The sequence below is a fragment of the Thermanaerothrix daxensis genome, assembly GCF_001306145.1.
In the GTDB taxonomy this organism is placed as follows: domain Bacteria; phylum Chloroflexota; class Anaerolineae; order Anaerolineales; family Anaerolineaceae; genus Thermanaerothrix; species Thermanaerothrix daxensis.
In genome coordinates, this window is sequence record NZ_LGKO01000005.1 from 285,247 (window position 1) to 400,589 (window position 115,343).

At 54.8% G+C, this 115,343-nt stretch carries 101 protein-coding genes, 1 tRNA gene and 1 riboswitch (1 of these 103 running past the window's edge); of the genes, 55 read left to right on the plus strand and 47 right to left on the minus strand.

Translation table 11 applies throughout. From position 1 onward, the window contains the following. The first annotated feature begins 73 nt into the window (after positions 1-73). The 7 genes from SE15_RS09985 (at position 74) to SE15_RS10015 (ending at position 6,778) form a co-directional block, all read left to right on the plus strand. Positions 74-1,075: a sugar-binding transcriptional regulator gene (locus SE15_RS09985; protein WP_201778089.1), complete on the plus strand. Its 1,002-nt coding sequence runs from the start codon at positions 74-76 to the stop codon at positions 1,073-1,075. Then, on the plus strand, positions 1,065-2,057 hold the full coding sequence (locus SE15_RS09990; RefSeq protein WP_054521972.1) for a thiamine pyrophosphate-dependent dehydrogenase E1 component subunit alpha: 993 nt from the start codon (positions 1,065-1,067) through the stop codon (positions 2,055-2,057). The genes SE15_RS09985 and SE15_RS09990 overlap by 11 nt, the downstream gene beginning before the upstream one ends. Next, positions 2,050-3,036, plus strand: coding sequence for an alpha-ketoacid dehydrogenase subunit beta (locus SE15_RS09995; RefSeq protein WP_054521973.1), 987 nt, complete (start codon positions 2,050-2,052; stop codon positions 3,034-3,036). Before SE15_RS09990 ends, SE15_RS09995 begins: the two co-directional genes overlap by 8 nt. Before the next feature lie 8 nt (positions 3,037-3,044). Then, complete coding sequence (locus tag SE15_RS10000) at positions 3,045-4,424, plus strand: dihydrolipoamide acetyltransferase family protein (protein ID WP_152965591.1); 1,380 nt, start codon at positions 3,045-3,047, stop codon at positions 4,422-4,424. Between the two features lie 27 nt (positions 4,425-4,451). Then, a complete protein-coding gene (locus SE15_RS10005) occupies positions 4,452-4,943 on the plus strand; it encodes a PTS sugar transporter subunit IIA (protein ID WP_054521974.1) in 492 nt (163 codons plus the stop codon). Positions 4,944-5,010: 67 nt separating this feature from the next. After that, positions 5,011-5,298, plus strand: a complete 288-nt coding sequence (locus SE15_RS10010) for a PTS sugar transporter subunit IIB (RefSeq protein ID WP_054521975.1) — start codon at positions 5,011-5,013, stop codon at positions 5,296-5,298. Positions 5,299-5,368: 70 nt separating this feature from the next. Then, positions 5,369-6,778 (plus strand): PTS galactitol transporter subunit IIC, encoded by a 1,410-nt coding sequence (locus SE15_RS10015; protein WP_054521976.1) that lies wholly within the window; start codon positions 5,369-5,371, stop codon positions 6,776-6,778. 78 nt (positions 6,779-6,856) lie between these two features. Here the strand turns inward: SE15_RS10015 and SE15_RS10020 are convergent, their stop codons facing one another. After that, on the minus strand, positions 6,857-7,846 hold the full coding sequence (locus tag SE15_RS10020) for a SufB/SufD family protein (RefSeq protein ID WP_054521977.1): 990 nt from the start codon (positions 7,844-7,846) through the stop codon (positions 6,857-6,859). Continuing rightward, a complete protein-coding gene (locus SE15_RS10025) occupies positions 7,843-8,601 on the minus strand; it encodes an ATP-binding cassette domain-containing protein (RefSeq protein WP_054521978.1) in 759 nt (252 codons plus the stop codon). The genes SE15_RS10020 and SE15_RS10025 overlap by 4 nt, the downstream gene beginning before the upstream one ends. A gap of 224 nt (positions 8,602-8,825) precedes the next feature. Then, positions 8,826-8,951, plus strand: a riboswitch (SAM riboswitch). Positions 8,952-9,057: 106 nt separating this feature from the next. Between SE15_RS10025 and metK the strand changes: the two genes are divergently transcribed. Beyond that, a complete protein-coding gene (gene metK / locus SE15_RS10030) occupies positions 9,058-10,269 on the plus strand; it encodes a methionine adenosyltransferase (RefSeq protein ID WP_054521979.1) in 1,212 nt (403 codons plus the stop codon). Between the two features lie 59 nt (positions 10,270-10,328). On the opposite strand, the gene SE15_RS10035 is transcribed toward metK, so the two are convergent. From SE15_RS10035 to SE15_RS10055, 5 genes are read right to left on the minus strand one after another with little or no spacing between them, the layout of a single operon-like run. Next, positions 10,329-12,722, minus strand: coding sequence for an FtsK/SpoIIIE family DNA translocase (locus SE15_RS10035; protein ID WP_201778091.1), 2,394 nt, complete (start codon positions 12,720-12,722; stop codon positions 10,329-10,331). Between the two features lie 25 nt (positions 12,723-12,747). Beyond that, positions 12,748-13,239, minus strand: coding sequence for an NUDIX hydrolase (locus tag SE15_RS10040; RefSeq protein WP_083461868.1), 492 nt, complete (start codon positions 13,237-13,239; stop codon positions 12,748-12,750). Further along, the gene (locus SE15_RS10045; protein WP_054521982.1) at positions 13,236-14,045 is read right to left on the minus strand and encodes an anti-sigma factor family protein; all 810 of its coding nucleotides are present in this window, start codon (positions 14,043-14,045) and stop codon (positions 13,236-13,238) included. The genes SE15_RS10040 and SE15_RS10045 overlap by 4 nt, the downstream gene beginning before the upstream one ends. Then, on the minus strand, positions 14,042-14,650 hold the full coding sequence (locus tag SE15_RS10050) for an RNA polymerase sigma factor (RefSeq protein WP_054521983.1): 609 nt from the start codon (positions 14,648-14,650) through the stop codon (positions 14,042-14,044). Before SE15_RS10050 ends, SE15_RS10045 begins: the two co-directional genes overlap by 4 nt. A 1-nt stretch (position 14,651) precedes the next feature. Beyond that, the gene (locus SE15_RS10055) at positions 14,652-15,038 is read right to left on the minus strand and encodes a DUF3054 domain-containing protein (RefSeq protein ID WP_054521984.1); all 387 of its coding nucleotides are present in this window, start codon (positions 15,036-15,038) and stop codon (positions 14,652-14,654) included. 228 nt (positions 15,039-15,266) lie between these two features. Here SE15_RS10055 and SE15_RS10060 point away from each other — a divergent pair, with 228 nt between their 5' ends. Both SE15_RS10060 and SE15_RS10065 read left to right on the plus strand, forming a co-directional pair. Beyond that, the gene (locus SE15_RS10060; protein ID WP_054521985.1) at positions 15,267-15,920 is read left to right on the plus strand and encodes a VTT domain-containing protein; all 654 of its coding nucleotides are present in this window, start codon (positions 15,267-15,269) and stop codon (positions 15,918-15,920) included. Next, complete coding sequence (locus SE15_RS10065; RefSeq protein WP_083461869.1) at positions 15,904-17,718, plus strand: glycosyltransferase; 1,815 nt, start codon at positions 15,904-15,906, stop codon at positions 17,716-17,718. Before SE15_RS10060 ends, SE15_RS10065 begins: the two co-directional genes overlap by 17 nt. Here the strand turns inward: SE15_RS10065 and SE15_RS10070 are convergent. Then, a complete protein-coding gene (locus SE15_RS10070; protein WP_054521987.1) occupies positions 17,708-18,460 on the minus strand; it encodes a serine hydrolase in 753 nt (250 codons plus the stop codon). The genes SE15_RS10065 and SE15_RS10070 overlap by 11 nt on opposite strands. A 65-nt stretch (positions 18,461-18,525) precedes the next feature. Continuing rightward, positions 18,526-19,437 carry an alpha/beta hydrolase gene (locus SE15_RS10075; RefSeq protein WP_152965593.1) on the minus strand — a complete coding sequence of 304 codons (912 nt, stop codon included), beginning with the start codon at positions 19,435-19,437 and terminating at the stop codon, positions 18,526-18,528. Between the two features lie 243 nt (positions 19,438-19,680). Between SE15_RS10075 and SE15_RS10080 the strand changes: the two genes are divergently transcribed. From SE15_RS10080 to SE15_RS10110, 7 genes are all read left to right on the plus strand, one after another. After that, positions 19,681-20,667 carry an ABC transporter ATP-binding protein gene (locus SE15_RS10080; protein ID WP_054521989.1) on the plus strand — a complete coding sequence of 329 codons (987 nt, stop codon included), beginning with the start codon at positions 19,681-19,683 and terminating at the stop codon, positions 20,665-20,667. Continuing rightward, entirely contained in the window at positions 20,667-21,647 is a 981-nt protein-coding gene (locus SE15_RS10085) for an ABC transporter ATP-binding protein (protein ID WP_054521990.1), read from the plus strand. Before SE15_RS10080 ends, SE15_RS10085 begins: the two co-directional genes overlap by 1 nt. A gap of 129 nt (positions 21,648-21,776) precedes the next feature. Beyond that, complete coding sequence (locus SE15_RS10090; protein ID WP_054521991.1) at positions 21,777-23,582, plus strand: peptide ABC transporter substrate-binding protein; 1,806 nt, start codon at positions 21,777-21,779, stop codon at positions 23,580-23,582. Between the two features lie 80 nt (positions 23,583-23,662). After that, positions 23,663-24,718 carry an ABC transporter permease gene (locus SE15_RS10095; protein WP_054521992.1) on the plus strand — a complete coding sequence of 352 codons (1,056 nt, stop codon included), beginning with the start codon at positions 23,663-23,665 and terminating at the stop codon, positions 24,716-24,718. A gap of 22 nt (positions 24,719-24,740) precedes the next feature. Further along, entirely contained in the window at positions 24,741-25,766 is a 1,026-nt protein-coding gene (locus tag SE15_RS10100) for an ABC transporter permease (RefSeq protein ID WP_054521993.1), read from the plus strand. Positions 25,767-25,889: 123 nt separating this feature from the next. Beyond that, positions 25,890-27,725, plus strand: coding sequence for a peptide ABC transporter substrate-binding protein (locus SE15_RS10105; protein ID WP_054521994.1), 1,836 nt, complete (start codon positions 25,890-25,892; stop codon positions 27,723-27,725). A 144-nt stretch (positions 27,726-27,869) separates the two neighbouring features. Next, positions 27,870-29,834, plus strand: a complete 1,965-nt coding sequence (locus SE15_RS10110; RefSeq protein ID WP_054521995.1) for a peptide ABC transporter substrate-binding protein — start codon at positions 27,870-27,872, stop codon at positions 29,832-29,834. Positions 29,835-29,838: 4 nt separating this feature from the next. Here SE15_RS10110 and SE15_RS10115 read toward each other — a convergent pair whose 3' ends face one another. Then, positions 29,839-30,738 carry a DMT family transporter gene (locus tag SE15_RS10115; RefSeq protein ID WP_054521996.1) on the minus strand — a complete coding sequence of 300 codons (900 nt, stop codon included), beginning with the start codon at positions 30,736-30,738 and terminating at the stop codon, positions 29,839-29,841. 173 nt (positions 30,739-30,911) lie between these two features. Between SE15_RS10115 and SE15_RS10120 the strand changes: the two genes are divergently transcribed. Beyond that, on the plus strand, positions 30,912-31,187 hold the full coding sequence (locus SE15_RS10120; protein WP_054521997.1) for a PilZ domain-containing protein: 276 nt from the start codon (positions 30,912-30,914) through the stop codon (positions 31,185-31,187). A gap of 187 nt (positions 31,188-31,374) precedes the next feature. Next, positions 31,375-31,992, plus strand: a complete 618-nt coding sequence (locus SE15_RS10125) for a superoxide dismutase (protein WP_054521998.1) — start codon at positions 31,375-31,377, stop codon at positions 31,990-31,992. A gap of 67 nt (positions 31,993-32,059) precedes the next feature. Here SE15_RS10125 and SE15_RS10130 read toward each other — a convergent pair whose 3' ends face one another. Then, positions 32,060-32,992, minus strand: a complete 933-nt coding sequence (locus SE15_RS10130) for a YihY/virulence factor BrkB family protein (protein ID WP_054521999.1) — start codon at positions 32,990-32,992, stop codon at positions 32,060-32,062. Positions 32,993-33,122: 130 nt separating this feature from the next. Between SE15_RS10130 and SE15_RS10135 the strand changes: the two genes are divergently transcribed. The 12 genes from SE15_RS10135 to SE15_RS10185 all read left to right on the plus strand — a co-directional run bounded on the left by SE15_RS10135 (position 33,123) and on the right by SE15_RS10185 (position 44,006). After that, a complete protein-coding gene (locus SE15_RS10135) occupies positions 33,123-33,722 on the plus strand; it encodes a protein-tyrosine phosphatase family protein (RefSeq protein ID WP_054522000.1) in 600 nt (199 codons plus the stop codon). An 81-nt stretch (positions 33,723-33,803) separates the two neighbouring features. Further along, positions 33,804-34,760 carry a protein-methionine-sulfoxide reductase catalytic subunit MsrP gene (gene msrP / locus SE15_RS10140; RefSeq protein ID WP_054522001.1) on the plus strand — a complete coding sequence of 319 codons (957 nt, stop codon included), beginning with the start codon at positions 33,804-33,806 and terminating at the stop codon, positions 34,758-34,760. A 6-nt stretch (positions 34,761-34,766) separates the two neighbouring features. Beyond that, positions 34,767-35,408, plus strand: coding sequence for a protein-methionine-sulfoxide reductase heme-binding subunit MsrQ (locus tag SE15_RS10145; RefSeq protein WP_054522002.1), 642 nt, complete (start codon positions 34,767-34,769; stop codon positions 35,406-35,408). Between the two features lie 158 nt (positions 35,409-35,566). Then, the gene (locus tag SE15_RS14625; RefSeq protein WP_201778092.1) at positions 35,567-35,902 is read left to right on the plus strand and encodes a fatty acid desaturase family protein; all 336 of its coding nucleotides are present in this window, start codon (positions 35,567-35,569) and stop codon (positions 35,900-35,902) included. A 22-nt stretch (positions 35,903-35,924) separates the two neighbouring features. After that, positions 35,925-36,641, plus strand: coding sequence for a fatty acid desaturase (locus SE15_RS10150; RefSeq protein WP_201778105.1), 717 nt, complete (start codon positions 35,925-35,927; stop codon positions 36,639-36,641). Between the two features lie 158 nt (positions 36,642-36,799). Continuing rightward, a complete protein-coding gene (locus SE15_RS10155; RefSeq protein WP_054522003.1) occupies positions 36,800-38,608 on the plus strand; it encodes a glycoside hydrolase family 2 protein in 1,809 nt (602 codons plus the stop codon). 89 nt (positions 38,609-38,697) lie between these two features. Beyond that, positions 38,698-39,276: a class I SAM-dependent methyltransferase gene (locus SE15_RS10160; protein WP_054522004.1), complete on the plus strand. Its 579-nt coding sequence runs from the start codon at positions 38,698-38,700 to the stop codon at positions 39,274-39,276. Positions 39,277-39,282: 6 nt separating this feature from the next. Beyond that, positions 39,283-40,266, plus strand: a complete 984-nt coding sequence (gene mvaD / locus SE15_RS10165) for a diphosphomevalonate decarboxylase (RefSeq protein WP_054522005.1) — start codon at positions 39,283-39,285, stop codon at positions 40,264-40,266. Between the two features lie 82 nt (positions 40,267-40,348). Then, complete coding sequence (locus SE15_RS10170; RefSeq protein ID WP_054522006.1) at positions 40,349-41,419, plus strand: M50 family metallopeptidase; 1,071 nt, start codon at positions 40,349-40,351, stop codon at positions 41,417-41,419. A gap of 14 nt (positions 41,420-41,433) precedes the next feature. Continuing rightward, a complete protein-coding gene (locus SE15_RS10175) occupies positions 41,434-42,492 on the plus strand; it encodes a HEAT repeat domain-containing protein (RefSeq protein WP_054522007.1) in 1,059 nt (352 codons plus the stop codon). Positions 42,493-42,522: 30 nt separating this feature from the next. Next, a complete protein-coding gene (locus SE15_RS10180; RefSeq protein WP_054522008.1) occupies positions 42,523-43,719 on the plus strand; it encodes a peptidase MA family metallohydrolase in 1,197 nt (398 codons plus the stop codon). Next, positions 43,716-44,006 carry an acylphosphatase gene (locus tag SE15_RS10185; protein WP_083461874.1) on the plus strand — a complete coding sequence of 97 codons (291 nt, stop codon included), beginning with the start codon at positions 43,716-43,718 and terminating at the stop codon, positions 44,004-44,006. Before SE15_RS10180 ends, SE15_RS10185 begins: the two co-directional genes overlap by 4 nt. On the opposite strand, the gene uvrB is transcribed toward SE15_RS10185, so the two are convergent. The 4 genes from uvrB to SE15_RS10205 all read right to left on the minus strand — a co-directional run bounded on the left by uvrB (position 44,003) and on the right by SE15_RS10205 (position 50,934). After that, on the minus strand, positions 44,003-46,051 hold the full coding sequence (gene uvrB, locus SE15_RS10190; RefSeq protein ID WP_054522009.1) for an excinuclease ABC subunit UvrB: 2,049 nt from the start codon (positions 46,049-46,051) through the stop codon (positions 44,003-44,005). The genes SE15_RS10185 and uvrB overlap by 4 nt on opposite strands. Positions 46,052-46,253: 202 nt before the next feature. Further along, positions 46,254-49,685 (minus strand): transcription-repair coupling factor, encoded by a 3,432-nt coding sequence (mfd, locus tag SE15_RS10195; RefSeq protein WP_054522010.1) that lies wholly within the window; start codon positions 49,683-49,685, stop codon positions 46,254-46,256. Then, a complete protein-coding gene (gene pth / locus SE15_RS10200) occupies positions 49,682-50,305 on the minus strand; it encodes an aminoacyl-tRNA hydrolase (RefSeq protein ID WP_054522011.1) in 624 nt (207 codons plus the stop codon). The genes mfd and pth overlap by 4 nt, the downstream gene beginning before the upstream one ends. Positions 50,306-50,310: 5 nt before the next feature. Beyond that, a complete protein-coding gene (locus SE15_RS10205; RefSeq protein WP_160316698.1) occupies positions 50,311-50,934 on the minus strand; it encodes a hypothetical protein in 624 nt (207 codons plus the stop codon). A 424-nt stretch (positions 50,935-51,358) separates the two neighbouring features. Here SE15_RS10205 and SE15_RS10210 point away from each other — a divergent pair, with 424 nt between their 5' ends. Next, on the plus strand, positions 51,359-52,012 hold the full coding sequence (locus tag SE15_RS10210; protein WP_054522013.1) for an MgtC/SapB family protein: 654 nt from the start codon (positions 51,359-51,361) through the stop codon (positions 52,010-52,012). A 60-nt stretch (positions 52,013-52,072) separates the two neighbouring features. On the opposite strand, the gene SE15_RS10215 is transcribed toward SE15_RS10210, so the two are convergent. From SE15_RS10215 to SE15_RS10235, 5 genes are read right to left on the minus strand one after another with little or no spacing between them, the layout of a single operon-like run. Beyond that, the gene (locus SE15_RS10215; RefSeq protein ID WP_152965595.1) at positions 52,073-52,573 is read right to left on the minus strand and encodes a DsrE/DsrF/DrsH-like family protein; all 501 of its coding nucleotides are present in this window, start codon (positions 52,571-52,573) and stop codon (positions 52,073-52,075) included. Between the two features lie 29 nt (positions 52,574-52,602). Next, positions 52,603-52,920, minus strand: a complete 318-nt coding sequence (locus SE15_RS10220) for a TusE/DsrC/DsvC family sulfur relay protein (RefSeq protein ID WP_054522015.1) — start codon at positions 52,918-52,920, stop codon at positions 52,603-52,605. A gap of 34 nt (positions 52,921-52,954) precedes the next feature. Beyond that, complete coding sequence (locus SE15_RS10225; protein ID WP_054522016.1) at positions 52,955-53,656, minus strand: DUF1641 domain-containing protein; 702 nt, start codon at positions 53,654-53,656, stop codon at positions 52,955-52,957. Between the two features lie 12 nt (positions 53,657-53,668). Next, positions 53,669-54,901 (minus strand): type III sulfide quinone reductase, selenoprotein subtype, encoded by a 1,233-nt coding sequence (sqr, locus tag SE15_RS10230; protein WP_054522017.1) that lies wholly within the window; start codon positions 54,899-54,901, stop codon positions 53,669-53,671. Between the two features lie 16 nt (positions 54,902-54,917). Beyond that, positions 54,918-55,661, minus strand: coding sequence for a PocR ligand-binding domain-containing protein (locus tag SE15_RS10235; protein ID WP_054522018.1), 744 nt, complete (start codon positions 55,659-55,661; stop codon positions 54,918-54,920). Between the two features lie 434 nt (positions 55,662-56,095). On the opposite strand from SE15_RS10235, the gene SE15_RS10240 reads away from it, so the two are divergent. Beyond that, entirely contained in the window at positions 56,096-64,528 is an 8,433-nt protein-coding gene (locus SE15_RS10240; RefSeq protein WP_054522019.1) for a type I polyketide synthase, read from the plus strand. A 3-nt stretch (positions 64,529-64,531) separates the two neighbouring features. Then, complete coding sequence (locus SE15_RS10245) at positions 64,532-65,284, plus strand: 4'-phosphopantetheinyl transferase family protein (RefSeq protein ID WP_054522020.1); 753 nt, start codon at positions 64,532-64,534, stop codon at positions 65,282-65,284. On the opposite strand, the gene SE15_RS10250 is transcribed toward SE15_RS10245, so the two are convergent. The 6 genes from SE15_RS10250 to SE15_RS14960 all read right to left on the minus strand — a co-directional run bounded on the left by SE15_RS10250 (position 65,266) and on the right by SE15_RS14960 (position 70,215). Next, a complete protein-coding gene (locus tag SE15_RS10250) occupies positions 65,266-66,924 on the minus strand; it encodes a PfaD family polyunsaturated fatty acid/polyketide biosynthesis protein (protein WP_054522021.1) in 1,659 nt (552 codons plus the stop codon). The genes SE15_RS10245 and SE15_RS10250 overlap by 19 nt on opposite strands. A 111-nt stretch (positions 66,925-67,035) precedes the next feature. Further along, positions 67,036-68,169 (minus strand): 6-phosphofructokinase, encoded by a 1,134-nt coding sequence (locus SE15_RS10255; RefSeq protein ID WP_054522481.1) that lies wholly within the window; start codon positions 68,167-68,169, stop codon positions 67,036-67,038. A gap of 21 nt (positions 68,170-68,190) precedes the next feature. Further along, on the minus strand, positions 68,191-68,775 hold the full coding sequence (gene hpt / locus SE15_RS10260; RefSeq protein WP_054522022.1) for a hypoxanthine phosphoribosyltransferase: 585 nt from the start codon (positions 68,773-68,775) through the stop codon (positions 68,191-68,193). A 111-nt stretch (positions 68,776-68,886) separates the two neighbouring features. Next, a complete protein-coding gene (locus SE15_RS10265; RefSeq protein ID WP_054522023.1) occupies positions 68,887-69,525 on the minus strand; it encodes a hypothetical protein in 639 nt (212 codons plus the stop codon). Positions 69,526-69,542: 17 nt separating this feature from the next. Next, positions 69,543-69,791, minus strand: a complete 249-nt coding sequence (locus tag SE15_RS10270; protein WP_152965596.1) for a hypothetical protein — start codon at positions 69,789-69,791, stop codon at positions 69,543-69,545. A 271-nt stretch (positions 69,792-70,062) separates the two neighbouring features. Further along, positions 70,063-70,215, minus strand: a complete 153-nt coding sequence (locus SE15_RS14960) for a helix-turn-helix domain-containing protein (RefSeq protein WP_083461876.1) — start codon at positions 70,213-70,215, stop codon at positions 70,063-70,065. Between the two features lie 160 nt (positions 70,216-70,375). Here SE15_RS14960 and SE15_RS10280 point away from each other — a divergent pair, with 160 nt between their 5' ends. After that, a complete protein-coding gene (locus tag SE15_RS10280) occupies positions 70,376-71,533 on the plus strand; it encodes a glycosyltransferase family 2 protein (RefSeq protein WP_054522026.1) in 1,158 nt (385 codons plus the stop codon). A 170-nt stretch (positions 71,534-71,703) separates the two neighbouring features. Next, the gene (locus SE15_RS10285) at positions 71,704-73,584 is read left to right on the plus strand and encodes a hypothetical protein (RefSeq protein WP_152965597.1); all 1,881 of its coding nucleotides are present in this window, start codon (positions 71,704-71,706) and stop codon (positions 73,582-73,584) included. Here SE15_RS10285 and SE15_RS10290 read toward each other — a convergent pair. From SE15_RS10290 to SE15_RS14375, 3 genes are all read right to left on the minus strand, one after another. Next, positions 73,565-74,023, minus strand: coding sequence for a hypothetical protein (locus tag SE15_RS10290; protein WP_152965598.1), 459 nt, complete (start codon positions 74,021-74,023; stop codon positions 73,565-73,567). The genes SE15_RS10285 and SE15_RS10290 overlap by 20 nt on opposite strands. A gap of 388 nt (positions 74,024-74,411) precedes the next feature. Continuing rightward, entirely contained in the window at positions 74,412-74,717 is a 306-nt protein-coding gene (locus SE15_RS10295; protein ID WP_054522029.1) for a hypothetical protein, read from the minus strand. A gap of 410 nt (positions 74,718-75,127) precedes the next feature. Continuing rightward, positions 75,128-75,838 (minus strand): class I SAM-dependent methyltransferase, encoded by a 711-nt coding sequence (locus SE15_RS14375; RefSeq protein ID WP_152965599.1) that lies wholly within the window; start codon positions 75,836-75,838, stop codon positions 75,128-75,130. Between the two features lie 270 nt (positions 75,839-76,108). On the opposite strand from SE15_RS14375, the gene SE15_RS10305 reads away from it, so the two are divergent. Next, positions 76,109-77,293, plus strand: coding sequence for an IS256 family transposase (locus SE15_RS10305; RefSeq protein WP_054522031.1), 1,185 nt, complete (start codon positions 76,109-76,111; stop codon positions 77,291-77,293). Between the two features lie 133 nt (positions 77,294-77,426). After that, complete coding sequence (locus tag SE15_RS10310) at positions 77,427-77,669, plus strand: hypothetical protein (protein WP_054522032.1); 243 nt, start codon at positions 77,427-77,429, stop codon at positions 77,667-77,669. A gap of 62 nt (positions 77,670-77,731) precedes the next feature. Here the strand turns inward: SE15_RS10310 and SE15_RS10315 are convergent, their stop codons facing one another. From SE15_RS10315 to SE15_RS10350, 7 genes are all read right to left on the minus strand, one after another. Then, positions 77,732-79,243 carry a hypothetical protein gene (locus tag SE15_RS10315; RefSeq protein ID WP_054522033.1) on the minus strand — a complete coding sequence of 504 codons (1,512 nt, stop codon included), beginning with the start codon at positions 79,241-79,243 and terminating at the stop codon, positions 77,732-77,734. Between the two features lies 1 nt (position 79,244). Beyond that, positions 79,245-81,128, minus strand: coding sequence for a glycosyltransferase (locus SE15_RS10320; protein WP_330218236.1), 1,884 nt, complete (start codon positions 81,126-81,128; stop codon positions 79,245-79,247). 73 nt (positions 81,129-81,201) lie between these two features. Next, the gene (locus SE15_RS10325; protein WP_054522035.1) at positions 81,202-82,812 is read right to left on the minus strand and encodes a hypothetical protein; all 1,611 of its coding nucleotides are present in this window, start codon (positions 82,810-82,812) and stop codon (positions 81,202-81,204) included. A 27-nt stretch (positions 82,813-82,839) separates the two neighbouring features. Beyond that, positions 82,840-83,589, minus strand: a complete 750-nt coding sequence (locus SE15_RS10330; protein ID WP_054522482.1) for an ABC transporter ATP-binding protein — start codon at positions 83,587-83,589, stop codon at positions 82,840-82,842. Positions 83,590-83,635: 46 nt separating this feature from the next. Beyond that, on the minus strand, positions 83,636-84,469 hold the full coding sequence (locus tag SE15_RS10335; protein ID WP_160316699.1) for an ABC transporter permease: 834 nt from the start codon (positions 84,467-84,469) through the stop codon (positions 83,636-83,638). A gap of 125 nt (positions 84,470-84,594) precedes the next feature. After that, on the minus strand, positions 84,595-84,921 hold the full coding sequence (locus SE15_RS10340) for a hypothetical protein (protein ID WP_152965600.1): 327 nt from the start codon (positions 84,919-84,921) through the stop codon (positions 84,595-84,597). A 371-nt stretch (positions 84,922-85,292) separates the two neighbouring features. Next, positions 85,293-85,700 carry a hypothetical protein gene (locus tag SE15_RS10350; RefSeq protein WP_054522039.1) on the minus strand — a complete coding sequence of 136 codons (408 nt, stop codon included), beginning with the start codon at positions 85,698-85,700 and terminating at the stop codon, positions 85,293-85,295. Between the two features lie 234 nt (positions 85,701-85,934). Here SE15_RS10350 and SE15_RS10355 point away from each other — a divergent pair, with 234 nt between their 5' ends. Then, on the plus strand, positions 85,935-88,238 hold the full coding sequence (locus SE15_RS10355) for a glycosyltransferase (RefSeq protein ID WP_083461879.1): 2,304 nt from the start codon (positions 85,935-85,937) through the stop codon (positions 88,236-88,238). Positions 88,239-88,326: 88 nt separating this feature from the next. Here SE15_RS10355 and SE15_RS10360 read toward each other — a convergent pair whose 3' ends face one another. Then, positions 88,327-89,175, minus strand: a complete 849-nt coding sequence (locus SE15_RS10360) for a transposase (RefSeq protein ID WP_054522041.1) — start codon at positions 89,173-89,175, stop codon at positions 88,327-88,329. Positions 89,176-89,916: 741 nt separating this feature from the next. Here SE15_RS10360 and SE15_RS10365 point away from each other — a divergent pair. Together SE15_RS10365 and SE15_RS10370 are read left to right on the plus strand one after the other, a co-directional pair. Next, complete coding sequence (locus SE15_RS10365) at positions 89,917-91,215, plus strand: glycosyltransferase (RefSeq protein WP_054522042.1); 1,299 nt, start codon at positions 89,917-89,919, stop codon at positions 91,213-91,215. Continuing rightward, positions 91,212-92,114: a glycosyltransferase family 2 protein gene (locus tag SE15_RS10370; protein ID WP_160316700.1), complete on the plus strand. Its 903-nt coding sequence runs from the start codon at positions 91,212-91,214 to the stop codon at positions 92,112-92,114. The genes SE15_RS10365 and SE15_RS10370 overlap by 4 nt, the downstream gene beginning before the upstream one ends. A gap of 217 nt (positions 92,115-92,331) precedes the next feature. On the opposite strand, the gene SE15_RS10375 is transcribed toward SE15_RS10370, so the two are convergent. Together SE15_RS10375 and metG are read right to left on the minus strand one after the other, a co-directional pair. After that, positions 92,332-93,681 (minus strand): transposase, encoded by a 1,350-nt coding sequence (locus tag SE15_RS10375; RefSeq protein WP_054522044.1) that lies wholly within the window; start codon positions 93,679-93,681, stop codon positions 92,332-92,334. A gap of 320 nt (positions 93,682-94,001) precedes the next feature. Further along, positions 94,002-95,792: a methionine--tRNA ligase gene (metG, locus tag SE15_RS10380; RefSeq protein WP_054522045.1), complete on the minus strand. Its 1,791-nt coding sequence runs from the start codon at positions 95,790-95,792 to the stop codon at positions 94,002-94,004. 258 nt (positions 95,793-96,050) lie between these two features. On the opposite strand from metG, the gene SE15_RS10385 reads away from it, so the two are divergent. From SE15_RS10385 to SE15_RS10415, 7 genes are all read left to right on the plus strand, one after another. Next, a complete protein-coding gene (locus SE15_RS10385) occupies positions 96,051-96,563 on the plus strand; it encodes a GbsR/MarR family transcriptional regulator (protein WP_054522046.1) in 513 nt (170 codons plus the stop codon). A gap of 106 nt (positions 96,564-96,669) precedes the next feature. After that, positions 96,670-97,572 carry an ABC transporter ATP-binding protein gene (locus tag SE15_RS10390; protein WP_054522047.1) on the plus strand — a complete coding sequence of 301 codons (903 nt, stop codon included), beginning with the start codon at positions 96,670-96,672 and terminating at the stop codon, positions 97,570-97,572. Then, positions 97,526-98,338 (plus strand): hypothetical protein, encoded by an 813-nt coding sequence (locus tag SE15_RS10395; protein ID WP_152965601.1) that lies wholly within the window; start codon positions 97,526-97,528, stop codon positions 98,336-98,338. Before SE15_RS10390 ends, SE15_RS10395 begins: the two co-directional genes overlap by 47 nt. A gap of 340 nt (positions 98,339-98,678) precedes the next feature. After that, positions 98,679-99,296, plus strand: coding sequence for an NfeD family protein (locus tag SE15_RS10400; protein WP_054522049.1), 618 nt, complete (start codon positions 98,679-98,681; stop codon positions 99,294-99,296). Positions 99,297-99,316: 20 nt separating this feature from the next. Beyond that, positions 99,317-100,228, plus strand: coding sequence for an SPFH domain-containing protein (locus SE15_RS10405; protein WP_054522050.1), 912 nt, complete (start codon positions 99,317-99,319; stop codon positions 100,226-100,228). 67 nt (positions 100,229-100,295) lie between these two features. Continuing rightward, on the plus strand, positions 100,296-100,751 hold the full coding sequence (locus SE15_RS10410) for a GNAT family N-acetyltransferase (protein WP_054522051.1): 456 nt from the start codon (positions 100,296-100,298) through the stop codon (positions 100,749-100,751). 137 nt (positions 100,752-100,888) lie between these two features. Continuing rightward, complete coding sequence (locus tag SE15_RS10415) at positions 100,889-101,134, plus strand: SWIM zinc finger family protein (RefSeq protein WP_236690020.1); 246 nt, start codon at positions 100,889-100,891, stop codon at positions 101,132-101,134. 96 nt (positions 101,135-101,230) lie between these two features. Here the strand turns inward: SE15_RS10415 and chrA are convergent, their stop codons facing one another. The 4 genes from chrA to SE15_RS10435 form a co-directional block, all read right to left on the minus strand. Next, entirely contained in the window at positions 101,231-102,391 is a 1,161-nt protein-coding gene (chrA, locus tag SE15_RS10420; protein ID WP_054522053.1) for a chromate efflux transporter, read from the minus strand. Between the two features lie 83 nt (positions 102,392-102,474). Then, a tRNA-Ser gene (locus SE15_RS10425) sits at positions 102,475-102,562 on the minus strand. A gap of 56 nt (positions 102,563-102,618) precedes the next feature. Continuing rightward, on the minus strand, positions 102,619-104,016 hold the full coding sequence (locus SE15_RS10430) for an MBL fold metallo-hydrolase RNA specificity domain-containing protein (protein ID WP_054522054.1): 1,398 nt from the start codon (positions 104,014-104,016) through the stop codon (positions 102,619-102,621). 49 nt (positions 104,017-104,065) lie between these two features. Beyond that, positions 104,066-105,217: a ribonuclease D gene (locus SE15_RS10435; RefSeq protein WP_054522055.1), complete on the minus strand. Its 1,152-nt coding sequence runs from the start codon at positions 105,215-105,217 to the stop codon at positions 104,066-104,068. A 133-nt stretch (positions 105,218-105,350) separates the two neighbouring features. On the opposite strand from SE15_RS10435, the gene SE15_RS10440 reads away from it, so the two are divergent. After that, positions 105,351-106,031, plus strand: a complete 681-nt coding sequence (locus SE15_RS10440) for a response regulator transcription factor (RefSeq protein WP_054522056.1) — start codon at positions 105,351-105,353, stop codon at positions 106,029-106,031. After that, complete coding sequence (locus SE15_RS10445; protein ID WP_054522057.1) at positions 106,032-107,423, plus strand: sensor histidine kinase; 1,392 nt, start codon at positions 106,032-106,034, stop codon at positions 107,421-107,423. A 48-nt stretch (positions 107,424-107,471) separates the two neighbouring features. Here SE15_RS10445 and SE15_RS10450 read toward each other — a convergent pair whose 3' ends face one another. Further along, a complete protein-coding gene (locus tag SE15_RS10450; protein WP_054522058.1) occupies positions 107,472-108,206 on the minus strand; it encodes a hypothetical protein in 735 nt (244 codons plus the stop codon). 268 nt (positions 108,207-108,474) lie between these two features. On the opposite strand from SE15_RS10450, the gene SE15_RS10455 reads away from it, so the two are divergent. Beyond that, complete coding sequence (locus tag SE15_RS10455; RefSeq protein ID WP_201778093.1) at positions 108,475-108,873, plus strand: thioesterase family protein; 399 nt, start codon at positions 108,475-108,477, stop codon at positions 108,871-108,873. Positions 108,874-108,936: 63 nt separating this feature from the next. Here SE15_RS10455 and SE15_RS10460 read toward each other — a convergent pair whose 3' ends face one another. The 3 genes from SE15_RS10460 to lysS are packed head-to-tail and all read right to left on the minus strand — an operon-like array spanning position 108,937 to position 111,855. After that, positions 108,937-109,428: a LeuD/DmdB family oxidoreductase small subunit gene (locus SE15_RS10460; RefSeq protein ID WP_054522059.1), complete on the minus strand. Its 492-nt coding sequence runs from the start codon at positions 109,426-109,428 to the stop codon at positions 108,937-108,939. A 22-nt stretch (positions 109,429-109,450) separates the two neighbouring features. Then, entirely contained in the window at positions 109,451-110,686 is a 1,236-nt protein-coding gene (locus SE15_RS10465) for a 3-isopropylmalate dehydratase large subunit (RefSeq protein WP_054522060.1), read from the minus strand. Continuing rightward, positions 110,683-111,855, minus strand: a complete 1,173-nt coding sequence (lysS, locus tag SE15_RS10470) for a homocitrate synthase (protein WP_054522061.1) — start codon at positions 111,853-111,855, stop codon at positions 110,683-110,685. The genes SE15_RS10465 and lysS overlap by 4 nt, the downstream gene beginning before the upstream one ends. Positions 111,856-112,313: 458 nt before the next feature. On the opposite strand from lysS, the gene SE15_RS10475 reads away from it, so the two are divergent. The 4 genes in view from SE15_RS10475 to lysX are tightly spaced (at most 48 nt apart) and all read left to right on the plus strand, a layout consistent with a single transcriptional unit that may run on beyond the window. Beyond that, positions 112,314-113,573, plus strand: a complete 1,260-nt coding sequence (locus tag SE15_RS10475; RefSeq protein WP_054522062.1) for an argininosuccinate synthase — start codon at positions 112,314-112,316, stop codon at positions 113,571-113,573. A gap of 24 nt (positions 113,574-113,597) precedes the next feature. Next, entirely contained in the window at positions 113,598-115,043 is a 1,446-nt protein-coding gene (gene argH / locus SE15_RS10480; RefSeq protein ID WP_054522063.1) for an argininosuccinate lyase, read from the plus strand. A 35-nt stretch (positions 115,044-115,078) separates the two neighbouring features. Then, positions 115,079-115,249 carry a lysine biosynthesis protein LysW gene (gene lysW / locus SE15_RS14215; RefSeq protein WP_201778094.1) on the plus strand — a complete coding sequence of 57 codons (171 nt, stop codon included), beginning with the start codon at positions 115,079-115,081 and terminating at the stop codon, positions 115,247-115,249. A gap of 48 nt (positions 115,250-115,297) precedes the next feature. Continuing rightward, positions 115,298-115,343, plus strand: the 5' portion of a protein-coding gene (lysX, locus tag SE15_RS10485; RefSeq protein ID WP_054522484.1) for a lysine biosynthesis protein LysX. The gene runs 821 nt beyond the window's last position; only the first 46 of its 867 coding nucleotides appear in the window; it begins with the start codon at positions 115,298-115,300; its stop codon lies beyond the right edge, outside the window.

Consider the following 115,343-nt stretch of genomic DNA (forward strand, 5'->3'; position numbering starts at 1 on the left):
CAAATGACTTGTAACCCGGCAGATAATCCCTATAATCACAATTGGTCGTTATCTGCTTGGCTCGAGTCTAAGGATGTTATTGAACGCGGATCGCCTGGATTTGCTGGCACGAATTGCTGAAATGTACTACGAGAGCAACCTGACGCAAGATCAGATTGCTAAAATTACCGGCTATTCGCGCTCAATGGTATCCCGTCTGTTGACCGAAGCCCGGCGGCAAGGGGTCGTTGAGATCCGCATCAATCACCCGATGCAGCGCCGCCGAGACTTGGAGCAAGCCCTGCAGGCACGTTTGCACCTGGATGAAGTGTGGGTGATGGCCCGGGGCACGCTGGCGCATGGGGAGATGTTGCGTCGCCTGGGTGTGCTGGCGGCGCGGTTTTTAGAGGCGTATCTCCACGATTACATGACGCTGGGGACCTCGTGGGGCACGGCGGTTTACGAGACGGTGAACGCGCTGCAACCGCGCACGTTTCGCGGCATTCGGGTGGTGCAGATGATTGGGGCTCTGGGCACCCCCAACCCCGATATTGACGGTCCGGAACTGGCGCGACGCATGGCACGGGCCCTGGCCGGGCAGTACGCCACGCTGCCAGTGCCCCTGATCGTAGAGAGCGAGACCACCCGTCAATCGTTAATGCGGGCACCGCATGTGCAGCGCGTAACTCAGTTTTTCCGTCAAATTGATTTGGCGTTGGTCGGGGTTGGTACGGTAGAACCCGAGCATGCCAGTCTTTTGCGCGCTGGCTACCTGACGGCTGAACAATTAGAGGATTTGCGCGCTGCTGGCGCGGTAGGAGATGTGTGCGCCATTCATATTGCCCTGGATGGCTCGCTGGTGGATACCCCGTTGACTCGCTGTATCCTGGGCATTGATGCGGAGACTCTGCGCCGTGTTCCCATTCGCATTGGGGTGGCCGGGGGGCAAGCCAAGGCCCTGCCGATCCTGGCTGCCAGCCGCTCTGGGTTGATCAATCGTCTGGTAACCGACGAGGTTGCCGCAACTTTTGCTTTACGTATTTTGGAGGAAGGATCATTGTCGTATGTCAATGCAACCGAACCCGATGCAGATTGAGAATACGCTTCCGGTGAATCATGAACAGTTGCTGGCCGAATTGGGGCGTGACCAGGCGCTGGATATGCTAGCGACCATGTGCCTGATTCGCGCCTTTGAGGAGAAGGCCGAAGATCTCTTCGCGCGAGGGATGGTGCACGGCACCATGCATCTCTCGATTGGACAGGAGGCAGTGGCCGTTGGGGCTACCCGCGCCATGCAGCAGGGGGATTACCTGCTCAACCATCACCGCGGGCATGGGCACTGCCTGGCTTGGGGCAGTGATGTAAACCTGATGATGGCGGAGTTTCTGGGTAAGGAAACTGGCTACTGCCGCGGGCGTGGGGGCTCGATGCACATTGCCAATGTGGAGGCAAATAACCTGGGTGCCAATGGCATTGTGGGAGGGGGGCTTCCCATCTCGGTGGGAGTGGGGTTGAGCATTAAAATGCGTCGCACCCGCCAGGTTTGCCTGACCGTTTTCGGGGATGGCGCCGCTAATGAGGGTGCCTTCCATGAGGCGCTTAATATGGCAAGTATTTGGGATCTGCCGGTGGTGTACCTGTGTGAAAATAACCAGTATGCCATGTCAATGCCAGTAACCAAGGCGTTTAATATCGAGCGCATTAGCCAGCGTGCGTGTGCTTACGGAATACCGGGCGAGACGGTGGACGGCAATGATGTACTGGCCGTTTATGCGGCCGTGCGCCAGGCGGCAGAACGCGCCCGCAGTGGTCAGGGTCCGACGCTGGTGGAGGCAGTGACCTACCGCTGGCGCGGGCACTCGAAAAGCGACCGCCAGGCCTACCGCACGCGTGAGGAGGTCAAGGTGTGGCAGCAGCGTGATCCGATCCGCCGCTTTGCCGCTCTTCTGGGGCTGAGCGAGGAAGAACTGGCGGCTTATACCGCCGAAGCGCAGCGTAAAGTTGAGGCGGCAGTTGCTTTCGCTCAGGCCAGTCCTGAGCCCGATGTGAGCACTATTCTTGAGGGTGTCTATGCGTGAGATTACTTACGTCGAAGCCATACGCGAAGCCCTGGCCCAGAAGATGGCCGAGGATCCAACAGTTTTCCTCATCGGTGAGGATATTGGCATTTACGGCGGTGCCTTTGGGGCAACGGCGGGGTTGATTCAGCAGTTCGGAGAAGAACGAGTCATTGATACCCCAATTTCAGAAGCGGGAATTGCTGGTGCCTGTATCGGTGCCGCCCTCACCGGGATGCGCCCCGTGGGGGAGATCCAGTTCATGGACTTTGTGACCCTCAGCATGGAGCAACTGGTGCTCCAGGCCGCCAAAATTCGCTTTATGTTTGGGGGAAAAGCAAAGGTGCCGTTTGTGCTGCGCATGCCAGGTGGCTCCGGCACGGGTGCGGCGGCACAGCATTCCGAAAGTCTGGAGAACTGGTTCGTCCATGTGCCGGGACTGAAAGTAGTCATGCCCAGCACCCCTTATGATGCCAAGGGGTTATTAATTGCAGCCATTGAAGACGATAACCCGGTCATCTTCGTTGAGCACAAGTTGTTGTATAAGATCAAAGGGCCGGTTCCCGAGGAGATGTACCGTATTCCGCTGGGGCAGAGCCATGTGGTGCGCGAGGGCAAAGATCTGACCATTGTGGCGACCTCGGTCATGGTGCAGCGTGCCTTGCAAGCCGCCGAACAGTTGCAGGCCGAAGGCATTGAAGCAGAAATCATTGACCCACGCACGCTACGTCCTCTGGATGATGAACCCATCATCCGTTCGGTCATGAAAACCGGACGCGCTTTAGTCGTCCACGAGGCGGTGAAGATGGGCGGTTTTGGCGGCGAGATTGTAGCGCGCATTGTAGAGAGCGAAGCCTTTGACTATCTCGAAGCCCCGGTGCGCCGCTTGGCCGGGCTGGACATCCCCATTCCATATAATCGTACCCTGGAGTATCATGCCGTACCCCAGGTGGAGAACATTGTGGAAGAAGCCCGCAAACTGGTCAAAGGGGCCTATTAGGAGGTAGCGTGGCGCACGAAGTGATTATGCCCAAATTTGGTTTTACCCAGGAGACGGCGGAGATCGTGCGCTGGCTCAAGCACGAAGGAGACGTGGTTGAGCAGGGGGAGCCCATTGCTGAGGTGACGACGGATAAGGTCAACATGGAGGTGGAGGCTCCTGCCAGTGGCATTTTGGCTGGGGTGCGCTATCGCGAAGGGGAGGTGGTGCCGGTCACTCAGGTCATTGCCTATATCCTCCAACCCGGTGAGGTGCTGCCTGAGGAAGCGGTCCCTTCTGCTAAGGAAGTGGGCGAGGGTGCAGCCCCTACTGAGGAGGACCTTCTGCACGTCACACCGGTGGCAGCGCGTCTGGCGGAGGCCGAGGGAGTGGACCTAAGCCAAGTACGGGGGAGCGGTCCTGGTGGGCGAATTACCCGGAAAGATGTTGAAGCCTATCTGGCTGCCCGTCAAGCCCCGCCGGGCAAGGTGCGGGCTGTGCCGGCCGCGCGGCGATTGGCTCGCGAGTTGGGGGTGGATTTGGGGCAGGTTGCGGGGAGTGGCCCGCGCGGGCGTATCCAGTCAGAGGATGTGCACCGTGCTCATGCGGCTCAGGTGCAAGCCGCTCCTGCGGTGGTAGCGCCTGCGGTTGAAGCCGCAATGGCACAACCGGCGGCGGTGAGCGAGGTGTCTGGCGTGCGTACGCCCATTGCGCAGGCGATTACCCTGACGGGTATGCGCAAGGTCATTGCCCAGCGCATGCAGCAGAGCGCTCAGAATGCTCCGCACATTCATCTGGAGATCACGGTGGATGCAACAGCCGCGGAAGCCCTGCGTGCACGGGCTAATCAGCGCTTGAAAGAGGGACAACCCAAGGTCAGTCTGACAGCGGTTATTGCGCGGGCGTGTGCCTGGGCGCTGACTCAGCACCCGCGGCTGAACGCCTGGTTGGTGAGTACATCGCAAGGGGAACAACTCTTAATCCCTGCTCAGGTTAACCTTGGGATTGCGGTAGCAGTGGATGAGGGGTTGATTGTGCCGGTGGTACGCGATGCGGCGCGGAAGAACCTACTGCAATTGGCGGGTGAGATCGGGGATCTGGTGGAACGGGCGCGGGCCAACCGCCTGAAACCTGAGGACGTGGTGGAAGGGACTTTCACCATCTCCAACCTGGGCATGTTCGGGATTGAGCGCTTCACGGCCATCATCAATCCGCCACAAGTGGCCATTCTGGCGGTGGGGAGTCTGCGGCAGGAGGTCGTAGCCGATACAGAGGGGCAGATCCAGGTGCGCCCGGTGTTCAGCTTGACTCTGTGTGCCGATCATCGGGTTGTGGATGGAGCGGTCGCAGCGCGTTTCCTGGCCGACTTGCGTGAGGCGCTGGAGCAACCCGAGGTGATGGTGGTGTAAGGACTAAAATTTTAGTCTGGAGGGAATGTGGACTCAACCCCGTTAAATCTGCTAGACTTATTAATACCGGAAGCGATTGCGCTCAATTTTACGGCTGCCTCGGCTGAAGCGGTCATCCGACACCTGGCAGCAGCGCTCCTCCGGCAGGGTTATGTGCGCGAGACATTTGCTGAGGCGGCTCTGGAGCGCGAGGCGCGGCTACCTACGGGTCTGCGGCTCTCGGGTGAAATTCATGCGGCGATCCCGCATACGGATATTGAGCATGTGCTTCGCCCGGCCGTGGGGCTGGCCACCTTGCCCGAACCCGTGATTTTTCGCAACATGATTGATCCCACAGATGTTGTTCCGGTACGTCTGGTCTTTTTGCTAGCCTTGGAGCAACCCAAATCACAGGTGGAGATGCTTCAGCAGGTTGCCACCATCTTGCAAAATCCTCAGGTCGTCAGTGATCTGGTCACTGCGCAAACGTTGGAAGAGGTGCGGCGGATACTCGCGCAGGTAATGCCTGCGCAGTCGTGAAGCAGGTGGTACGTAATTTTCTCCCTTTACTCAATTCATTCTAAACCTGATCTGTGAGGAGGTTAACGTGAGCAAACCCAAAGTCGTTCTGGTGGCCTGCGGTACAGCCATTGCAACTTCCACCGTGGTAGCCCACGCAATTGAGGAGGAAATGAAGAAGCGGGGAATTAACATCACAACCCGTCAGTGTAAGGCAACAGAGGTGCCAAGCCTGGCTGCCGATGCTGATCTGATCGTCACAACGACCCCGCTGCCTTCAAATCTTGGTAAACCCGTGATCCAGACCCTGGCGTTTCTCACGGGAATCGGAAAAGAGGAGGTGTTGAAGCAGATTGAAGAGATACTAAAACAGTAATTCCCTATTTCGATCGTTTATTTTCTATTCCCCCCAACTTTTTCATTTCAAATCCTCTCAGGAGGCCAAAATGGATGCCGTATTAAGTGCGATTAAGACGTTATTTGACACGCTTGGCGCTACGGTCATGCTCCCCATCATTATCTTCTTGCTGGCCTTGATCCTGGGTGCCAAGCCGGGGCGGGCCTTCCGCGCCGCCGTTACCATCGGTGTGGCATTCGTCGGTATCAATCTTGTTATTGGGCTGATGTGGTCAAACCTGACCGAAGTGGCGCAGGCCATTGTGAAGAACACCGGCGTAACTCGCGATGTGGTGGATGTGGGTTGGCCTTCAGCCGCTGCCATTGCCTTTGGTTCCTCGGTGGGTCTGTGGGTGATTCCGTTAACCCTGGTGGTTAACCTGGTTTTATTGGCTCTGCGTCTGACCCGCACCCTGGATGTAGATGTGTGGAACTACTGGCACTTTGCGTTCATCGGTTCGCTCATTGTGGCCGGCACTGGTAACCTGCTGTACGGGTTGATCGGTGCAGCGTTAGCGGCGGCACTGGCGCTTTTCCTGGGTGACTGGACGGCCAAGGCTGTGCAGAAATTTTACGGCCTGCCGGGCATTTCCATTCCGCACCTGACCTCGGCTCCCATCGTGCCCATTGCGATTGCCACTAACTGGGTCATTGAGCGCATCCCGGGTTTGCGCGATGCGGAGTGGGATACCGAGACCATCCGCAAGCGCCTGGGGGTTTTTGGTGAACCGGTCATTTTGGGCCTGGTTATTGGTTTGGTGCTGGGTGCCATCGCTTTCTACAATGCTGGTGACGCGATGACGGTGCTGGCGAAAGTGTTGGGTGCGGGCATCAACCTGGCCGCTGTCATGTTGCTGCTCCCGCGCATGGTTGCGATCCTGATGGAAGGGCTGATCCCGATCTCCGAGTCGGCACGTGAGTTCATGCAGAAGCGCGCCGGTGGGGATCGCGAGTTCTACATTGGCCTTGACTCGGCTATTTTGATCGGTCACCCTGCCGCGATTGCCAGCGCGCTGGTGCTTGTCCCGATTGCCATTCTGCTCAGCATCATCCTGCCGGGCAACCGCGTCATCCTCTTTGCCGACCTGGCGGTGATTCCCTTTGTAGTGGCCATGACCGCACCGGTCATGCGGGGGAACGTGCTGCGCATCGTCATTGCCGGGACAATCACCCTGGCCGTTGGTTTCTACATTGCCACTTCGATGGCGCCGCTTTTCACCTCCGCAGCGGTGGCTTCTGGTTTCTCACTGCCTGAGGGCGCGGTGCAGATTACCAGCATTGCGGATGGCTTCCTCTGGCCTCCGTTCCTCTTTGTTCGCACGGTCATGGGGCTGGGCGCGCTCGGGTTGGTGGTTCTGGCGGCTCTGTTGGGTGTAGCACTCTTCTTCTTCCTGCGCAACACCAAAGCCTGGGAAGCGGCCGCAGGTGCGCCCGCAGAGGCTACAGCTTCAGCCGACTAGGCCTGATTTCCGCTTCACCTTTGGATCAGCCCGAGCGCCCTCGGGCTGATCCATTTTTTGTCGAGGGCACGGTTGTGTTTAGCGCATCAGCCCGCGGATGATCAGATCCACGGCTTCGTCCTCGCTTAACCCGCGTGCCATCAGCGTTTCAAGTTCCTTGCGGTTAACGGTGCCAATGGCTGCCTCATGTGTCACCTGAGCCTGATCGTGGCGGACGATGACGAGGGGATTGTTGCTGGCCTGTGCCTGCCCGCGCACGATTTCGGTGCAATCCATGTGTCCACGCGTGTTAGGGGCGTTGCCTTCGGTGACGGTATCCACGCGGCTTTGGGCGTGGTCCTGAACGGCAATGCGGGTGCGGGTTAACCCCCTTGCCCCGGGCCCCTCCAAAACCACGACTTCGCGCACATGGATGGCATCTTCACCTTTGCCATAGGCTTTGGTCACCAGTTCCGTCACACCACCAGCCTCGACGCGGACGTGGTAATCCAAACGCAGTACGCCTACCCGACCGCGCGTCAATGCGAAGGTGGTGGTGAAGTATCCACCTTCTTCGACAACGACCTCGGCCTTGGGAAGAACCACTGTGCCCCCCTGAGGGCCGTGAAAGTGTTCTTCAGTGTACGTCAGGCTGGCATTGCGTCCCACCCGAATACGGGCTTGCATGCGGTGCTCAACTTTGATCGCATTAGGGAAGGAGCAGTGTGCCAGAAAGCGCACCTGCGCCTGTTCGCCAATCTCATAATCGGCGATAATCTCCTGTTCTCCTTCGGCTGGCAGAAGCCCAAAGCATAGATGCACCGGCTGAGTGAAGCGGGTATGGGGCTCTACCCAGATGTGGGCACGCACGCCATGCGGCAGACTCTCCGCTTCGAAATGAACGCCGGGAATCTCATGTGCTACCAGCACCTGATTGGCCGAAATGACCAGGGTGGCAACCTGGGGCAGTTGGAGGACGCCCGGGTCGCCACCAGCCTGCCGGTAAGCCTCCATCATGGCGTTGAGTTCACCTGCCCATGTGGGTGCTGCCTCGCTTGAGGGGGATGGAAAACGAGATGCGCGGGTCATGCCTGGCCTTCCTCCTGTTCCAGACCCATTCTCATGAGTTCAAGAGGGGTAGGATGCAAGCGACAATGCTCACGGTAGAAACGCCGCGTTTCCTGAGGATTGCCGATGAATGCAATGCTGCCCAGGCACATCAATGAGGCGCAATCGCCAATTTCAGCCAGTTCATCGCGATGGGTGATGAGTAGGATGGTGCTGCCCTCGGCGGCCATGCGGCGGATCAGATGCTCAATATCCGTCAGCGAAAGAGCGTCTATTCCCGAATCGGGCTCATCCAGGATGGCCAGGCGTGGACGCATGGCATAAACGGCAGCCAGTTCGATACGTTTGCGTTCCCCGCCCGAAAGGGTCTTGTCCACTGCCCGGTAAGCATATTGGGCAGGGGGCAGGGCGACTGCTTCCAGTGCTTCCAGCACGCGTTGGCGGTCTGGCTCTTTCATCCCCAGGCTGATGTACTTGCCGACCGGGATGCCCTCAAAACGCGCCGGTTCCTGCCAGGCCAGGGTGATGCCTAAACGAGCGCGTTCAGAGAGGCTCAAAGGGGTAATATCGCGTCCTTCGAAAAGGATTTCACCACGGTCGGGAGTATAACCGGCGCACCCCATCAGGGTATAGGCCAAAGTGGATTTTCCCGAGCCGTTTAACCCCAGCAACACATGGATCTCACCTGGCTTGAGAGACAGATTGACGTTGTTCAGCAACACCCGACCCTCTCGCGTCAGGTAGAGATTTTTGACCTCCAATAGATAGGAATCCATCGTTTTGCCTTATCCGGGTTTATCATTATTCTGGATTCAGAATATAATCCCGAATCGTGCCACTGGCTAGTTCCGTTTGTCACGATTACAACTCTGTTTTGTCACCCATTAAGGCGAGCCAGTGGCACCAAAGGGCTTTGAGTCTCATTGCAGGATCATCCTTTACATTCCGGGGGGGTTGTGATAATATATGCTTTGACAATTGAATAGCCTTTTACAGGCACCTCTTATCCAGAGAGGCGGAGGGACCGGCCCGATGAAGCCTCGACAACCTGGATGCGCGTGAAGTGGGCGCACGGGCATCCAAGGTGCCAAGTCCGGCAGAAAGTTCAATTTCTGGAAGATAAGAGGGCAGCCTACACCCGTGTAGAGATTGCCCCTCCTTATCCCAGAAGGGGCATTTTCTTTTTCTAAAACCTTTATAAAGGAGGTAAAACCAGAATGAATACGTCGTTTATGCATTCGCCTCGGTACCTGTTCACCTCTGAATCGGTGACTGAGGGGCATCCTGATAAAATGTGCGATCAAATCAGTGATGCTGTCCTGGATGCGTGTCTGGCGCAGGATCCGTATTCCCGGGTGGCCTGCGAGACGGCAACCAAGACCGGCTTCGTGATGCTCTTGGGTGAAATCACCACCCGTGCCATCCTCAACTTTGATCAACTGGTGCGCCGGGTGATCCTGGATATTGGTTACGATGATTCCAGCAAGTCATTTGATGGAAACACCTGCGCAGTGCAGGTAGCAATCAGTCAGCAATCCGGCGATATTGCCATGGGCGTGGATCAGGCCCTGGAAGCCAAAACGGGCGAGATGAGCGATGCCGAAATTGAGAAAATCGGCGCCGGTGATCAGGGGATGATGTTCGGCTATGCCTGCAATGAAACACCGGTGCTGATGCCCATGCCGATTTACCTGGCCCATAAACTGACTCGGCGCCTGGCGGAAGTGCGCAAAAACGGCACGCTGCCCTGGCTGCGGCCAGATGGCAAATCTCAGGTCACAATTGAGTACCAGTACGGTAAACCTGTGCGCGTTCATACGGTGCTGATCAGTGCACAACACGCCCCCGAGGTCACCCAGCAACAGATACGCGATGCCATTATCGAACATGTCATTCTGCCCGTTTTGCCCTCACACATGGTAGATCGGGAGATGAAGATTTACGTCAATCCCACCGGCCGCTTTGTCATCGGTGGTCCGCTGGGAGATGCCGGCGTGACCGGGCGCAAGATCATCGTGGATACCTACGGTGGGATGGGGCGGCACGGTGGGGGCGCTTTCAGCGGCAAGGATCCCACGAAAGTGGATCGCTCGGGTGCCTATGCGGCGCGGTACGTGGCAAAGAACATTGTGGCGGCGGGCCTGGCTGAGCGCTGCGAGATCCAGGTGGCCTATGCCATTGGCGTCGCACGTCCGCTGAGCATCAATGTGGAGACTTTTGGCACGGGCGTGATTCCCGATGAGGAGATTGTACGCCTGGTGGAGACCCACTTTGATTTACGCCCGGGTGCAATCATCCGGGATCTGGACCTGCGCCGGCCCATTTACCGCCAGGTTGCAGCGTATGGTCATTTCGGTCGGGATGATCTGGATTTGACCTGGGAACGCACCGACAAGGCGGAACTCCTGCGCGAAGCCGCGGGTCTGCGGGTAGCGGCCTCCTGAAAGCGACCTTTTTTGAGAAACCGAAGCCCTGGCTGCAGGAAACCCCTGTAGCCAGTTTTTTAATCGTCTTCCGGGGGTGGAGCCGTTGGCCCGTAATCCAGCACCTCGCGGATGGGGGAATTGGGCAGAGCGGGCGAGATAATGCCCTTTTCTTCCATAGCGTCAATCAAACGGGCGGCGCGGGTGTAACCGATGCGCAGGCGGCGTTGTAGCATGGTCACCGAAGCCCGCCCCTCACGACGCACCAGGTCAATGGCTTCCTGCAGCAGGGGGTCTCCCTCTTCGAGGTTCCACAATTCCCCCTGCTTGAGGGGTACGTGAGGTGGGAAGAGATCTACCTGGGTCTCGCCGCTGGCACTGGGGGAAGGAAGGGATGTTTGCTGGGCGGCTGCCGTGCGCCAGTAGTCCACTAGGCGTTGTATTTCGATGTCGGAAACGAATGTGCCCTGCAAGCGCACTGGCGCGGCGGCGTCGGGAGCCTGGAAGAGCATGTCTCCGCGCCCCAACAAACGCTCTGCCCCGGGTTGATCCAGGATCACCCGACTATCTATCGAGGAAGCCACGGCAAAGGCAATTCGTGCCGGAAAGTTGGCTTTGATCAAACCGGTGACCACATCCACAGAGGGTCGCTGGGTGGCCAGGATCAGGTGAATCCCGGTGGCACGCGCCAGTTGGGCCAGGCGCGTGATGCTGCGCTCAGTCTCGTCGGGCGCCAGCATCATTAAGTCGGCCAGTTCGTCAATCACGGCGACCAGATAGGGCAGGGGCGGCTGGTGGCGAGCGTTGTATTCTTGCAGGTTGCGTACCCCAACTTGGGCAAATTTGTGGTAGCGAGCATCCATCTCGCGCTGAAGCCACTGTAGCGCTCCAATGACGCGCTCGGTATCCACCACCACCGGGGTTAGCAAGTGCGGAATGCCATTGTAGCCAGTGAGTTCCACGCGTTTGGGGTCCACCAGCACCAGACGCAATTCCGCAGGGGTGTTATGAAGGAGCAGGCAGGTGAGGATGGCGTTCACGCAAACCGATTTGCCGGAGCCGGTTGTGCCTGCGATGAGGAGATGGGGCATGGCAGCCAGGTCGGCGGCTACCGGCCGCCCTGCAACATCCTTGCCCAGGGCAAAGCGCAGGGGCGACCGCAGGCGCTTGAATGCCTCACTCTCGATCACCTCACGCAATGCGACCCGGCTAATTTCGACATTGGGCACTTCAATGCCTACGTAATGCTTGCCCGGTACCGGTGCTTGAATGCGGATACGCGGGGCTGCCAGTGCCAGCGCCAGGTCATCGGCTAACGAGACGATGCGGCTGACGCGGACACGTGTGCGTCCGTTGCGGGTCTCGATAAAATCGGGTTCTACGCCGAAACGCGTGACGGTTGGCCCGTGGGAAATATCCACCACATGACCAGGGGCCCCGAAGGATGCCAGCGTGTCTTCGATGATCTTGGCACGTTCGTGGTCCAGGTTATCCTGGGTGGCAGCCGGCGTGGGCAGGTCAAGGATCTGATCCAGTGCGGGCAGCACCCAGGGCGAGGGGGGTGACGAGGCAGGAGAAGGAGCGGTCTCGGGGGATTCTGGAGGCCCCGCCGGCGCTGAAGACGCCTCGGGGGTAGATGGGGAGCGCGAGCGGCGCGGCTTTGCCGACACCGGGCTGCGCAGTGGGACTGCCGGCAAGGGCTGAAACTCAGCGGGGAGAGGTTCCTCTGTCGCCGGGGCGTGGGGGGAGGAAGTGGACTGGCGTGAGGAGGACTGCCGGGTGCGCCTGGTCACCGCAGCCTGCCAGGCTTTGTTCAGTTGCTGTATCAGCACGGTGAGTGAGGTATCGGTGAGCAGCATCAGGCTGAAGCACAACCAGGCCAGGAGCACGACGCCCGCCCCCATGGGGCCGAAGGCCTGGATCATGAGCCAGAGCGTACGTTCCCCAAGCCATCCACCGCCCTTACCCTGGCCTACCAGGGCGGGTGTGCCACCGCTGAGCCAGTGCAATCCTGTCAGGGCATTCCAGTAGAGCAGGCCCAGGCCCACCAGGCGGGGCGCCGAGGGCAGGGGAAGGCGTTCAAGGCGGCGCAAAATCAGCCAGATGCCGACGATCACCATGGCAATGGGTACAGCCAGGCTGCCCCATCCGAGGAACTTCCGCAGGGTGGTAAGAATGAGGCGGCTCAGGAGCCCGTTTTGAGCAGAGATCAGGCTTAAAAAGAGGGCCAGGCCTGCCACTGCCAGAAGCACGCCCAGGGCATCCAGTTTTCGATCAGGGGAAATGCGGTGCCACATATCCCGCAGTCGCGAGAGCAAGCGCGGGGCGGCGGTAGGGAGAGCGGAGGGGGACTTTCTGCGCCGTGAGGTCGTTCGCGGAGTTGGCGGAATGCCACGTGAGGACGAAGAACGTCCGCTTGAACGGTCTTTACGTGAGGAGGGCGAACGGGTCTTGGCTTGCGGGGTCATGGGCATCCGGGCAGACTCAATTTCTCATAAATCATTCTACCCCAAGGGCGCGGCGAGTGGCTCGAAAAGCCAACGGTGGCAATCGATCGCGGTCAAAGAAACCCACCTGGTCGGCATCATCCCCCGGGCGAAGCGTCCCCCCGACCCGTTTGGCGCGGTAGATGATGACGATGTCGGCGCCGCGTTCATGCTCGCGCCCGCTGATCACTCCCACCAGGTCGGTGACCTGAACTTCCAACCCGGTTTCCTCGAAAGTTTCTCGCTCGGCGGCCCGGGCAGGGTCTTCGCCCGCATCCACAAACCCCGCTGGCAAGGTCCAGAAACCTTGATAGGGCTCATTGACGCGTCGGGTAAGTAAGACTCTGCCCTCTTCTTCCACAATGGCCGCAGCGGCTACTTTGGGGTCGGCGAAGTAGATCCAACCACATTCGGGGCAGGTAGGACGCTCCTGTCCAAACAGGAAGCGCGAGACAACGGGAACACCACAATAGGGGCAAAATCGTATCGGACGTTGAGGCATCATGGACGAGGCTTTCGGATCAAAATCCCTATGCCCAGCACGAGGGCAAGCATGAGCAAGCCGGCTTGAATCAAGCGCTTGAGCGAGATCCCACTACTGATCGAGGGGCTTGCAGGGGTGGCTGTGTATATTTTACCCCGTTCTTCGGGGGCCGGCAGCCCCAGGATGGGGTTCGGGGATTCACCGGAAGGGCCTTGCAAGGCGCGCACTTCGGGAGTGGCCTGCGGAGTTGCCGGCGGTGGTGAGGGAGAGGGCGCCATAAGGGGGGCCGAGGTGATGGATGGGAGCAGGGGATACCCTGGAACCACCCCTTTGGAAGCGCTTCCCCCCATATCGGAGGCTCCTCCTCCGCCACCCATGCCCATGGCGCTGGGAGGTGGGGGTGGCCCGCCCCAATAAACGATGACAGGAGTGGGGGTGGGCTCGCTGAGCCCCAGGGCTTCCATCTGTGGAGCGCCGGGCGCCTGGGCGCGCATGGTTGACCCGCCGGTGGGGAAGGGGAGCCATTCCAGTATGACGACCAGAACCACCAGGGCAATGGCCAGCGCTGGGGCTAATTGCCAGATCGGCATGGGGCGGGGCCGTGGGGAAGACACCATGGCAGGGGTTAGGGTGAAGGAACGCGGGGCTTTGCGCCGCGGCGCCTGGCGTAGCACGTGCCGGGTCTGGCGCAGGCTTTCCCAGGCTTCGCGGTACTCGGGGTGCGTGCGCAATTGCTCTTCCACCTTGCGGCGGTCGCGCTCGCTGAGCTGCCCATCCAGGTAGGCGGAGAGGCGTTCCCAATCCTTGTAGGAGAGCCGCGTTTTCATGCCATTTCCTCTTTACCTAGACGAAAGCGGGCCGGCAATAGTTCCGCAAACCCCGCCAGGCAATCCCGCAGCCGCAGGCGGGCACGCGCCAGGCGACTTTTGATAGTGCCCAGCGGTTTGCCCAGCGCTTGGGACACCTCGGCGTAGTCGTACCCTTCCACATCTACCATAATGACTACCGCCCGAAAGTCTTCCGGGAGGTCTTGTAAACAGTGCGTGATCGCATTTTCGACCTCACGCAGTTGGACCATTTCCTCCGGTGAGAGGTGATCGTCCATTAACCAGGCGGGGGATTCGATTTCTTCTTCGTCACGATTGAGCGGCTCGAGTGCCACCGTAGGGCGACGTTTGCGCCGCCGCAATTCGTCATAGCAGGCGTTGGTCACCATGCGCAGCACCCAGGCTCGGAATGAACCACCGCGGTAAGTCTTGAGACTGCGGTAGGCGGCGATGAACGCCGATTGCGTTACATCGGCAGCCGCATCTGGGTCATTCAACATGCGATAAGCCAGGTTATAGGCACTATCCTGGTAAGCCAGGACCAGTTGATTGAAGGCCTCCAGGTCGCCTTCCAGAGCACGGGCAATGCATTGGGCCTCGTCCATTTCAAGCCTTTCTCAAGCGCAGGACCAGCGCTAACCCCTCACGCCACACCGCCATTGTGAGGCCGGTGATCGCGCTGAGCACCAGGACGAAGAAGGGAAGAATTGGGGCCTGCAACCAGAGACCCCGCAACCATGCTGCCATGGGGGTGGCAAGGAGCGCGGCCCAGAGTGCCCGCCCGCCAATGCCGGCGCGGGACCATCGGGAAGGTTGATAGAGTTCTAACGCAGGGGCAGTCAGAGCCCAGCCAACGAGCAGCGGGATGAAGGTGCTGAGCCATCGGCCCGAGAGCAGTGAGAGGCCGTGGGTGAGTTCCCCGGCTAAGGTGACCCCTAGCAGAAATACCACATCGCCGGCAACCACCCAACCCGTCAACCGAGATACACGCATGGTTGTCACGTCAGTTATCCTATCCCAAAGCGAAACCAGCGTCAAGCCAGTGACCCCATTAATGTATGTGAGAATCGGCTTTTACCGGAGAGAAGAAAAATACTTGCCGGATCGGCGGTGTATTATAATCAGCATGGATCAACGATCTCTATTTTGGAATGAGGACCAACGGGCGATACTCTCATGGTGGGTGGCCGGTTGACAAGGTAAGCAAGAGGTAAGGTTGCAGTGGAAGGTTTGCTCAACGGGATTGAACGCGCTCTGGGGTGGTTTCATCTTTTCCCGGTGGCACCGGTGGGGCTATGGTTTTACCCTTTGCTGGTCCTCATGGTGGCCCTAGAGGGACCGGTGTCCATTTTGCTGGCGGCCACAGCCGCTTCTGCAGGCTTTGTTGCGCCTGTTCCGGTTTTCCTGGCCGCTTCCCTGGGAAATTTGATTGCGGATACCCTGTGGTATGCGCTGGGCTATGCCGGCAAATTGGAGTGGTTAACCCGCTGGCCCTGGCTGGGGATCACGCCGGCGCAGGTGGAACGCTTGAAAGAAGGGGTGCGACAACATGCACTCAAGATTCTGGTGATTGCCAAATTGACCAACGGGATGATCATACCTGCTTTGATTGCCACTGGCCTGGCGCGGGTTCCTCTGCGTCGCTGGTTTGGGGCCATTTTCCTGACCAACCTGGTGATCACAGGGGCTTTTGTGGCCGCCGGTTATTTCATGGCGAACAGTCTCATGCAAATTACCCAGGGGGTACGGTATTTGGCCATTGCTTCGACACTTCTTTTCCTGATTTTGGGCATGCTTTTCCTGCCACGCCTGTTGCGCCGTCATCCGGCATTGCAAATGGACGGATCGGCCGATTCTCATGAACCCAAACCCTAGATCCATGCGTATTCTGATTGTCACGACCACTTATCCGCCCCATTTGAACGGGCAGGCCACTTTCAGCGGCAACCTTGCCAATGGGTTGGCGGCGCGGGGCCATGCGGTACGGGTGGTAGTACCGCAGCGCGGTTGGAAATTGGAAGTAGAAGAACACGGCAACCTGAGCGTGTGGCGGGTGCCCGGTCTGCCTCTCAGTTTGCTTCGCAATGAGTTGATTTGGGTATGGCGGCTAAGCGCTCATATCCGCCAGGTGTTTGAGGAGTTTCAACCTGAAGTTGTGCATTTGCAGGATTCCTCGCCTCTGTGTCGGGCAGCGCTAAAAGAAGCCCGCCGTCGTGGTATTCCGGTTCTGGCGACTCATCACCCTGGGCCGGAAATTTGGGCGCCTTATTTCTCGTGGTTGGCACGCTACTTTCGCCCCCTGGTTGCCTGGATTGCCTGGCGCTGGATGCTCTCCTTTCTCAATTGCGTGGATGGCGTGGTGGTGCCCTCTGAGGCTGCGGCCCAGGTATTGCATGCCCAGAAGGTTCGCCCTCCGGTAGAAGTGATCTCATGTGGGGTGGATTGGCATGGTTGGCAGGCATTGCCCCCCGTGGATCGCGTGGCCGTGCGTCAGGCCTGGGGATTGCCGCCTGACCAACCTGTCTTTTTGTACGTGGGGCGATTAGATCCGGAAAAGCGGTTGCCAGTGCTGCTTGAAGCGGCGGCCCTGGTTCGTGGAAGTGCCTTTCAGGTTGTGCTGGCAGGAGAAGGGGGGCAGGAGTATCAATTGCGCCGCTGGGTAAACGCTCAGCGGCTCCAGGAGCGGGTGCGGTTTCTGGGACGGGTGCCGCGTGAAGCCATTGCGCCGTTGTTGCAGGCGGCAGACATTTTCGTCATGCCGGGCGATGTGGAATCCCTGAGCCTGGCAACTCTGGAGGCCATGGCCTGTGGGAAGCCGGTCATTGCGGCGCGGGCTATGGCGCTGCCGGAACTGGTCCGGCACGGCCTTAGCGGTCGTCTGTTTCAACCCGGCGAGGCAGGTGACCTGGCGGCTCAGATGCAGTGGATGCTGGAGCATCCCGAGGCGTGGGCGGTCATGGGGGCACATGGGCGTCAGTTGGCGCGTGCTCATGACCTGAATCGGACGTTGACGCACTATGAGGGACTCTATGAACGTATGGCCCTGCCTGCCGGGGTACCGGCTCCAACACGGCGCCCCTGGGTTCGGGGAAGAGTTGCGCGTCTTTCACCCGCGCGAGCATTGGCAGTGATACTGATTGCCCTGTCGGCGCTTTTTTTGAGCGATATGTACCGTGCTCCGGCGGCGTCGGCTTCGGGTTTGAGCCTGAGTGAATTGCGGACCACTGTGATCGAGCACTTAGGGCGCTTGTTTGAGCATCGCCTGGGCGAAGGTCGAACTACGGGCACGCCAAACTACCCCTGGCAATCTATGGAACGGCCGATCCGCGTTGCCTTGTTTACGCAGGGCGGGGGCATGGTGTGCCCTCCCTTGATCATGGATTGGCAGCCTCTACCAGCCTGGCTGGCGGAAGAAAATCCATCCGATAACGCGGTTGCCGTGGGCGCGTTGATGATCGTGGAAAGCAATTGGGATACAAAGCAATTACAAATTGCCTGGCAGCCGCAGGGGTGTCAGCAAATGCCTGTGTCCGACCCGGCCGCTGAACAATCGCTTTTGCAGTCCTATAAATCCATTGCCTGCCAGGCGGTTCCAACCCAGGAGGATTCTGAAGCCTTGCAGTGTGCGCTTCAGGTGCTGGAATCCTGGATGCACTTGGAGGTCACCCCTTAAGCGGGGGCGTAAAGGCCAGTTCACCGGCCCACCCGAACAGTTCGAGGGCTGCGCGCTCGTTCGTAATGCCTTGCATGAGCAAAAAGACCTCGGCTTGGGAGGTGTATCCCCAATCGTGGAGGACACCGGGGATGCTGCCGGTTTTATGGCAAAAGGTCACTGCATCCGGGTTGAAATTGCGTTTGAGTAGGCGATCGTCCTGGTTCAGACTGAGGACCTGATCTACCCACTGGCGCTCAATGGGGGGTAAGGCCCGTACCAGATCGAATAAACGTATGCAATCAGTGGCGCTTATCCAATTGTCTAAACCCCGCGCACGGGCTTCAAAATCCATCAACTTGCGTTGCAGTACCGTGCCCTTTAGTCCGAGGGTCGCAAAGGCCCGGTTCAAGCGCTCAATGCCCAGCCGGCGGATCACCAGGTTGGTGCATAAGTTGTCGGAGGTGGTGATCATCATGAGCAGCACATCGTGGTAGGTCAGGCAGCGCGTAGTCATTGCCCAGGCAAAACCAGCACCCTGGACCTGAGGCTCCTCGTCCAGGTTGCACCACTCGCTCCGGCTGACCTCTCCGGCGCGCTCCAGGTGCAGCCAAGCCAGCAGGATGGGGACCTTGATCAGTGAGGCAGCGGAAAAGCGATTGCAGTTGGCTTCTAGATGAGGGGGCTTCCCCTGAAACTGCAGGTAAAAGGCGTACTGGGTTCCCGAATCCCGCAGGGCATGAAGAAAGGCAGTTAAATCCAAAATGTCCTCCGTAAACGAAGGATGATGGGTTGCCTTGATTTTACTTCTTAACCTCTCCAATTGGCCTAAGGCGAGGTGAGGATGTGCTGGCACTCTGGAGCCGTTGAGAGGCTGGTATGGAAGAAATGGATCAGTTGGGGCATAAGATGGTCCAGACCAGGGGAACGCACCTGCTCATGGGTGGCGTTAGGGAGCCAGATGATGGCCTTGGGATTTTCGGCAGCAGCATAAAGCCGCACGGCTTCCTCAGGGGGAATACGGCGGTCAGCCCGACCGAAGACGAAAAGGATGGGGCGGGGGGAGAGGCGATGTACGACATCCAGAGGGCGTACCTCATCCCGTGAGAATCCCTTACGCCATTCCGAAAGGCGCATGACGTGTTCGTAAAGGGGAACCGGGAAAAAGGCCGGCCGATTAACCCGCCAGGCGTCCGCAAGGGAAGGGAAAGGTGCGGCCGCAACAACAGCGCGGAGGTTGGGTGTACGGGCGGCGCTAAGGATCAGCGCCACTGCACCGGCCGAATGACCAATGCCCCCCACGCAGGGGAGGCCACGCGTTTCGGTGAGATACTGCACGGCTGCATCTACATCCTGGCTTTCGCGAGCCCCATAGGAGAAGGCAAAACGGTTGCCCTCGCTTTCCCCGCTCCCTCGATAACTGAAAAGCAGAACGTGGAACCCGGCATCATGTAGCGGCCGGACCAGAGACAGGCCCTGGCGCTGGTCTTTGGCGGTAGCGGGTGCGTAAAGGATCGCCGGTGCGTCGGAACTAGAGGTGGGGAAAAACCATCCCCGTAGAGTCAATCCATCGGTGGTAGGAAAAGCCACCTCTTCATAGGCCAGGTTTAGATCAGAGGGTGGGTTTTTGAGACTTCGCAGGGGAGCGGTGGTGGCGATCATCTCGCCAAGCAAGGGGGCCGAAGCCAGGAAAAAGGACAAACTTGAAATTAGGCTGGTCAGTAAAAGCGTGCTTCTCAAACGGCTACCTTATGCATTGCAAAGTGTGCCTTATTGTATCTGTAAAAGAGGGGATTGAACAGGTTGTGAGGTTGTACGGAATTTGAAGCCCTCCTATGCTTTTACGGTGGGAGTTGAGGGTGATTCAATTTGACATGCCTTTATTTTGGTTGTAAAATTGATTTTGCCTTGCTTCTGGGCTTTAGTATGAATTATTCCACACCTGTTCCAGGGAACACATCCATATCAACCGAGGTCCATTCCATGACCGAATTGTTGACTGTCGAGGGCCTGGAGACCCAATTTCGTACGCGTGAAGGGATCGTCCATGCCGTCAACGGGGTTTCGTTTTCGCTGCGCGAAGGGGAGACCCTGGGCATTGTGGGGGAGAGCGGATGCGGCAAAAGTGTTACCGTTATGTCCATCTTGCGCCTGATTCCCTCGCCGCCGGGTAAGGTGGTGGCAGGGAAGGCCATCTACCAAGGCAAAGACCTGCTGAAGATGAGCGATGAAGAAATCCGCCATATCCGCGGGGCTCAGATCAGCATGGTCTTTCAGGACCCGATGACCTCGTTCAACCCGGTGTTGACCATTGGCCGGCAAGTGGCAGAACCATTGGAGATCCACATGGGGATGTCGCGCAAACAGGCGCTTGAGCGCGCCGCGGAGATGCTGGCCATGGTGGGTATTCCCCATGCCAAAGAACGCCTGAATGACTATCCCCACCAGTTTTCGGGCGGGATGCGCCAGCGTGTGATGATCGCCATGGCGCTGGTCTGCACGCCCCAAATTCTGATTGCCGATGAACCGACTACGGCATTGGATGTGACCATTCAGGCGCAGATTATTGACCTGGTTAAGCGCCTGCGCGATGAATTGGGGATGGCGATTATCTGGATCACCCACGATTTAGGCATCATTGCTGGTCTGGCTGATCGGGTGGCGGTGATGTACGGGGGATATATTATTGAAATGGCCCAGGTGGACGAGCTCTACGCCCATCCTACCCATCCCTATACAATTGGCTTGCTGGGCAGTTTGCCCCGCATGGATGAAACCGGCCATCGGCGCCTGGTTTCAATTGATGGCTTGCCGCCGGTATTGCTGGAAAAACCGAACTACTGCCCCTTTGCACCGCGGTGCAAATATGCGGTTGAGCATTGCTGGCATGAGAATCCGCCCTTGATGTCGGTCGCTCCTGAGCATCAAGTGGCATGCTGGGTGGATACTCAAACTGGGAGAGAGCGCTGATGGCCGACTCCGAAGTTCTGGTTCGTGTTGAGAATCTGGTTAAGCATTTTCCGATTACTCGTGGCATTATTATTCAGCGTCAGGTGGGGGCCGTCCATGCGGTGGACGGGTTGACCTTCGACATTTACAAGGGTGAAACCCTGGGTTTGGTGGGTGAATCGGGGTGTGGAAAATCCACTACGGGACGTACCATCCTCCAACTTTACCGCCCGACCTCGGGTAGTGTGCACTTTGAAGGGGTGGATTTGGTTAAACTCAAGGGGGAAGACCTGCGCAGGATGCGTCGGCGGATGCAGATGATCTTCCAGGACCCCTATGCCAGCCTCAATCCGCGTATGACGGTTGGTGAGATCATCGGTGAGCCACTAATTATTCACAATGTGGCGCGTGGGCGTGAGGTGCAGGAACGGGTGGAGCACTTGCTGGAATTGGTGGGGTTAAACCCAGCCTATGCCAACCGCTACCCACATGAATTCTCAGGTGGTCAGCGCCAGCGCATTGGTGTGGCGCGCGCACTGGCATTGCAGCCTTCTTTCATTGTGTGCGATGAGCCCATCTCGGCGCTGGATGTATCTATTCAGGCCCAGGTGGTCAACCTGCTGGAGGACCTACAGCAGGAATTTGGCCTGACCTATCTTTTCATCGCCCACGACCTTTCAATGGTGCGCCACATCAGCAACCGGGTGGCAGTGATGTACCTGGGGGTGATAGTGGAATTGGCCTCGCGAGATGAACTTTACAATCACCCGCTGCACCCCTATACGCAAGCCTTGCTTTCGGCGGTACCCATCCCGGATCCGGCCGTTGAGAAAAAGCGCAAGCGCATCATCCTCCAGGGCGATGTGCCCTCGCCGGTTAACCCCCCTTCGGGGTGCCGCTTCCGCACGCGTTGCCCGCTGGCGGCCGAGATTTGTAAAGAAGTAAAACCCGAGTGGCGTGAGGTGAGTTCAGGTCACTTTGTGGCCTGTCACATGGTTTGAAGCCGCGCGAGTCTTTTCTGGAAGGAGGTGATGATCGGGGCGAAGGGAAGTTCAGAGCGGTTGGTGAAAGCAGGGTGTTTAACCCATTCGAGTAAACAACCCTAGATCCTTTTCAAGGAGGAGAAAGATATGCGTACGAAATTGTTTCTGTTGATCAGTGTGCTGGTGTTGGCGAGCCTGGTTCTGGGTGCCTGCCAGCCGGCTGCACCAACCCCCGAGACGATCATTCAGACGGTTGTGGTCGAAGGCACACCCAGGGAGGTGGTGGTGACCGCGACCCCTGCGCCAGCGGCCGCGGGTCCCAAGGTTTTGCGCCTGAACATGGGGCCGGGCGACATTCCCACACTGGATCCTGCGCTGGCGACTGATACCTCATCTACCCAGATCATTGAGTTGACCTCGGTGGGCCTGACCCGTCAGGATGAGGAAACCGCCGATGTTCTGCCCGGCATGGCGGAGTCCTGGGACGTTGTCAACAATGAAGATGGTACGCAGACCATGACGTTCCACCTGGTGTCGGGCATCCCGTGGGTGCGCTGGAACGGCAAAGAAGTGGAGCAGGTGCTGGATTGCGAGGGTAATCCGCGCTATGTGACAGCCTACGATTTTGAGTATGGCATCCTGCGCACGCTCAAGCCCGAGACGGCCTCGGACTACGCCTACGTGCTGGGCTTTGCTATCAAGGGTGCGGACGCCTATAATGCGGGTGAGACCGATGATCCCACCACCGTGGCGGTGAAGGCGTTGGATGAGAAGACCCTGGAAATTACCTTCAAAGAGCAAGCGGCCTACAACGTGAACATCGCCGGTATGTGGGTGGCTCACGCCATGCCCAAGTGGCTGATCGAGGGTGATGACTGCACCGAGGCCCGTGGCGATAAGTGGACCGAGACCGGTTTCTTCCAGGGTTATGGCCCGTACACGCTGAAGGAGTGGGTGCATGACTCCTACATCACCCTGGTGAAGAACCCCTTCTGGCCGGGTCTGCCCTCCGTGCCGGTGGCCAAGATTGACGAAGTTACCTGGACCATGCTGGATGAAGTACCGGCTTTCGCCGAGTACGAGGCGGGTAACCTGGATGTGGCTGGTGTTCCGCTGGCGGATATTGACCGCGTGAAAGCCGACCCCGAACTCTCGCAGCAACTGGTGATTGGGCCCGTGATGTGCACCTACTACTACGGCTTCAACACCAAGGCAAAGTTCGTGGATGATCCGCGTGTGCGCCGTGCCCTCTCTATGGCCATTGATCGCCAGAGCCTGATTGATAACGTGCTCAAGGGCGGTCAGGAGCCGGCGCAGTGGTTCTCCCGCCCCGGTCTGACCGGTGCACCAACGCCGGAGAAGTATCCTGATCTAGGTGTCAAATTTGACCCCGAGAAGGCCAAGGCCGAACTGCAGTCCTACCTGGATGAGAAAGGTCTGACTTTAGCGGATCTGGACATCACCCTGATGTTCAACACCTCCTCGGGCCATCAGAAGATTGCCGAAGCCATCCAGCAGATGTGGAAGGAGTATCTGGGTCTGGATGTCAAACTGGCCAACCAGGAGTGGAAGGTCTACTTGAAGACCATCCGCGACCCGCAGGCCACGCCGCAGATTTGGCGCCTTGGCTGGTGCCAGGACTACCCGGATGCCAACAACTTCCTGCGCGAAGTGCCCACCAAGGGTGGCTCGGCCAACCCGGCTGAGGGCGGTGGCTTCAACTGGGAGAACCCCAAGTTTGAAGAACTCGTTGTCCAGGCTGCCCGCGAGACCGATCCACAGAAGCGCGTTGATCTCTACGCTCAGGCCGAACAGATCCTGGTCTACGAAGATGCGGTGATGATCCCGATCTACTGGTACACCCGCGTCACCGTGACCAAGCCGTACGTCCAGCGCACCTTCTCGGTGCTGGGTGGCCTTGAGCACATTGAGAAATGGGATATCACCCAGTAACGGGTTGTACTCAGGAGGGGAGGGGGGTAACCTCTCCCCTCCATCCCTTTGGGGAAGATTTGGATGTTAGGAGCGAGTGAATGGGCCGATACATTGCACGGCGTTTGATTTACCTCTTGGTGGTTCTATTTGTAGTTTCAGCCATCACTTTTGGTTTAATGCACGCCGTACCCGGAGGGCCGTTTGATCGTGAAAAGGCTTTGCCTCCGGAAATCATTGAAAATCTCAATAGGCGTTACCATTTGGATGAGCCTTTGCTAATGCAGTATGGGCGCTATCTTTACGACGTGTTCATTCCGCGTATTAGCGCCACCCCGCCCAAGGGGAGTGTGGATGACGACTTTCTCATTACGGTGAAATTGGGCAACGTGTGGTTCAAGTGGATGAATTTTGGACCCACCTATTCATCCCGTAGCCGCACGGTTAATGATATCTTTCGACAGCAGTTGCCGGTTTCGGCGCAACTGGGAATCATGGCCTTGTTGGTGGCTATTATCATTGGTATGCCACTGGGTATTTTGGCTGCCCTCAAGCAAAACACCATTTTTGATTATCTGGGGATGAGTGTGGCCATTTTTGGGGTCTCAGTGCCGGTTATTATTTTGGGCCCCATCATGATATGGATCTTTGGGGTCACCTTGAAGTGGTTCCCTCCGACCGGTTGGGGGGCAAAACCCCCATTCGTCTTGGGTATATTCCCACGTGAGTTGGGTCCGGAGTTCTTCCGTTATGCGATTATGCCTTCGGTGGCGCTGGGGCTTGGCTCTTCGGCCATTATTGCCCGCCTCACCCGCGCCAGTCTGCTCCAGACCATGCGGGAAGATTATATTCGCACGGCGCGCGCCAAAGGATTGCGCGAGTCGCTTGTCATCGTGCGCCATGCACTCAAAAACTCGCTTATTCCGGTGGTCACCATTTTGGGGCCGCTGTTTGCTGCGCTGGTCACCGGGACCTTCGTCACTGAGGTGACATTCGGAATCCCGGGGATGGGGCGTTACTTCGTCACCAGCATTACCAACCGGGATTACCCGGTGATTATGGGCACTATCTTGCTTTATGCGTTGATCCTGGTCATTGCCAACCTGGTCGTGGATATTGTATATGCTTACCTGGATCCGCGCATTCGTTATGATTGATCAAGACATCTGAGGGATCAATATGGCTCAACCTGTGACATTGGATGCTCGTGCTCACGACAAAGATGCACTTTTGACCACCAAGCGCGAAAGCCTGTGGCAAGATGCCTTGCGCCGGTTGGTGCGCAACCGGGCGGCGGTGGTGGGTGGGGTAATCATCCTTATGTTATACCTGATGGCCATTTTTGCCGATAAAATTGCCCCTTACCCCTACGAAAAGCAAACGTTGGTGGACCAAAACAAGGTACCGGCCTGGATGCTTAAAGTCTTTCCTACTATGCAGCCTTATGCCAAGATCTCGGATAAGTACCTCCTGGGGGCAGATTACGTTGGGCGCGACCTTTTCAGCCGCATTGTGTATGGGACGCGTGTATCGTTAACGGTGGCCTTGATTGGTCCGCTCATCAGCCTGATTATCGGGGTGACTTACGGTAGCATCTCGGGGTATTTCGGGGGGCGGTTGGATAACATCATGATGCGCATTGTGGATGTGCTCTACGCCTTCCCGGGTTTGCTCTTTATTATCCTCCTCATGGCCTTCTTCCGTTCGACCTTTGCCCGCCCGGAGCCCGGCACGTTCACTTATGCAGTCAGTCAATTGGATGCGCGTCTGGGGGGGATGTTGTTTATTTTCATCGGCATCGGCCTCACGGCGTGGGAAACCATGGCGCGCCTGACCCGCGGACAAGTGCTGTCTATGCGTGAGAAGGAATTCATTGAGGCTGCCCGCACCATTGGCGCAACCGATTTGCGCATCATGTTCCGTCATATTCTCCCCAACATTGTCGGTCCGCTGGTTGTAGCGGAGACCCTAGCCATTCCGGGGTATATTACTACCGAGGCGTTTCTCTCGTTCATCGGTCTGGGGGTTAACCCACCTACACCCTCCTGGGGCTCCATGATCTCCGAAGGGGCGCAGGTGATTCGGACTTACCCCAACCAGACCATTTTCCCGGCCCTCGCCTTGGCGATTACCATGTTTGCTTTCAACTTCCTGGGGGATGGCCTGCGCGATGCGCTCGATCCCCGCTTACGCGGTACCCAGTAAATATCTTTAGTCCCGCAACTCTTGCACTTTTAAATTTCGGAAAAACCGCACTGAAGCGCTTTCCGAAGCCTTCGGGGCGGTTTGCTATTAAACCAAAATGGAGAGATAGAAAGGAGGAGAACGATGCGTACAAAGGTCTGGATGGTTCTAAGTGTTCTATTGGCTGTGGCGATGCTACTGGCGGCTTGTCAACCTGCCACCCCAACCCCGCAGGTCATTATAGAAACGGTGGTCGTAGAGGGAACTCCCCGGGTGGTCGTCGCCACGCCCCAACCCACCCAGCCCGCCGAGCAACGCAAGGTCTTGCGGCTGGCCTGGGGGCCGGGAGATATTCCCACCATTGATACTGCGTTGGCGGTGGATGTGATTTCGATTCAGTTGATTGACTCGATGACGGTCGGGCTGACCCGCCAAAATGAGCAGACAGCGGAATTGGAACTGGCCATGGCCACTGAGGTTAAGACCTCGGAGGATGGGCGTACCTACACCTTTACGATCAAAGAGGGAGTACCCTGGGTGCGCTACAACGGTAAGGAGGTCGAGCAGGTATTGGATTGTGACGGCAATCCACGTTATGTAACCGCTTATGACTTCGAGTACGGCATTCTGCGCACATTGAGCCCGGCGACAGCCTCAGATTATGCTTACGTGCTTTATGGCATTGAGGGCGCGGCGGCCTATAACCAGGGTGAAACCGATGATCCAAGCACCGTAGGGGTCAAGGCACTAGACGAGAAGACTTTGCAGATCACCTTTATCGAACCGGCGGTTTACAACCTCAACATTGCCGGGTTGTGGGTGGCCCATGCCCAGCCCAAATGGATTATCGAGGGCGATGACTGCACCGAAGGGCGGGGCGAGCGCTGGACAGAAACGGGCTTTTACCAGGGCTACGGGCCTTTCACGCTAAAGGAATGGGTGCATGATTCGGAGATCTCCATTGTGAAAAACCCCTTCTGGCCCGGTGATGCTGTGGTGCCTTCGCCCAAGATTGATGAGGTACACTGGTCGCTCATTGACACAAGCGCAGCGCTCGCAGAGTTTGAGGCAGGCAATTTGGATGTGACGGGTATTCCAACAGGGGATATTGATCGGATCATCTCTGATCCAAAATATCAGGATATGCTCCGTGATACCTACACCCTGGGCACCGAATTTTACGCCTTCAACACGACAAAAGCCCCGACCGATGATGTGCGGGTGCGCCTGGCTCTTGCCCTCTCGGTTGATCAGGAGGCAATTGTAAAGAATGTGATCAAGACCGGCTCGCCCGCACACTGGTTCACGCATCCCGGCGTTGCTGGTGCGCCAAAGCCAGAAAAGTTCCCCAACCTGGGGGTCTATTATGACCCCGATCGAGCCAAAGCCCTGTTGGATGAGTATCTAAAGGAGAAGGGCTTAACGGCGGATCAGTTGGATATTACGTTGATGTTTAACACCAGTGAGGCGCATAAGCGCAAGGCGGAGGCTGTGCAGGCGATGTGGAAAGAGGTCCTGGGGATCAACGTTAAGTTGACCAATCAGGAGTGGAAGGTTTACCTGAAGCAGCGGGTAGCCGGCAACGAAAACATCTACCGCGGCTCGTGGGTGCAGGATTATCCGGATGCTAACAACTTCCTGCGAGAAGTATTTGCCGACAATAATGGGACACCGGGTGCCTATCAGGACGTGGTAAATTGGCCAGTAGCCGAATCCGAAGATGGTCGCATTGTGTACACGCCGGGTACGAACCCACTCTACGATAAATTCGTTGAGCTTGTGCTGGCGGCGGCAAAGGAGACGGATCCTGATAAGCGTATGCAACTCTATGCCGAGGCCGAGAAGATCCTGGTGGTGGACGCGGCCGTGATAGTGCCCCTCCAGTGGTATGCAAGCAAGATCCTGGTCAGCCCACGGGTTGTGGATACCCCCTCCATCACTGGCTATGATCGTTACGAGAAGTGGGATATTAAATCCTGAACCCTAGTGTTTTCCTGTGCTCGCTCTGTCAGCCCCTGGGACTACCAGGGGCTGCTTTTTGCATCGGGGTGTGAATAAATGGTTATAATGGGAAGCACCTTGTGGGTATCCCGATCCGATGGCGATTTCGTTATGGAGCATGGTATGAATCGGAAGCCAATTCTCTTCCGCATCCGTTATGGTGTGATGCTGATCCTGATTCTGACCCTGGTGGCCTGTCAGGCAGGGCCTGCGGGGGCGGGCAAAGTCACCCCCTCAGACGCCGTGGCGACGACGGCCCCCTCGCCACTTCCCACTCCTACCCAGCCACCCAAAGTGTTGACGGTGTGCCTGGGGGAAGAGCCCCTTACCCTTTACCTCTACGGGGGCAACAGCCGCGCCATGTGGAACATCCTGGAGGCGCTTTATGATGGCCCGGTGGATTGGGTGAATGGCCAGGCCCGGCCGATCTTACTGGAACGGCTGCCGGATCGTGAGAACGGGGATGTGGTTGAGGAGACGGTGACCGTTCAGGCGGGGGAGGAGGTGGTAGATAGCAGGGGGCAGGTTGTTTTCCTGGAGAAGGGGGTGCATGTCCTCCCGGCCGGATGCCGTGAGGCTGGTTGCGCGCAGACGTGGGATGGGAGCGCACCTTTGGAAATGACCCGCCTGCGCATTACCTTCCACCTTCGGCCTGGTGTGACCTGGTCGGATGGACAGCCCTTGACCGCTGCAGATTCGGTGTATTCCTTCCATTTGGCCGCCGACGCTAAAACGCCAACCTCAAAGTTTTATGTGGAGCGCACCGCTGAGTATCGGGCAGAAGATGCACAGACGGTTGTTTGGGTGGGGAAACCCGGCTATGTTCCTTACGATTATGCTGCGGTGTTTTTTATCCCACTACCCCAGCATGTCTGGGGCACCTATACCCCCGAAGCCCTGCTGACCGCCGAAGTCAGCACGCGCCGGCCTATCGGCTGGGGGCCCTATGTCATCGAAACCTGGCAACCGGGCGAGGTTTTGCGCTTGCGGCGCAATTTAAACTACTTCCGGGCGGGTGAGGGGTTACCCAGATTCGATATCGTTGAGTTTCGCTTCCTGGGCGATCAGGCGGATAACAACCTCTACGCATTGCTTCACGGTACATGCGATGTAGTGGATCGGACGGTATTGCTGGAAAATCAATTAAAGGACGTATTGGAAGCTGAGAAAAATGGTCAGATTCGCTTGTGGCGCTTGCTTGGTCCGACCTGGGAGCATTTGGATTTTGGCATTCGCCCGGCGGCTTATGATGCGGGCTACTCGCCGTATGGGGGGTATCGTCAGGATATTTTCGGTGATGTGCGCGTGCGCCAGGCATTTGCCTATTGCCTGGATCGGGAGCGGGTGATTAGGGAGGTCTTCCTAGGGCAGAATCGGGTGCCGCTTGGGTTCTACCCACCCGATGACCCGCGTTCTCTTCAAGGTGAGAATCCGTTCCCCTACGACCCTCAAAAGGGTCAGCAACTGCTGGATTCTGTTGGCTGGGTGGATGAGGATGCCAACCCGGCCACCCCGCGCGTGGCTCGGGGCGTGCCCAATGTCCTGGAGGGTACGCCGCTGGCGGTTACATACCTGACGACAAACGCCCCGTTGCGACAAAAGGTGGCCGCGATCCTGGCTGAGAGCCTGCGCGGGTGCGGGATTGGGGTGAATGTGCAGAGCCTGGACGCGGGCGAGTTTTATGCGCCTGGGCCGGAGGGGCCATTGTTCGGGCGGAAATTTGATCTGGCCGCCTTCGCCTGGCAAAGCGGAGATGAATCTCCCTGCTTTTTATACATGACGGAGCAGATCCCCAGTGCAAGCAATCACTGGCTGGGCACGAATGTGACCGGGTTCAGCGATCCCACTTACGATCGGCTCTGTCAGGTGGCGCTCTCTGCGCATCCATCGGATGGCGAGGTCTATCTGACGGCACAGCGTGAGGTGCAGGCGTCCTACATGCAATTCGTGCCCTCGCTACCACTTTATTATGCGTTGGACCTGGTGGCAGCACGTCCGGACATTTGCGGGCTGGCGCCGAGCCTCACGGGGCGTAGTGACTTGTGGAACCTGGAAACACTGGATCGCGCGTCGAATTGCCAGGAATAGGCTCTCACGTTGGCCAAAATAGCAACCACACCCCCACCAGGGCAACGCCGGCGCCGGCAACGGCACGCAGGGATAATCGTTCGCCGTTCCATGCGGCTAGCGGGAGGACAAAGATGGGGCTGGTGGCCAACAGGGTTTGGACGACCCCTGCTGCTGCGTAGGTAAGCGCGACCTGTTGTAACCACATGGCCAGGTATGTGCCGAGGAAGGTGGCACTTACTGCGATTCCCAGCAGGTGCGGGTGATTCCGGAAAGGAGCCGTATCCAACCGGGGCTGGCGGGTAAGCGTGATCCAAAGGAGCAATCCAACAACCCCGGCGGCCAGGCGGACCACTGCACTTTGTAGTGCATGGATGGAAGTGGTGAGGAAGACAGCGCGTGAGAGCAGGACGGCGACGGACTGTGCCAGCGCCGCTACAAATCCCCAAAGCACGCCCCGCCAGCGTAAAGGCCCGGTCTGCTGCTCTGCGGGAATACGTTCACTGATGACCCAGGCTACCCCGCCACTGGTGATCAATATCCCTGCCCAGGCTTGCAGGCTTAAGGATTCGTGTAGAGTCACCATGCCGAGCAGGGCGGTGATGGGCGGAGCAAGAATGGCCAGGAGCAACGTGCGGCGTGGTCCCAGGTCATTCAGAGCGGCCAGGTAGGCGGTATCGCCCAGGCTGATCCCGACCAAACCGCTCAATCCTAACCACAAGCCTGCTTGAAAAGAGAGCGGGGTAAATTGACCCGGGAACAAAAGCAGGGTCATCCCAAGCAGGAAAAGTCCGACGATCCCTTTGAGAAGGTTGAGATGCAGGGGACGCAGCCAGCGTCCCGATTGCGCGAACAGGAAGGAGGCGCTGGCCCATAACAAGGCGGCCGTCAACGCGGCCAGAGCGCCGAGGGTAGGAACAGCCATGAGCCAATCTCCACAGCCAGGAATTCAATTCCTCTTATCATACCGCAATTCTCCATGGCAGATTGACTTCTCATAAAGAGCAGAAATTGGAGTTGGAAATCCGAATAGGTATGGTATAAATGAATTAAGTAAGGAAAAGGCAGCAGGGTGAATACCGAAAAGGGAGAGCGCTGATGGTAAGTTTTGGTGATGCACGGCGCGCAAACCGGATTGATTGGGAACGTCCGGTGCAGATTATCGCTCCCGTACTGGCGGCGGCGAAAACCCTCAATGTAAGTGCGGTGGGGATGTTATTGCTGACCGCTGCTGATGTGGCCCTCAACGTGGGGGATGAAGTGGCTTTGGAGGTGCCTCACCTGGATGCGAGTGATCCTCTGGTGGTTCACGGGCGGGTGGTGCGCCTGGAGCGCGCCCCGGATTTCCTGCGCGTGGCGGTAGATTTTTCGTAGAGATTTTCCTGCGTCCTAAGAGTTGGTTATAAAAAGACCGTGCCTCTTTTTTGAAGCGCACGGGTTCTTAGAACGTTGGACAAACCTTGTTGACAATTTATACTAATGATAGTAAAATAATCAAGAAAATATAATAATTTTGAGCATAAAAATGCAAATTCAAAAACAATTCGGAAAGGATTGAAACATGGGAAAGTCGTTTGAACTGCCCGAACTAAAATATGCCTACGCGGCTTTGGAGCCGGTTATTGATGCCCGCACCATGGAGATTCACCATACCAAACACCATGCGGCTTACGTTAACAACCTCAACAAGGCGCTGGAAAGCGCACCGGAATGGTTTGAATACCCCATCGAAACCATCTTGCGCCGGATCAACGAGATTCCAGAAGGCATTCGTACCGCTGTTCGCAATCATGGAGGTGGTCATGCCAACCACTCCTTATTCTGGGAGGTCATGATCCCCGGCGGTGCGAAGGAGCCCCATGGGGCGCTGGCCGAGGCGATCAATACCACCTTTGGCTCCTTTGCGGCTTTTCAGGAGCAGTTTAGCAATGCTGCCATCACCCGTTTTGGCTCTGGATGGGCCTGGTTAGTGGTGGATGGAGAGAAGAAATTGCGCGTTTACTCAACCGCAAATCAAGATAGCCCCTACATGGAGGGGCACACGCCCATTTTGGGATTGGATGTGTGGGAGCATGCCTACTACCTCAATTACCAGTGGCGCCGCCCTGACTATGTAAAGGCGTGGTGGTCGGTGGTTAACTGGGATGTGGTGGGGCGTTTGTACGAACAGGCGTGCTAATCGGTTTGGCTCTTCAATTTGCTAATGCAACGGGGACGGGTGTAGTAACCCGTCCTCTTGTATTTGGCTAGGGCGCCGTTTTACCGTTTTCATCAATTGTGGCGGTCAGGTGAGCACCTAACAGAGTGATCATACTGCTGACATACATCCAGATCATGAAGACAACCACGGTGCCCAGCGAGCCGTAGATCAGTTCGTACCGTGCCCACCCGCTACTCAGGTAGAAGACAAAAGCCCGCTTGGCTATTTCCCATCCCAGTGCGGCGAAAAGGGCTCCCCATAGTACGGCTCGCCAGCGTACAGAGGTGTTGGGAATCCAGGCATACAGGCCGAGGAACATCAGGAAAGTAAATGTCCAGGGAACCAGTGTAGAGAGAGCGGTCCAAAGCAAGGTTTGTTCTAACGGGACGCCGTTGCGAACCGGCAAGTGAGATTGGCGAAGTAGGTTGATCAGCGGGGTGGAGGCCAACGAGAGGATCAGCAGCAGGATGATGATCAATACCATGAGCAGCGCCATCAGGCGGGTGCGGATAAGATCGCGCGGCTTGACCCCTTGCCAGGCGTAATTGATGTTGCGCACCAGAGTATTGAAGAACCCCGTTGCCGACCATAATGCCCCCAGCAAACCGATCAACCCATAGGCGCTGCGACGGCTGAGGACTTCTTGCAGGGTGCGCTCAAGCAGACTCTGGGCACCTGGCATGAGCTCTGTTACCATATTAAGGGTAATCTGGTAGGCGTCCTCACGGCGCAGCACAAAGCCAAGTACCGAGATCATGATCAGCAGTAGAGGGAAAAGGGAGAATAACGCGTAGTACGAAAGGCTGGCGGCTGCTTCGGCGCCGCGTGCCTGACTGAAGCGGAGAATGGTCAAGCGGATGATTTGCAGGCTTCCTCGGCTCAGTCGGTTCGTACGGCGGTAAAGGGTTCGAATCTTTAGGTAGCCCTGGTGAGCGTATTGGGCCAGATGAGCGTATTTTTCGGGGGGGTTAAGGGGCATCACGAATGGCTCACACTTTACATGGCTTTTCGTTCTCAATTTACCATATAAAATCTCATTTGGGTATGGAAAGGGCTGTCTTCTGGTACAATTTTCTAACGCTGTCTATCGGTATGATAAGGAGGGTTGGGTGACCGAACAGGAATCTTCTCTAAGCGTCATGCCTCGGTTTTCCAAAGGGGTACGCATTGTAACCACACGATTGGTCGAACAGGGGGTGAAAACAACCGGCTTGTGGTTCTTTCATCTCTTTTGCCGGGTCGTGCTGGATCGGCCCTTGCGGCGCCTTTCGCAGGTCACGCCGAGTCTGTTTGTGGGGGGGCAGTTCAAACGACGGGGCAAGCGCATTCTTGAAGGCTGGGGAATTGAGGCAGTGGTCAACCTGCGCGATGAGTTTGATGATCGTGCGGCCGCGCTAGCCCCCCCACATTATTTGCATCTACCCACCGTAGATGATCAGGCGCCCTCTATGGAGGCGCTGGAGGCAGGGGTTGCCTTTATCCGAGGCCAGATTGATGCCGGGCGCAAGGTCTACGTGCATTGTGCTTCAGGGGTAGGACGAGCCCCCACCCTGGTGGCAGCTTACCTGGTCAGTACCGGCCTCACGGTGGAAGAAGCCTGGGAAAAGATTCGCCGGGTACGTCCCTTTATTCGGCCCACACCGGTGCAGCGCCGCCAGGTGGAGCGTTTTGCTCAATGGTGGGGGGAGCGCGAACGGTTTTCCTCTTAAGGGTAATTCCATAATCATCCTCGTACAAACCCGACACAGTATCTCCTAATTCGTTATAATGAACGCGAAAGAGGAGCACCTATGCGATTCAAATATCCTCTACCGCGTTCTTCAGAGATCACCCCGGAAGCGCTTTTTCGTTCCCGCCGACGCTTTTTGCAAGGGGCATTGAGCCTTTCGGCGGGTATTGCATTGGCCGCATGTCTGCCTGGCACTCAGAACCCTGCCCCCGACGATGTTACGAGCCTGACCCCACAGGCCACGGGTAGTGCGGATGAACGCGGGGATGCACTCACACCTTTTGACGCAGTGACCCATTACAACAATTACTACGAATTCTCTGCGGACAAACAGGCAGTGGCTCGGTTGGCGCGTGATTTCCAAGTGCGTCCCTGGGTGGTTGAGATTGGGGGGTTGGTGCACAAACCCCATACAATAGGAATTGAAGACCTCCTGCGGGCATTTTCTCTCGAAGAGCGCATTTATCGTTTACGCTGTGTGGAGGGCTGGTCCATGGTGATTCCCTGGCTGGGCTTTCCATTGCATCGGTTGTTGGAGCGGGCAGAGCCCATGGGTTCGGCACGGTTTGTGCGCTTTGTGGCGCTCTATGATCCGGAGCAAATGCCGGGCCAGAAGAATCCCCTTTTTCCCTGGCCCTATACCGAGGGATTGCGCCTGGATGAGGCCCTGCATGATTTGACCATCTTGGCGGTTGGGCTTTATGGGCAGATGCTGTTGCCTCAAAACGGGGCACCCTTGCGTCTGGTGGTGCCGTGGAAATACGGCTTCAAGAGCATTAAAGCCATTGTGCGCATTGAACTTACTGAAGAGCAACCTGCAACTTTATGGTCCACTGTTGCGCCGCAGGAATACGGTTTCTACGCCAATGTTAACCCGGAGGTGCCCCATCCGCGTTGGTCGCAAGCCACAGAGCGGCGGATTGGCGAAAACGAGCGCCGACCTACTTTGCCCTTCAACGGTTATGCGGAACAGGTGGCAAGCCTGTATCAGGGCATGGATTTGAGCGTTTATTATTGAGATCTCATGGCAAGGGTGTTGGCACGCAAGGCGGTTGAACCCCGGGCGTGGCTTCTCTGGGTTCACGGCCTGGGGGTGGCGCCGTTGGTTTTCTTTGGGATTGGGTTTTGGCGGGGGATGTATTGGATCAATCCTTTGCAGGTGGCCATTCAACGCAGCGGTGATGCGGCTGTGTTGCTGTTGCTGGCGTCGCTGGCTTGTACGCCTCTGTCGTGGGTGCGCGGCTGGGCGTGGTTCGTGCGCTGGCGGCGTCCCCTAGGACTGTATGCCTTTGCTTATGCCCTGGCTCATGTCGTGCTCTATGCGGGAGTGGACTACGCGTGGAACTGGGGCTGGTTAGGGGCAGAATTTCGTGAGAAGCCCTATTTATGGTTTGGGGCTGCCGCTTTCCTCATCCTCAGTATCCTGGCCGTGACCTCACTGCGGCGCATCCAGCGCAGGCTCGGGTGGCGTTGGAAGGTGTTGCATCGGTTGGTTTATGCGTCTGCGCTTCTGGTACTGGTGCATCTGGTGCTGGTGGTTAAGGGGGATGCTTTACGTTTGCGCGGCGATGTGTGGAAACCCTGGCTGGTGGGTGCCGGCGTGGGTGTGCTCTTAGGGGGGCGTTTGCTCCGAATGGCCTGGAAGAGCATGAAAAGGCGGCTCTGATGCACCCACGGGGGAGGGGAGAACGGGGTGAGGGCATATGCTTCAAGAGCGGGGAGTGTGACCCGAAATATGACCGGAATGCTCTGTAATGGGCATGGGCGGAAGGTGGAAGCAGGCTAGAATGGAAATATCCTCTTAGTATTTTGGAGAAGCCTGCTATGGAAACCACAACCCGCGAGGCGCGTCTGGCTGCCTTGCCGAAACTTAATGAGATCAATCGTGAGATTGCTGCTTTCCAGCGTGCGGATACGCGTCGGGCCATTTGGCAACTGATCAACACTCTTGTACCCTACGGTGTGTTGTGGTACTTGATGTACCGCAGTCTGGCCGTTTCGTATGTGTTGACTCTTGGGCTGGCCGTATTGGCGGCTGGTTTTTTGATTCGTGTATTTATCTTTTTTCATGACTGCGGTCATAACTCGTTTTTCCCTTCTACTCGACTGAACCGCACAGTGGGCTTCTGGCTAGGCATTCTAGTGTTTACCCCCCGGTGAGCAGTGGTGGCATTCCCACGCCATTCACCATGCCACTAGCGGTAATTTAGACAAGCGTGGGGTGGGAGATGTGACGACGCTGACCCTTGAGGAATTTTATGAAAAGGCCTGGTTGGAGAAATTGGGTTACCGCTTTTTCCGCAACCCGCTGGTGATGTTTATCCTGGGGCCAATTTTCATGTTCTTGATAATGCATCGCTTGCCCTTGCCGCGGTATGGCAAGCGTCAAACCCACAGTGTGTGGCTGACCAATCTGGGCATCGTGGCCTTAGCCGCCGGGCTGATTGCGCTGGTGGGCTGGAAGGCATATGTGATGATCCAGCTTCCGGTCATCTGGCTTGCCGGAACCGGTGGCATTTGGTTGTTCTACATCCAACATCAGTTTGAAGATGTGTACTGGGAGCGGGCGGAGAACTGGAATTATGTGGCTTCGGCTTTGCTGGGGGCTTCCTACTACAAATTACCCAAAGTGCTGGAATGGTTTACCGGTAGCATTGGCTATCATCACATTCACCACCTCAGCCCACGCATTCCCAATTACTACCTGGCCGAGTGCCAGCGCCGTTCTCCCATCTTGCAGCGATGGGCGCGGGTGGTGACCATTCCCGAAAGTCTGCGCACCGTTCGCCTCAAGGTGTATAACGAATCCCGTCAACGCATGGAAGGCTTCCCGAAAACCGAAGCACCCCCTGTGGGTGAGGGCCAAACGGGAAAGGCGACTTTGTCGAATCCCTCTTAGGTTTTGAGTATGCCTCTGCTTGTCACAGACCGGTGAGCATGCAAGCCGGTCTGTGATTTTTTGTGTGCTATGATAGTAACAATATTTTATCCACCCAGGCTATCCAGCCGGGATGGGTTTTCTCCGACACTTTAAACTCTCAGGGAGGCAAAAGCACGATGGTCTGGCAACCTCAACGTGCACCGCTGATGACTCGGTGGGGCCGGGCGTTACTGTCTGAGGTAGTCTGGCCGGAGTACCCTCGTCCACAGATGGTACGAGAAGCGTGGCTAAACTTGAATGGCCTCTGGCAATATGGGATCGCTCCACGTGAGCAATCCACACCTCCCACCTTCACAGGCGAAATTCGAGTGCCCTTTGCGATTGAAGCGGCACTTTCGGGTGTGATGCGTCCGTTGCTCCCCGAGCAGCGCTTGTGGTATCGGCGTACCTTCAAGTTGCCGGAAGCGTGGGAGGGTTGCCGTGTGCTGCTCCACTTTGGGGCGGTGGATTGGGAAGCAGAGGTTTGGGTGAACGGTACCCTGGTAGGCCGTCACCGGGGAGGATACCTCCCGTTTGGATTTGATATTACCCCTTACTTGCGTCCGGGTGAGCAGGAAGTTATTGTGGCAGTGTGGGATCCCACAGATGCTCACTGGCAGCAACGCGGAAAGCAGGCGCGTCAGCCACATGCGATTTGGTACACCTCCGTTTCGGGGATCTGGCAGACTGTCTGGTTGGAGGCCGTTCCTGACCATTATGTGGCCGGGCTGCGGATTACACCGGATGTGGCCGGGCAGTCGGTGCGGGTGCGGGTTCTGGCGGGCGGCACGGCAACCTTGCATAACGTGCAGGCAGAGGTGTTTGCCGAAGGGGTCAAAGTGGCCGAGGCGCGCGTGCCCACCTCTGCAACGGAGTTGGTCATTCCCTTGCCTTCGCCACGCCTTTGGAGTCCGGATTCACCGTTCCTTTATGATCTGGTGGTGAGTGCCGAAGGAGATCGTGTGCAAAGTTATTTTGGAATGCGCGAATTTCGGCTGGGTAAAGACGGGCGAGGGCGAACTCGGGTTTTGCTTAACGGGGAGACGCTGTTCATGTTAGGTCCGCTGGATCAGGGGTATTGGCCGGATGGCCTTTACACCCCTCCTTCGGAAGAGGCGATGCGTTGGGAACTCGCTTTTCTCAAGCGATTGGGCTTCAACATGGTGCGTAAACACGTCAAAGTTGAACCGGCTCGCTATTATCATGCCTGTGATCAGATAGGATTGATCGTCTGGCAAGATATGCCCAACGGCGGGCGTGCCCAGGGCCTTTTAGAGGCCACTTTAACCCTTTTGATGGGATTGCATCAGAGCGATCAACATGCTCTGTGGCGCTTTGGCCGGCAGTCCCCTGCAGCGCGGGAGGATTACCGCCGCGAGTTACGGGCAATGGTGGACCATCTTCATCCTTTCCCCAGTATTGGGGTGTGGGTGCCTTTTAACGAGGGGTGGGGGCAGTTTGAGGCGCGTGCCATTGCTGAGTGGCTCAAAGCCTACGATCCAACCCGCCTGGTAGATCACGCCAGTGGATGGTATGATCAGCAGGGCGGCGACTTTTGCTCTTATCACATTTATGGTAAACCCCTCCGGCCGATTCCACCCGAGGAAGACCGGGCCGTGGTGCTGTCTGAATTTGGGGGCTATAGCCTGGAAATCTGTAATCATCTCTGGAATCCCCGCCGGCGCTTTGGGTATAAGCACTTTAGGACCATCCCGGATCTGACGGCAGCCTATGAACGCCTGCTGGATGAGCAAGTGCGTCCTTGGGTGGAGGCGGGCCTTTCGGCAGCCGTTTATACCCAGACCAGTGATGTGGAGATCGAGGTGAACGGCTACCTGACCTATGACCGAGCCGTGGTCAAGATGGATGAAGATCGGGTGCGTGTGGCTCACGCAAGGTTGATGCAGACGGCACGGGAGGCGGCTCAAGGGGCAAATGAGAAGTGAGGGCGTCCAACGCTGCTCGTCCCCTGGTCAACAAACTTCGGGCTATAATTCATCCGAAACTCCTGATGGGAATATTTTTAGAGGCAGTTGTGTCTGAAGCAAAGCGTTTTAACCCCAAAAAACATGCGGTTCTCCTGGAAGCCGCGCGTGAAGCCAAGTGGCATCCACGAGCCTTGCTACGTCAGGTTGGAGTGCAGCCGGGTCAGGTGGTGGTGGACCTGGGGTGTGGGCCGGGTTTTTGGACCTTTCCCCTGGCCGATCTGGTCACTTCTACCGGGGTAGTTTGGGCGCTAGATATCAGTCGCGAAATGCTGGATGCGTTGATGGCTCGTCATCCTCCGGAGCAGGTCCACACAATGTGCATTGAACTGCCGCGCATCCCGCTCCCAGCGGCAAGCGCAGATCTGATTTGGGCGGCTTTCGTGGTTCATGAGATTGAACCACTGGACTACCTGATGCGTGAAATCCAGCGTGTTCTGAAGGTTGGCGGCCGGGTGGCGGTGCTGGATTGGCGTCCAGATGCGGTTCATGAGGATGGTCCCCCGCGCGCTCATCGTCTAGATGTCGGGGTGATTCGCAACGGACTCCAAACTGCTGGGCTAACCCTGCTGGATTCGCCCTGGCAGCACGAAGACGCCTATCTTGTCATGGCCCAAAAGGGCAGGTGAAGGGGTATGGAAACAACAGCCACTGCCATTGCCCATCCCAACATTGCTTTTATTAAATACTGGGGCAACCGTGATGCCGAACTGCGCCTGCCGGCGAACGGCTCGCTTTCCATGAACCTGGGCGGGCTTTTCACCCGCACCTGCGTGCGGTTCGATCCTGCGTTGGCTCAAGATGAGGTCTGGCTCAATGGTCAGCCTCTGGAGGGAGAGCCGCGCGAACGGGTTGTGCGGTTTTTGGACCTTGTGCGGGGTCTGGCTGGACGCAATCTGGCGGCACGGGTGGAAAGTGAGAATAATTTTCCAGCAGGCGCCGGCCTAGCCTCCTCCGCTGCAGCATTTGCGGCGCTGGCGCTGGCTTCAACAGCCGCTCTGGGCTTGCACCTGGATGAAGCCGTGCTCTCTCGCCTGGCACGGCGCGGTTCGGGGTCTGCGGCGCGTTCCGTCCCAGGAGGGTTCGTGGAATGGCAACCCGGTCGGGGAGATGCCGATTCCTATGCCTTCTCAATTGCCCCACCCGAACACTGGCCCTTGGTGGATTGCGTGGCGATTGTGGAAGCCGCCCATAAAGCCGTAGGCTCGAGTCAGGGGCATCGGTTAGCGGCAACCAGCCCCCTGCAGGTGGCACGCTTGGTGGATGCACCACGGCGACTGCGGGTTGCCCGTCAGGCGATCTGGCGGTGCGATTTTGAGGCGTTAGCCGAAATTGCTGAGCAAGATAGCATGATGATGCATGCAGTGATGATGACGTCACGGCCCCCTTTGATCTACTGGCAGGGCGTTTCGGTGGATCTCATGCGTGCGGTTGCGTCGTGGCGCCGTGAGGGGGTCGCCGCCTTCTACACCCTGGATGCCGGGCCTAACGTGCATGTAATTTGTCTGCCCGAATATGCTGAAAATGTTCAAAGACGGTTGCAGAACTTTCCGGGAGTGCGCGAGGTGATTGTCGCGGAGATCGGAGGTCCGGCGCGCCTGGTGGGGGTGCAAGGTTGAGCACGATTTTTGCCCGGTATACCCAAAAGCGATATAATCAGGGTGGAAACGATAACGGTTAAAAACATAAAAGGTAGAGGCGATGATCTTTCTAGAGTTTTTCATTTTCTTCAGCCTGACGCTGTTTTTGCATGAGTTCGGGCACTATCTGGCCGCCCGGATGTTTGGCATCCGGGTTGAGGAGTTCGGTTTTGGTTTTCCGCCGCGCCTGGTGCGCCTGTTCCGGGTTGGTGAAACTGAAGTCACTTTGAATTGGATTCCCTTCGGCGCTTTTGTGCGTCTTTCCGGCGAAAATGACCCCAGTGTACCGGGGGGATTTATCAACGCAAAGCCCCTGGCGCGGATTGTCGTACTACTGGCCGGGCCCTTCATGAACCTGTTGACCGGGTTGGTTCTCTTCAGCGTGTTTTTCTTGCAAGCAGGTGTTCCTGAGGTCACCAAGGTCATGGTGGATTATGTTGAGCCCGATTCTCCGGCGGCTCAGGCTGGCATCCTGGCAGGTGATCTGGTTCGTGAGGTTAACGGCGTGGCCATTACCAGCATGTCGCAACTGAGTCAGATCATCAGTCAGCATCGTGGGCAGGAAATTACCCTGGTTGTCGAACGGCAGGGTACGTTAATCACCCTGCGGGCTACTCCCCGCCTTAACCCGCCTCCAGGTCAGGGGGCGTTGGGGATTCGCATGGCCACCCCCTGGCGGGCGGCCTCCTCCTGGTTTGAGACGTTGCCCTGGGCCTCACGGGCTACTTGGGAGGGGCTGATCCAGATCCCACGTTCCCTCATTGCGGCAGCGCGTGGGGAGATTCCCCCTGAGCAGAGCCGGGTGGTCGGTCCGGTTGGCATTTACACCATTTTCTCCCAAGCCCGTGAGCGAGATATTGAAAATGAACAGGCGGGGGCCAGTCCAATTGAATCCACCCTGACGCTGCGCCTGATGGCGCTGATTTCAGTCGCGGTGGGGTTTGCCAATTTGTTGCCGCTTCCCGCTCTGGATGGTGGGCGCATTCTTTTTATCTTGCCCGAACTGGTGATAGGTCGGCGCGTACCGCCCAGATATGAGGCACTGATCCACACCATTGGTTTTGTTCTGCTATTATTGTTTTTCCTGTATATCACCGCCCAGGATATTCTTAATCCGGTGGTATTACCCTAGAGAAAGAGGCACGTATGTCAAGAAAATCGCGTAAGCAAGTTTCGTTTGAGCAGGTTTTGGAAGCCCTGCTGGATATGAACCAGCCGTTCCCGGCGCGCTTTTTGCATCGCTTCTCAGATCTCAGCCCTGAGGATCTGGAAAGCCTAAAGAAGGTGTGGAAGCAGGTGCCAGCCGAGCGGCGGGCAGCGCTCATGGAAGATCTGGAGATGCTGGCCGAGGCCGACACATTGGTCTCGTTTGATGAACTGAGTAAATTCGCCCTGGATGATGAAGACCCACGGGTGCGGGCGGGTGCGCTTAGCCTGCTGTGGGAGTGCCAGGATCCGCATCTGATTCAAAAGATGATTCAGATGATGGAAGAGGATAGTGATGAAATTGTGCGGGCTCAAGCGGCTTCGGTGCTGGCCCAATTCGTTTACCTCGGCGAGGTTGAGGAACTCCCGGAGACCACCTTGCACATGGTGGAAGATCACCTGCTTGGTGCATTGAGCCGCGACCGCTCGCCGCTGGTGCAACGACGGGCTTTGGAGGCGCTTGGTTTTTCCAGCCGTCAGGAGGTGCCTACCTTGATCCTGCGCGCTTATACCAGCAGTGATCCCACCTGGGTGGCCAGCGCACTTTTTGCAATGGGACGCTCGGCCGATCCGGCATGGGGGCAACATGTGGTGCGCATGCTGGATCATCCTGATTTCGATGTGCAACTCGAAGCGGTGCGGGCGGCAGGCGAACTGGAAGTGGAGGAGGCGCGTGAACCCCTCTTAAAGATGCTTGAAGAGGGGATCGAAGACGAGGAAGTGCGCATGGCCGCCATATGGTCGCTTTCGCAAATTGGAGGGGAAGGAGTGCAGGAGGCATTGGAGCGACTGCTGGCCGAAACCGAAGATGATGATGAGGCCGCTTTCATCGAGGATGCTTTGGATAACCTCTCCTTCAATGAAGGGGTGATGCCGTTTGGAATGTTCGAGTTTGAAGTCCAGGACGAGAAAGATCTTGATCACATCATTGATCTTGCGTCTGAGGAAGAGGGTGAGGACGAGGATCTGGACGAGGACTTGCTGGCGCGCTTGAACTGAGGTGTGATCTCAGCGGGGAGGTGGGGCGAATTGGGCTGGCTGGTCGTGGCAGTGCTGTGGTGGCAAACTCTCTGGTGGCCGCAGGTAGCCACAGATCCCATTGTTGAAGGGGTCTCCGCAGAACCCAGGTTTGGTGAGCAAGTGATCTTTCAGGCTCACCTGCGCCTTTCCGTTCCGCCGCGCGAAGTCGTATTGCTTATCTCCCCCGAGGGTCAGCCACCCCTTACCGTTAACCTCACCCCGACCGCCGCCGGACAATTGGTCTACACCTGGAATTTGTCAGGGCGTGCGCTGACACCCTTTTCCCGCATTACCTATTGGTTTCAGGTTAGACGGGATGATGGGCAGGTGGTGGAGAGCGCGCGTTATCAGTTTATCTACCGCGATGACCGCTTTGAGTGGCAGGAACTGCAAGATGGCATAATCCAGGTGGGATGGGTGGAAGGCGATCTGGCCTTTGGACGGGCGGCACTCCTGGCCGCGCAGAATGGTCTCAGTAAAGCCCAATCGCTTCTGGAGGCCGAGCCTCCCGCTCCTTTGCAAATCTATGTCTACCCGGATATTCAAAGCCTGCAGGAGGCGCTGAGCCTGTCTCAAACCCCCTGGTTGGCAGGCCATGCCAGCCCAAAGACGGGAATTGTGTTGGTGGCGATCCCCCCTGGGCCGGATCAGGTGGCAGAGATGGAGCGCCAGATCCCGCACGAGATTGCGCATCTTTTGCAATACCGGTTGATGGGGGAAGCCTACGAGCAATTGCCGGTTTGGCTGGCAGAAGGAGTGGCCTCACTGGCTGAGTTATACCCCAACCCAGATTATCAGCGTGCATTGGAACGGGCGCTTCGGGAGGATCGTTTGCTCCCCATGCAGAGTTTGTGCCGTGCCTTCCCGCGCGAGACAGCCGGTGCTTTTCTGGCTTATGCCCAATCCGCTTCGTTCGTGCGCTATCTGCAGGAGCGTTTTGGGCGCAGTGGGTTGACGGCGCTGACACGGGTCTACCAGGACGGCCGGGGATGTGAGGAGGGCGTGCAGGCAGGGTTGGGGATCCCGCTGATGCAATTAGAACGCGAATGGCAGCAGGACGTGCTGGGAGTTAATGTGTGGCAACGTGCCTGGCGCCATTTGTGGCCTTATTTAGTACTGGGGGTTTTGATCACTTTGCCAGTACTTATCAGCGCGTTTCTCGTCCACCCTCATCGCTCACATCTTCCCCGACAGGAGGAGCCGTGACAACAGATGCCGTGCGCCTTCACGCTTTGATCCATGGTCATGTGCAAGGGGTCGGTTTTCGCTATTTTGTTCAGGATCGGGCCCTGGCCTTGGGGCTGGTTGGGTGGGTGCGCAACACCTTTGATGGGGATGTTGAGGTGGTGGCAGAGGGTCCGCGTCCGCGCCTGGAAGCCTTGCTGGATCACTTGCGCCGCGGCCCCCGCGCTGCTGTGGTCACGGGGGTAGATGTCGAATGGTCGCCGGCCAGCGGCGAATTTCGACGGTTTGAAATCCGTCCCACGGTTTAGGGCGCTTCCTCACCGGCTAGCAGGCGGGCTTTTTGCCAGGGCGGCAGGTTGCTTTCCTCGGCCAGCAGTGCCCGCAACTCAAAGATTTGGTCTCGCAAAGCGGCCGCTTTTTCAAATTCCAGATTCTTCGCTGCGGCTCTCATTTGCTGTTCTAATTCGGTGATTAAGTGTTTCAGTTCACGGGCAGAAGCCGTGCGAGCGGCTGCCCGGCCAGCGCTGTACTCAGCGCGCCCTTCAGCCACGGCGGCGGCACTCAACCGTTCGGTCAGGTCATGGACGGCCTTGACGATGCTGACGGGCTCGATCCCATGAGCCTGGTTATAGGCCATTTGTTTGGCACGACGGCGGTTGGTTTCATCAATAGCCTGGCGCATGGCGTCGGTGATGTGGTCGGCGTACATGATCACGTGCCCATTGACGTGGCGTGCAGCGCGTCCAATGGTTTGGATGAGCGCGGTGGCGGAACGTAAAAAGCCTTCTTTGTCGGCATCCAGAATGGCGACGAGAGAAACCTCGGGCAAATCAAGTCCCTCGCGCAGCAAGTTGATGCCCACCACTACATCAAAAACCCCCAGACGCAGATCGCGCAGGATGCCCACCCGTTCGAGGGTATCAATTTCGGAGTGTAGGTAGTGCACTTTGATGCCCAGTTCCATCAGGTAGTCTGCCAGGTCCTCGGCCATGCGTTTGGTCAGGGTCGTGACCAGAGCCCGCTCGCCGCGCTCGACGCGTTGGCGGATCTCTTTGACAAGGTCATCAATCTGGCCCTGGGTGGGACGTACTTCCACCACCGGATCGAGCAGCCCGGTGGGGCGAATAATTTGCTCAACCACCTGATCGGCGCGTGCCAGTTCGTAGGGGCCGGGAGTGGCCGAGGTGTATATGGTGTATCCCATGCGCTGCTCAAACTCTTCAAAGGTCAAAGGACGGTTGTCCAACGCCGAGGGCAAACGGAAGCCGTATTCCACCAGCACCTCTTTGCGTGAGCGGTCGCCGTGGTACATGCCTCGGATCTGCGGGATGGTCATGTGGGATTCGTCAATGATGAGCAGATACTCGCTGGGCAGGTAGTCCATCAGAGTCCAGGGAGGCGAGCCGGCAGGACGCTGATCGAGATGGCGCGAGTAGTTCTCAATGCCGGCGCAGTAGCCCACCTCGCGCAGCATTTCCAGGTCGTAGCGCGTGCGCTGTTCCAGACGCTGGGCCTCCAGCAATTTCCCCTGGGCGCGCAGGTAAGCCAGGCGCTCTTCCAGTTCGGCCTCGATATCCTGGAGGGCTTTTTGCAGGCGTTCTTGCTCGGTGATGTAGTGTTTGGCAGGGTAAATGGCAATTTGTTCGGGTTGTTCGAGCAGTTCGCCAGTGAGGGGGTTGACCACCTGGATACGCTCAACCTCATCGCCAAAGAAGGTGATGCGATAAGCACGCTTATCCTCATAAGCCGGGAAGATCTCCAGAGTATCCCCGCGAACGCGAAAAACACCGGGACGAAGTTCAAAGTCGTTGCGTTGATACTGACTCTCAACCAACTGACGTAGCAGAGCATTGCGACGGTAAATACCACCGATTTGCAGATCAATCACGCTTTTCCCGTACGCCTGGGGATCGCCTAGGCCGTAGATGCAGGAAACGGAGGCGACGATGATCACATCTGGCCGCGACATCAGCGCAGTGGTTGCGGCCAGGCGCAGGCGGTCAATTTCTTCGTTTATGTCAGTTTCTTTTTCAATGTACAGATCGTGCTGAGGTACATAAGCCTCAGGTTGGTAGTAGTCGTAGTACGAAACAAAGTATTCAACGGCATTATCGGGGAAGAACTGCTTAAACTCGGCATAGAGCTGGGCGGCCAGAGTTTTATTGTGGGCCATCACCAGCGCGGGCATTTGCAGTTCGGCGATGACATTGGCAATGGTATAGGTTTTGCCCGTCCCGGTTGCACCCAACAGCACCTGATGCCGATAGCCGCGCCGCACGCCCTCGACTAATTGGCGGATGGCTTCGGGTTGATCCCCGGTGGGGTGATAGGGGGCCTGGAGTTTAAATTTCATAAGGTCTCTACCTGATAATCGGATGAGTGAAACATTTGTTCGAACACGGATCATTCTATCATATTTTCAAACGAGTGGGAGGAATTGCTACGATGGGTGACGAAGCCGGATTGCTGGCTTTTCAATGCAGTCAGTTAAGCGCGTATACCAGGGGTGGTGTTGAGCACGGCCAGCGGGGTATGAAGCGCTTTCCGAGGCACGATCAGCGATCCGAAACCTCGGTCTGCGGCTGTTCGAGGTGACTGAGGCGCTCTAACACCTTGAGCAGGCGTTCGCGCCATTGGGGGTCGTCCGGGTCAAAAGACATCCAGTAGGCGTTCTTACCCGTGCGGGCCAGAGGTTCCAAGGAAGGTAGAGGGCGGGGTGGTGCATCGTCGGGGCGTGGTGGATAGCGCAAGACCAGTTGCCCGCTCTCCACGCTGACCGAGGCCAAGCCCGCGGCCTCGGCGCGCAGTTTGACCTGCATTTGGAAGAACAGGTTTTGGACGGATTCCGGAAGCGGGCCAAAACGATCATGGAATTCATCGCTGAGAGCAGCCAGTTCGTTTTCGCTCCGGGCTTCGGCCAGGCGGCGGTAGAGGCTGAGACGGGTGCTCTGAGCGGGCACATATGAAATCGGGATGCCAATGTCCAGGGGTAAATCCACGTTCACCATCAAACCCAAGTCGGCTGAAGGTTGGGTGGGTTCAGCGCCTCCGGCCAAGGGGTACTCTCGACGCAGTTCTCGCACGGCCTGGGCCAGCAGGCGGGTGTACAGATGAAAGCCCACGCTGGCGATATACCCATGCTGGCGGGTGCCCAGGATCTCACCGGCACCACGCATTTCCAAATCGCGCATGGCAATGGCATACCCCGAACCCAATTGCGTGTTTTCAGCAATGATTTCCAGCCTCTCCTGGCCTTCAGGTGTGGGGGGACGCTTGCGGTGACGGAAGAAGTACGCATAGGCGCGCTGAGTGCCACGCCCGACCCGCCCGCGCAATTGATACAATTGGGCCAGTCCAAAAGTATCCCCGCGATCTACAATGAGGGTATTGGCGTTGGGGATGTCCAGACCGGATTCGATGATTGAGGTACAAAGTAGAACATCCACCTCGCCGCGGGTGAAACGTTCCATTACCTTAGCCAGTTCCTCCTCGGGCATCTGACCGTGTGCCACGGCGATGCGGGCTTCGGGGACCAGGGTTTCCAGGTGACGTCGCATTGCCTGTATGGTCTGGACGCGATTATGCACAAAGAAAACCTGCCCACCACGCTCCATTTCACGCAAGATGGCCTGTCGTACCAGCCGAGGGGAATAAGGGCCGATGTGGGTGATCACAGGGAGGCGTTCTGCCGGAGGGGTGTTGATCACCGAAATGTCGCGCACGCCGGCCAGTGCCATATAAAGGGTGCGCGGAATGGGGGTGGCCGTCAGGGTGAGCACATCCACCTCGGTGCGCAGTTTCTTGAAGTACTCCTTGTGCGTGACCCCAAAGCGTTGTTCCTCATCAATGATGACCAGCCCCAGGTCTTTGAAAACCACGTCCGGCTGGAGCAGGCGATGGGTGCCGATAATAATGTCAATGTCGCCCAGCGCCAGGCGAATCAGGATGTCTTCCTGTTCTTTGGGCTTGCGGAAGCGAGAGAGCATCTCGACGTTGACGGGGAAGGGCGCTAATCGCTGGCGGAAGGTCTCATAATGCTGCTGGGCAAGGATGGTGGTGGGTACCAGAACGGCCACTTGCTTGCCATCCATCACCGCTTTAAAAGCGGCGCGTAATGCAACCTCGGTCTTACCATAGCCCACATCACCGCAGAGCAAGCGATCCATGGGGCGTGGGCTTTCCATGTCGCGCTTAACTTCTTCGATGGCACGCAGTTGGTCCTCGGTTTCAATGTAGGGGAAACTGGCTTCCAGTTCCTGCTGCCAGGGTGTATCTGGGCTAAAAGCAAACCCCTGGGCTACTTGGCGTTTGGCATATAGTTCCAGCAATTCACGTGCCACCTCGCGGACGGCTTCGCGCACGCGTTGCTTGGTGGTATTCCAATCCGCGGTCCCCAGACGGGTGGGGGTGGGCTCTTCGCCATCGGGGCTGATGTAGCGGCTGATGCGATCGGCCTGATGCACCGGAACAAAGAGCTGATCGCCTTCGGCATAAGCAATGCACAAAAACTCGCGTTCCACCCCTTCCAGAGTGCGGCGGACCAGTCCCACGAAGCGCCCAATGCCATAATCTACGTGGACCACCCAGTCCCCCGGCTTGAGATCGGCGTAGATGGCTTCGGGAGGGGCTGCTTGAGGACGAGCGCGGCGGCGCGGCTGAGGGCGTTCCCAGCCGAAAAGTTCACTGTCTCCCACCAGGTGAAGGGGTTTGCCGTCGGGACGAGCGAGCATCCAGCCCTCGCTCAAACTTCCCTCAATAAAATGCACGTGTTGTTCCGCAGCGGCAGACAGGTAGCGACGGTGTTCATCCCATAACTCGCGCAGGCGCGACACCTGGCGAGATACGATCAGCACCTCCTCCTCAGCGGTGCCACGCAGGGCCAGCCACTCCAGGAAGGATTTGAGGCGCCCCCCAAAGCGCGGCTGGGGCTGAAACTGCCTTGCCAGCGGATGTCCTTCCTCATCCTGACTGTGGCCCATTTCAAGCCAGAGGAAATCGCCTAGCAGATCCTGGAGTTCGGACCAGGGAAGGTAGGGGAGCGGAAAATCCGGAGCCAGCAGGCCCTCTGCAATGCTATCCTGGCGCATTCGCACGGCCAATTCTTCAATTTCATTGGCGGTGTTACGCAACAGGTCCAGATCGTCAAAAATGAGCAGCGTACCCCGAGGAAGATAATCCAGCAGGCTGCCCGGTAAGGGATAAACCAGGGGCAGCCAGAATTCATCCGCCTCTTCTGGAGTAAGCCCTGCCGCGGCTGCCTTAACCGGAAGCACCTCACGGGCCGGAGTGATGAGGGCTTGTTCGAGATTGTGGACAGTGCGCTGGGTGGCAGGATCGAACTGGCGCAGGGTGTCCAGTTCATCGCCGAAGAATTCCAGACGGAGCGGCAGGGGTTCTGTGGGCGGCCATAAATCGAGGATACCGCCACGCAGGGCGATCTGTCCGGCCTCGACGACTACCTCCACGCGCTGGTAGCCGATATCCAGGCATTGGCGCAGGAAATTTTCCAAGGGCAGGGTTTGGCCAACGCGGATCAGCCGGGTGTGTTTAACGAATTCCCGGCGGGGTAGGGTGCGGGTCATCACTGCGCGGAGGGGAGCCACGATGAGCGGCGGGGAATCGGGGCGTGGCAGGCCCGGCAGGTGGTAGCGGCTGAGCAGGCTAAGCACCAGCAAGCGATCTTTGCGGGTTAGCATCCCCCAGGCAGCGTGCTCGTAGAAAAGGGGGTTGGGCTCGGGGAAGAGGTAATGTTCACCTTCGCCCAACCAGAGAGAGAGTTCATCCTGAAGAGCCAGCGCACGATCTGTGCGCTCGACCACCCAGACCAGGGGGGTGGTTAGATCGCGGTGCAGTGCCGCGGCCAGGGGCAGGCGAGCCGCACGCATGAGCCCCATCCCTTGCACGATCAAGCCATCGCGCAGGTCATCCAGCAAATGGCGGTACTCAGAGTGGGAACGGAGGGCGTCCAGCAGTGTGGCAAGGTTCATGAGTCAAGAGACATACCGTTAAAACGATTCATGGCGGTGTCAAGTCCTTCGGTGACGAAGACGCGGATGGCTTGCACGGCGCGGTCAATCAGCAGATCCAGAGCGGGTTGGTCGCTTTCGCTGAAATCTTGCAAAACGTAGTCAGCAGGATCCATTCGTCCCGGTGGTCGGCCGATGCCGAAGCGCAGGCGCGGAAAGGCCTGTGTCCCCAATCGTTCAATAATCGAGATCAGTCCTTTGTGGCCTCCGGCGCCGCCGCCGGGACGCAGGCGAATCACCCCAAAGGGCAGGTCGAGGTCGTCGTGTATGACTAGAAGGTGGGCCAGCGGAATTTTATAGTAACGCACCAGGCTACCAACGGCCTCGCCTGAAAGATTCATATAAGTTTGAGGCTTGGCCAGGATTACCCTGTGCCCGTTTAGGTAACCGTTCTGGATCAGGGCTTTCATTTGCAGGCGAGGTGTGCCCAGATTCAACTGGCGGGCAAGCGCGTCAATGACCATGAAACCCACGTTGTGGCGGTTGCGTGCATAAACGCGCCCAGGGTTGCCCAGCCCAATTAGCAGGTAGGGCGGGGCGGTTGTTTCCGGAGGGAGGGGAGAGGGAGAAGAATGGGTCATCGGATCTAGCCACGATGGGCGCGGGAACGGATCCCGGCCAGCAATCCAAGAAAGATCAGGAGGCCCAGAGCGGTCATCCCCCCACGCGCCAGGGTAGTCAGGAGGGTGCCGGGGGTTAGCGTCAGTGGGTTGGAAGGCAAGGGGGTGGGCGATGGGGCAGGGGTTGGGCTTTGTGCAGGGAGAGTGGGTGTGAGGGTGGGGGCGTTGGTAAGCACCTCAAGGGTGGGGGATTCCACCGGCGTGTAATTGCGTACCCGCAGGTGTTCAACAACCTGTTCTAGGACCCGGCCGTCTTTCAGCAGGAGCCGCAAGCGCAGACGGTAGGTGCCGTCGGTAAGCGTGGTAGTATCCCACAGGGCCAGCGGGTCAGCGGCAGGGGGCTGTTCGGATTGCACAATGGGAAACCAGGTCTGGGTGGGATCTTCCTGGTAAGCAAACTCTAGTTCGTAGCGCACCCAATTGCCTTCAGGCAGAGCGGCGCGAATGGCCACCTGTCCGTGCAGCACAGCCCCGGGCTCGGGGGCGGTGAGCAGCGGAGGCGTGGCTTGCGAGAGCGGTGCCGATCCAACCAGACTCAGAAGAATGACCAGGCGAAAAACGGCCCAGAGCATAGCATTTAAGTTTATCACGAAAATTCGCCAGAACCCCATGCCCTTTAAGGCAAGGGGAAGGTATTTTTCTGGCTTTCCTGCAAAGAAGGAAGTCCACAAATGGTATCAAAAACCGACAGCCAGTATAACCGCCAGGCCTCTTGGGTGATCCGCTTTCTGAGAAACTGACTCCCGGTTAGTTAAGCGAGCGGAGCGACCGATGCCCCGGTCTTTTATCTGGCAGGCCAAAGCGTAAAACTGTTGGGTGTTTAGTCGAAGATGGGGTAGGGGGCGTTAAACGGTTGACGCGCAAACCGCTGCATTATACACTTGGGGCAGAGGACGCCCTTGGACGTCCCATCTTTGACCCCGGCACAGTACCTGAAGGCCAGGGTTTGTAGGTTGACAAAAGGTTCTGCCGTTGCTGCCAGAAGCGTGGTGCTGCTCTCGTTGGGTGATTCCTATGAATCCTGTTCAGATAGAAACTTTCTTGCATGAAACGCTTCTTCCCATTCTGGCTGCCATGATCGCGGGTGGGCTGATTGGGTTGGAACGCGAATATCGCGATAAGTCTGCCGGTTTCCGCACCTTCATTTTCATTGCAGCGGGTTCGGCTTTGTTTACAATGCTGTCGCGCTCCTTTGGGGGAGGGGATATCTCACGGATCGCAGCAAACATTGTCACCGGGATTGGCTTTTTAGGGGCCGGGGCGATTCTCCGAGAGGGGCCGCGTATTGCCGGATTGACCACAGCGGCCATTATCTGGTTGACCGCTGGGGTAGGAATGGCCATGGGAGCAGGAGCGTATCTGCTAGGGGGATTGGTAACCGTGTTTGCGCTCATTGTGTTGTGGCTGTTCCCTGCCTTTGAACGGCGCATTGACCTTCTGCGCGAGCAACGAGTTTATGAGATGGTAGTTCAGGGGGGAACGGAGTCGCTGGAACAGATTCATGCGGCTATGGGGCAGGTTGCTCTGCGCCTGATCCGACGCGAGTACTTCAAGGAGAGCACCGGACTCTTGCGCTGTCGTTGGGTGGTGCTGGGAAGCCATGCAGCTCATGAACAATTTGTGGCTTTTCTGGTGGCATCCCCGTGGGTCGTGCAATTTCGCTATTGAGAAGCAGAAAGCCCCTGCCGTTTCGTTGGGCAGGGGCATGGGGACAAATCGGAGTAACGTTTAGATGAAGATGATCTGAGCACCCTCGGTCATATCAATGAAGTCGCTGGCGGTGACGATCCCCTGGACACCCTCGACGAAATCGTCCATGGTCAATCCCATCATGTCCACGGTCATTTTGCAGGCGTAGAGTTTGGCACCACCATCCACCAGCATCTGTAAATACTCCCGTACCGGGGGAACGCCCAGGGCTTTCATTTTGTCCTTCATTAGCTTTGTGGCAAGCGCAGTCATGCCGGGCAGAACGCCAACCAGGTTGGGAATGCCCAGATTGCCCGGAATGCCCATCATGTTCATCTTCATGCTGGTATTCGCCACGGGTGGGAGTTCCAGATGGTCCACCCGATGTTTATTGATCAGATCCAGTCCCCAGAACGTGAAGAAAATGGTGACATCCACGCCGTTGCCCAAAGCAGCCCATCCCATCACCAGGGCCGGATAAGCCATATCCAAGTTGCCCTTGGAGCAAATAAAGGCGATGTGGCGATTTCCTTCTGTCATGATCAAACCTCCTTAATTGAGAAAAAAGATTAGACACAACCCTCGGGCTTGCCCAGGCCGGCAATTCGGGCCACCTTCTTGGCCGGGCCCTTGGGGAAGAGGGCAAATAATTCTTTGGTGGAGATGCCCGTTCCTGCGGTGATCGTGCGCAGGGTGGGGGCCTTGCCGGTGGCACCAGCGCTCTGGCGGCAGAAGTTGATCACCTTCCAGTGCTCGGGGGTTAACTCCTCGATACCCTCTTCTTTGGCCAATTCAATCGCAATTGCTTCGTTCCATTCATTGGGGTTAACCATGAACCCTTCAGCGTCCACTTCCACGGTTTTTCCGGCAATGACTCGGGTAGGCATAGGTATTTCCTCCTTCAAAACTTGGATTTATGTTTTAGTCCTGTGCAGATACAGGGTTGGACTTCGATTCGGCCTGATGGCCGATAACGTGCAGGACTCGCAGCGTCAGTGCCAGGCCGCGACGAACAGCCGGGTCTTGCAACTGGCGCAAAAGGCTGAAGAGCGAAATATCTACCGGCTTACCGACCTCCTCTTCGGCCAGGAGCAGGGTGTTGCGGACAAAGGTCAGGATTTCGGGCTGGGTCATGTCCTTGACGGTGTTGAGAATGAGCACAATGTTATCTCCCAGCCGATTAACATCCTCTTCGCTGAAAGAGGTGACAATGTTATCCACAATGCGCACCCCGCCACGGGCAAAGGCGAAATACCCTTTGTCTTCCAGCGTTTGTAGGGCTTCGGTGAGGCGCATCAGGACATCCTTGGAGACGGGGGTTAGTGTCTCGATGAGATCGTAGAGGGCATCCAGTTGGTCAAGCAGGGTTTCAATCTGGCGCGCATGACGAAGCAGTTTCTTGAACAGGCGTAGCAATTCTTCTGGCTGGATGTATTCCTGGATCTCCTCAAGTTGTTCACTTCCCAGGCGCAGGGCTTCCTTGGCGATGGGCATAGCCGTTTCGATGAGTTCATCTCGCGCCTGGCGTTCGCGCTCGGCCAACCGGGCCTGTTCGCTCAGGTAAGCCACCTGCTCCATGAGGGCGTCCAGTTTCTGGTTCAGGGCGGTGATTTCAGCCTCCATAATACCCCTCCGCTAAACCTTCCACTTGCCGGCCATGCTCATCGTGGCAGGAAGCGGCAGTTCCATTCCGCGCAGCAGGATGTGCCAGTACATCCAGTGGAACATCAGTTTGCCCCAGTGGTTAAATTCGGATTCCTGCAGCAAGGTCAGGGGGCCGATGCCGGGGAGTGGGTAGCGCCCAGGCAGGGGTTCCTGGGTGTAGTTGAAATCGATCATCAACCCCTTGCCAAAACCGGTTTCGATGAAGCAATTGGCGTGCCCATCGAAGTAAGGCGGGAGTTCGCCGGTCTCTACGTAGTCCAGGAAATGCTCGGTAAACAGGTCAATTGAGAAGTGGGCGGTTGCCCCGGCCTTGGAGGCGGGAGCATCCGAAGCATCGCCGAGCACGAAGATATTGGGATGGGCCTTGGCGCGCAGAGTGTGGGGATCCACCGGCACCAGGTTAAGTTCGTTTCCCAACCCCGATTTTCCAATCACCTCGGCGCCCTTATTGAGCGGGATGGTGACCAATAGATCGTACTCGATCTCGCGCTCATCGTAAGAAACGATCTTCCTGGCGTCTGGGTCCACCCGCTCAATCATGAAATCGGGCTCAACTTTGATGTTCTTGCTTTCCAGCAGTTCTCCCAAAAGTTTTGAAGCCGTCGGTTTGGTGAAAGCGCCGGATAGCGGCGTGGCGTAGATGATTTCGACCCGATCGCGCATGCCCTGCTGGTGAAAATACCAATCTGCCAGCATAAGGAATTCCAGGGGTGCTACTGGGCATTTGATGGGATTGTCAACGACGTTGACAACCAAACGCCCTCCTTTCCAGGAGCGCAAAGTGTCTCGCAGGGCTAGGCTGGTCGGTAAGGTATAGAAGGAATGGATGGTTTTGCCCCATTCGCCATCCAGCATTCCCGGCGTTTCCTCGGGGTAAATATCTACACCGGTTGCAATGATGAGAAAATCGTAGGGCAATACACTCCCATCGGCCAGGTGCACGCGACGGTGCTCGGCGTCAATTTCTTCAACTTTGGATTGGATGAAACGCAGTGGAGGATCTATAAAGTCACGCTTGGGCTTGATGACGTCTTTTGGGGTGTACATGCGGAAGGGGATAAACAAGAAGCCAGGCTGGTAGTAGTGAATAGGATCCGGATCCACCAGCGTAACTTCCCACCGTCCAAAATCGAGCAAGCGCTTGAAGCGGTTGGCAACGATTGTGCCTGCAGTGCCGGCGCCGAGAATGACGATTTTTTTCATAGAGTCAACTCCTTGACTAAGAGATTTGAGTAAGCGTAGCGATTTGTTGCAAGCGCTCAATGAACAATAGGCGCTCACGCAGAATGCCTTGCACAGCGCGGGCGGCCGCAGTTGGCCAGGCTGCCACACGCTGGTGCTGGCTGGGATCTATGGTTCGAATCTCACCCGCGGCCGCACGCACTTGTTCCACAGGGAGATCATATTGCTCGGCCAGTTGCCGCCAGAGGGTTTCAGGGTCGGTGGGTGGATTTTGCCAGAAGCAGGGGCCGCATAGGAACCAGGCCACAACCTGACCTTCGTCGTAGATGGGAGCCAGCAAGTAATTTAGCCCGGCGTGGCAGGTGGCAATACCTCCCCGTGGCCCAACCTCATGCACCATGCGCCGCCGGGAGGTCTGGCAATCGGCGCGTGCCTGTTCGTGCTGCCACAGCAGTTGGCAAAGCGCACAGGGGTGGCTGGTCTCGGTCAAGGGGTTCCCATCGTTGTCCACCACCACGGCGCTCAGACCGCTGATCTCGGCATACAGATCCTGAATGGGTTGAACGCAATGGGTGGGGAAACCGATTGCCAGATCAATGGCCTGGGAAGAGGTTTCGGTGGGGGTGCGTCCCAGCAGGCGCTCAACCTCGCTCCGCGGGAAGCGCCACTGCTGGCCGATCTTCACCCCTTTGAGCCGCCCATCCTGGAGCATGCGGTAAATGGTGATGCGATCAACCTTGAGGAGATCTTGAACCTGGCGTGTGGTTAATAATTCTTCCATAGCATGTTATAAAATGTTATAGCATTCTTTATCACGCTTTATGGTAGCACCCCTGCCCCGGTACGGATAGTGACAAATGTCACGATGATTGTCATGTTCGTTATTTGCTTCACAAACTGGCTATCATAAGGACCGCCTTTATTTGTGGCTTTGGTTAGGAATTGTTCCCCTTCGGTGGGGCTATCCCCGGCAGTGCTTTGGTTCGGTGTAAAAGGCGTAACTCGTGCACTGCCCAGGGGTTACCTATGGTTAGAGTATGCATTGCGGAGAGAAGGATTCCATAAATGCCATCCGACTCTACGGGTTTGTAAAGGTAGGAAAAGGTAGAAGATGAGAGAGGGTTCGTTTCCCTCGCAGTAAGGGTTTGGCCCGAGATTGCCAGTTTTGCGCCAGATGCGCTTTGATCATCCTACGTCCTTGGAGGAGGAATCAACATGAGCGAAACCAAAGCGGTAGCCATCGTGGGGGTTGGAGCGATTTTGCCGGATGCCCCCGATGCACCGACCTTTTGGCAGAATATCAAGCAGGGGCGTTATTCGGTGACCGAGGTGCCTCGTGAGCGTTGGGATCCAGATCTCTACTACGATCCCGACCCGCGAGTGCCTGATAAGACCTACACCAAAATCGGAGCATGGGTGCGCGAGTTTCATTTTGAGCCGCTTAAGTGGGGGATTCCCATCCCCCCCAATGTGCTGGCCGTCATGGACAACACCCAAAAATGGGCCATTGCGGCGGCGCGTGAGGCCCTTCTGGATTACGGTTTCCCGCAACGTCCGTTGGATCCCACCCGTGTGGCCGTGATCCTGGGAAACTCCATGGCGGGGGAAAATCAGTACAACACCAGTTTCCGCGTGCGTTTGCCGGAGTATCTGGAGGCTCTGCGTGAATTAGAAGTGTTCCGTGATCTTCCGCCGGATGTGCAGCGCACACTGTTGGAAGGGGTGGCGGCGAAGATACGGGCCAAACTCCCACCGATTACTGAAGACACCATGCCGGGCGAGTTGGCCAATATCATTGCCGGGCGGGTGGCCAACGTTTTTAATTTCTCGGGCGCAAACTTTGTCACGGATGCGGCTTGTGCCTCTTCCCTCGCGGCCCTCCAAGCCGCCATTGAAGGGCTGAACGCCTATCAATTTGATGCCGTCTTGACCGGGGGCGTGGACGGCAACATGAGCATTGATGCATACGTCAAATTCTGCAAAATCGGCGCGCTCAGCCCGGATGGTTCGCGTCCATTTGCCGAGGGCGCTAACGGCTTTGTGATGGGCGAGGGCGCGGCGGTATTCTTGCTCAAACGCTTGGCCGATGCGGAGCGAGATGGGGATAAGATTTATGCTGTCATCCGGGGGGTGGGTTCCAGCAGTGATGGACGGGGTAAGGGCATCACAGCCCCCAACCCCACTGGTCAGCAACGGGCCATTGAACGGGCATGGAAGAACGCCGGTCTCTCACCCGCCACGGCAACCCTGATCGAGGCTCATGGCACCTCCACCCGCGTTGGGGATGTGGTGGAGGTGAACAGCCTGAACGCTATTTTTGATCCTTTTGATCTACCGGTGGCTTCAATTGCCCTGGGTTCGGTCAAATCCAACATTGGTCACCTGAAGAGCGCAGCCGGTGCCGCAGCGTTGTTGAAGGTGGCGTACGCGCTTCATGAGAAGGTGCTGCCTCCCTCGATCAACTTCACCCGCCCCAATCCTAATATTGACTTTGATCACCTTCCCTTCTATGTCATTACGGAGTTGCGCCCCTGGGAGCGTCCACGCGGGGAAATCCGACGTGCGGGGATTAGTTCGTTTGGTTTTGGTGGGACAAACTTTCACGCTGTCGTAGAGGAATATGTACCGGGTTTACTGACGAGCGAAAGGAAGGTCTTCCCGGCGGTGGCGGTTGCCCAGGCCGAGATTCCAGCCGAAGCCTCGGCGGTGTCGGTCTTTGAGGGACTGCCCACTTTCCGTGGATTATTCGTAGTGGGGGCGCCGGAGCGTGCGGCCTTAATCTCTCGCTTGCAGAAGGTGTTGGAAGAGGCACGCGCCGGGCGTATGCCGGCCTGGAGGACGCCGCCACTGGATGAAGTGCGCTACCCTGAGCGCATAGCGCTGGATTACGCCGATGCCGCTGATTTGGCCAAACGGGTGGAGAAGGCCCTGGCGGCCTTGGAGCGAGATGCGCCTGATACTTGGCAGGCCCTGGCCGGTCAGGGGATTTATCGCGGGCGGGGGGCACCCGGCAAAGTTGCCTTTCTCTTCCCAGGACAGGGCTCGCAGTACGTCAACATGCTGCGAGATTTGTACGAACTAGAGCCCATTGTCGCCGAAACGTTTCGTGAGGCCGATGCGGTGATGACCCCGATTTTAGGTCGGCCCCTCAGCGCATATATCTTTGTTGAAGATGGTGATGAGCGGCTTAAGCAAGCCGAATCCGAGTTGCGCAATACGATTGTGACCCAACCGGCCATGCTCACCGCGAATGTGGCTCTGCTACGCCTGCTGGCCAAGTACGGTTTTCCCCCGGATATGGCCATTGGTCACAGCCTGGGGGAGTACGCCGCGTTGGTTGCGGCCGGTGCTCTGCCCTTTGCCGAGGCGCTGGAGATTGTGAGTGCGCGGGGGCGGGAGATGGCACGGGTTTCCATGGCAGATAACGGTTGCATGGCGGCGGTTTCGGCACCTCCTGAGGCCATTGAGCGCATTTTGAGCCAGGTACCCGGTTATGTGGTCATCGCGAATTACAACAGCCCGTTGCAAAGTGTCATCGGTGGTGCAACGCCGGCGGTTGAAGCGGCGCTGGAGGCGCTCCAGGCTGCTGGCTATCAGGCCGTCAAAATTCCGGTCTCGCATGCTTTCCATACCCAAATTGTGGGGCCGGCCAGTGAACCGCTGCGTCAGGTCATTGCGCGCATGCATCTCCAGCCCCCTCGCATCCCGGTTATTTCGAATGTGACCGGTGAGTTTTATCCATCGGATCGGGAGGCTATGCTGGATTTGCTGGCGCGTCAGGTGGCTTCACCGGTCCAGTTCATCCGAGGTGTTCAGACACTCTACGCCCAGGGAGCGCGTATTTTTGTTGAGGTGGGTCCCAAGCGCGTTTTGGCCGGGCTGGCCAGTGACATTCTCAGGGAGAAGGCGTCTGAGGTGCTCATTTTGGCCACTAACCACCCGCGCAAAGGCGGGCCGGCTTCATTCAATGAGGCGCTGGCCGGTTTGTTCGCTGCAGGAGTGTTGCCCCGGGGGGTTGAGGAGCGTGCGCTGCCGGTGCAAATCACGCCGATACCTGAGGCAGCCCCAAGACTCACCTCCGAACCCCCGGTGCCCCAGGTTGCTCCCGCCATTCTGGTCAAGGAAGGAAGGTTGCCTCTTACGGGCTCGGTGGTTATCAGCGGTGCCGGTTTGGGGTTGCCGGGGCGTCAACGGGCAGTGTTTGCGGATGACAATGTTGAGCGCTTGCTGCGGGGCGAGATCATGATTGAGCCGCTGCCCTTGGAAGTGCGCCAAAGCCTGCTGCAACGGCGTATCATTCGCCTGATCAAGAGTGATAACGGCGCCGAAGTGCAGCCGGTGGAAGATTTGGAGCAGACGGTCAAACTGGCGGGGCAACGCGGGCAGTTTGACCTGAGTGAGGATTTTGGTGTGCCGGAAGAGCGGGTGGAAGCCCTGGATATTTCCACCCAACTGGCCATTGCGGCAGGCATTGAAGCCTTGCGCGATGCGGGCATTCCCCTGGTGATGCATTACCGCCCGACGAGTGTGGGTACTTACCTGCCGGATCGTTGGCGCTTGCCTCCCGCACTGGCGGATGAAACCGGGGTGATTTTCGCTTCGGCTTTTCCGGGGCTTGCAGAACTGGCACGAGAGTTAGAGGACTACCATCAGTATCAATCTCTGAAGACCCAGTTGGAAACCTTGCAAGCGCTGGCGGCGCAACTCGGTTCAGCCCCCCCGGAGATGCTGGCCTTCTTAAAGGCTCAGATGGCCGATCTCGAACGTCGCTTGGCTGACCGGGATTATCATCTGGATCGCCGGTTGGTCTTCCGGGTACTGACCATGGGGCACTCGCAGTTTGCTGAGTACATTGGTGCACGGGGCCCAAATACCCATGTCAATGCGGCCTGTGCCAGCACAACCCACGCGCTGGCGCTGGCTGAGGATTGGATTCGCCAGGGACGCTGCCGGCGGGTCATCATTATCGCCGGGGATGATGTTACCAGTAACCCTCTGATGTCCTGGATCGGCGCTTCGCTTATGGCCAGTGGCGCGGCCACCATTGAGGGGGACTTGCGGCAGGCGGTATTGCCCTTTGACCGTCGGCGCAATGGGATGATCATGGGGATGGGCGCTGCTGCGCTCGTTGTTGAATCGGAAGATGCGGTGCGCGAACGAGGAATGCGTGGCATTTGTGAGGTCCTGGCCACTGACATTGCCAACAGTGCCTATCACGGCACGCGCCTGGATGTGACTCATGTGAGCGAGATCATGGAGCGCCTGGTCGGCACGGCGGAGCGACGATTTGGGCTCAACCGTGCGGAGATGGCGCCGTACATGGTGTTTGTGTCTCACGAGACTTATACCCCTGCGCGGGGGGGCTCGGCTTCTGCCGAGATTCGCGCCTTGCGGTATGTCTTTGGAGACCACGCTAATCGCATTCTGATCGCCAACACCAAAGGGTACACCGGGCATACCATGGGGGTGGGGGTGGAGGATGTGCTGGCCGTCAAGGCGTTGCAATATGGGCGCGTGCCCCCAATTGCCAACATTGATAATGGTTTTGAGCCAGACCCCGAACTGGGGGATCTCAACCTATCCCGGGGTGGGACCTTCCCATTGCGCTACGCCCTGCGCCTGGGAGCGGGCTTTGGATCTCAGGTGGCAATGGCCTTGCTGCGGCGCATTAATGGTGGAGATGAGCGGGTTAACCCCACGGTGTACAGGCGTTGGCTGGCCGACCTGGCCGGGTATGAGCAAGCCGAACTAGAGGTCGTCAAACGTACGTTGCGCATTCGCCATGCGGGACCTCCCCAGCGCCCTCCCTTGCAATCGCGGTGGCAGTATGGGCAGGGACCGACCCAATGGGCTGAGACTCCCGCTGCTGAGAATCCGGTGTCCTCCTCGCAACCGGGTGCGTTTTCCTCGCCGCGTGAGGAGGTCGCGTTTGAAGGGACAGGGGGACCGGCCGTGACGGTGCCGGAGGAAGGCCAAGTCGCTGAGTTTCTCCTGAACCTGGTCAGCGAGAAAACCGGGTACCCACGTGAAATGCTGGACCTGGATTTGGACCTGGAAGCCGATCTGGGCATTGATACGGTGAAACAGGCGGAGCTATTCGCCAGTGTGCGGGAGCAGTACGGCATCCCGCGGCGCGAAGATCTGCGTCTGGTAGATTACAACACGTTACGTAAGGTCATTGCCTTTGTGCGGGAATCGCTGAGCAATCTGCCTTCGGCAAGCGCTCCCCTCCCACAGGGGGATCAAAACGACGGATCTTCTCCAATGGCGTCTGTCGAGGTGGGTGCTGGCGAGACCCCGCCAATATCCCCGGCGATGAAACCGGCCTTGCCCGATGAAGAGGAGATCCGGGCGGTGCTGGTGGCGCTGGTGAGCGAGAAAACGGGTTATCCTCCCGATATGCTGGATCTGGACCTTGATCTGGAAGCCGACCTGGGCATTGATACGGTCAAGCAGGCGGAGTTGTTTGCCGCGGTGCGCGAGCGCTATGGCATCCCGCGCCGTGAGGATTTACGCCTGGTGGATTACAACACCCTCCGCAAGGTCATCGGCTTTGTGCGGGAGTCATTGATGGCCCAGTCAGAATGGAGCGGGGCGCAGCCCTCAACAATGCCTGCTGAGCAGCCAACCCAGTCCGTCAGCCCCGAGGTGCTGGAACTGGTGACTGCTCGCGTGGGCTACCCGGTGGAGCATCTGCCGGTGCAGACAGAACCTCCTGCTTCTTACTCGGTGGAGGTGCACTCTTCCTCCTCGGGGCAGGCCGGGAGCATAAGCCTGGATGAAGAGAGAATTCGGGCATTCGTACTTTCTCTGGTCAGTGAAAAGACTGGTTACCCTCAGGAGATGCTGGATCTGGATTTGGACCTGGAAGCCGATCTGGGCATTGATACGGTGAAGCAAGCCGAGTTGTTTGCTAGCGTGCGGGAGCAGTACGGCATCCCGCGCCGCGAGGATTTGCGCCTGGGCGATTACAACACGCTGCGCAAGGTCATCGCCTTCGTGCAGGAGTCGCTGCAGGCGTTGCAGGAGGCTGAACGCCAGCCGACAGAGAAAAGAGAGACAGCAGATCTCTCATCCCTCCCGGTGTCTGATGAGGTGGAAAGCCCCATACTGGAAGAAGCAAGGGATGAAGCACCGGGGAGCGGAATTATTCGGCGCCGGGTACCGCGGGCCGTTTTGCGCCCAAAGGCGGTGCTCTGCCAGCCTACCGGCATTTCGCTGTCCGCCGGGATGCGGGTGGTCATTGTGGGAGATCAAAGTGGCGTGGGGGTGGCGTTGGCGCGTCGTTTGCGGGGGCACAAGGTTAAAGTACTGCTCCTCCCCGGTGACTCACCAGAACAAGTGCTCTCTCAAGTGCGCCAATGGGTGGAAGAAGCCCCGGTGAACGGTCTCTTTTTCCTGCCGGGTCTGGATGTGGAGCCTGCATTGGAGGATATGGACGCCGAACGCTGGAATGTTGAGGTGCACCGACGTGCGCACATGCTGTTTGATTTGCTCCAGGTGATTACTGGCGAGCCGTTCCTGATTGCTGCTACGCGCCTGGATGGATTGCACGGATTCTCGGGAGCTCCTCTGGCATCTCCTCTGGGCGGTATGATCAGCGGGTTGGTTAAAGCGGTATCGTGGGAGCGCGCCAATGCTCTGGTAAAGGTGGTGGATTTCACGCCCCGGGCTGAGCCGGCGACCATCGCGGCCCAGTTGATCGAGGAATTGCTTTATGACCCTGGTGTGGTTGAGATTGGGCGGTGTGACGAACAGCGTTATGGGGTCACTGTGGTAGAGGCTCCTCTGGGTGAAACCCAGTCGTTTAATCTGGGTGACAAACCAGTTTTCCTGATTACGGGTGGGAGCGGCGGGATTACCCGGGCTGTGGTGCGTGACCTGGCGCGTAAAACGCGGGGGGTGTTTTACCTGGTAGGACGTTCATCCCTTCCTGATCCGGAAAACCCGGACCTGCTGATGCTTCGTCAGGATCGCGCAGCCTTGCGCCAAACCCTGCTCAAGCGCCTGGCAGCACGGGGGGAACGACCCTCATTGGCGGAGGTTGAACAGCACCTGGCGGCGCTGGAACGTGCTGAGGGAACGTTAAAGTTATTAGAAGAGGTGCGCACCTGGGGCGCAGAGATTACTTATATCCCTGCGGATGTCACAGATGCGCAGGCGGTGGAGAGCGTTGTCCGCCGCGTGGCTCAGGAGCAGGGACGCTTGGATGTGCTGATTCATGCTGCCGGTGTGGAGCGCAGCCGCCGCCTGGAAAGCAAACCACCAGAGGAATTTGCCCAAATCCTGGCGGTCAAGGCGGCAGGCTTCTATCACCTCTATAAGGGCTTGCAACGTCATGGCCTGTGGCCGCGGGCGCTGGTCGTTTTCACCTCAATTGCGGGGCGCTTTGGAAACGCTGGACAGGTGGATTACTGCGCGGGCAATGACTTTCTTGCCAAAATGATGCTGGCATTGCGACATCACCCGTCTGGGATCAAGACCCTGGCGCTGGACTGGGGGGCTTGGGCCGAGGTGGGTATGGCCAGCCGGGGTTACGTACCTGAGATTATGCGCCGCGCCGGGATTGATCTGATGCCACCGGAAGAAGCCGCCGCTCATGTGCTACGCGAATTGCTCGGCAATCCGGGCCAGGCCGAAGTGGTGCTGGCAGGCTCATTGGGCGTACTCACGTTGCCACGTCGCGATCAGGATGGCCTGGATCTGGAAGCGCTGAACCGAACCCTGGGCGGGCATCTCAACATTTTGCCGGGCATCCTGACACGTTATGATCGTTGGGAGGGGGCACATTTTGAGGTGGAACTGGATCCCCAGCAGACCCCTTATCTTTATGATCATGCCCTGAATGGGATTCCGCTATTACCTGCGGTGATGGGGCTGGAGGGGTTTGCCGCCGCTGCTCTTCGCTGGGCTTCTCTGGCTGGAGAGAAACCTGTCTGGCGGGTCAAGGGGTTTAGTGAGGTCCAGTTTATGGCCCCCTTGAAGTTTTATCGCTCTCAGCCGCGTCGTTTTGCCATCACGATCCAGATGATGCACGATGGAGAGGGATTGACCGCCCACGCGGTGCTGGAATCCAGCCTGAACCGCCCGGGCATGGGTGCTCAGACCTTGCGTCACTTTGCTGCAAATGTTCATTTGGTATCTGGGGAGTACGAGGCAGAGCCTCAGAAGATCACCCTCCCCCTGTGGGAAGAAAGCAAGGCGGTAAAACGCGAAGCAATTTATGCCCTCTTCTTCCATGGGCCGGCTTTTCAGGTGCTGGAAGCCGCCCAGGTGGAGGCGGAGAGAAGCGTAGGGCGTTTACAGACCGACCTGCCCACACTTGGCGCCGTTTCACTGGTCACTGCCCCGCACCTGCTTGAATTGGTGTTACAAACGGCCGCTGCCTGGGAAGTGGCTCAGGATGGGGTGCTGGCCTTGCCCTCTGGCGCAGAGCGGATTGTTTACCATGCCCGGACGTGGCAGGAGCCGGTCTGGGTTGAGGTCACTCCCAGTAGCAGCCAGGAACGGCGCTTTAACGCACGGGTGCTGGATGCTCAGGGTCACCTGATCCTGGAGGTGGAGGGGTGCCGCACGGCCCGCCTACCTTATGCAGCAGAGGCCCCGCTCGTGGCACCTTTCCGAATCAACCTTGGCCGAGGAGGGTGACCTATGGTAAGCATTTACTGGACGCTAGGGGGTGGGGCGGCTGTGATGGCCGATCCCCTTCCCCTGGAACAAAGCCTGTCGCTTGCCGAACAGGTGTATTTTCAGAATCTGCACTTCCCTCGACGCCGGGCCGATTGGCTGTTGGGCCGTTGGGTGGCAAAATGTCTCCTGCGCGCCGCCGATGAGCGGTTACGGGATTATGCGCTACGACGCATCAGCGTCTTGCGGAATGCTCAGGGCGCACCTCAGGTCTGGGTGACCCCCGATACTCCCTACCCGGTGGCTCTTTCGCTCACTCATCGCGAGGGTTGGGCAGCCTGCGCGTTGGCTCCTGCTCCCGATTTAATGCTGGGCATTGATCTGGAGTGCATTGAGCCTCGGGTGCCTGCTTTTGTGGCGGATTATTTTACTGCCGAGGAACGGGCTTATGTGAAATCCCTCCCTGAAACATATCTTTCCTTGGCGGTCACCCTCATCTGGAGTCTGAAAGAGGCGGTGCTTAAAGCCTTGCGGGTTGGGCTGGCCTGGGATACGCGGCGGGTGAATGTGGATCTGCCCGTTTCCCTGACCCCCAACCCCTCCTGGCAGGCGGCGCGCGTAAGCGTGCGTGGTATTGCGGCCCCCTGGTGGGCCTGGTGGTGCGTATTGGGGCAAAAGGTGCTTACCCTGGCGGTTTGTGCGGACGAAAGCCCCACCGACCTGGCCTACGTGCCGATTGGTTACCCTGCCAGGATGCGTCAGAGCATTGGTTGTTGAGGCCGATAACGCCTTAGATCTGGCGCCAGCCGCACGCCCTGCAGCGCCAGTATGTGGGTACGGGCGAGGTAGGCGCAGCCGGTCATCAGGTGCAGGGCCACGTCGGCCACATGCCGGTTTTCGGGGGCTTCCAGGTAAGAGCCCTGAACCCAGGCATTGAAAGCGCCCATGGCCGGCCCGCACCAAATCTGGTAATCCATCTCCCGGCCGGGTTCGCCGCGGTTAGCCCAACGGGAGGAAAGCCCCAGATACCAGCGGAAAACCAGAGCCATCTTTTGATGGGGGTCACGCTGCGCGCGCTCAATTTGGCGCGGGTCGCGCTCTTGGAAATACTGCACGGTTTCCTGCCAGATGGACTCGAGGTCGCGCTTGAAGATTTGACGCTCCAATTTCTCCCGTTCTTCAGGAGGAATGGCTTCAAGGGAGGGAAAGCGGGTGTAGAGTTCGTAAAGCCTCTGAGCCCGCATAGGGAAGAGCGTACCCCGTTTGAGCAACTGTACCTTGACCCCCATTTCGAACATATCGGCGGCGGGAGCCATCATCACATCGGCCATATCCGCCTGGGCTAACAAGCGCTTCACATGAGCGGAAGTGCCGGCTTCAACACAGGATTGATTGACAGAGCCTGTCACAATATAGGCAGCGCCCATGGTGAAAGCCGCCAGCGCCGCTTCGGGGGTGCCAATGCCGCCTGCGGCGCCAACAAAGACTGGCTGAGAATAGGAATATTGCGCCTGGATGCGGTCACGCAGGGTTAGCATTGTGGGAATCAACCCCACCAGGGGGCGGTTGTCGGTGTGACCGCCCGAATCCGCCTCTACGGTGATGGCATCGGCCATGGGCACATATTGGGCCAGATTAGCCTGGGTTGGGCTGATTTGCCCACTTTGCAGAAGTTGCGCCACCAGGTCTGCCGGTGCTGGCTGCATGAAGCGTTGGGCTACTTCGCGGCGTGAGATCTTCGCGATAATGCGGTTTTGCGCCACAATTCGTCCCTGTGGGGTTTGGGTGAGCCCGGCTAGGCGGTACCGCACCAGGTTAAGGGTCAGATCTACATAGGCCGAAGCCTCGATGGTTCGGATGCCGTGTTTCAGGTAAAGATCCGTCGTGCGTTCTTCCAGCGCAGGTTCATTGGGGCTGAAAATCAGGTTAAAACCGTAGGGACCTTGCGGCAAGGCTTCGCGGATGCGGTGAATGGCCTGCTCCACCCGGGCGGGGAGCAAACCGGCAGCCCCGAATATGCCCATGAAACCGTTCTTGCCCAATGCGATGACCAGTTCTTCGGAGGCAATACCCCCTGCCATGGCGCCAGCATAGTAAGCATATCGCAGGCCAAACAGGTCGCGGAAGCCCGGGTCGCCCAGGGCTTCGGCTGGGAGGGGAGGGGCATAAGCCAGGATTGTGGCCGCTCCGGGATCGGCCTGGCCCGCAGGGAGCAAAGCCGTTTCAGTGGTCAGGGCAAGCGAGCCTTCATGGGTTACAGCCCAGAGAGGATGATCGAGTTGGAGAAGGAATTGGCGTTGGGCCTCCGTGGTACGGGCGAGACGGGAGGGATCTCCTTGCCAGCGCCACTCAGTGAAAGGTGCAGGGTAAGAAGTGACAAGGAGGGGGAAGGGGGATGAAGACTTTGAAGTGGGCATGCATTTTCTCCGCTGCAGGGCATAATTTTGAATATCAACAATTAAAACCCGCGCCTTGGGTGCGGGTTGCAGGGCGTGGGCAGGTTGGTGTTTAATCTGGATGGAGTCGTTTTAATCGCCCAAGCAGGTGCCAACCAGACGGGCACCTTGTACCCAGGAATGATCCAGGGGAACTCGTTTGACCTTTCCGGCTACCTGTGCGAGAGGAATGGGTTTGACGCTACCACCCTGAATACCTACCATAACACCATAATGCCCCTGGCTGACCAGATGAGCGCAGGCTGTGCCGAGCTGGGTCGCCAGGACGCGATCGAAGGCAGAGGGAGCACCGCCGCGCTGCAGGTAGCCCAGGATGGTGACACGGGTTTGCAGGCGGGTAAATTCCTGCAGACGGTTGGCCAGATGGAGGGTATCCCCGGCGGAACGTTTTTCGATCTCCTGCAAGCCGGCTTCTACCGCTTCGGCCTCGTTTCCACTGCGCAAGCGCCGGTTAGCCTGGCGGGCGTGCTCGAAGAACTGGAGAGTCTCTTTGGCAATGGCGCCCTCTGCTACCGCCACCAGGCTGAAGCGTTTGCCGCGGCGGCTACGCTCCAGGATGGCCTCGGCGACTTTATGGATGTCATAGGGGATCTCGGGGATGAGAATGACATCCGCACCACCGGCAATGCCCGCCCCCAGGGTCAGCCAGCCGGTCTCGCGTCCCATTACCTCCACGATGATGATGCGGTGATGGCTGAAGGCAGTGCTGTGAAGGCGGTCAATGGCTTCTGCAGCGATTTCCATGGCGGTATTGAAGCCCACCGTCATATCGGTTTGGGGGATGTCATTGTCAATGGTAACGGGCAGGGTGATGACGTTAAGGCCCTTTTGCAGGAGGTAGTATGCGCTTTCCTGCGTATTGCCCCCGCCCAGGCAGATCAGGCCATCCAGGTTGTGCTGGCGGTAAACCTGGAGAATGCGCTCGGTATAATCCACCGTTTGGCCTTCTTCTTCGGCGCTGTAGGGTTTATCGCGATTGGTACCCAGGATGGTGCCCCCGGTCGTCAGGATGCCAGAGAGCGCTTCTCCTTCAAGGGGCATGACCAGATTGTGGGCCATCCCGCTGAAACCATCGTGGAAGCCGATTAACTGGAGGTTGAAGTGCCCGGCCACGGCTTTGCCGATGCCGCGTATGGCGGCGTTGATGCCGGGGCTATCGCCACCGGAGGTCAGGATGCCGATTTTGCGAGGGGGTTTGGTTTTCATGGTCATACCTTTTCTGGTGCTTCAGGTGCCGCTGCCGTAGAGGGCGCGGTACTTTTCCAGATCTACCGCGGCGATATAGGGAAGGTTGCGGCCTTTCTCATCAATATCCAGGCCGTAGCCGACCACGAAGTAATCGGGGATTTCGAAGCCCAGGTAATCAATGTGGATATCCACTTTGTGGCGGGCTTTCTTATCCAGCAGAGCGCAGATTTTCAGGCTGCGCGGCTGGCGTTCGAGGAGCAATTTACGCACGGTATGAATGGTGTAACCCGTATCTATGATATCATCCACCAGGATGACATCCCAATTGTGAATGTTAATCTTGTGATCCGCATCAATGCGAACGAAACCGGAGGATTCGGCACCGCGGTAGGAGGAGACGAGCATGAAATCCATGGTCATGGGACGATTGATCTTGCGCATGAGGTCGGTAAGGAAGACCACGCTACCGCGCAGCAGGCCGAGCAGGAGCAAGCGGTCGGAGTCGCGGTAGTCTGCGGTGATCTGGGCACCCAGTTCGGCCACGCGCTGCTCGATTTGCTCCTGGGTGATCAGAATTTGGCCGATGAAATCGTAAGGAAGGGGGGAGGCTTGATTCTGCGCCATGTTACCCTCGCGAGGGAATGATTCTGAGGTTCTGGTATATGTTACCATGAAAAAGGGGAGACGAAATGATAAAATGCATACACAGCGTGTTTGTTTGATTAGAGAAGCCTGTTAGCCCAAAGTTAAGATGTCACCCCAACCACCAAAGTTAGAATGTCCCCTATCAGGGAGCAGCTTTGGTAGGGGATTGAGTAGATATAGGGGAAAACGCCATGGATGGTCGGGTGCAGGCTTATGGGCTTTGGATGCATTGAGCAACTCGAAATCAATTGATTCGGCAGCGACGACTCTAGCTTGATCTGCCTGTTGAGAGCAAAGCACAAAGGCGAGGGGCTGATTTTTGTAGAGGACGGTGATTTCACCTTTGGAATTCTCCAAAACGGTCACCTTGGCCTTCCGCATAGCATGGGTTGGACGATCGACCTGGATTTGATAGCCAGAACGATGACGCTGGAAAATCAGGTTTTTGGAGAGGATCCGCTCGGCTTTGCGGCGCAAAATTTGATCCAACTGCTCGGCATCCCCGAGCGGACGATGGACATCCACTGGACGGCGGGGCAGGATGGCAAAACGTCGGTTGTAATCATCGATAAACGTGGGTAACCATGAATTGGCCTGCTCGGGGGTAGAGATCCCCTGTACCCCCATCTCCTTGGTTAGGCGATCCTGCAGGGTCTGGTTGGCTTGCTCGACACGGCCCTTGGCTTGGGGTGTGTTGGCGCAAATAATTGGGATTTCCAGCTCTTGCATTGCCCGGCCATATTCGGTCAGGCCGTCCCCAGGACCACTTTGGGGGTATTGAGGTGAAAGATGCCGTCCTTGTCACTGTAAAAGGCTCCAGGCTTGTCGTAGCACTCGAAATAACTTCGGGCGGTTACACAACAGTCAAAGAAGGTTTCATGGGGCACAAAGCGCATTTCTGCTAGTTTCCCCGTGGCATCATCCACAAAGACCAATAAAGACCAATGAGGTGCAGCGCGGACTTCGGCCCTCGAACCAATCGTAATCTGAGCCATCAATCTGGATCAACTCGTCCAAAGCGGCTCTTCGCTCGCGCATTTGGAATACCCGGAATTTGCGCTTCCGGCGAGGTTTCCACAACCCCTCGCTGATCATCAGCTTCCATACGCTTTCGTCTGAAATCCGCAATCCATGCACTTCCGTGAGCTTTTCGGTTGCCAGGGTGGGCCAAAAGTCCCGATATCGCTCCAGGGTCAAGGCTAAGGCTTGTTGTATTACTTCTTCGCTCAACCGATTGTGGCTCGGTCTCCCTCGAGATTGGTTGACTCATCCTTCTGCCCCGTCCCGCTTGAACCTCCGCCATAGCCGCTTGACATGTCGTTCGCTCACTCCTAACAGCTCACCAGCCTGTTTTTGGGTGATCCTTTTTTCTTCCAGTTGGGTCATGATTTGTAGACGATACAGTTCTTTTTCGCTCATGGTGTGTAATTTTTTTCCATTTCTCCGGCCCTTTCTTAGAGGGACATCTTAACTTTGGTAAAAGGGGACGTTTGTACTTTGGTGTAGCATGATTAGAGAAGCTCTTTTCAGTACTGGGTTATAATCTAACAAGTACTCAATGTCCTTAGTTAAGATGCCTATGAATTTACCGTTGATTTCCGTTATCATACCGGCCTATAATCACGAGCAATATATTAGGGAAGCTATTCAATCAGTCGTTGTACAAAGCTATTCACCGATAGAAATAATTGTTATAGATGATGGTTCGAGCGACTCAACAGCGGAGCAGGCTGAGCGTGCTTTGGCAGAAGGGGGGCGTCCCTGTAGACTGATTCGTCAGGCAAACTCGGGAGCCCACGTAGCACTTAACCTGGGGATATCGTTGGCTTCAGGGGAATATGTTGCTATTCTAAACTCGGATGATCGTTATCATCCCGAAAGGCTCTTGAAAGTATTCCATAAAATGCGACAAAACCAATCCCGTTTTGCTTTTACCCAGGTTAGTCATATTGATGAATATGGGCGGCCACATCCGTATCATTCTCATTATCTTAAGTTATTGGCAGAGATCGACCTTTTCCCAACAGTTGGTTTTGCTCTTCTTCTGAACAATCTTACTATTACAACCGGAAATTTCATTTTCCATCGTACCCTTGTTGATGACGTTGGTTACTTCTCTCCGTTTAAGACTTGTCATGATTGGGATTATGTACTTCGGGTTTTGTTAATTGAGGAACCGTTATATGTCCCCCAAGAGTTGATGGATTATCGAATACATCCACAAAATACGTTAAAACAAAATGCAGCGCTGGTTGAAGAAGAGGGGGTATTAGTACGACAAGCCTACTTAAGGGAAGTTAATGGTGCCAGAAACCCTCTTGCTCCTTGCCCCCGATACTGGGGAGAGTATTGGAATTTTTTTGTGGATCACTATTTCCTACCAATGTGTGAAGGATCGGATCTGAGTGTTGCCTTACAAAAGACAAAAGCGAATGGTCTAAGTGCCCCTAATCTTCAAGTTTATCAAATCTTGGCAGGTACTTTAGAACGATATGTGTTGTGGCTAGAGCGGTGTGAATTGTGGAATGAAGACCTGACTTATAAGGTCAATAGCTTAACTCAAAAAGTTATCAATCTTGAAAAGATAGTAGCTGATCAAAAGGAACAGCTTCAAGCACCCCTTTACTTTGCTCTTCGCAGGAAATTGCTCCCCCTCTATCATTTGCTGGGTGGAGAGAAAGTCGGTTTTCTTACGGACGCAAAGAATCGTATTAAACGATTATTTGGTTTGAAATAAGAATATTTCGGATTGCTATTTGGACTATGTTAAAGCACATTATTAAAAAAATTAGCGCCTTTCCATGGAGTTGGGGGACAGCTGTAACTTGTCTTGCATTCTTTCTATACATATCGTTTGTCCAGTCTGTTCGGACCTCCGTTCCGGATCACGGTAATTATTGGACAGACATGAGTGTGCTAGTACAAGCGCAAAATTTTCTTGACTGCGGTTTTCTTAGGTTGAAGTTTATAGCTACGTGGGATCAAGGCTGCAAGATAGGTTTACCATTACCAGAAAATACAAGTTTTACCTCTATTCATTCTAGCTTCCCCCAAATAGTTGTGGCTTTACTTAAGATATGGGGGTTTCAGCTTCCAGGTATTCGACTGGTTATGTTAATTTTCTCGACCTCTGCAATTTTCGGGGTTTTTCTTTTTGTGCGAGATTGGACAGGTAAGGGTAAACTAGCTTTTTTAAGCGCTTTTGGTTTTGCTACGCTGCCGTTTTTTCGGCTATTGGCAGATAATCTAACTGTGCCATATGATATTGCAGTTAGGGTATGGTTTTTCTATTTAATCGCCAAGGTTTCTATTAATCGGGAACTTCTAAGAGAAAAAAAGTGGTTACTAATTTGTGCCGGTATTGCGTTCTTAAATGCCCTGATTTTCAGCGTTGAAATTATCCCAAGTGTCTTGGCCTTTGCAGGGTTGGCTCCGTTTGCTATTTCAATTCTAGGGGGCAGACCCTCGATTAGAGAAACTATTAAACTGGTTGCCATTCTGGGTGTGGGATATTTTATTGGTGCGGTAATTCGATTGTTGCACCTCTTTTGGGTACTGGGTTCATTTGAATTGGTCAGTAATTTGGTCATTAGCCGTGCACTTCGTAGGCTCTCTGCCCCTGAGTTGGCCTTCACTTTGACAACTTTTGATTATGTGAAATGGCTTCTGAGTCGTTTTATACGCCTTGCCCCTTTGCAAAGTGCCTTGGCGCTGTTTGGCTTCTTTGCTCCTTGGTTTGTTGGGTTTCGTCAGTCAGCTTCTGGTGAGACTAAAGCCCTTTGTGTGAAATTTACCGCTCTTTTTTTAAGCGAAGTTATGTGGTTTGGATTGTTTCGCCAGCATAGTGCCGAGCATGATCATACCGTTTTGCAGATGTCTATTTCTTTAGCATTTCTATGCGGTGTCGCCATTTATTCTATTGAAAAAATTTTTTCTGTCCGTTCCTTTTCAAGGCTGCTTCAATTTGGTCTCGCCTCTTTATTAGTATTTCAAGCGGTCTCATTAAAGGGAGTAAAATCCTTACAATATAATGTGCAGACTCATTTTGATGCTTCATTTTTGGAAAGACAGACGAGAGTCTTAGCACCAGTTCTAAGAGGAAATATTGAGATTGTAAATATGGCTGAACCTATTTCGTTTCCTCCTTTTTATCTTGTTAAGGAGGTAGCGCAATTGCCTAGGGGGCCTGTCATTACGTGGCGTTCTGCAGAAGAATTACATGGAAAGCGTTACTTGGTGTTTGCTAATCCCTTTAGTCCAACATTCAATGAGTTAATCGGGCAGTATCGTTTGGTGGGGCTAACCAGACATTATGCTCTTTTTGACCCTCAAGTTGCCCCGTCTTTCCTTAACCACTTTGTACAACAAGAGCAAAGTGAGAGTAAGGAGTCAGTAGCAAAAATTGAAGAGACTTGGTTGGGAAATATTGGTCTAGTGGGGTTTTGGCTGAGTCCAACCGATGAGGGTTATCCCTCAAAAGTCTCTTTTTACTTGCCTCACATTAACGAGACAATAACTTGGTTGGTAATTATCCCTGCTGAGTCTCAAACCAAGACTTTATCATCTACTCTGCAAATTACTTTCGAGAAGCAGGTTGGCGAGGATAAGCAGGAGATTTTATCTCTGAGTACTCCTGTACCTCAAAACGAAATTTTCATTGAACAGGTATCCACCCCCTTCTTGGATGATAAAGATTCAATCGGATTGACGATCTTGGTGAAAGGGGATCTCTCGCTAATGAGCGGAGTTCGGGTTTTTTTAGCACCAGTCATGAGTTCGGTAGAATGACTAAAAATCGGAGGCAGCTTGGCTCGATTGTGGAGATTGAAGCAACTAATTGGCGACTCGTCAGCGATAAACACACCGGGTGAGGGCAGTAGGAATCGGGGGAAAGGCTGGCCTGCGCCATCTCCCAACCGTGTTGATGGACAATGTCAAACAAGCGCTCAATCCCACCCTCTGGGAACTGGATATCATCATCCAGCAGCAAAATATATTCGTAGGGTTCAAGAATGTGCGCATATTCGGTTAGCAGGCTGTGAAAGGCGGTAAATTTTGTACCGGGCAGCCGGCCGGTTTGATGGAATTCCACATCGCAGGGGATCTTGCCGACGTACGTAGAGTCGTAATGGTTGATGATCAGGTCAAACGGGCGGCTGCCGTCCTGCCACCAGCCACCCCACACTGCTCCTGCCCCGCACTGAAGGAAGACGGCCCATCTACTCATTGAAATGCGATGATCAACTACTAGGTAGGTATGGATAAAGTTACAATTAGAGAGAATTGAGTTCATTTAATATTATTAAATGCTCTGTTGCAAAGATTAGACAAACCGAGACACACTTACCGATGGATATTGTAGACCAATCCTTTAACAATCGGCTCTCGCCGCTGCAGGCTGGGCTTCCGAGAGCAAAAGTTGTCACCGAACGTGCGTTTGATCACCGAGTTCACCATGTCGGTCTTCCGACGCTGTCCAAACAGACCATCGAAACTAACCCGAGGAACCAGATCGGCTCGCGCTCTCCGTTTAGGGTTCAACAACTGACCACCCTGTCGCACCGTCGGGATCAGATTGTCGTCTCAAACGGTTTGACCGTCAAAGCCCGAGTCGGCTAACATGACCCAGGATTTACGCTTGTCTTGGTAACGTCCATAGTGGCGGGCGTCTCCCCGCAAGCGGACAGATAGGCCACCTCGCTGCCCGCTCCCCAACCCAGGCGCCAGGCCGGGATAAATTGCGACACAATGCCGACTGCATACACCCCTTTTATCCATCGCTGATAGATTCGTCCTATACGAGTTTGGTAGAACAGGATAGCTTGCCCCGGCGAAAAGCCGGTGCTGTCTGAATCAATCCCCTCTTCATCCACTTCATTTTCATCCAGAAGCCGGTTCTTCATCTTTTCAAAATCCAGCATACGCAGCTTCCGAAAGGTGCATTGCAAAAGTGGCGTGGTCAGGAATACGCGACAGTTCCAGCTCCCGGCAGATTTGGTCACTTGCCAGCAACCACTCTTCCGTGTCGCGGTCCCCCAAGTCCAGGTAGAACATAAACAGCACACAAGCCCTCAATTAAGAAATGGTAAAGTGATGAAGACTTTTTGGATGTGAATAGCGTGGTAGCGCGTGTTGGGTCAGGTGATAGGCAATCCGAGCGACTTTGACGTAACGGCTTTCTCGTAGCTTCATGTCTTATCTTTACCACATAATTTCAATGTTTGCAACAGAGCAATATCAAATAATAATGTGGTATTAAGTAGGGTAGCCAGACCAACTATTTAGAAGGCTTATCAATTTATATCATGACAAACAGGTTGATACGGATGTATTATGAAGGTTTCCTAGCCATAATCGGTACTGACCATTCTCCAGACCATAGAATACCAAACTCAAGATCATTATCAGAGCATAAGCTAATATCTTTGAATCCTGCGACTACAAGGTGATGTTCGAGTGATAATCGAGAGAATACACGCATCTCCAGTGTTAGACCGCTTCCTCCATGAAAGCACAGATCAGTGAATACTTGCTCCCGGCCATCTGCCGTAATGTTACGCAGAATATATCGGCCATTCTCTTTGTTGATGCTCCAGTTGTACAATTCGGGAAAGTGTTCATCAGTTTCCTCAGTCTCCGTTCGGAACGGAACGGTCAGGATGAGGAGGCCACCGGGTTTGAGTAATGAATAAGCACCATCAAATGCACGCTGTACTGGTGGTGGTATATGTTCAAAAACTTCACTGCTGATAAGAAAGTCGGCTGATCCAAACATGTAATCAGGTGGGTTTGTGATATCCAAAAATGGTTCCTGATGATAAAAGGTATTTAGGAAGTCAAATTTCTCCTCAAGTAAGGGTAAATAGCCCGGCCATTCGCTAAGACCTATACCACGTTTATTCTTACATTTTGGAAAGTCGGGTAACGCCAACGACTTACCATATAGTCCAATGGATAAGGCACGAATGATAGAACGAAAGCGTAATGTTGAACCGCAATTTACACAGGAAGGTTGCTCTCGCTCCCGAATTAGTGATTCCAATGCATACCCCGAATAACCACATATATTACAGCGGAAACGAAGCGCCTCTCTGCCAGTGCTTTTAACTTGCAAAAACTGACGTATTTTTTTCTGTAATCCTATGGAGTATCACTTCCACCGTCCTGATTAAGTAATAACTTTATAGTATATTTTTTAATCATAACATGAATTTGGTTAGTGTAACATATTTTCTGTAAATTCTAGAACCTTAACAAAAGTGGTGAGTCAGAAGTATCCTTAGTGTTGGAAAGGACAAAAAAGGAGACTGAAATGACTCACCAAAATGATTATACCTCTGTGCAAGAACTGACGGAAAAGGGATTGGAAGGTGTTTCGGAACTGATGCGTGTTTTGATCAACAACATCATGCAAGTCGAGCGCACCAGGTACCTACAGGCTGGCGAGTACGAACGGACCGAGGAGCGCAAAGGGCATGCCAACGGCTACAAACCGAAAACGGTCAAGACCCGGGTTGGAGAGATTACCTTTGCCATTCCACAGGTACGAGAGGGTGGCTTTTACCCTTCGGCGCTGGAAAAAGGATTGCGCAGCGAGCGGGCCTTGGTTGTGACGCTGGCAGAGATGTATATCCATGGAGTGTCCACCCGGAAGGTCAAAGCCATAACCGAGCAACTATGCGGTGTCGAAATTTCCGCCATGCAGGTCAGCCGGGCCGTTGCTCAACTGGATGAGGTGCTGCAGCAATGGCGAGAAAGACCGCTGGGCGAAATCACCTATCTCTACTTGGATGCTCGTTACGAAAAGGTGCGCGAGGCTGGACAGGTGCGCGACACCTGCACTTGCAGCAGGTGCAAGTGTACAGCGGTTTTATTGGCCACAGGGATCTTTCCAGAAGGCGAATGGCAGGTGTTAGGAGTTTCCACCTCTCTCAGCGAGCACGAAAGCCACTGGAAAGCCTTCCTGAAGGGCTTGAAGGATCGCGGCATGCATGGCGTACAGTTGGTCATCAGCGATGACCACAGCGGACTGGGAGCAGCCAGGAGAGCCGTTTTGGGCAGTATCCCCTGGCAAAGATGCCAGTTTCACCTGCAGCAGAACGCAGGCGCTGACGTGCCTAAACAAGCCATGCGCATGGAGGTAGCCGCCGACATTCGTGCGATGTTCAATGCGCCGGATCGCAAGACCACAGAGAAGTTCCTGCAGGCTGCTATCCAGAAGTATGCCGTTTCAGCTCCGCGGTTATCTGCTTGGCTGGAGCAAAATCTGGCGGATGGTTTCATGGTCTGCGATTTCCCGCTCGAACATCGGCGGTTGATCCGCACCACCAAGAGCCTGGAGAGGGTCAACAAGGAGATCCGCCGCAGGACAACAGTTGTGGGTATCTTCCCCAACGAGGCATCCTGCCTGAGACTGATCTTCGCTCTTCTGATGGAGATCAGCGAGGAGTGGCAAATTGGAAAACACTACTGTGCTGGCAAGTCATTGACATGTTAAAGAACAATGGGTATTTCTGGCTCGATTTTACAGAAAAAGAGTTGCATAATCTGAATTTGGGATAAGGAAGAGGCTCTCCAAAAGGAAGTAAACTTTTTTCACCACAACACAAGATCTTTCAAAGAGGCCCCCAATGGACAGTTTACTAGAGTTGTTCTGCGATGTCGATGATTTTTGTCAAGCATTTCTACCCCAATCAAACCATCATTTACCGAGCAGCGGGCAAAAACAACGTCAGCGTAACCGCCCTTTGACCACCCGTGAAATTATGACCATCTTGATTGACTTCAATCCGTTCCATTACCGTGATTTCAAAGCTAACTATAACCCTTGGTTCACAATGATTGCATCAAGGTCTTTCTCGTTCGGGAATTAGATTTATCTTCTGCTTTGAAATTTTCCCATAGATATTACACTGGAAGTACATACCGCTATCCTTCACCAAGTTATACATAACGCTCCTTCCACATTTACCATTCCACATTTTCTCATTGCATTATCATAGTCCCTGTCTTCCATTGCCCAAACTGTGATAATTGGAAAATCTCTTCCATGAATTTGCTGCAAGACCTGAATATCTTGAGAAGCGTCAAGCCTTAGCTGTTTTGGGTAGAAAAATCTTATCGGACTGTTCTGGACACTATCAAGATTCAAGGGTTGGGCTAACCCCCCTAGATCATATATCCATCCGTCCTTTCCGGATAAGTAACCAGTAATTCCTATCTCAGGACTTTTGATAAACGAGTAACCAATCCCATCTATGTTATAAACACCTCTATACGCCAAGGTAGCCAAGTACATATAACCCTGCGATCTTGATGGATTTTTAAATGACCACATGCTTGGACCGTCTGTAAAAATGCTTCCAATAGTTACAATCAACAAAATACTTGCTGGGTATAACATCAAGAATTTTTTCAAACGTGGTCTCCCTATCAAAGGTATGTTATCCGAAATTACAAAACCAGTTGAAGCACCAATTATTAATATGAGAGCGTTCTCATAATACCACCAATAATTAGCTGGTGCTTTGTAATATATAAATCCATATAGCAACAACAAGATCAAAGAAAAAATCTTGCTTAATGTACTTTTGGTAAAAGAAAGCAGAAATGAAATAACAATCAAAGTTCCTATTAATGTGTAAAATTCTGGTTGGCTATTAATATTCTTTAGTGAAACTCTTCCCAACCTTTCAAAAAAATAATAGATCATATGCTTGTCTTCAAATAGCGTTGACAAGGACGATTTTGCCCAATAAGTTACTGGAATAGGCCAAACTTTGTAAAAAGAAGCTATTAAAACCCATAAAAGAGTTAATATAGCAAACGATTTTATCGCATGGATGAAATATGCGTTCATACCTTTTATAGTAATAATGTAAAATAACCCCACAAAAACTATTGGTAAAGTAATTTCTGGTCTTATAAATAAACCCATAGCGAATAGGAAACTAACACTGGGTTGATCATAATCTTGTTTTATTTTTAGATTATAAATTAGAGTTGCTATCCATAAAAACAACAAGCCACCTTCAAACTCAAAAATCGAGTTCAAGGACAGCGCCAAAACAAAATATATGATGCCCAAAAATAAAAAGATTTCAAAGTTCCTTTTCCAAAACGGTAACCAAATTATATATGATATTAATCCGTTGATTATCAAAACCATTTTAGCTGATTGTAAACTTCTTTCATTGAAGCCAAGAATGTTTCCAATATAGGATGATATAGTCAAAACCGTTATCTTAATCGGCGAAGTTGCCAACAAAGCCGGTCTATTGACCAACGGGAAATACTGCCATGTACCAGTCTCAACTGCGTTTTGAGCGATATTGAGGTAAATGAAAACATCATCATAAAAGTTATATCTTAGGTATAAATAATAAAATACAACACTAAACGCTGACACTAACAAAAAAGTTATCAGGATAAATCGCAGAACTCTCATTCTAATCGCCCTCAAATAGTATCTTTGACCACACCATTTTAGCAGCATTTATGGAATATTTTTCTTTAACAAAAGCCAGACCATTCGTAGATAAGTTTTCCCATATATCAGGTGATTTATATATCCTTAGAATACTTTCCACAAACCGATTGGGCGAATCTGCTATTAAAATATTTTCGCCATCTTTCAGCCCCATTCCTTCTGCAGCTATCGAAGTGGCCACACAGGGAACCCCATAGGACAAACTGGTTACAATTTTCCCCTTTACACCAGCTCCATATCGCAATGGGGCTACGGAAATCCTGATGTTTTCAAATAAATCACTTAAATCTTTAACATAGCCCAATACCCTGATCCCATCTTTACCATCCATACTATAAAAATGGGCGGGCATATTACTCCCAGCGATAATAAAAGAAATTTCTGCATGGTCTTTACGTATAAGTGGCCATATCTCCTCTAAGAAATACTCAACCGCGTCTACGTTTGGGAGATGCTGAAAACCGCCTAAAAATAGCAATCCCTTCCTGTTATCGAATCCATTGCTTCTACCTGGGATATGCCTTGGGATGGGCATTACTATTGTTTTCGCTGAAGGCACTAAATTTGATATTAACTCTTTTTCGACGTTGCTGACCAGAAGGGTTATATCTGATAAGCCTATAGCTTGAATTTCCTCTTGTCGAGTTTTCTGGGCCTGCTCAAATAAAGAAACATCGTTTTTCAACAAAGCTTCTCTCTCTTGCCTGAGAAAGTGCAAATCTACTGTATTAAAAATTATTTTTGGTTTCCTTAGACTGTTCCTAATTAGGTGTATAAATTCTCTTGCCACAGTAATCCTGGAAAGAATTATGAAATCGAATAAATCACCTTTATCCAATAGAAAATCAGCAATGGAGGTAATAAAGGGATAATATAAGACCTCAACCCCTTCTTTTTGTAATGCCACTGTATATTCACCAAAATGTGCCAAGTTTTGAGGAATAAATGTTACAGCACAACCTAAACTGCGAATAATCTTCATAAAATTATAAGAGTCGATTGATCCAGAGTCTTTATCTGGTGTTGGCGTTGTTGCATCAATGAATAAAACAAATTTCTTGGCAAAGCGGTTTCTGATTTGCAATTCGTTCAGTTTTTCGCTTGTGAGATGGTAAGAGAGTATATTTTTCCATTTTTCCCTGAATTTCAATTGATTGACTTTTTGATAGGATTTAACGCCTGAGTTTATATCAGTGCCAGAGGATACCCCTTCATAATGGATTACCCTTGCGAAGGGTTGGTAAACCACCTTGTAACCAATTTCTCTAACCCTAAAGCATAAATCAGTATCCTCATAATATGCAGGAACAAACAGTTCATCAAACCCCCCCAACTTTTCCCAAATTTCTTTCTTTATCAATAGGCAGGCTCCTGAACAATAATCCACTTCTCTAATGTAGTTATACTTTGGATTGTCCGGGTCATCTCCCCTTCCATAATTCCAACCACTAGCGTCCTCCCATATAATGCCCCCGGCTTCTTGTAGTTTTCCATCTGGGTATATTAATTTAGCGCCTACACATCCTACATTAACATCAAACTCAAAGGTACTCACCAGTTCATCTAACCAATTGTCCAGCACTTCAACGTCATTATTCAATATAAGCAGATATCTACCAATTGCTTTCTGGGCAGCCAAATTACAGCTTTGTATGAAACCCAGATTCTTCTGATTTCTAATGAATTTTAAGCCCTCTAATTTTCCCAGCAATTCTGGTATGCGCCAATCGGTCGAATGGTCATCAATTACAATAACCTCAAAAGGAACTTTTGAGTTGGCTGACTTTAGGGATATTAAGCATCGCAAAGTGACCTCGAAGTGATTATAAACCGGTACAATTATTGAGACTAATGGATAATCATCCTCTCTTTTGCCATATAGATTTTTTACTCTTCGTTTTTGTTTTGTCGTTGAACTAACTTTTTTTTTTCAAAGCCCTTAAATAACCAAAAATGTTCTTCCCTACCTTCTCTCTCCAACTTCCCCTTGGAAACAGCCACAATCTTACACGCCACATCCATTGAATAATCTTCCAGGCCGTACTGCTGTAAATTTCCAGCAGAGTAGAGTTCAAGTTTTGCAGAATCTGCTCGCGTTCCTGCTGGTACTGGCGCAGCGATTCGGTTTGATGACGGGCAGCATCTAATTCTTGCTGGAGCGCTGCCTTTTGCAAAGAAAGCGCTGTATTTTGCTGCTCCCGCTCGGCCAGCTGCGCCTCTAACCCGGCCACTCGCTCCCGGCTGGTTTCCACCTCCACCCGCAGCGCCGCCAAAACCGCCTCCCGCTCGCTCAGCTGCGCCTCCAGCCCGGCTACTCGCTCCCGGCTGGTCTCCACCTCCGCACGCAGCACATTAAGGTTCCCCTCCACCTGCTTTAACCGATTCGAATACTTCAAAGCAGTGCGAGCGAGCACTTCCTCAGCGGTTATAACTCCACCATCATTGCGTACGGGAATAGAAATTCCTACCTCTGTAGATATCTGAACTAACGTTCGGTAAAACTCTTCCCAAGTAGCAGGAATGTGTACTTTTACCCCTTTATAAAGGGAAGCTAATTTTTCAATAATCGTTTCTAATACCTCATCTCGCCATATAGTATAAGGTTCTACTAATTTGTGTAAAAATACAAAATTGCCTTCTACACCGAAGAAAGGGGTCTTGACCAGCGCCGATGAAGATAAAGACAAATACACCTTGGGCAACTCGATATGACTTGATGGATCAATATGCTTGAGTATAAGAAGAGCCTCCCAAGGCCCTCTATACTCTTGATTGGCAGGATGTTCATAAAGAGGATTGGTATATGCAGGATGATCTTTAATTATCAGAGAGGTAGGATCGAAAAGAGAACAAATTTGTTTGTCAACCCACGCATCAATTTCGGGAAGCAGAGTACCTATAGCAGAAAAGTACTGCCGAAAATAAATAAATGGAGCATACAACAATTCAAAATTCTCAGGAAAGCCGAATAAAGCTCTAAATTTTTCAACTAACCCTGAATTTTGGCGACATACTTGATAAAACGATTCGAGAGGGATGGAACGTATTTCGGCAAGGGTGGGTTCACAGACCATGGATGGAGAGAAGACCCAAATTTGACTGACAGCATCTAAGTTAAATTCAGTGATTACTTGAGCATGGCTTAACGGGTTTTGAGATAACCATCCAGCCAACCGGCGCCGCGGGCTGTAACTCAGCAGACCTTCATCTGTAAGTGCAATAGGGACTCCTTTCGAAGCACACAAAGAGAAAAGCCTATTAAAAAGCGGAAACCCCCAGCTATAAAAATGAAGAATAGAGGCGCTGGAGGAGAGTGCCTCAAATAATTGCATGTTTGCATCCGGATCACCTTCAATAACCACCACTTCATCCCAAATTCCAATACTGGTAGCTTTTTGAGCATATGGAATAGTGCGATGAGAGTTCAAAAGTAATACTTTATAGTCCTCTTTGTATTCTGTAACGGATAAGATAAAGGAAGTTAAGACATGTGACTCAGTTCCGCAAGCAAAAATGATTTTCCTCATAGTTTATCCCCAGCAAACCGATTAGGATTAGTTACTAATGCCCATATATTTTTCAAACTTCTCAATCACTTCTGATACACCACCAACCGCACGCAAGACACCCCCATCCAACCAAGCAGCCCGGCTGCACATCTTCTTCACCGCAGCCATGCTGTGCGAAACCAGCAAAATGGTCGCCCCCGCTTCGCGGAATTCGCGGATGCGCGCTGCGCTCTTTTCCTGAAAGGCAATATCGCCCACCGAAAGCACCTCATCGACAATCAGCACATCCGGCATACGGGCAGTGGCCACGGCAAATCCAAGCCGTGCTACCATACCTGAGGAATAAGTGCGCAATGGGGCATCTATGAAATCCCATAATTCGGCAAAATCAACAATTTGATTAAATAACGCCTCGATTTCCCTGCGTGTTAGTCCAAGGAGCGTTCCGTTAAGGAAAATGTTTTCTCGGCCGGTGAGTTCCATGTGAAAACCGGCACCTATGGCTAACAAGGGGGCAATTCGCCCTTTGACCCAAACCCGTCCCTCGGTGGGGCGCATGACCTTGGCAATAAGCCTTAATAAAGTGGTTTTACCAGCGCCATTGGGGCCGATTAGCCCAAAAACTTCGCCTTTATGGATCTCGAGGTTTATGTCTTGCAAGGCCAACAAATCCAGATATTGCACCCGTCCTTGGATCCGACGAATGGCGAATTCCTTGAAGGTGTGGTAGTTTTCACGAGGTACACGATACCGTACTGTAACGTTTTGTAGGATAATTACAGGTTCGTTTGGCATAATGGGCATGCTTGTTTTTCAGATTGGCAGCTTAGAGGCTCCTCTATCAGGTTCGATAGGCAAATTCATCCACTTTCGCGGTGAAAATTAACCAACCCACTAGAAATGTTCCCAGTGAAGACAGGCCTGCTGCTAGCCACGTCCCAAGCGAGGGATGGATGCCATCGAAAACCAACATTCGGAAGACATTCACGATATGTACCATTGGGTTGAAAAGGAGCCAGAACTGTATATTGCTGGGTAAAGCGCTCATGGGATAAATGACCGGTGTTAAGTACATCCATCCCATAAGGACAATGGCGTACATTTCAACTACGTCCACAAAGTACATTCCAACGGTGGAGATGAGGAGGCCCACCCCCATAGTAAAGAGAGACAAAAACAGCATGGCCACCGGAACGAAAATTAGGGTGGTTTTTGGCCAGATACCCAATGTTGCCATTACCAATAATAGCGGTACCAAAGAGAGAGAGAGATTGACCACCCCGGTGCCAATAGATGAAAATGCAAACGCCGAACGCGGGACATAAATTCTGCGAAAAAGATCGCCACCCCATACCAGGCTATTGATTATGGCTGTACTTACCTGGGCAAAAAAATTCCACACGACCAAGCCGCTTAAGACGTAGGCTGGGTACCCCCTCACATTCACATGAAAGATATGTGAAAAAACAATGCTAAGAATAATCATCATTCCCAATGGATTAAGCATGGTCCATGCTACGCCGAGCACTGAACGCTTATAGCGCGTTGTAATATCGCGGCGCACCAAGTAGAGGATTAAATCCCGATAACGCCATGCCTGTAAGAATTCCTCGAGGAAGGTTGGCGGTCTGATGCTGGAGTCGTATTCTAGAGAAAGAAGGTTTATCTTTGTCACGAGGATAATTCTACATGTCGGTGCAGGTTATGTCAATGGACCGCGCGCGGTGACCGTTCCAAATTTGGTAAAGGATGAAGTAGGATGCAACAAGCCAGATTTAGAAGGGCGAATCTACTTGCGGGTTAGACGAACAGGGTCGCCAAATCCAGTCCACGCAACAGATGGTTAACGGCGTGTGCAATCACTCGGCTGACATTGAGAGCCGATTGCTCCCGTTTGTAACCTCTCATCGAACGATAGCGTTCTCTCACCCACCAACCGATACTGCGTTCACAGCCATTGTTGGTTCCGTCTAATTTCGGGTGTCTATGTTCATCTTTCCAGGTTCGATAGAAAGTAAGCCGCGGCCATAAGTTCCGGCGGTCTAAAAACAGATTGCGCATCCGATAGGAGACCTCAAAGCGTTTGCTTTTGGATGGCTTGCGTGCATGGGCATATCGTTGATACATGCGTTCGAGTTCTTCCTGTTCTTGGGGCTGACGAGAGCGAATAAGGTCTTTCAGGCGCGCCAAGTCTGCCGAAGCCTGTTCTGCCTAAACCCCCACAACATCCAAGGAGGGGTCTTGACTGGCGCGAATCAACGCTGACAGCTCGTCCACTAACGCATCCGTGTTGCGCCTAACATGACTCTTGCACACTTGATGGGCGCGCCCCGTTTCGTCACTCACCTTTTTGAACGCATCCGCATCGTCGCTGACCAACACATCGGCCTCCGTGGCTTCCAAAATAGGCTCCAGCCACTCCTACAATTCTTCCGCTTCTTCGCCCGCTAAAGCGTCAATACTCAACGTCCACCCATGGACTGCATCTACGCAGATCCCTAACAGTAACCATTTCCCATTAAGCACACACTGGTTACATCTGCGCCTACCGCGCCTGTTTTGTAGCCCTTCAGCAATTCCTTGCGCTTCATCCCGGGTATCTTTTGCGCCGCTGCTTGCACAGCGCGATGGACGCTGGTCTTTCCAATACCTATTCCCAACGCACTGAGGACGATTGCCACTGCATCATAACTCAGCCCCAAAATATACAACATCACGGCCAGCCCCAGCACCCGATGAGAGATGTGTTGACAACCTACGCCTTTCGGATAGGCCCGAAACGTGCCACCACAATTCGCGCATTCATATCGCCACACCTTCACATTCGAATAAGTCCCGTCCACCAGTTTCTTCTCTACCTCCTGGCGCGGATAGAAACGCTTGCCTTTGCATCCATCTCTGGGCATTGCTTGGGCAATTCAAATTGTCCCAGGTTCATAACTGGTAAAAGCAGGTTCAATCGCATATATATAAGTCCTTTTGTTTTTGTGGTAACGGGATGGTCTACCAACCATCCCGTTACCCATTTTATCTATCCTTTTACCAATTGTGGAACAATCACAGATCAATCACATCACATCATTTATGGATGATATAATCTCTACAGCCGCTATATAGTTAGTTGGAGGAGGTTTAATCCCGTGAGTCGAACTTCTTCATTAGTACATGTGAAGACATTCGATTTTTCAAACACCCCTGTTTCATTACATCGTCCGAAGTTTACATATTCGCTAGAAAGATCAGCGAATGAGCCATTAATAAGCATTGTAACCCCATTCTACAATACTGGTCATGAATTTCATGAAACGGCTCAATCGGTGTTTCAGCAATCTTTGCAACAATTCGAATGGATCATTGTGAATGATGGAAGTGATAACCCAGAGTCTATCTCAATCCTTGAATCCTATCGGAAGATCGATCCTAGGGTACGTGTAATTGACCATCTTTCCAATAGAGGGTTGCCAGCGGCGCGGAATACCGGCTTTCGAGAGGCAAGAAGCGATTTTATCCTTTTCCTAGATAGTGATGACCTGTTAGAACCAACGGCAGCTGAGAAATGGTTTTGGTTCTTAATCACAAACCCAAGTTGTGCATTTGTCAAAGGTTATACGGTAGGTTTTGGTGAATATAACTATTTATGGGCTAGGGGGTTTCATCAACGGAGGCTTTTCTTAGGAGAGAATTTAGTTGATATTACTTCATTGGTAAGAAAAAGTGTATTAAACAGCGTTGGGGGATTTGACGAATCATTAAAACAGGGTTTTGAGGATTGGGAGTTCTGGCTTAAATGCGCTAATGCTGGTTTTTGGGGAGCAACGATTCCGGAGTATCATGATTGGTATCGCCGGCGCTCTATGCAGCAAGTTCGTTGGCAGGCATTTGATAGCCGAAAGGAAATAGTCCATTTACTCAGAAAGAGATATCCTAATCTCTTCAGAAAACGAAATTTTCCCTCAATTAATCTTAATGCCTCGGAGCAAGAGAAAAATCAAATTGATCAAGAAACCGCGTTATTAGCTGGCAAGAATAGGTTGTGTAAGAATAAACCCAGAATCTTAATGATCGTGCCTTGGTTAAATCTTGGCGGGGCCGATAAGTTTAATCTTGATTTAGCCAAGTTGTTAACCCGTTCTGGGTGGGAAGTTTCGATACTTACTACATTAACCAGTGAGGATCCATGGTGGCAAGAGTTTTCAAAAATCACACCTGATATCTTTATGCTTCACCGTTTCTTGACCATTGAACACTACCCATCTTTCATTCGCTGTTTTATTGAATCTAGACAACCTGATGTGATTTTCTTAAGTAATAGTGAATTCGGTTACTTGTTACTCCCGTCGTTAAAGCGTTGTTGGCCCAATCTTGTCTTCATTGACTACTGCCACATGGAGGAAGAGGATTGGATCGACGGTGGATATCCTATGCTTTCCATTAAGCATCAGAATTACATAGATCTTACTCTGACAGCAAGTGAGCATTTGAAAAAGTGGATGATTGAACATGGGGCAGATGGAAGAAAAATAGAGGTGTGTTATATTAATGTGGATACAAAGGAATGGGAACCCTCAGAAGAGGTTCGCAAACAAGTAAGAAATGAGTTAAGTATACCCGATGATCTTCCTGTTTTGTTATATGCGGCTAGATTATGCAAACAGAAACAGCCTTTGCTGCTCGCAAACGTGATTAGGGTTCTAGCAAAACGAGGTTTGAAATTCCTCGCAATAGTTGTGGGGGATGGTCCTGACAAGGGGGAGCTTGTCTCCTTCATCAACCACAACAAGCTTCAGAATTTTGTGAAGATTATGGGAGCGTTACCCAATGATCAAGTACGTCGACTCATGCAAGCAAGTGATATTTTTTTTCTTCCTTCTGAATGGGAGGGCATTGCACTCTCGATTTATGAGGCAATGGCTTGTGGTCTAGCCGTCGTTGGTGCTGATGTAGGGGGGCAACGTGAGTTGGTAACAGAGTCTTGCGGAATTCTTCTCAAGCCATCTGGAAATTTCCAGAATGATGCGATAGCATATGCTCAGATATTGGAGCGCTTAATAACCAATGAAAAAGAACGTAAGTGTATTGCTGATCATGCTCGATATCGAGTTGAGAGCTTATTTAATCAAGAAGAGATGATTTCGCGTTTTTTATATCTAATTGAAAAAGCATTTCAAAATCGCAAAACGCTAGAAACTATCGCTGATTGTGAGTCAGCAATGATCATTGCTAAGCGCAAGGCTCAAATGTATAGTTCAAAAACACAGACCTCAGTTGAGCTGCTGAATATGCAATGGAAACCGCCGACTATCAACTCAAGGTTATATTTCTGGCTTCGGGCTCGACTTAGTACCCTATATAACTATGGAAAACGCCGTGGATGGAGGTGGATGGTGAGAATCAAGGAGGTATTGGTGAGATTTCTTATTCCCGATGAGTATGAGGAACTATAATTTTCAACAAATAACCTAGATACCGGAACTAGGTTACTAAAGTACAAAAGATGCTCTGTTGCAAAGATCAGATAAACCGAGACAACACTTAGCAATGGATATTATAGATCAGCCTTTTGACAATCGGCTCTCGCCGCTGCAAGCTGCGCTTGCGAGAGCGAATGGTGTCACCAAACTTGCGTTTGATCACCGAGTTGACCGTTTCGCTCTTCCAACGCTGTCCATACAGACCCTCCAGGCGCGCTTGAGAAACCAAATTGGCTCGCGCTCTGCGTTCAGGGTTCAACAAATTGCCGCCCCGTCGTACCGGCGGGATCAGATCGTCGTCGTGAACAGTTTGACCGTCAAAACCCGAGTCAGCCAACATGAGCCAGGCTTTCCGTTTGCTCTGGTAATGTCCATAGCGGCGGGCGTCTCGCCGCAAGCCGGCCAGATACGCCACATCGCTGCCCGGTCCCCAGCCCGATCGCCAGGCCAGGATGAACTGAGAAACTCTGCCAACCGCATATACCCCTTTTACCCAACGCTGGTAGAGACGTCCTGTGCGGGTTTGGTAGTACAGGCTTGCCTGCCCCCGCGAAAAACCGGTGCTGTCCGCAGCAATCCCCGCTTCATCCGCTCCAACTTCATCCAGAAGCGGCTTCTTCATCTTCTCAAAATCTGCCATGCGCAGCTTCCGAAAGGTGCGCTGAAAGGTGGTGTGATCCGGAACACGCGACAGCCCCAGCTCCTGACAGACCTGGTCACTGGCCAGCAACCGCTCTTCCATGTCCCGGTAACTCAGGTCGAGATAGAACATCAACAAGACACAAGCGGCGAGCTGCGGCAGGGTGAAATGATGGGGACTTTTGGGGTGCGAATAACGTGGCAGCGCTTGCTGAGTCAGGCAATAGGCAATGCGAGCCGTTCTAACGTAACGGCTTTCTCGTCGTTTCATGGCACCTATTTGCCAAATTCATTCAATGTTTGCAACAGAGCATACAAAAGACAATAAGAGCGAACATTAGTCCAAAAGTGGTATGAACAGAGGTTCAGGCAAGAACTCTTCGGCATGTTGTCCACAGGTTTCCGTTCTTTTGCGTACTGAGGGATATAAAACTATGATGATGAAAATCGGTTTCCTGGGTTGTCAAGGATTTCTACACTGATCTGACGAAGCTTCTTATAATTGTATGGTTGGTATAGGGTTTATCCCCAGATACCCGGGAACTACCAAAAACAAAATATTGTTCGAAAAGACAGTGGTACTGATTGCAATTATCTGTGCTATAAAGTAATCAATCAATTATCTGCTCTCGGTAATTGGAAATATCCACCAAACCCCATAAAAATGCTGTTAGGGCAATATGGCCTCTCTGGATTTTGCATGAATAAGGATTGCTACATGGATTAAAGTCGCTTTCACGTATAGCTATGGTCAAATGTCCATGATATCTCTTACATACAGTGTTGCAACGAATTGCAGTTTTAATTACTTGTCCATTGCTCATATGATTTTGTTTGTTTTCAATATATGGCAGTTCCCTAAAAAAGGTATTACACATGCAAGATATGAGTGCGATTTGATTGTCCATGTGATTCTCAGCTATTGCCCGGTTGTACAACAATGCTTTTCCAGTATTCGCGGTGAATTTTCTCTAGCTGGGGACTCTAGTTAATCGGGGGGGGGCTAGTAACGATGTTGAAAACTCCCAAAGTGGCGATTATTTCAGGGGTTCAAGGTGATACCCGTCGCTATCGCGCGTTTCATCTGCGTGAACAGTTATTGTTATGCGGTGTAGAGTGTGAGTATAGTCACATAACGTTTCCTGGGGTAGGTGACTTTGCAGACTGGGCAGATGTACTCATTCTGCAACGAGTAACCTGGAACCGGCTTGTAGAGGCACTCTTGCAAAGAGCCAAAAGACACGGGGCTTTAGTGTTTGCGGATGTGGATGACCTGGTTTTTTCTCCAGAGGCTTATCGGTGGATTAATTCCCCTGATTTTGTAGACCCAATTCGCTTGGGGTTATATCGAGAAAACCTTAATTTGAATCGCGAAACTCTTATTCATTGTGATGGAATTATTGCCTCAACCGATTTCCTTGCCTTTCACGCCTCTCAGCTCTCAAAGCCGACCTGGGTGCATCGAAATGGTTTCAGTTTAGAGATGTGGATGCATTCACTAGATGCTCTTAAAACAATGGGCTCTGAGCTGAACGAGCGGATTGTTCTCGGCTATGCAAGTGGAACGCCCACCCATAATCGCGATTTTGAGATCATCAAACCTGTTTTGCAACGTTTGTTAGACGAATACCCTTATTTGCATTTACACTTGGTCGGTCACATCCATCCAGGGGAGGACTGGGGACAAGCAACAACGCGGGTTCATCGCTTGCCTTTTGTACCGTGGCGTAGTTTGCCTAAAGTTTTGGCTCAATTTTCGATAAATCTAGCCCCTTTACGATTAGATAATCCCTTTTCTCAATCCAAGAGCGAAATCAAGTATGTGGAAGCGGCATTAGTTAAAGTGCCAACAGTAGCCAGCCCTACCGCGGCTTATAGATATGCAATCCAACATGGAAAAAATGGCTTTTTAGCCGCTGATTCTTGGGATTGGGAAGAGATTCTTCGACGTCTTGTTGAAGATGCTAATTTGAGGCGAGCTGTAGGAGAATGTGCCTACCAGGATGTGAGTTTTCGGTATGCTCCATGGAAACGGGCAGCGGAGATTAGTGCGTTGTTCAATAATGCATTTGAGCAATTAGGGGGAGCGTTTTACATTCCTGAGAGAGATCATCATCCCATTGATGATCCCCGGGTCTTTCAACATATTTGGCTGAGTGAGGCCGTGGAATGCCGCCCCAATTTAATTGAGCGGGGTTGGTATACCCTTCGAGCCCGTGGCGTAAATGTCCTCCTAAGGGAGATATGGATATTTATCCGGCGCATGCTTGCCCCAATTTTTCCTTTTCGCCAGTCAAAATCTCTAAGATGAGTAATCAACCCACAGTTTCTGTTTGTATTGTCAATTTGAATGCGGCGCTCTTTTTACGCCAATGTCTGCAAAACTTGCCCGCCGCTCTTCCCGATCTTGATTTTGAGGTTATTGTAGTGGATAACGGTTCCAGTGATGACTCTTTGCGGATGTTAGAAGAAGAATTTCCCTGGGTTTACCTCATTCGTAATTCCCAGAACATGGGTTATACACGCCCAATGAATCAAGCCCTGAGATTAGCGAAAGGAAGATATCTGGTTCAGCTAAATCCAGATACGCTGCCACAACCGGGTGCATTTTCCACCCTTTACTTTTTTATGGAATCCCATCCTGAAGCAGGTATTTGCACTCCAAAAGTCTTAAATCGCGATCATACTTTGCAGTATCAATGCCGGCGTAGTGCTGCTCGCCCCTGGGACGTAATCACATATTTTACGGGGCTTTGGCGCCTTTTCCCTAAAAATCGTTTGTTTGGCAGGTATTTGATGACTTATCTACCTGAAGATGAGATCGCTGAAGTAGAAGCCGTTTCGGGCTCTTGTATGATGATTCGTCGCGGCGTAATTGAACAGATTGGCTATCTTGATGAGACTTTCTTTGCGTATCAGGAAGATGCTGATTTTTGTTTTCGCGCGCGCCAGGCGGGATGGAAGATATACTACGTACCCATGGCTGAAGTCATTCACTTTGGCGGAAAAGGGGGATCCAGTTCAGAACCTTATCGGGCTATTTTCGAATGGCATCGGAGCTATTACTATTACTACCGCAAACACCTTGCCAAGGAGTATTCATTTGTCATCAATGGATTTATGTATATGGCCATGGCTGTAAAATTAATTATTAGCCTTCTCCGAGCGTGTTTCTCAAAAGAAAAGGTGGTTGGGACGAAAAAACCTTAACAGCTATGGAGTTCTCTTATTTCCTGGTCCTGTCCCTTCTCTACTCAAGGTTGGTGCCCGAAACTTCTAGGGGATATTGCTCAGAGGAACGGCAATGGGATTAAGTACCTGGGGGCAATTCTTGGAGAGACAACATGAAAGAAATCCTTGGGTGAGGTTCCTAACTTACTAACTTTGATTAGCAACATATTGTTAGCTATGTCAATACCTTCGCCAATTAGCCTGATGGAACAGGTTCTTTGACAGGGTGAATGCGGCCTAGAGCAGCCACTTTGTGGAAAAGCTCGGAAACTAAATTATCATCGGGTTTTTGCGGAAGCATTTGGATTGTCTCCATCACATATCGGTAGCCTCGGCAGTAAGCTTTCAAATCCAAAACACTGAAATTGGGGTCTTCTTGTCGGTACTGGCACATTAACACTTGAGAAACATCGGTCATGAACAGCGCCAGGTTGGCGGCATTGGTGACAGCGGTTGGGGTAATGTTCATGAAATCTTCCAGCCCCCAGAACTGTTTAGCGTCCCTGAAATTGACCTCGATTTGGAATCTCAGACTGTAATAGTCAATCAACTTGTCGTAAGACAGTTCCAAATCGCTGGAAAACAGGATCACGTTGGCCCAGGCTTTGGTTGCCCGATTCGCTCTGAGCAAAATGACCACGTTCAAAGGGTCTGGGAAGTCCTTGTGGAGCAACTGCATCTGGTAAGTGCGGGTCTCGAAGCCGTCTTCGATCTGGGTCTCCTTCAGGTACTGGTCTGGGATATGGCGCACATCCACCGGCTCGCCCAGTCTGGGTGTTGGGCCCCGTTTGGGAGATGGACCCGCGTAGGCGAAGTGTAAAGCAGCATCGTAGCGCAGCTTGGAAATCAGATGCAGCTGGCATTGCCGCACCATGTGGAAAGCCGGATGGTTACCAAAATGACCGTCCAATACCAGGTAAGTCAGATGGAGCGTGCCTTGAATGGTGTTCAGAAATTGCAGCATTTTCTGGATACGCTGCAACTCCGGGTTGAGCACTACGTCTGCCTTGTTCTTATTGCGACTGCCCTTGGGACGTCCGGGTTTCCGCTTTGGTTGGGCAGGTTTGGCTTTCTTGGCTTCCTTTTTCGCCTTGCTGGCTGCTTTTTCTTCTTCTGTGTGGCTCATCTGTTCCACGCAGATTGGATAGGAGCGTCGCTGCTGGGTGCTCACCAAGGACAATGTGAAAAAGGACAACCCCGGCACCGCTTTTTGCTGCAAACTGGAGAAAAAGTAGCCCAAACCATGCGTTTGCTTGCCTGCTTTCGTGACGACACACTCATCCCCTACCAACAGGTAGGTGTCCTGACAGTCCAACAGATGCTCACGAAAGAATGTCCAGAATACCTGCGCCCAGGGTATGATCGTGTAGAAGAAACGCTGCACGGTCCGGTAGCTGCCACCTTTTTCGGCCCAACGGGATATCCCTAGCATGGTTACTCGGCCCGTCATTGCAAGCATGGCTACAATGATCCGGCTCAATTGCCGCATAGTCGTTTTTGAAATGCTGTTCTGTATTGGTTGTAAAAGTGCTAAAATGTCTGTCATGGGCTTTTTGGGTGAGTTTTGGCCTTGGCGGACTTATACTCTACTCCAAAAAGCCCTATCTGCTTACGTTATTTTTGGCGAAGGTATTGTATATGTCAATATACAAATATTCAAGTTTTACCGAACTATTGAGCACCTGGTAACTCAGAGTTAAGTCCCACGCGCATTTGGTGTCGGGACAACGATACTGCGGGATCGACAGGAATGCAGAATCGGCCGGGTTCAGCATAGATTATCAGTAAACAATACAGTGGGACCGGTGTCAATCGATCAGCCCGGTAATTACCAAAGCGCTCTGTTGTGGCTTTAGCCCCAAGTTCTTACCCCGTCTGTCCCAGGCGGGCGCGCTCCTCGGCGGCCACGGTTGGGTCCAGTTTGCGGAAGAGCGGCTGGGGCGGTTGCAGGCGCTGACCGGCTCTCAGCTCACTGGGCTGCCAGTGGGCGGTTGCTCCTTCGGGATGGTAGCGCAGGACGGTATGCTCGCCTAGTGCATCGGTGACGGTAGCGGTGCTTTGCGTTCCAAACAGCGGCTTGTCGTATCCCAGATAGCGATGCAGTTTTTCGCTGCTGAAAGGAAGGAAAGGCGCAAATAGTAACTTGAGCGAATCTATCGCTCGCAGTGCCGTAAAGATGGCCCGTCCGGCCGCGGTTTTATCCGTCTTGATGCTCAGCCAGGGGGCTGTTTGCTCCAGGTAGCGGTTGACTTCGGTGGCCAGCCGCATGGCCTCGCCCAGCGCCGCGCGGAGGTGCACGGCTTCGAGTTCTTGCCCCACGGTTTCAAAGCCCTGCTCCACTGCTGCCAGGAGTTCTTGATCCTGTGCAGTCAGTTCTCCTGGATCGGGTACTACGCCTTCCCAGTGCTTATAGGCAAAGGAGAGCACGCGGTTGGCTAGATTGCCCCAAGTAGCGACCAGTTCATCATTGTTGCGCTTGACAAAATCTTCCCAGTCCCAGTCGGTGTCGCGGTACTCCGGCATGTTGGCTGTGAGGTAGTAACGCAGTGGGTCAGGATCGTAGCGTGTGAGGAAATCCCGTCCCCAAACTGCCCAATTGCGGCTGCCAGAAATCTTCTGACCTTCCAGGTTCATGAATTCGTTGGCCGGTACATCGTAAGGCAGCACGAACGGTCGGGGGTTGCGGCTGCCCAGCAGAGCGTCCAGGGTTTCACCGCTCCCAATTAACTGGCCAGGCCAAATGATGGCGTGGAAGGGGATGTTATCCTTGCCAATGAAGTAATAGGAGCGTGCTTCGGGGCTGTGCCACCAGGCATGCCAGGCTTCGGGCTCACCAACCAGGTGGCTCCATTCAATCGTTGCCGAGAGGTAGCCAATAACCGCCTCGAACCACACATAAAGGCATTTCCCTTCCATTCCCTCTACTGGCACGGGGATGCCCCAATCCAGATCACGAGTGATGGGACGCCCTTTCAACCCCTCGGTCATGATCAGCCCCAGGGACTGGCGCAGCACATTGGGACGCCAGTAGGATTCCCGTGCGCGTAAAAAATCGGTGATTTGGGGCTGTAATTTGGCAAGATCAAGGAAGTAGTGCTCCGTCTGGCGCAGTTCGGGCACTGAGCCGTCAATGCGCGAACGCGGGTCAATCAGTTTTTCGGGATCCAAAACATTGCCGCAACGGTCGCATTGATCGCTGCGCGTTTTGGGAAAACCGCAGATGTAGCAGGTGCCCTCTACGTAGCGGTCGGGTAAAAAGCGCTGCTGGGTGACCGAGTACCACTGTAACTGGCGATCCCGGTAAAGGTAGCCGTTTTTCAGCAGCGCCAGGAACATCTTCTGAGAAACATTGAAATGGTTCTCGGTGTGGGTACTGGTAAACAGATCGTACGTCAGACCCAACTGCTGAAAGAGCTCTAAAAATGTGGTGTGGAAGCGCTGGTACACGACGAGAGGGGAGGTTTTCTCGGCATCCGCCCGCACAGTGATCGGGGTGCCGTGGGCGTCGGAACCCGAAACCATGAGCACGCGCCGCCCCTTCATCCGTTGATAGCGGGCGAAGATATCGGCGGGCAAGTAGGACCCGGTGAGATTGCCCACATGGATCTCGGCGTTAGCATACGGCCAGGCAACAGCCACCAGAATGGGTTCAGACATAGAAGTCACCTCAGAGACACAAAATGCAGCACATGTGCCGAGATTTTATCACGAAACGCCCGCCTGTGGGGCATGGGGTAGTCCTCTAGTTGGGGGAAAATTACACGCTCGGTTATTGTGTCAACTTTACTGATAGGTGCAACAGGTGTGATCCTGCTATTTGGTTCGATTGTTTCAGTCTTGACAGAAACAAGTGAAGAATATACAATAAAACAAATCCAATTTTAGCCTTTGGAGATTTTCAGGAGAAGTAGGCTTATGGTGTCAGACGAAGCGGATAGTGGCTCGGATAGTCCTCCCCTTCTTTCTGGGGACTCCGAAGCCTTATCCCAGTTCATTGAAAACATGGGATTGTACTTCGAGGACTATGGCATCCCGCGCATTGGGGGCCGAATCCTGGGGCTGCTCCTGGTGGCGCGGCGCCCGGTCTCGCCCGAGGAGATGAGCGAGGTCCTTCAGGTCAGTCGGAGCAGCATTTCGACCAACTTGCGTTCTCTGCTCATGGCGGGCCTGGTTGAACGGGTCTCGTTGCCGGGTGAACGTTCGGACTACTACGTTATCTCGGAAGAAGCCTGGGAACGTTCACTGGAGATGCGCCTGGAGGGCATTCAGGCCCTGCGCGAAATCGCCGAAGAGGGCCTGCAAGGACTGGATGCGGGCCACCCGGCGCGCCAACGGCTGGAAGAAATGCTTTCCTGGACAGCTATGGTGGAGGATGCCTACCGCAAGTTACTCGAAGCCTGGCAATCTCGTAAGGAGGTTCCAGCCTGAACGGCTAAGGACGTTCATGATCTAAAGTCCTTTAGCCACCGGCTGGAATCCCACCAGCCGGTGGCTTTTGCACCGGCGATCTTGCTGAAGGAATAGGAGGTCTGCCATGCGCTACCTGGTCATTCGCACTGAGAACCTCAGCAAGCGCTTTGATCGCCGGACGGCACTCGATCGGGTTACCCTCGATGTTGAGCCGGGCGAAATTTATGGCGTCTTGGGGCCAACCGGCGCCGGTAAGTCAACTCTGGTTCAGTTGCTTTTGGGGATGATCCGTCCCACCCAAGGCCGGGCGCTGGTCCTAGGCTTGGAGCCGGCGCGCCAGGGCATGGCATTGCGTCAGCGGGTAGGGTATGTTCCCGAACAGGGGGTATTCTATCCCTGGATGCGTGGTGAAGAGGTGTTGCGGTTTCTAGCCCAGACGCGGCGCGTTTCGCTCACCGAAGCCACGTTTGATCTGGCGGCACAATTTGGCCTGGATCTGAGCCGCCCGTTCAGGGCTTATTCGCCAGGCGAGCGCAAAGCTTTATTCCTGGTGCAGGCCTTCATGCATCCGGCAGACGTGCTGATCCTGGATGAGCCCATGCTTGGGTTGGAAATCACTGCTCAAGACGTGTTTTCACGCCTGGCGCGGCAGGTGCGAGCCGAGGGTCGTACCATCTTCTTTACCACCTCCTCACTACTTGAAGCTGAGCGTTTGTGTGATCGAGTAGCATTGCTGTGGCAGGGGCGTGTTTTGGCAGTGGAACGTGGCGTCCAGTTGCGCGCCAAGACATTGCGCCGCATTGAAATGCGTTTTGCCACGCCTGTGGCTTGGGAAGAGTTCGCTGGTTTGCCCAACCTGGAAGAACTTCAATTAGAGGATAACAAACTACGCTGCACGCTGCGGGGAGACCCGGATGCCTTTCTAAAGGTCGCCAGCCGCCATCGGATTACTGACTTTATCAGTCAGCAGCCCAGCCTGGATGAGATCTACCGCCGCTACTACGGGGTGGGTGGGTATGCTGCCTGAAATGCTGGTAGCCACGCTTCGTGCACGTGGAAGGTGGCTGCTGGGATGGGGCGCAGGATTGTGGATAGCCATTTTTGTGTGGAAAATTGGGTTGCGGTTCCTGCCCATTGGTAACCTTCCGGGTTGGCTGGTGCTGACGCTTAACGCCGGGGCGGATGACGATGCACTGCTGTTTACATTGGTCTTGCCCTGGTTAATGGGTGTCCCGCTGCTTGGTGAGGCTGCACGTTGGCTGGGAGAAGCAACGTCGCGCGAGACCGTGGCTTTTCTGCTGACTCTTCCGGTATCACGCTGGGTGCTCTTTCTGAGTGGGTGGGGCTTTCACATCCTCCTTCTACTCATCCTGCTGGGTATCAGCCTGATGGGGTTGTGGGTTGGGCAAGGCGTTTTCAGTGGATCGTGGAACGCAGTGGAACCCCTTTCCCATCTTGTGGCACTGGGCTTGCTCTTGGGACTCGTAATTCAAGGTGGTATGCTCATTGCGCTCTACACGGCCAGCTTTCGATTGGGATTTGGAGGTGCGTTCGGGGGCTTGCTGGTCAGTTTTCTTCTCTACGGATGGACTCAACATTTCCCACTCTTAAATTGGATGCGCTTTCTCCTACCATGGTATTACTACCTTGCGGGAGGGTGGAGCGAAGGAAGCAGGGGATTATTGGGGGTGATGGGGGGTATTAACGTGTTGCTGGCCGTGTGGCTGTTCTGGGCATTTGTCTATGGGCGGCTCACAGAAGCCTCCGAAAGGCAAAAGATAAAGAAATGTTAACCGAATGCTAACATCTTCTTTGCTTAGTTTTAAGGCACAAAGGGTAAGATATAGTCGTAAATCCTCCTCCTGGTTCAGGTTTTACTCCTGGTGGGTTGGTGAGACAGGGCAAGTCAATCTAATATCGGTGTGTAGAGAGGGCGCGGAGAAGGCGCCCTCTCTACGTTTGCTTTTGAAAGTAAAGGTAAGACCTCGGCTGTAAGGTGTCAGTTTCTTGCGCCTTGCCCTTTCCTCCATGGCCTCTTGTGGCTGGAGGGCGGGTGGGCGTGCTACCTGCTACAAATGAGTAGGGTTGCGGTTGCATTTATTGTATAATGGATGATAGAGGAGAGCCTCCACCGTGATAAATCCCCTGATTGACCCCAATGTGGCGTACTTTCTGCTCGTGGTAGGCCTGGTGCTGGGTGTGCTGGCATTGTTTTCCCCCGGTACGGGTATTCTCGAAATCGGCGCTCTCTTTGCCCTGGTGTTGGCGGGATTCGGCATCGTCCGTCTGAGCATTAATGCCTGGGCACTGGGGTTGTTGATCGTAGGAGTGATCCCGTTTCTAATGGCGCTGCGCTTCTCGCGGCGCTGGTTTTACCTAGCCATCGCCTGTGTGGCTTTTGTGGTGGGGTCCATCTTTCTCTTTAAGACACCGGAAGGGGGATTAGCAGTGAACCCGCTCCTGGCGGGGATCACTTCAACCATTGCTGTAGGTTTGTTCTGGTTGGTGGGTTGGAAGGGCCTGGAGGCGATTCGACGGCACCCCGATATCTCCATGGAACGGCTCATGGGAGCAGTGGGTGAGGCTCGCACGGCGATTCATCGTGAGGGCACCGTCTACATCAATGGCGAGGAGTGGAGCGCACGCAGCGATGTTCCCATCCCGATGGGGGCCAAGGTGCGTGTGATTGGGCGTGAGGGATTGGTGCTGATTGTGGAAGCATTGACTTCGCAATCACAAACTGAATTGTAGCCCTATAAGGAGGTGTTTGCATGGAACTGATCTATTGTCTAATCGGCGTTATCGTTGTGGGTGGTATTGCCTTTCTGGCGGCAGCCATTCGCATCGTGCCCGAGTACCAGCGCTTGGTGGTTTTTCGTCTGGGGCGCTGCCTGGGTTCACGCGGTCCCGGTTTGGTATTACTTATCCCGTTCATTGATCGTGGGGTGCGGGTGGACTTACGTGAGCAGGTGCGTGAAATCCCGGCTCAGACCGCCATTACCAGTGATAACGCGCCCATCTCCATTGATTTCCTCTGGTACTATAAGGTGTTTGATCCCGTGCAAAGTGTCTTGCAGGTGGCCAATTTTGAGGCTGCCGCTCAGGGTATTGCTACCACCACTTTGCGTTCAGTTATTGGTGCCATCATGCTCGATAGCGTGCTCTCGGAGCGTGAGCAAATTAACCACGCATTACGCACCCGCTTGGATGAGGTAACGGAGCGATGGGGGGTTAAGGTTACCAATGTGGAGATCCGCGAGATTATCCCGCCGCGCGAGGTGCAGGAGGCCATGAATCGCCAGTTGTCGGCCGAGCGCAATCGCCGTGCCATCGTCACCGAATCGAATGGTACGCGTGAGGCGGCGATTAACGTGGCTGAGGGTGAGAAGCAAGCAGCCATTCTCAAGGCTGAGGGTCAGAAGCGCGCCTCAATTTTGATCGCGGAAGGCGAGCGAGAAGCGCAACTTTTGCGTGCCGAGGGTTATGCTGCCGCGTTGGAGAAGATTTTCTCGGTAGCCAATCGCCTGGATTCGAAAACCCTCACCTTACAGTACTTTGAGACCCTTAAGAGTATGGCGGCTTCGCCCTCAACGAAGTACATCTTCCCGATGGAATTTACCAGCCTGCTGGGGGATTTCCTCCGCCTGCGCGGTGAACAAGGTGGAAGTGCACCTCAATCCTAACTTGTGAGATCTGAGCGGGGAGTCGGCGGTTGAGTTCCGGCTCCCCGCAACTTGACACACGACGAACTTGGTCACCACCGTTCACTATCAGATCCTGGAAGCCAACTGGCGGGATATCCAAGCCCTTTACCGCCTGGAGAAAGCCTGTTTTGGCCGGGATGCCTGGCCTTTGCTGGATATTGTGGCCGTGACCACCTTGCCAGGGGTGGTGCGGTTGAAGGCCGTCGTGGATGAGCAACTGGTTGGGTTTATTGCCGGGGAGGCAAAGCCCAAAGAAGGGCTTGGCTGGATTTTAACCCTGGGGGTCAGTCCGGAGTATCGGCGGATGGGAATTGGACGAGCGTTGTTATTGGAATGCGAGCAGCGCTTGAAAATGCCACGCATTCGCCTGAGTGTACGACGCACAAATTGGCCAGCCATCCATTTGTACCATCGAGAGGGGTATCGCGAAGTGGATGTCTGGCGACATTATTATAGCGACGGGGAAGATGCGTTAATCCTTGAAAAAGTAGTTGACTCATGAGCCAAGAGCGTATATCATAGAGGCAGGGTCTATGAAGAAACATCCGGTCTTGACTTTAATACGATGTCTACGCGGCACGCGTTATTTCGCGTGCCTTTTTGCTTGTTAAACCCTTTTCAATCCATGAAAGGAGATGCATGATGGATTACGGGATGATCGGCAAGCGTGAGAAGGCCAGACGATATGCCCAGGAGCGCGAGCGCATTCGCTTTCAGACCTTTACGGTCACCGTCGAGGGAGAGAACAACTCGCATGTGGTCCAATATGACCATGGCAAATGGCAATGCGATTGTGAATTCTTCCGCAGCCGAGGCGTTTGCAGCCACACTATGGCGCTGGAGATTGTTCTGGAAAACATGCTGACCCACCCAGTTAACTCATAGGGAAGGCAATAGAATAGCCTCTTGTCCAGCAGGTCCCACAGACAAGGGACCTGCTGGTGTTTTTCCCGGCGGAGTTATCTCTCCCAATATCCCTGATTATCGAAGAAGCGTAATCACCCCACCTAAGAGCGCTCCCCCTAAAATGAGCCAGGTGGTGTTAATTTTATATTTTGCCAGCAATCCGAACGTTGCTCCTGCAATCAGCAGGCTGGGCAGGTCAACCAGCGAAGTCCGTGCCAGGTGCCAGGTCACGGCAGCCATCAGGCCCAGAGATGTCGCATTAACACCGTCCAAAAAAGCAGCGGCCCATTTGGATCCTCGCAGGCGAGGGATGAGGGGGCTGGAAAGAGCCACGAAGAAAAATGAGGGCAGAAAGATTCCCAGTGTCGCCAGAAGGGCGCCTGGCAGGCCCCCCAGGAGATAGCCGATGAAGGTGGCGCTGGTGAACAGGGGGCCCGGTGTCATTTGCCCAACCGCAATGGCATCCAGGAGTTGCTGATCGCTTAGCCAGCCGTAACGCACGACCAGGTCGGCGCGCAGAAATGCCAGCAGCACGTAACCGCTTCCGTAAAGAATGGCTCCGACCTTGAGAAAAATCAGAAATAAACTGGTCAGACTAAAGGGCAAGGAAGATGTGGTACTCAGTAAGTTTAGGCCAGCTAGGGGTAGAAGCGCGAAGCCCTGCTTTCGCAACGATAACTCCCTGAGATTGGTAACCAGCGCAAAGATGACCCCGCCTCCCAAAAGGAGAGCAACCTCATTGATTCCCAAAAAATAGCTCCCCAGGACCAACCCCGCTACCAGAATTGGGAAGGGACGATTGAGCACTTTGTGCCCTAAATCCCACAGCGCTTGGAGAATGATGACCACAATGACGGGTTTGATGCCATACAGCACACCACTTATCTGGGGAAGGTTGCCAAAATTAACGTACAACCATGCCAGGCCCAGTACCATCAAAACGGCGGGGAGTGTGAAGCCCAATCCACCGATAAAGAAACCGGCCCATCCGGCACGGCGTAACCCCAGGTGAATGGCCATTTCGGTGGAGTTGGGCCCCGGAATCAGGTTGGTGGCTCCCAGGAGATCCAGAAACTCCTGATCAGAGAGCCAGCGACGTCGCTTGACCACTTCGTTGTGCATAATGGCGGTGTGGGCAGCCGGTCCGCCGAAAGCGGTCAAACCCAATTTGAAAAACAGGCTGGTTACCTCAAGCAAGTTTTGCCGATCGCTGGTATGCGCGGGGGCTGTTTGCATTAGATTGGGCCCTAAAGAAAAACGACAGGCAATTTTGCCTGCCTCGCTGACCGGGGGATGAACTGGGAGATTTAAAAATCAGGCGGAGAGGGTGGGATTCGAACCCACGGTGGCCCAAAGGACCACAACGGTTTTCGAGACCGCCCCGATCGTCCACTCCGGCACCTCTCCGAGCGGGTGCCTTTATTATAACAGAGAGACCTCACTTACGGAAAGAGCCGTTCTTGTTATGGCAAAGAGAGGACTTCGCCGCGTGCGGGATAAATGGTTGAGGGAAGTCCTGCCTGGCGCATTTTTTCCTGCAGGGCTTCCGCTGCAGGGGCTTCGCCATGAACCAGGATGATCTGCCGTAAGCCAACCCGGCTGGCCTGGGCATAGCGCAGAAGCATGTCTTGCCCGGCATGGGCGGAGAAACCATCAATGGTCACCACTTCGGCACGGCGATCAAAGAGTTCGCCAAAAATGCGCACGACCGGCGCGCCTTCTGCCAAACGTCGCCCCAGGGTATCGGGTGCTTGCCAGGAGACGATGAGCACTGTGTTGCGCGGATTCTGGATGTTGTGTTTCAAATGGTGCAAAATGCGCCCGGCTTCGGCCATGCCCGAGGCAGAAATGATGATCATTGGATCGGTGCGGTCGTTAAGGGCGCGTGATTCCTCCACAGATTGCACATAATGCAGTTGGGGGTAATTTAACGCCGGGTGTCCACCGGTTTGTACAAAAGCGCGGGTTTCTTCGTCAAATAAATCGGTGAACTGCTGGAAAATGCGGCTGGCTGCCACAGCCAATGGACTATCTACGTAGATGGGCACCGGGGGAATCTCACCCGCCTGGAGCATCCGGTTATAGCAGTAGACCAGTTCCTGGGTGCGTCCAACTGCAAAGGCGGGGATGATGACCTTGCCCCCGCGCTCGAGCGTGCGCAGGGTTACTTCTCGCAGCCGCTGGTAGGCCTCTTCGGGATCGTGGTGAGGGCGATCGCCGTAAGTGCATTCCATCATCAGGTAATCCACCGCCTCAGGGAGTACGGGGTCGCGTAACAGGGGAAGCCGTTCGCGTCCGATATCTCCAGAAAACCAGAAGCGAAAGCGCTGGCCATTCTCCTCAATATCCAGAACAATCGCAGCCGAACCCAAGATGTGGCCGGCATCTACCAGGGTGGCCTGAACACCGGGCACCGGTTCAAATGGCTGCTGGTACGGGATGCCCCGAAAGAGTGGGGCCACTCTTTCGGCATCGGCGATGGTGTAGAGGGGTTCCAAGGGGGGTTCGCCCCGCTTACGGCGCTTCTTGTTGACGTAATTGACATCGGCTTCAAGGACGTGGGCGGAGTCGCGTATCATGATATCTGCCAGGGCCGCGGTGGCTGAGGTGGTGTAGATCGGCCCGTTGTATCCCTGTTTGACCAGATTGGGCAAATTGCCGCTGTGGTCAATATGCGCGTGGGAGAGGATCGCCGCCGAAATACGGCGGGGGTTGAAGGCAAATGCCAGATTTCGGCGATAGGATTCTTCGCGCCTACCCTGGTAGAGCCCACATTCCAGGAGCAGAGCGTGTTCGTTAACTTCCAGCAGAAATTGAGCGCCGGTGACCGTTTGGGCTGCACCGAGGAAGTGAATACGCATGGCGAGCTCCTTTCTTCAAAGCGCGGAGAGGCAGCGCTCTCGGTTGGGCTTAGGGATGAGCAAGGGCGAAATTGGCCTCTTGCAGAACGCGCAAAATCTCCCCGCCAAAACGCTTAAAGCGCCAGGGCGTGCTCTGCATGAGCCGTGCCAGATCATCCGGGTGAGTGGGATTTTCGCGCGCAATACGTTCCATGAGATCGCGTGGTAGAATGATGTCCGATTCAACTCCCAGGCGGCGCCCTACTTGTTTACGCCACTGACGCAGGTGCTCCAGGCGAGCCAGAACGGCTTCATCGGGGGCACCGTTGCGAGGACGGGGAGGTGGGGGGGCGGTGAGCGCCTCGCGAATGGTGGTAAGAAGACCTTCTTGAAAGCGCGCGCGTTGTTTGGCGCTCAGGATGCCCAGGCGGGAAAGGTCGCGGGGGCTTTTGGGCAGGGCCAGGGCAATTTCCAGTAAGGCTTCGTTGCTCAATATTTTAAAGTGAGGGAGATTAGCCAGGCGAGCCTGTTCATCCCGATAGGCGTACAGCGCGTGGAGCACGGCCATTTGTTGAGGGCTCAGGTTGTAGCGCTGTGCCAGATTCCAATCCGGCCCTTTGCTCAGATCAATCACCGGAACACTAACCTCGGTAAGACGCTCAAAATCTTCCTGAGCGAGTTCCCATAACCCCTTCTGTTGAAGAGCGGCGGCCAGGCGCTCGCGTAGGGGGAGCAGATAGTGTGTGTCGTGACGTGCGTAGTCCAGCATGGCAGGGGGAAGGGGGCGCTGGGACCAGTCGGCACGCTGGTAGTGCTTTTCCAGTTGGAGGCCAAATTCTTGCTTGAGCAAACTTGCCAATCCAACCTCACGGCGCCCCAGGATGCGGGCGGCGTGCATAGTATCGAAAATGTGGCGGAAGATGAAGCCGAAGTCGCGTTTGAGGCAGATCAGATCGTACTCGGCGGCATGAAAAACCTTTTCAATCCGTTCATCTGCGAATACTGCCCCCAGGGGGGTAAGATCCTTCAAACACAGTGGGTCTACCAGAAAATCGGCTTCTGGGGTGGAAAACTGAATCAAACATACCTGCTCCTGGTAGGCATACAGGCTGTTCGATTCGGTGTCAACGGCGATACGAGAACTTCTAAGCAGAGTTTCGACCAGGCGGTCGAGGTCGGTGGGTTGATCAACCCAAACGAGCGGTGTGGTGTCGGTGGTCATGGTGTGGATTATAGCAGAAGGTGAGCCGGGCAGGAAGTTTTCGCAAAGGTGCCGGGGATGCCAACTTCGCCTATCTGTGGAGCAAATCCCTTGACCAAGTTATGATATATTATCCTCAACAAGCGGAGGACCTATGAAGGAGCGAATTCTAATCATTGAGGATGATGAGGCTATTCAGCGCATTCTCAGGCGCGCATTAACCTATGAGGGCTATGTAGTTGAATCGGCTCAGGATGGAGAGAGCGGGCTGAAGCTCTTCCGAGAGTCGCGCCCTGACCTGGTCGTGCTGGATTGGATGCTGCCGGGCATTGATGGGTTGGAAGTGTGTCAGCGCCTGAGGGCAGCCAGCAAAGTGCCGATCCTAATGCTAACCGCCAAAGATACGGTACAGGACCGGGTGCAGGGATTGGATGCGGGGGCGGATGATTACATTGTCAAGCCCTTCCAGGTAGAGGAGTTTCTGGCGCGTGTACGGGCGCTTTTACGTCGCACCGAGGCTGAGCGGGCGCCGGTGCTAAAGTTTGCTGACCTGGAGTTAGATACCCGTACCCGGCAGGCGCGTCGGGGGCAGCGGGTGATTCCGCTGACCGCGCGTGAATTTGATCTACTGGAACTGTTCATGCGCCATCCCCGACAAGTCTTGACGCGTGAGATGATTTTTGACCGTATCTGGGGGTACGACTTCAGTGGCGAGAGTAATGTGCTCGATGTGTACATCCGTTATCTGAGGCAAAAATTAGAAGCGGAGGGCGAACCCCGCCTGATCCACACCCTGCGCAGTGTGGGTTATGTGCTGCGCGAAACCGAAGAGTAAATGTCTCTGCGACTGCGGCTGACTCTTCTTTACACCTCACTCCTGGGCGGCGTCCTGCTCATTGTGGGGGGGCTGGTGTACATTCTGGTCAGCCAAACGCTCCTGAGTGAGGTGGATAGCCGTTTGGAGCGAGCCGCTCGGCAATTGATTGGCCGCTTACGGGTCAACCCGGCCAATCAATTCGACCAGCGGGCTGTGGTTGGTTTTCAGCCGCTGGAAACTCTATTCTTCCAGGTGTGGGATGCCCAAGGGCAATTGCAAATCTCACGACCTGCGGGGCTCACTCAACCGCTTGATCCGGTGGGTCTAACCTACGGGCAATCCATTTACCGCTCTGTCTTAAGCGGCGAAACGAACCTGCGCGTTCTTTCCGTGCCGTTGCGCAGCAATCGTGGCCCGGTGGGAGTTTTGCAAGTGGCCTTGAGCCTGGACCTGCTGTTGGTCGCTCAGCGTACATTGGCAACCCTGCTGGTGATGATGTTCATTCTCTCTGTGGGTATTGTGGGGCTGGGCACCTGGTTAGGAACCGGTTACATCCTCGCGCCCTTGCAGGTTGTCACTGAGGCGGCTTTGCAGATCACTCGCGCTGATGATCTCTCGCGCCGCATTCCACTGGCGGCTCAAGAAACGGACGTGGAGTTTCGGCAGTTGATCACTGCCTTTAACACTACCCTGGAACGGTTGGAAACCCTTTTCCACGCTCAGCGACGCTTTCTGGCAGATGTGAGCCACGAATTGCGCACGCCACTCACGGTAATAAAGGGCGAAATTGGGTTGATGCGTCTGACCGGTACCGTTGATCCCGAATCCTTGCAGGCCATTGATCAGGAGGTGGATCGTCTGACCCGCCTTGTGGGGGATTTGCTGTTGATGGCTCAGGCTGAAGCCGGGTCGTTGACGTTGGAACGCCAGCCTGTACCCTTGGATGACCTGGTGTCAGAGGTGGTCCAGCAAATGCAACGCCTGGCCGAAGAGACCCGTTCCCTGCGTGTGGTAGAACTGGAGCCGTTAACCATCCTGGGAGATAAGGATCGGCTCAAACAAGTTTTGCTCAACTTGGTTGGTAACGCCATCAAGTACACCCCGCCGGGAGGGGAGATACGTTTGGGACTTCGGCGCGAAGGTCGCGAAGCCCAGATCAGTGTCAGCGACAGCGGGCCGGGAATTCCAGAGGAGGATCTGCCTCACATTTTCGAGCGTTTCTACCGCGGGCGAGGCCAGGAGGGTGAAAATGCTCCCTTCGGATATGGGTTGGGACTGGCAATTGCCCAACGTATTGTGCAGAGCCATAGGGGATGGATTGAGGTCAAGTCGCGTTTGGGGCAGGGCACCACATTTATTGTGCATCTGCCGCTGGAAAATCCCATCTTAGGCAAAGAGGAGCCTGGCTAAGCCGCACCGGGTAGCCAGGCTCAGGGCAAGGAGGAGAAGCCGAAATCTCTATAGAAGGGTGCGTGAGCGCTCTTCGTTGCTGCGGCTGGGGCGTGCATTGAGGCTGTGGTAGGTGGGCTCGGGACGGGAGGGGGCGGTGGTGGATCGCGCGCTCAGGTTGGTGGGAGTTGGCGTCGGGCGCGGAGCAAAGGCAGAGGAGTTCACGGTGGGGCCAGTCGTCGCGGCAGGACGTGGGGTGCGCAGGGGGGTGCGCAACAGTGGCTGATCGCCGGTGGAAAAGAGACGCTCACCGGCCACAGAAAGGGTGCCGATGATAAGGATGCGAATGACCCAGACCATCATGGCTACGAAGATGGGGACTACGGTGATCAAAGTCTCCCGATCAATGACCGAGGTGCTGGCAGGTGTGTGGGAGACAATTGCCATTGAGACCCCCCACCAGGTGAGCAGTGCATTGAAGGTGGCCGCCAGCAGCCAGGCGCCAAATAGATACCAGACCTCTTTGGGCTCAGAAGATCCTTGCTCGGGCGTGAAAAGACGAGCAATGCCGGCGAAATCTATCCCGCAGAAAGCGATTGCAAGAATAGTTGACCACTGTAAACCGGCGAACGAAAGACCGCCCAGCAGGTCGCGCAGGGCATAGTCGGTAGTGCTGTAATTAAAAATTTCAAAGGCCACTAGTGCGGTGAGGATGATAATCCCAAAAAGAAACCCCGGCCGCAGGCGCAGACGGCCCGCCAGTTCGGAAAACCATTGGGTGAAGGAAAACGATCGGCTGTTCATGGCATCTCCTTTTGACATTTTCAGGGAACCAGAGGGGAAGTTGCTTTGATTATAGAAAATTTGTTCTATTGTGTCAAGCGCCATAGGTAGAAGCCAATATAGGACCTTCCCCTACATATGGGGAGTAGTGGGGTGGTAGGAGGGATGGCTGTCCAACAATTCTCACTCTTGATTACGCAGATTGCGAATAAAAGGCGTGATCTATGAAAACCGCAAAGCGTGAAGTTGGGTTAAAATCGGGGACAAACTTTTTCACGGAGAACACATTATGGCTCTACAGCCCGGATTAAGTTACGAATGGATGATTACTGTTCAGGAGCATGATACCACCCGTGCTCTGGGGGATGATACGTTACCCGTAGTGCTGAGCACGCCCCGTCTGATTGCCTGCCTGGAGCATGCGGCCCACCACACCCTTCTCCCTCATTTGGGGGAGGGTCAGACCAGCGTTGGGACGCTGGTCCATGTGCGCCATCTGGCAGCCACCCCTTTGGGGATGCAGGCGCGGTTTCGGGCTGAGGTGGTAGCTGTGGAGGGGCGACGTGTGCGCTTTCGTGTTGAGGCCTGGGATGAAGTGGAAAAGATTGCCGAAGGTGAACACGAACGATTCATCATTGAGCGTGCTCGCTTCGAAGAGCGTCTGGCCCAAAAAGCCGCCTCAAAATAATTGGGAGCGGGGCAGACCCGACCCTGACAGGGCCTGCCCCCTATAATCGGTTTTTTTCTAAAATCACCCCTGCGGGAAGTGTTGGTGGCGTTGGACGTAAGCCACAATGCCGCCCGCTTCCAGGATCTGGCGGAAGAAAGGGGGTGGGGGAGGCAATTGCCAATGTGTCTCGCCCACCTGAAATTGCCAGGTGTGGGGATCGAGCACGGCCAAATCGCCATCATGAACCGCTGCGACCACCTCGGCGGCTTCAAAGAGGGGCAGACCGAGGTTGATGGCATTGCGGAAAAAGATACGGGCAAAGGACACGGCAATGATTGCCGCGATGCCGCGTTTTTTGAGCGCCTCCGCTGCATATTCACGTGATGAACCACACCCGAAGTTGCGCCCGGCGACAATAATATCGCCTGCTTGGGCCTGTTCGGCAAAATCAGGCCGGGCCTCAATGAAGGCCGCTGAGGCCAGGTCGGCATTAGGGCGCATGTAGGGGGCATAACGCCCCGGTACAATCTGATCGGTATCCACGTTATCGCCAAACTTCCAGATGCGTGCCATGGGGATTCCTCCACAGTCAGGATTAAGACAGGGTAGCCGGATCGGTAATGTAGCCGGTAGCCGCGCTGGCTGCAGCCACGGCCGGGGATGCTAGGAAAATGCGCGCTTCGGGTGAGCCCATGCGCCCTCGGAAGTTGCGGTTGCCGGTTGAAAGGCACACGTCATCTTCTCCCAGCACGCCATGGTGGCGTCCCATGCAGGGGCCACAGCCAGGGGTGGTCAGCACAGCCCCGGCTTCGATTAACGTCTGGAGACTACCATCAGCCGCCGCGCGTGCCAGGGCCTGCTGGGAAGCCGGCGTGACGATAAAGCGCACACCCGGCGCTACTCGCCGCCCGCGCAGAATGCGTGCCGCTGTGGCCAGATCCTCGTAGCGTCCGTTGGTGCAGGTGCCCAGGAATACGACGCTAACGCGCTGGTTGCTAATTTCGCTCAGGTCCACCACATTTTCCACCGTGTGAGGCAGCGCAACCTGGGGTTGCAACTCATCCAGGTTGATGTGAAGGGTGCGGGCATAGGCGGCGGATTCGTCTACGGTGAGCCATTCCGGAATGGGGAATTCCTCGCCCAGGCTGGGGTCGGGCGGAAAGATACCGGCTTTGGCCCCAATCTCTATGGCCATGCTCGCCAGCGTTTGGCGTTCCGGCAGGCTCATCCAGGGGGCGCCATGGTATTCCACGGCCATGTAGTTAGCCCCATCCAGCCCCACCTCTCGGCATAGGCGCAGTGCCAGGTCCTTGGCTTCGACCCAAGGGCGGAAACGCCCCCGCAGGATCACCCGCAGGGTTTCGGGTACACGTAGCCAGGTTTGTCCAGTGGCCCAGGCCAGGGCAATATCGGTGGAGCCCATGCCACATCCGAACGCGCCAACAGCCCCGTAGGCGGTGGAGTGTGAGTCGGAGCCGATGATTACCTTTCCGGGGGTGGCAATGCGTTCTTCTACCAGCACCTGGTGACAGATGCCCCGCCCAACCTCAAAAAGGCGAATACCCTGCTCGGCGGCAAAGCGGCGCACGCGGTTTTGATCATTAGCAATGCTCACCGTGGCGGCAGGAACCACGTGGTCCATGGTGAACACCAATTGCTGGGGATCCGCTACGCGGCTTGCGCCTAACTGTTCGTGGAAAATTTTGAGAATCGAGGGGGTAAGCGAATCGTGGGACATCACCACATCCGGGCGAATGACCACAAAGTCGCCAGCGCGAACCTCATGGCCGGCGGCGTGTGAGAGGATTTTTTCGCTCAGAGTCTGGCTCATGCGATACCTCCGGAGGAAAGGGGTGTGGGGTTGGATTCCAGATTGTGGTAGTGGGCTTGCCATAACATACGGTCAACTTCATCTAGGGTGAGTGCCTGCACATCGGCCAGGGCTTTGATCTGGCGCGTGATCTCGCGGATTTGTTCGTCGCTCAGGTTGACTCCCAATTGCTCGGCGCGGTGCCGGATGGCGTTCCAGCCGGTCAGGCGATGCGCCACATGGATGTAACGCGTGAGGCCGAAATCTTCTGGGCGCAGCACTTCGTAGGTGCTGGGGTCGTTGAGCACGGCCTTTGCATGGATGCCAGCCTTATGGGTAAAAGCCGCAAAACCAGTGATGTAATTGTTGAACGGGATGTCCACCCCAACGATTTCTGCCACACGCCGGTCCAAATGGACCAGCAGGGGCAAATTGTATTTGGCCACTAACTGAGGACTGGTTCCGTACAGGCGGGCGATCAGTCCTCCCAGGGGGGTGATGCCATTGCGTTCGCCGATGCCAAGGACGCTGGTGTCCACATGGGTGGCACCTGCTTCCAGCGCCGCATAGGCGTTTGCAATGGCACAGCCGGTGTCGTTGTGGCCGTGGAATTCAATATCTGCGCGGATGCGCTGGCGCAAGGCGGAGACCAGTGCATAGATCTGATGCGGGGTGCCAATACCAATCGTGTCGGCGATGCCCACGCGGTGCACCCCCATCTGATCCACCGCTTCGTAAATCCGGAAAAGGTCCTGGGGATCACTGCGCAGGCTATCCTCGGTGCTAAAGCGCATTTCAACGCCCTGGGTGCTCAAGAAGGCCAATACCTCCTGAGCCCGGTCAATAATCTCATCAATCGTAAGATGATGGCTGAACTGACGTAATTTGGAGGAGGTTCCGATTACCAGGTCAACTCCTTGCACACCGGTATCAACGGCGCGCTTGGCGTCTTCAAGGTTGCAGCGCACGTGAGTGAGAACCTTAGCCCGCAAGCCCAACCGGGCCAGCATGCGACAATCCTTTTCGCTTTGAGGCGAGGCGAGCGGGGTGGTTACTTCGATGTACTCGACCCCGAAGGCATCCAGCATTTGTGCAATTTCCACCTTCTGTTCGGGGGTGAAAAAGGCGTTGACAAACTGTTCTCCCTCACGTAGGGTTGAGTCAATGATGAAATAGTGTTCCAGACTCATAGCAACCTCCTTTTAGGGGATAAATGAAAACTCCCTCACCGGTGTCTGGTGAGGGAGTTTGTGGGCTAAGATATAGGGCAAGCCGAACCCGCCAGACTACCGGTGGGGTGTCCGCTGGATCTTCTTGCCCTTCTTCAATTCCGAAATCAAGGTGGGAATAGCGTTGTTCATGATTGGGCGCGATTATAGGGACTTGAGCCGATTTTGTCAAGAATTTAACCTTAAAAAATGCTGGAAATCCTTGACAGCCCGAGAAGTACGTAGTAAATTTATGCCCAATGTTTAGCCAGACGTTCTTCACCCTGCCACGTACCCGTCGTCCAAAGCCCACCTCTGCGCGGGAAGGCGGGGTTTTGTTGTTTGGTTAGCCCGTTGAGTCGTTGAATCCTAACACCAGCCCAAAGGACCCCTCCTTCCCAACAAGGAGGGGTCTTATCTTATATCCTCAGGAGGACGTGATGGTAAAAGCGCAAGTCAAACGAGTCGTGCTGGCCTACTCAGGGGGACTGGATACCTCGGTCATTGTTCCCTGGCTACGTGAAAACTATGGGTGCGAAGTGGTTTGCTTCACGGCCGACATCGGCCAGGGTGAGGAACTGGAGGGACTGGAAGAAAAGGCATTGCGTAGTGGCGCCAGCCGTTTGATCATCCGTGATTTGAAAGAAGAATTTGCGCGCGATTACCTGTTCCGTGTGCTGAGGGCGGGGGCTGTTTATGAGCGCAAATACTTGCTGGGTACGTCCATCGCGCGACCCCTCATCGCCAAACATCAGGTGGAAGTGGCCCATGAAGTAGGGGCAGATGCGGTGGCGCACGGTGCGACTGGCAAGGGGAACGATCAAGTGCGTTTTGAATTGACCTACATGGCCTTGGACCCGCGTCTGAAGGTGATTGCTCCCTGGCGCGAATGGGACATTCGCTCCCGCCAGGACGCCATCCGTTACGCTCGCGAGCGCAATATCCCGGTGACAGCTACTGAAAAGTCCATTTACAGCCGCGATCGCAACCTGTGGCACCTTTCGCACGAGGGTGGGCCTCTGGAGGACCCGTGGAATGAGCCGGAAGAGGGGATGTACCTAATCTCAACGTCCCCCGAGAGTGCCCCGGACGAGCCGGAGTACATCGAGATTTCTTTTGAATCTGGGACGCCAGTGGCAGTCAACGGGGTGACCATGTCACCGGCTCAAATCATTAACCACCTTAACGCAGTAGGCGGGCATCACGGCATCGGGCGGGTTGATCTGGTGGAGAGCCGTCTGGTGGGGATGAAGTCGCGGGGAGTGTATGAGACGCCGGGTGGCACCATACTGATGGCCGCTCACCGTGAATTGGAATCGCTGGTTCTGGATCGCGACACACTGCACTTCAAGGACCTGGTGGCGCTCAAATACGCTGAACTGGTTTACAGCGGTATGTGGTTCTCGCCCTTGCGCGAAGCCCTGGACGCTTTTGTGGATAGCACCCAGGGACCGGTAACGGGCACGGTGCGGCTCAAACTCTACAAAGGCAACATCATTGTGGCCGGTCGCACCAGTCCCTTCAGTCTGTACCGCGAGGATTTTGCCACGTTTGGACAGGACGATGTGTACAACCAATCCGACGCAAAAGGATTTATCAACCTGTTTGGCCTACCGTTGAAAGTGCGTGCGCTGAACGGCCTGCCGGTTTCGGGGTTGGAGATGCCCAAGCCGGATTACAGCCGCTTCAAACGGGATTGAACACGCTGGTTGGGAGTTTTGGACATGGCTGAGACCTCTGCTTCCTCTCCCCTGTGGGCCGGGCGCTTTGAACAGCCCATGGATGCGGCTGCATGGGCACTGAATGCTTCGCTGAGTGTGGATCGCCGTCTGGCGCTGGTGGACGTACGCGTCAACCAAGTCTGGGCTGAGGCGCTGGAGGAAGCCGGGGTATTAAGTGCTGCCGAACGCGCCGCCCTGGTAGCGGGTTTGGAAACCCTCAGGCAGGAATTTCAATCGGGTAATTTTGTGTTCCAGCCGACGGATGAGGACATTCACACGGCAGTCGAGCGCCGCCTGCGCGAGTTGGTGGGCCCCCTGGGGGGGAAGATTGCAACCGGGCGCAGTCGCAATGACTTGGTGGCCACCGATTTACGCCTCTGGTTGATGGAGCAGTTGGGCGCCCTGGAGGGGGCTTTGTTGGAGGTGCAAAAAGCCCTGTTGGACCAGGCTGAAGCAAGCGGAGATCTCTATCTGCCGGGCTACACTCATCTACAACGTGCTCAGCCGGTCCTGCTGGCGCACTGGTGGCTGGCGTATTTCTGGCCGCTGGAACGCGACCGCCAACGCCTGGGGGATCTCTACCCGCGCATCGCGGTCATGCCGATGGGAGCGGCGGCACTGGCCGGTTCGGGATTCCCGATTGATCGGGAGCATCTGGCGCGGCGCCTGGGCTTTCTGGCGGTGGCTTCCAACAGCCTGGATGCAGTAGCCGATCGCGATTTTGCGGCTGAATTTCTCTTTGTGGCGGCTATGCTGGGAATTCACCTTAGCCAGTTAGCCGAGATGGTGATTCTCTTCTGTAGTCAGGAATTTGGGTTCCTGGAGATCCCCGACGCCTTTGCCACGGGCTCCAGCCTGATGCCCCAGAAGAAAAACCCCGATCTGTTCGAGTTGACCCGTGCGAAAGCCGGTACTCTGTTGGGGCATCTGACTGCATTGCTGGCGGTACTCAAGGGACTGCCGCTAGCCTACAACAAAGATCTTCAGGAGGATAAGGCACAGGTCTTTGGCGCCATGGATACCCTGCTCAGCGTCTTGCCCGTGCTGGCTGCCGCGATACGTGCCTTACGGGTCAGGGCGGAACGTATGCAGGGTGCGGTGAGTGCTGAACTGATGGCTACCGACCTGGCGGATTATCTGGTGGAACAGGGCCTGCCCTTCCGTGAGGCCCATGCCGTGGTGGGGCAGGTTGTACGCCTGGCGTTGGCACGTGGGCAGAGCCTGGACGCCCTGGATCAGGAAGCATTGCTGGCCATTCACCCGTTGCTGGATGAGCGTGCGTTGGCGATCCTGCAGCCACGCCATAGTCTGGCCCGGCGCAACCTGAGCGGAGGAAGTGGCCCTTTGGCGGTTCGCACCCAACTGCATGCGGCGCGGGCAGCGCTGCTGCAGCGGGTGCTCCCGGATAGCAGTGAGAACGTGCGTGAAGAGCGCACTTCCAGATCTTAGTCAGAACTTAAAACTTTCTCAAAAGGAGGTACACGATGATGTCCACACACTGCCCTGAATGTGAAGCCCTGATTGAGGTGAACGAAGAGGTGCAATTGGGTGAAATTCTGGTTTGCCCTGACTGTGGAGTTGATCTTGAAGTGACCGCATTGGAGCCGTTTACCCTCGAACTGGCGCCCATGGAAGCCGAAGACTGGGGCGAGTAAGCCCCACCAGACTGCTTGTTGCGAGGTGTACCGATGAACCATCATCGTTTGCGTATTGGTGTGCTCTATTCGCGTTTACGGGTGGAGGAGAAGT

Bases quoted from the DNA above. Each gene is read 5' to 3' on its own strand.
- SE15_RS10145 (WP_054522002.1), top strand. From the start codon at position 34,767: ATGGCAAGGGTGTTGGCACGCAAGGCGGTTGAACCCCGGGCGTGGCTT.
- SE15_RS10220 (WP_054522015.1), bottom strand. From the start codon at position 52,920: ATGCCTACCCGAGTCATTGCCGGAAAAACCGTGGAAGTGGACGCTGAA.
- SE15_RS10245 (WP_054522020.1), top strand. From the start codon at position 64,532: ATGGTAAGCATTTACTGGACGCTAGGGGGTGGGGCGGCTGTGATGGCC.
- SE15_RS10395 (WP_152965601.1), top strand. From the start codon at position 97,526: ATGAGATCTACCGCCGCTACTACGGGGTGGGTGGGTATGCTGCCTGAA.
- SE15_RS10045 (WP_054521982.1), bottom strand. From the start codon at position 14,045: ATGAAAACGCGGCTCTCCTACAAGGATTGGGAACGCCTCTCCGCCTAC.
- SE15_RS10095 (WP_054521992.1), top strand. From the start codon at position 23,663: ATGGGCCGATACATTGCACGGCGTTTGATTTACCTCTTGGTGGTTCTA.
- SE15_RS10390 (WP_054522047.1), top strand. From the start codon at position 96,670: ATGCGCTACCTGGTCATTCGCACTGAGAACCTCAGCAAGCGCTTTGAT.
- SE15_RS10290 (WP_152965598.1), bottom strand. From the start codon at position 74,023: ATGAGTAGATGGGCCGTCTTCCTTCAGTGCGGGGCAGGAGCAGTGTGG.
- SE15_RS10270 (WP_152965596.1), bottom strand. From the start codon at position 69,791: ATGGCTCAGATTACGATTGGTTCGAGGGCCGAAGTCCGCGCTGCACCT.
- SE15_RS10050 (WP_054521983.1), bottom strand. From the start codon at position 14,650: ATGGACGAGGCCCAATGCATTGCCCGTGCTCTGGAAGGCGACCTGGAG.
- lysW (WP_201778094.1), top strand. From the start codon at position 115,079: ATGATGTCCACACACTGCCCTGAATGTGAAGCCCTGATTGAGGTGAAC.
- SE15_RS09995 (WP_054521973.1), top strand. From the start codon at position 2,050: ATGCGTGAGATTACTTACGTCGAAGCCATACGCGAAGCCCTGGCCCAG.
- SE15_RS10450 (WP_054522058.1), bottom strand. From the start codon at position 108,206: ATGAACAGCCGATCGTTTTCCTTCACCCAATGGTTTTCCGAACTGGCG.
- SE15_RS10085 (WP_054521990.1), top strand. From the start codon at position 20,667: ATGGCCGACTCCGAAGTTCTGGTTCGTGTTGAGAATCTGGTTAAGCAT.
- SE15_RS10125 (WP_054521998.1), top strand. From the start codon at position 31,375: ATGGGAAAGTCGTTTGAACTGCCCGAACTAAAATATGCCTACGCGGCT.
- SE15_RS10285 (WP_152965597.1), top strand. From the start codon at position 71,704: ATGAGTGTGCTAGTACAAGCGCAAAATTTTCTTGACTGCGGTTTTCTT.
- metG (WP_054522045.1), bottom strand. From the start codon at position 95,792: ATGTCTGAACCCATTCTGGTGGCTGTTGCCTGGCCGTATGCTAACGCC.
- hpt (WP_054522022.1), bottom strand. From the start codon at position 68,775: ATGGCGCAGAATCAAGCCTCCCCCCTTCCTTACGATTTCATCGGCCAA.
- uvrB (WP_054522009.1), bottom strand. From the start codon at position 46,051: ATGAAATTTAAACTCCAGGCCCCCTATCACCCCACCGGGGATCAACCC.
- SE15_RS10120 (WP_054521997.1), top strand. From the start codon at position 30,912: ATGGTAAGTTTTGGTGATGCACGGCGCGCAAACCGGATTGATTGGGAA.
- SE15_RS10445 (WP_054522057.1), top strand. From the start codon at position 106,032: ATGTCTCTGCGACTGCGGCTGACTCTTCTTTACACCTCACTCCTGGGC.
- metK (WP_054521979.1), top strand. From the start codon at position 9,058: ATGCATTCGCCTCGGTACCTGTTCACCTCTGAATCGGTGACTGAGGGG.
- SE15_RS10055 (WP_054521984.1), bottom strand. From the start codon at position 15,038: ATGCGTGTATCTCGGTTGACGGGTTGGGTGGTTGCCGGCGATGTGGTA.
- SE15_RS10375 (WP_054522044.1), bottom strand. From the start codon at position 93,681: ATGACAGACATTTTAGCACTTTTACAACCAATACAGAACAGCATTTCA.
- SE15_RS14625 (WP_201778092.1), top strand. From the start codon at position 35,567: ATGGAAACCACAACCCGCGAGGCGCGTCTGGCTGCCTTGCCGAAACTT.
- msrP (WP_054522001.1), top strand. From the start codon at position 33,804: ATGCGATTCAAATATCCTCTACCGCGTTCTTCAGAGATCACCCCGGAA.
- SE15_RS10105 (WP_054521994.1), top strand. From the start codon at position 25,890: ATGCGTACAAAGGTCTGGATGGTTCTAAGTGTTCTATTGGCTGTGGCG.
- SE15_RS10235 (WP_054522018.1), bottom strand. From the start codon at position 55,661: ATGGAAGAATTATTAACCACACGCCAGGTTCAAGATCTCCTCAAGGTT.
- SE15_RS10310 (WP_054522032.1), top strand. From the start codon at position 77,427: ATGGACAGTTTACTAGAGTTGTTCTGCGATGTCGATGATTTTTGTCAA.
- argH (WP_054522063.1), top strand. From the start codon at position 113,598: ATGGCTGAGACCTCTGCTTCCTCTCCCCTGTGGGCCGGGCGCTTTGAA.
- SE15_RS10255 (WP_054522481.1), bottom strand. From the start codon at position 68,169: ATGAAAACCAAACCCCCTCGCAAAATCGGCATCCTGACCTCCGGTGGC.
- SE15_RS10240 (WP_054522019.1), top strand. From the start codon at position 56,096: ATGAGCGAAACCAAAGCGGTAGCCATCGTGGGGGTTGGAGCGATTTTG.
- SE15_RS10130 (WP_054521999.1), bottom strand. From the start codon at position 32,992: ATGCCCCTTAACCCCCCCGAAAAATACGCTCATCTGGCCCAATACGCT.
- SE15_RS10100 (WP_054521993.1), top strand. From the start codon at position 24,741: ATGGCTCAACCTGTGACATTGGATGCTCGTGCTCACGACAAAGATGCA.
- SE15_RS09990 (WP_054521972.1), top strand. From the start codon at position 1,065: ATGCAGATTGAGAATACGCTTCCGGTGAATCATGAACAGTTGCTGGCC.
- SE15_RS10155 (WP_054522003.1), top strand. From the start codon at position 36,800: ATGGTCTGGCAACCTCAACGTGCACCGCTGATGACTCGGTGGGGCCGG.
- pth (WP_054522011.1), bottom strand. From the start codon at position 50,305: ATGACCCATTCTTCTCCCTCTCCCCTCCCTCCGGAAACAACCGCCCCG.
- SE15_RS10090 (WP_054521991.1), top strand. From the start codon at position 21,777: ATGCGTACGAAATTGTTTCTGTTGATCAGTGTGCTGGTGTTGGCGAGC.
- SE15_RS10370 (WP_160316700.1), top strand. From the start codon at position 91,212: ATGAGTAATCAACCCACAGTTTCTGTTTGTATTGTCAATTTGAATGCG.
- SE15_RS10305 (WP_054522031.1), top strand. From the start codon at position 76,109: ATGACTCACCAAAATGATTATACCTCTGTGCAAGAACTGACGGAAAAG.
- lysS (WP_054522061.1), bottom strand. From the start codon at position 111,855: ATGAGTCTGGAACACTATTTCATCATTGACTCAACCCTACGTGAGGGA.
- SE15_RS10440 (WP_054522056.1), top strand. From the start codon at position 105,351: ATGAAGGAGCGAATTCTAATCATTGAGGATGATGAGGCTATTCAGCGC.
- SE15_RS10020 (WP_054521977.1), bottom strand. From the start codon at position 7,846: ATGACCCGCGCATCTCGTTTTCCATCCCCCTCAAGCGAGGCAGCACCC.
- SE15_RS10265 (WP_054522023.1), bottom strand. From the start codon at position 69,525: ATGCAAGAGCTGGAAATCCCAATTATTTGCGCCAACACACCCCAAGCC.
- chrA (WP_054522053.1), bottom strand. From the start codon at position 102,391: ATGCAAACAGCCCCCGCGCATACCAGCGATCGGCAAAACTTGCTTGAG.
- SE15_RS10350 (WP_054522039.1), bottom strand. From the start codon at position 85,700: ATGCCCAGAGATGGATGCAAAGGCAAGCGTTTCTATCCGCGCCAGGAG.
- sqr (WP_054522017.1), bottom strand. From the start codon at position 54,901: ATGAAAAAAATCGTCATTCTCGGCGCCGGCACTGCAGGCACAATCGTT.
- SE15_RS10465 (WP_054522060.1), bottom strand. From the start codon at position 110,686: ATGAGCCAGACTCTGAGCGAAAAAATCCTCTCACACGCCGCCGGCCAT.
- SE15_RS14960 (WP_083461876.1), bottom strand. From the start codon at position 70,215: ATGAGCGAAAAAGAACTGTATCGTCTACAAATCATGACCCAACTGGAA.
- SE15_RS09985 (WP_201778089.1), top strand. From the start codon at position 74: ATGTTATTGAACGCGGATCGCCTGGATTTGCTGGCACGAATTGCTGAA.
- SE15_RS10225 (WP_054522016.1), bottom strand. From the start codon at position 53,656: ATGGAGGCTGAAATCACCGCCCTGAACCAGAAACTGGACGCCCTCATG.
- SE15_RS10065 (WP_083461869.1), top strand. From the start codon at position 15,904: ATGAACCCAAACCCTAGATCCATGCGTATTCTGATTGTCACGACCACT.
- SE15_RS10435 (WP_054522055.1), bottom strand. From the start codon at position 105,217: ATGACCACCGACACCACACCGCTCGTTTGGGTTGATCAACCCACCGAC.
- SE15_RS10170 (WP_054522006.1), top strand. From the start codon at position 40,349: ATGATCTTTCTAGAGTTTTTCATTTTCTTCAGCCTGACGCTGTTTTTG.
- mvaD (WP_054522005.1), top strand. From the start codon at position 39,283: ATGGAAACAACAGCCACTGCCATTGCCCATCCCAACATTGCTTTTATT.
- SE15_RS10315 (WP_054522033.1), bottom strand. From the start codon at position 79,243: ATGAGAGTTCTGCGATTTATCCTGATAACTTTTTTGTTAGTGTCAGCG.
- SE15_RS10080 (WP_054521989.1), top strand. From the start codon at position 19,681: ATGACCGAATTGTTGACTGTCGAGGGCCTGGAGACCCAATTTCGTACG.
- SE15_RS10250 (WP_054522021.1), bottom strand. From the start codon at position 66,924: ATGCCCACTTCAAAGTCTTCATCCCCCTTCCCCCTCCTTGTCACTTCT.
- SE15_RS10455 (WP_201778093.1), top strand. From the start codon at position 108,475: ATGGCTCTACAGCCCGGATTAAGTTACGAATGGATGATTACTGTTCAG.
- SE15_RS10340 (WP_152965600.1), bottom strand. From the start codon at position 84,921: ATGTATCAACGATATGCCCATGCACGCAAGCCATCCAAAAGCAAACGC.
- SE15_RS10330 (WP_054522482.1), bottom strand. From the start codon at position 83,589: ATGCCAAACGAACCTGTAATTATCCTACAAAACGTTACAGTACGGTAT.
- SE15_RS10475 (WP_054522062.1), top strand. From the start codon at position 112,314: ATGGTAAAAGCGCAAGTCAAACGAGTCGTGCTGGCCTACTCAGGGGGA.
- SE15_RS10325 (WP_054522035.1), bottom strand. From the start codon at position 82,812: ATGAGGAAAATCATTTTTGCTTGCGGAACTGAGTCACATGTCTTAACT.
- SE15_RS10210 (WP_054522013.1), top strand. From the start codon at position 51,359: ATGAATCCTGTTCAGATAGAAACTTTCTTGCATGAAACGCTTCTTCCC.
- SE15_RS10280 (WP_054522026.1), top strand. From the start codon at position 70,376: ATGAATTTACCGTTGATTTCCGTTATCATACCGGCCTATAATCACGAG.
- SE15_RS10460 (WP_054522059.1), bottom strand. From the start codon at position 109,428: ATGGCACGCATCTGGAAGTTTGGCGATAACGTGGATACCGATCAGATT.
- SE15_RS10175 (WP_054522007.1), top strand. From the start codon at position 41,434: ATGTCAAGAAAATCGCGTAAGCAAGTTTCGTTTGAGCAGGTTTTGGAA.
- SE15_RS10115 (WP_054521996.1), bottom strand. From the start codon at position 30,738: ATGGCTGTTCCTACCCTCGGCGCTCTGGCCGCGTTGACGGCCGCCTTG.
- SE15_RS10430 (WP_054522054.1), bottom strand. From the start codon at position 104,016: ATGCGTATTCACTTCCTCGGTGCAGCCCAAACGGTCACCGGCGCTCAA.
- SE15_RS10035 (WP_201778091.1), bottom strand. From the start codon at position 12,722: ATGCCCATGACCCCGCAAGCCAAGACCCGTTCGCCCTCCTCACGTAAA.
- SE15_RS10360 (WP_054522041.1), bottom strand. From the start codon at position 89,175: ATGAAACGACGAGAAAGCCGTTACGTTAGAACGGCTCGCATTGCCTAT.
- SE15_RS10295 (WP_054522029.1), bottom strand. From the start codon at position 74,717: ATGCTGGATTTTGAAAAGATGAAGAACCGGCTTCTGGATGAAAATGAA.
- SE15_RS10110 (WP_054521995.1), top strand. From the start codon at position 27,870: ATGAATCGGAAGCCAATTCTCTTCCGCATCCGTTATGGTGTGATGCTG.
- SE15_RS10385 (WP_054522046.1), top strand. From the start codon at position 96,051: ATGGTGTCAGACGAAGCGGATAGTGGCTCGGATAGTCCTCCCCTTCTT.
- SE15_RS10025 (WP_054521978.1), bottom strand. From the start codon at position 8,601: ATGGATTCCTATCTATTGGAGGTCAAAAATCTCTACCTGACGCGAGAG.
- SE15_RS10215 (WP_152965595.1), bottom strand. From the start codon at position 52,573: ATGACAGAAGGAAATCGCCACATCGCCTTTATTTGCTCCAAGGGCAAC.
- SE15_RS10040 (WP_083461868.1), bottom strand. From the start codon at position 13,239: ATGATGCCTCAACGTCCGATACGATTTTGCCCCTATTGTGGTGTTCCC.
- SE15_RS10015 (WP_054521976.1), top strand. From the start codon at position 5,369: ATGGATGCCGTATTAAGTGCGATTAAGACGTTATTTGACACGCTTGGC.
- SE15_RS10365 (WP_054522042.1), top strand. From the start codon at position 89,917: ATGTTGAAAACTCCCAAAGTGGCGATTATTTCAGGGGTTCAAGGTGAT.
- mfd (WP_054522010.1), bottom strand. From the start codon at position 49,685: ATGAACCTTGCCACACTGCTGGACGCCCTCCGTTCCCACTCTGAGTAC.
- SE15_RS10405 (WP_054522050.1), top strand. From the start codon at position 99,317: ATGGAACTGATCTATTGTCTAATCGGCGTTATCGTTGTGGGTGGTATT.
- SE15_RS10415 (WP_236690020.1), top strand. From the start codon at position 100,889: ATGATGGATTACGGGATGATCGGCAAGCGTGAGAAGGCCAGACGATAT.